We start from the raw sequence: 112735 nt of genomic DNA on the forward strand, positions 1-112735 counted from the left end.
GTACGCACCGCCGACCGGCTCCACCACCACGGGCTGCGCCGCGGCGTCGGTGATCCGCAGCAGCTCCTCCACGTCGATGTGCTTGCCGGTCAGGCCCGCCCGCAGCACGTTGTCGGAGCAGGCCATGATCTCCACGGCGAAGCCGTCGAGGTAGCAGTGCAACACCCCGGCCCCGAGGAACAGCGCCTCGCCGGGGGCCAGCGTGTGACGGCGCATCAGCAGCGGCGCCAGCACGGCCGGGTCCTCCGGATAACGCCGGGCCAGCCGCACCACCAGCGCGTAGTCGGGCATGTGGACGGCGGAGGCCGCCCACACCACCGCCTCGACCAGCTCACGCCGGGAGCCCGGCCACTCCAGCAGCACCCGCAGCGCGCCGAGCACGTCGCCGCCGCGCAGCGCCGCGACCACCGGCCGCAGCGCGTCGACGTGCAGCCGCTCGACCAGCATCGCCGACTGCTCGGGCGGCCGGAACCCGGCCAGCCCGGTGAACGGCGTGAGCGCGCAGACCAGCTCCGGCTTGTGCCAGGGGTCGGTGTAGTTCGCGTCCCCCCGGGCGTGGCCGTCGGCGGCCTGCTCGGCGTCGGGGTGGACCTGCAGCGACAGCGGCGCGTCCACCGCGATCAGCTTCATCAGGTACGGCAGCCGCTCCCCGAACCGCCCGGCGACCGCCTCCCCTAGGGTCCCCACCGGGTCGGCCGCGACCGCGTCGGCCAGCGCGGTCTCGGCACCGTCCCTGGTCAGCCGGGAGGACGCGGCCGGGTGGGCACCCAGCCACAACTCGGCCTCCGGCCCCGAGGCGGGCCGCCCGGTCAGCTCGGCGATGGCCGTCCGGGAGCCCCAGGGGTAGTCCTTGATGACGTTGGTGAGCAGATCCACGTGAGTCCTCTGCTTGGCGGGCACGGCGCGTCGGCGCGGGGGCGATCCGAGACTAACGGGATTCGTTGACGCACCGGAGCACGGGGTGACGGACGAGCGCGCCGGGGTCCACATCACCGCCCGTTACGTGGAAGACCGCGGTCTCCCCCGGCAGCAGCGTGACGAGCTGGTCGTCCACGGTCGCGCGGGGGTCGAGCCGGTCGGGGAAGAGCGCCAGCTCGCGCACGATCGTCCGCGCGGTCACCCGCACCCGCAGCCCGCCCTCGATCTCCTCGACCACCGTGTCCATCTCCGCCGGCGGGTAGTCCATGGCCGGGTCCTCGCCGGGGAACCGCAGCGCGCGTACGTCGCCGAGGGTGGCCACCAGCACCTCGCCCGCCGGGTTCCCGGGTCGCGCCACCCCCTCGGGCAGCTCCACGGACGCCGTGCCGCGCGCCGGCACCGACACGTCGAAGCGCTCCTTGGCCAGGATCTCCCCCGCCAGGCTGAGCCGGTCGACGGCGAGCTCACCCGACCACGGCTCGTCGGTGTCGTTGACGACCGCCAGCGCGTCGCCCTGGAAGGTCAGCAACCGGTCGGCGTACGCCCGGCGCAGCGCGTACCACAGCGGCTTGCGCCGCCCGCCGCCGTCCACCGCGGCCCACGAGGTGACCGGCCAGCAGTCGTTGAGCTGCCACACGATGGTGCCCATGCAGTAAGGCGCGAGCGCCCGGAACCGCTCGATGCCGAACGCCATCGCCCTGGCCTGGTTGAGCTGGGTGTAGTAGTGCCAGTCGTCGAACCCGTCCGGCTGGGGCAGGTGCTCTCCGAGGCCGCGCAGCAGCTTGAGGTTGCCGTCGATTGCCTTCTGGTGGTGGGTCACCCCGGGGGAGACCGGTGTCAGCGGGTCGTCGGAGACCGCGGCGCGCAGCGTCGCGTACGTCGGCGGGCCCTGGAAGCCGAACTCGGCCACGAACCTCGGCGTGTAGGTCGCGTAGTGGGTGTAGTCCTGGTGGTTCCAGACCGTCCAGATGTGGACCGTGCCCTTGGACGGGTCGTTCGGCGGCAGGTCGGGGGCCCCGGAGTAGGGGCTGCCCGGCCAGTACGGCCGGGTCGGGTCGAGTTCGGCGACGACCCGGGGCAGCAGGTCGTAGTAGAAGCCGCCGCCCCAGCTGCGGCCCTCCAGCGAGTCCTGCCAGCCCCAGTCGGCGTGGCCCTCGATGTTCTCGTTGTTGCCGCACCACAGCACGAGGCTGGCGTGGCGGGCCAGGCGGGCGACGTGCTCGCGGGCCTCGGCCTCGACCTCCGCCGTGAAGCGGCCCTCCTCGGGGTAGGCCGCGCAGGCGAACGGGAAGTCCTGCCAGACGAGCAGGCCCATCTCGTCGGCGAGGTCGTAGAAGTCCTCGCTCTCGTACATCCCGCCGCCCCACACCCGCAGGCAGTTGGCGCCCGCGGCGGCCGCCTGGGCGAACCGCTCGGCCAGCCGCTCCCGGGTGATCCGGCTGGGGAAGCAGTCGTCGGGGATCCAGTTGAAGCCCTTGACGAAGACCGGCTTCCCGTTGATCACAAAGGTGAACGCGTCGTCGGTCCGGTCGAGCTCGACGGACCGGAATCCGATCCGGCCCGTCCACTCCTGGTCCTCCAGGCGTACGACCAGGTCGTACAGCGGCTGCTCGCCGTACCCGCGCGGCCACCACAGCTCCGGGTCCGGCACCGTCAGCGTGACGACCGCCCGCCGCTGCCCTGCTGCGACCGTCACGCTTTCGGTCACGCCCGCGACCGACGCCGAGAGGGTGAGCGGCCGCTCGGTGGCGCGCTCGACCGCCACGTGCACCTCGACGGTGCCGTCCGCCGAGGCGAAGGGCCGCACCTCGGCGATCCGGGCGGTGCTCCAGGTCTCGATGCCGATGGGCCGCCAGATCCCGGCGGTGACCACCGTCGGTCCCCAGTCCCAGCCGAAGTTGCAGGCCATCTTCCTGATGAACTGGTACGGCTCGGTGTACGCGCCGGGGCGGTCGCCGAGGGCCGCCTTCTGCGCCTCCGCGTACCCGTACGGCGGGTCGAAAAGGATCCTCAGCGTGTTCTCACCCGCGCGCAGCAGGTGCCGCACCGAAAACCGGTACGACCGATGCATGTCGGCCGTCGTGCCGATCTCGATGCCGTTGAGCACGAGCGTGGCGGCCGTGTCGAGTCCCTCGCAGACCAGGTCTGCCCGGTCGTCGTCGGTGCCGTCCTGCGCGAACTCCCACGTGAAGGTGGTCTCGTACGACCACGCCGTACGCCCGATCCAGGTCAGCCGGTCCTCGTTGTCGTCCAGGTACGGGTCCTCGATCAGCCCGGCGGCGAGGAGGTCGGTGTGGACGCAACCGGGAACGGCCGCGGGCAGGCCCGCGACCACCGGCCGGAGCTGCCCGGTCGACGACACGGCGGTGATGGTCCACCCGTCGTGCAGGGGACGGTGAGAGCTCACGCTTTCTCCTTAATCTTCGCTGCCCCGCAGCCGGAGCAGGCCACGAAGTGGTCGCCTTCCACCTCGGCCAGCCCGGGACGGGTCCGGCTCTCCTGCGGCGCCTCGTGGTACGCGCACGGCACGTCCTCGGCCATGTCCTCGGCCACGGCGTCCGTCCACTTGGCGTGCAGCCGGGGGACCGAGGCCAGCAGCGAGCGCGTGTAGGGATGCGCCGGGTCGCCGAAGACGAGGTCCGTCCGGCCCATCTCCACGATCTTCCCGTGCCGCAGCACCACGGTCCGGTCGCTGACGTAGTTGCCGAGCGACAGGTCGTGCGTGACGAACAGGATGCCGAGGCCGCGCGCCCGCAGGTCGGCGAGCAGGTTGAGCACGTCGATGCGGGTGGACGCGTCGAGCATGCTGATGATCTCGTCGGCGACCAGCAGCCGGATGTCGAGGAGCACGGCCCTGGCGATCAGCATGCGCTGGAGCTGGCCGCCGCTGAGCTGGTGGGGATACTTGCCGAGCACGTTGCCGGGGTCGAGCCGCACGCTCTCCAGCGCGCCCTCCACGCGCTTGCGCCACTCGTCCGCGCCGGCCTGGGGGAAGTACTGCTCCTTGATCATCGCGAAGACGCGGTCGGCCCGGAAGACGGGGTTGTAGCAGCTGAAGGGGTCCTGGAAGACGCCCTGCACCTGCCGGTAGTACTCCTTGCGGTCCTTGAGCGAGGTGATGTCCCTGCCGTCCAGGGTGATCGTGCCGCCGCTGATCGAGGCGAGACGCAGGATCATCCGGCCGAGCGTGCTCTTGCCGCTGCCGCTCTCGCCGATGAGCGAGACCACCTCCCCCTCGCCGACCTCGAAGCTGACGTCGGAGACGGCCTTCAGCTCCCGCCCGCCGAACGCGCCGACGCGGTAGATCTTGGACACACCGTCCAGCTTGAGCATCTATTCGGCCTTCCAGCAGGCGACGAAGTGTCCGGGGGCCACCTCGGCGAACGGCGGCTGCTCGGCGCACTGGTCGAACGCGAGCGGGCAGCGGTCCCTGAACCGGCATCCCCCGGGCGGCTTGAGCAGGGACGGCGGATTGCCGGGAATCCCCGCCAGCCGGCGGTCCTCGTAGCGCACCCCCACCTCGGGCAGCGCGGAGATGAGCTGCTTGGTGTACGGATGCCTCGGGGCGGTGACGAGCACGTCGGCCGGGGCCTTCTCGGCCAGCCGCCCGGCGTACATCACCATGATCGTGTCGGCGATCTGGTAGACGAGCGAGATGTCGTGGGTGACCACCATCATGCTCGTGACCAGGCCGCGGTCGCGGAACCCGAGCAGCGTCGTGGCCACGGCCTTCTGGCTGGACACGTCGAGCGCGGAGGTGACCTCGTCGGCGATCAGCAGCGAGGGGTTCAGCAGCGTGGAGATGACCATGACCACCCGCTGCTTCATGCCGCCGGACAGCTCGATCGGGTAGCGGTCGAGCACGTCCTTCGACAGGCCGACCAGCTCGAGCCGCCGCTCCAGCTCGGCCCTCTCCGGCCGCTCGCCGCGCGAGTCCAGCAGCTCGCCGACCATCTTGCCGATCTTCCTGGTCGGGTTGAGCGCGCTCATCGAGTACTGCGGGATGAGCGACACCTCGCGGAAGCGGAACCGGTCCATCCCGGTGTCGTCCGACAGGGGCATCGTCTTGCCGTCCAGCTCCACTGTGCCGCCGACGTGCCGCATGCGGCCGTCCAGGCGGATCAGGCTCTTGGCGAGCGTGGACTTGCCCGAGCCGGACTCCCCGGCCAGGCCCATGATCTCGCCGTCCGCGACGGAGAACGTGACGCCGTCGAGCGCCTTCACCTCGCCGCGCAGCGTCCGGTAGTAGACCCGGAGGTCGGTGACATTCAGCGCCACGTCACATCTCCCTCAGCTTCGGGTTGAACACCTCGTCCAGCCCGACGTTCATGACGTAGAGCGCGCCGACGATCGCCGTGATGCCGGCGCCCGGAGGGATGAACCACCACCACAGGCCGAGCTGGAGCGCGCTCCACCGCGCGGCGTTGTTGAGCATCAGGCCGAGGGAGACCCCCTCGGTGGGTCCGAGGCCGATGAAGTCGAGCGAGGCGGCGATCAGGATCGCGCTGCCGAACAGCAGGATGAACGTCAGGAACAGGTACGAGCTCATGTTCGGCGCGATCTCCCGAAGGATGATCTTCGGGGTGCGCACGCCGCTCAGCCGGGCGAGGTCGACGAACTCGCGCGAGCGCAGCGAGAACGTCTGCGCCCTGATCGCCCGCGCCGCCCACGGCCACGAGGTCAGCCCGATGAACAGCGCCTGCACGCCGATGCTGCGCACGCCCAGGTAGGCGTTGATGATCAGCAGCACCACCAGCGCGGGCAGCACGAGCACGATGTTGGTGAGCATGTTGAGCAGTTCGTCGACCCACCCGCCGCGGTAGCCCGCGACGAACCCCACGACCATGCCGACGACCGCCGCCAGCACGCCGCCGAGCACACCCACGAGGAACGTCGAGCGCAGGCCGTACACGAACTGGGCGAAGACGTCCTGGCCGAACGTCGTGGTGCCGAACCAGAACTTCCCTGACGGCGCCGCCATGGGCGGCCCGACGTAGTCGTTCGGCCCGTGGTCGAACAGCAGCGGCCCGGCCAGACCGGCCACGAGGAAAACGGCGACGATGACCGTGCCGACGACCAGCTTGCGGTTGCGCAGCGCGAAGTGCAGGGCTTCACGGCGTGCGGTGGGCGGCTGTGGCTGCGACTGTGGCATTACCTCGGTCATGCCGCTCCTCCCATCCCGGTCCTGGTGCGCGGGTCCACCAGGACGTACGCGATGTCGATGATGAAATTGGCGATCAGCACGCCGATGACGATGAACAGGAAGGTGCCCTGCAGCAGGAAGAAGTCCTGGTTCTGGATGGCCTGGAGGATCAGGTGCCCCAGCCCGGGATAACTGAAGACGATTTCTGTGACCAGCGCGCCGGCCACGAGCACGCCGAGTTGCAGGGCCAGGCCGGTCACCTGGGGCAGGATCGCGTTCCTGAAGGCGTAGCGCCGCACCAGCCGCATGGGCGCGCCGAGCGCCCGCAGGTAGTTGACGTAGTCCGCCTCCAGCTCATAGATGATCATGTTGCGCATGCCGATGGCCCAGCCGCCGAACGCGACCAGGAACAGCGAGGCGAACGGGAGGAACCAGTGCTGGGCGAGGCTGCCGAGGAAATCCCACGACAGGGACGGCTGCATGTCGAAGCCGTAGGCCCCGGCGACCGGGAACACGCCCGCGACGATGCCGAGCGCCCAGGCCAGCAGGATCGCCAGCCACATGTACGGCGTGGCGGTCAGCACGTAGCCGACGGGGAGCACGCTGTTGTCGAGCCACTTGCGCCGCGCGGCGAAGGCGCCGAACCGGTTGCCCGCGAACCAGCTCAGCAGGATGGACGGGATCAGCAGGCCCAGCGTGTACGGGACCGCCCGGATGATCACGTCCGACACCGGCGTCGGGAACAGCCAGATGCTGATGCCGAGGTCGCCCTTCAGCAGCGAGCCCCAGAAGTTGAGGTACTGCTGCCACAGCGGCAGGTCGAAGCCGAACATCGCGGTGTAGTGCGCTCGCATGGCCTCGACGGCCGCCGGCTGTGCGACGTTGGCCCGCGACAGCATGCTCTGCACGGGGTCGCCCGGCATGAACCGCGGAATCATCCAGTTGATGGTCACGGCCACGAAGAACGTCAGGCCGTAGATGAGGAGCTTTCTGCCGAAATAGCGGCGCAATTCGACCTCCCGGTCGCGGAACGGCGCCCCCCTCCCGTACGCAGGATGGAAGGGGGGCGCGAGAAGATCAGCCTCCGGAGGCCGGCTGGAGTTCGGTGAGCATGAGCGTGCCGCCCATCTCCAGCCAGTTGCGCCACACGGTCGGCGGGTACTTCGGCGTGTTCGGCGCGCTGCTGGGCCAGTTCTTCCAGACCGAGTTGGTGGTCTGGGACCACAGGCCGTTGTACCAGAGCGGGACGACCGGCATGTCCTCGAGCTGGATCTTCTGCAGCTGCGAGGTGATCTTCTTCATGCCCTCGACGTCCTCGGGCTTGACCTGGTCGAGCTGCTGCGTGAGCTCCCACGCCCGCTTGTTCTCGTACCGACCGTAGTTCGTCGTGGTCTGCAGCTTCTGCACCGGCAGGCGGAACAGGTAGTCGTAGTACAGCCAGGGGGTGTTCGCGAGCTGCTTGTCGTTGTTGAGGACGATGTCGTACTTGCCCTGGTTACGCACGTCGACGAGCGCGTTGTAGTCGGGGAAGTCGGCCTCGATGTCGATGCCGGCGGCCTTGGCGCTGGAGCTGATGACCCGGGCCGCCTCCATCCAGTCGGTCCACCCGGCGGGCACGATCAGCTTCAGCGAGATCTTGCCGCCGCTCGGCGACTCCACCAGCCCGTCGCCGTTGCGGTCCTTGTAGCCGGCGTCGGCGAGCAGCTGCTTGGCCTTGTCGGGGTTGTAGGAGAAGCCGAGCGTGGAGGTGACGTTCTTGTCGACGTACTTGTCCCACTGCGGCAGCAGGCCGGACGGGTCGGACGCCTTGACCAGGTTGCCGTAGACGCCCTCGACGATCTTCTTGGTGTCGATGGAGTAGGCGACCGCCTTGCGGAACTCCTTGTCGTCCATCGGCTTCTTGGCCGTGTTGAACCACATCCAGGTGGTGTTGGCCGACAGCATGTACGGCGGCTGGTCGTAGTAGGTCTCGATGCCGAAGCTGCCCTTGACCAGGTTGGCGATGCCCGGCAGGAAGTTCACGCTGAGGTCGAGGCCCTTCTGCAGCAGCAGGCCCATCGCGACCTCGTTGCTGGAGTTGACGATGTCGACGATGTACTTGGGCTTGACGTCCTTGTTCAGCGCCTTGGTCGCCCACCAGCCGTCGCGCTTGACCCAGACCATGCGGTCCTGGTCGTGCGACTGGTAGGCGTACGGGCCGGTGCCGACGGGCTTCTCGTTGACCCCGTTCATCACCTCGTCCTCGGACCGCCCCTCCCACAGGTGCTTGGGGACGATGGCCCGGCTGTAGAGGTGGTTGGCCCACTCCTGGTAGTTGGCCGTGGTGAAGGTGAACTTGACCGTGTAGTCGTCGACCTTCTCGGCGCTCTTCATCCAGTCCCACAGCGGGTGGTAGGGGACGGTCTCCATCTTGCCGAGCTCGAAGGTGAAGATCACATCGTCGGCCGTGAACGGCTTGCCGTCCGCCCAGGTGATGCCCTTGCGCAGCTTGAGCGTGTACTCCAGCTCACCGGTCCAGTCGCCGCTCTCGGCCAGCCACGGCGTGAACTTGTCGGTGTTCGGGTCGTACATGAACAGCGTCTCGTAGACCAGGCCCTTGGTCCCGGTGGCGAAGTCCCACTCGCGCAGCGGGTTCCAGTTCGCGGGCGGTCCCCACTGGGTGCCACTGGTGTAGAGGGTCTCGTTGCGGGGGAACGCCCCGCTGCCACCCGCAGGGGCGGCCGCGCCGCCTCCCGCACCGCCTCCCGCCGGGCCGGTCGGCGTGGACGAACCCCCGCCTCCCGAGCAGGCCGCGCTTAACAGGCCGACTGCCAGCACCGGTATAAGAAACCGCGTTCGGTTTCGCATGGTGACTCTCCTTCCCCCACGCGACACCGCGCGGGGTCCGCACTCCCTGCCAGGCCCCGATGATCAGCGGTCCGCACCGCTCGCCTCGCCGCGCCGTAGGTGCTGAACCGGATAAGTACCGAGACCGTAAAATCCGGATGTCGCCGGTGTCAATAGGGGAAGATGTAGGCAAAGTAACGGTAGTAAGGTGAGGGTCACTGGACCGGTTCAGTCGAGGGGACACGTGAGAAGACCGACCATCGCGGACATCGCACGCCAGGCGGGGGTCTCCAAGGGCGCGGTCTCGTACGCCCTGAACGGCCAGCCGGGGGTGTCCGAAGCCACCAGGGCCCGCATCCTGGCCATCGCGAACGAGATCGGCTGGCGCCCGAACATCGCGGCCAGGGCGCTCAACGGCGCCCGCGCGCACGCCGTGGGCCTCGCGCTGTGCCGGCCCGCCCGGTTCCTCGGCGTCGAGCCGTTCTTCATGGAGCTGATCAGCGGCATCGAGGCGGAGCTTTCCGCCCGCTCCTACGCGCTGCTGCTCCAGGTGGTCGGCGACCACGAGGCCGAAATGGGCGTCTACCGCCGCTGGTGGGGGGAGGGCCGGGTGGACGGCGCGATCCTCGTCGACCTCCACCTCGACGACCCCCGCGTGCCGCAGGTGGAGGAGATGGGCATGCCCGTCGTCGTCCTCGGGCATCCCTCGGCCGCCGGATCGCTCGTGCCGGTCTGGGCCGACGACAGCGCGGCGGTACGCGAGACGGTGGAGTATCTCGTCGCGCTGGGGCACCGGCGGATCGCCCGCGTCGCCGGGCTGCCCCGGCTGTCGCACACGTCGATCCGCGACCGGGCGTTCGGCGACGTCTGCGCGGGCCTCGGGCTGGACGCCTGCCCGATCGTGCACACCGACTACACGGGCGAGGAGGGCGCGCGGGCCACGCGGCGGCTGCTCAGCTCACCCGAGCGGCCCACGGCGATCGTCTTCGACAACGACATCATGGCCGTGGCCGGCCTGTCGGTCGCCCAGGAGATGCGGCTCGACGTGCCGGCCGACCTGTCCGTCGTCGCCTGGGACGACTCCCCGCTCTGCCAGGTCGTCCGCCCGCCGCTGACCGTGCTCACCCGCGACATCCCGGCGTACGGCGCGCACGCGGCGCAGCGGCTGCTCGCGCTGATCGACGGCGTGGAGACCAGGCCGCTGGAGGACGAGGCCCCGCGCCTGACCACCCGCGGCAGCACGGCGCCGCCCGCGTAGCCGCTCAGACCTGCGTGGGGAGCGCGGACCAGTCGATCACCAGGCGCTGCGGGTCCGCGGGGTCGGTCCACACCTGGACCGTCCGGCCCGGCAGGACGGCGCCCATCAGCAGCCGGGGGAGGATCTGCCGGTGCGCGACCACGTACGGCGCACCGGAGGCGGGCTGCACCCGCAGGTCGAAGGCGACGACGAGCTGGTCGTTCACCATCGTGCCCGTGTCCCGCATGCTCGCGACCAGGGCGGTGGCCGGCATGCCGGTGCCGACGAGGTCCTGGTTGCCGGTGCCCAGGAAGCTCTTCATCTGGCCGAAGACGCCGCCGGAAGGGCCACCGCCGCCGACCAGCCTGCCGGCCAGGATGACGACGTCGCCGACCAGCAGGAACATCCCGACGATGAAGGCGGGCAACCCCCACGACATCGTGGAGATCGAGCCCATCCCGTAGATCCCGGCGAACAACAGGACGATGCCGGCGCCGGCGCCGGCGACGAAGACGTTACGCGACATTGCTCTCAACCCTTCGGATTCCTTGTACGTCACAGGGATAGGCGGACGGGCTTGATCGACGCTTGCACAGGACTTACCGGGCGTTGGGAACGACGCTTACCGGGCGTTGGGAACGACACTTACTCGCGCCTCTGGCGCGGTGGTTACCGCGTTTGAAAGGTGACGTTCAGGGGAGATCGCTACACTTGGCCCCGTTTGCCGCTACTGGCTTTCGACCTGGTGAGAAACGCCTGGTCCGACCCTCAGGAGCACGACAGTGGGTCACGTCGACGTCCGTCCCGCGCCCCCGGCGGAGGACCTCCCGGCGCCGCCGCCCCGGACGCCGCCCAAATGGCGGCCATGGCTGTGGGTGACGTTATCGGGCGCGCTGGGCGTGCTCGCCGGTGCCGCCACGTTCGCCGTCGGCGGCTACGTCAAGCTGAGCGGCAACGTCAAGCACGAGGCGGTGACCCAGAAGGATCTCGGCGGCGAGGCACGCCCGCAGAAGATCAGCAAGGCGCTCAACGTGCTGATCGTGGGCTCGGACCAGCGCAACGGCGCCAACGCCAGATACGGGAAGTTCCCCGGCGAGCGCACCGACACGATCATCGTGGCGCACATCTCCCCGAACCGGGACGGCGCGGTGCTCATCAGCTTCCCGCGCGACTCGCTCGTCCGCCTCCCCGCCTGCTCGGCCAAGGGCAACCTGCCGGGCCAGCGGCCGCACGTCGGAATGATCAACGAGTCGTTCAACTCCGGCGGCATCGGCTGCACCTGGAAGACGATCGAGGGCCTCACCGACATCCACATCGACCACTTCGTGAAGGTCGACTTCACCGGCTTCAAGGCGATGGTGAACGCGCTGGGCGGCGTGCAGGTCTGCCTGCCGCAGGCCGTCCACGACAAGAAGGCGCTGCTCGACCTGCCCGCCGGCAAGCAGATCCTCAAGGGCGAGCAGGCACTCGGATACGTCCGCGCCCGCTACTCGCTCGGCGACGGCTCCGACATCGGCCGGATCCAGCGCCAGCAGATGTTCCTCGCCTCGATGGCCAAGAAGGCCATGAGCGGCGAGACTCTGACCAACCCCGCGACGCTGTTCGGGTTCCTCGACGCGGTGACCAAGTCGATCACCACCGACCCCGACCTCACGATCGGCGTGATGAAGGACCTCGCGACGAGCGCGCAGGGCCTGACCGCGGGGCAGATCCGCTTCGTCACCACCCCCTGGCGCTACTCGATCACCAGCCCCGGCCGGGTCGAGTGGGTGCAGCCGCAGGCCCAGCGGTTGTTCAGGATGGTCGCCGCCGACCAGATCGCCAAGAACGTCAAGAGCGGCGAGCAGAAGATCCCCAAGTCGCAGATCCACATCCTGGTGCGCAACGGCAGCGGGCAGCAGGGGCTCGGCACCCAGGTGGCCGCCGAACTGGAGCAGCGCGGCTACCACATCGTCAAGGTCGAGCAGGCGCCCAAGCCGTACGCCAAGACCGTCGTCGCGTACTCGGAGAACGGCGAGAGCCGGGCGTCCCGGCTGTTCCGCGAGCTCAAGAAGTCGCGGCCCCGCCTGGTGCGCACGGCCACCACGCAGACCCTCGTGCTGGGGATCGGGGCCGACTGGCAGGGGATGAAGCCCCCCAGGACGCTCGACGACGTGGAGGGCTTCGACGCCACCCAGGACAGCTGCACGGCCTCCTAGGAGAAGAGTTCTAGCCGAAGAGCCAGCCGAACAGGCCGCCGCCGTGACCCGACGATTCCTGGGTGGGGGCGGGCGCGCTGGTCGGCTGCTCGGTGGCCGGCCCGGAGGTGGGGGCCGTGGCCGCCTGCTCCTCGGACGCCGCGGTGTCCGTCCCCGAGGTCTGCCCGTCTGACCGCTCGTCGGCGGACGACCGCGGCTGCGTGTCGACCGACACGCGGGACCGTGACGGGCGTGGCGTGGCGTCCGACCGGGAGCCGGGGTCCTGCGCGCGAGACCGGGACGGGTGTGTGGGCGCGGACGACGCGGTCGGCGCCGAGGTCCCGGACGTGCCGGGCCGGGTCCGTGTGGGTTCGGCCGTGGGGGCGTCGGTGGGGGCGTCACTGGGCACCGCGTCGGTGGGCGCGTCGGTAGGCGTCGTGTCGGACTCCCCGGCCGTGGCGTCGCCGTCGGGGGCCGGCGAGACCGGCGCCGTCGCGGCCGTCCCCGCCCTGGCGGCGCAGCCCGCCCCGTCCTCGCACTCCGCTCCGGAGGGCTGCCCGACCCACAGCGCCAGCGCCCAGATGGCGCCCAGGACGCCGACGGCGATCAGACCGGTCCGCAGCAGCATCCCGCCGCGCCGTGAACGCTCGTCGTCGTCCTCGTCGGGGTCGGGGGCGTTGCGCCAGCCCGAGCCGAGGAAACCGCGCGGATCGGTGTCGCCGTCGCTCACCAGGTCCTCGTCGTCCACCAGGTGCTCGTCGCTCACCGGATTCTCCGAGCGGAGCCGAGCGGTGCGTCCAGCGGCGTAGTCATCCTGGTCGGCGTGGTCGGCGGGCGTCTGCGCGGGCTGGTCCGGCCGCCAGTCCTCCGACAACACGTCGCCGCGGTCGTCCGGCCCGCCGCCGAGAACGTGTTCGTCCTGCTCCTCGGACCAGAACCGGTCTCCCTCCCCGCCATGCTGGCCTTCGCCCGTGATGTACGGACGGATTAACGAGCCGTCCTGCTCGTAGGCGTCCTCGGTGACCGGGTCGCGCATGAAGGTCCTTCCTCGGTGAGCTTTTAGGTCGTGTCCCAATAGCGAACGTTCCTAGCACTGGTCGACACGTCCTGTCTGGAAATTTCACAACAATCACTGGAAGCAGGTTTGTCACCGCCACAACAAACCCCGCAAACCCATCGGACTTGACGGGATTCCTGGAACGGTCTTTAATATCGACTAAACCGACTGACTTGGTAGGAATCTCTCCGGAATAGAGGACAGGCATGACAGTGCGCAGGCTCGGGGCCATCGCAGCCGCCGTCGTGGCGACGACCACCCTGGTCACCGCCTGCGGGGGAGACGACAACGCCGGCGGGGGCAACGGCGGCGGAGGCAAGGTCCAGTTGGCGCTGGTCGCCTACTCCACCCCCCAGGCGGCGTTCGAGGACATCATCAAGGCGTTCCAGAAGACGCCCGAGGGCAAGAACATCACCTTCACCCAGTCGTTCGGTGCGTCCGGCGACCAGAGCCGCGCCGTGGCGAACGGGCTCAAGGCGGACATCGTCGAGTTCTCCCTGGAGACCGACATCACCCGGCTGGTGAAGGCCGGCATCGTCGCGCCGGACTGGAACTCCGCTCCCACCGCCGGGCCCAGCAAGGGGATCCTCACCAAGTCCGTCGTCGTCATCGGCACCCGCAAGGGCAACCCGAAGGGCATCAAGACCTGGGACGACCTCGTCAAGCCCGGAGTCGAGGTCATCACGCCGAACCCCTTCACCTCCGGCGGCGCCCGCTGGAACCTGCTCGCGGGCTACGGCGCCAAGTCGAACAAGGGCGCCGACCAGGCCGCCGGGCTCGCCTACCTGGACGCGCTGCTCAAGAACGTGCCGGTCCAGGACGACAGCGGCCGCAAGTCGCTGCAGACCTTCACCGGCGGCAAGGGCGACGCCATCCTCACGTACGAGAACGAGGCGATCTTCGCTCAGCAGAACAACCAGGAGATCGACTACACGGTCCCGGACTCGACGCTCCTCATCGAGAACCCGGTGGCCGTGACGAAGAACAGCACCCACCCCAAGGAGGCCGCGGCCTTCCTCAAGTACCTCTACTCGGTCGAGGCCCAGACGATCTTCGCCAAGAACGGCTACCGCCCGGTCGCCGACGGCGTGACCGGGTTCGACTGGCCCGTCCCGCCGCAGCTGTTCACGATCCAGGACCTCGGCGGCTGGGACAAGATCACGACTGACTTCTTCGACTCGAAGACCGGCAAGGTCGCGGAGATCGAACGCAAGCTCGGCGTGGCGACGGAGAAATGACGCGTGAAGTGACCGCGATCACCGTACGCCCTGTCCGACGTCTGGCCGGCGGCACCGCCGCCGGCCTCGGCACCGCGGTGCTGTACCTGAGCCTGATCGTGCTGATCCCGCTGGCCGCCGTCGTCTGGCGCTCGGCCGACGAGGGGCCCGGGTACTTCTGGCGCTCGGTCACCACCCCCGACGCCTGGGCGGCGCTCACCCTGACCGTCGGAGCCTCGGCGCTCGTCGCCCTGGTCAACCTGGTCATGGGAACGGTCATCGCCTGGGTGCTGGTCCGCGACCGCTTCCCCGGCAGGGCCGTGCTCGACACGATCATCGATCTGCCGTTCGCGCTGCCGACCATCGTCGCCGGTCTCGTCCTGCTCGCGTTGTACGGCCCGCAGTCCCCGCTCGGGGTCAACCTGGCCTACAGCAGGGCCGGAGTCGTGCTGGCGCTGCTGTTCGTCACGCTGCCGTTCGTCGTCCGTACGGTGCAGCCGGTCCTGCTGGAGCTCGACACGGAGATGGAGCAGGCGGCGGCCTCCCTCGGCGCGAGCCCGTTCCAGACCTTCCGCCGGGTCATCCTGCCGAACCTGATTCCCGCGATGCTGTCCGGCACCGCCCTCGCCTTCACCCGGGCGATCGCCGAGTTCGGCTCGACCGTGCTCATCTCGGGCAACCTGCCGTTCAAGACGCAGGTCGCGGCGGTGAACATCTTCAGCCAGATCGAGGGCGACAACACCACCGGCGCGGCCGCGATCTCGACGGTCCTGCTCGTGGTGGCCCTGGTCGCGCTGATCACGCTCGACGTCCTGCAGCGCTGGGGGAGCCGCCGTGGCTAAGCACGTCCTGCGCGTGGTCGCCGTCGTCTACGTCCTGTTCCTGCTGGTGCTGCCCGTGGCGCTGATCGTATGGCGGACCTTCGGAGACGGGCTCGCTCCGTTCGCCGAGGCCCTGACCTCCCCGTCGGCCCTGCACGCCTTCACGGTCACGCTGACGGTCGCCGGCTGGGCGGTCCTGGCCAACACGGTCTTCGGGGTCGGCGCCGCGCTCCTGCTCGTCCGTCACGAGTTTCCCGGCAAACGGCTGCTGGGGGCGTTCATCGACCTGCCGATGGCCGTCTCGCCGGTCGTCGTCGGGCTCGCGCTCATCCTCGTGTACGGACGGTTCTCCCCCCTCGGCGGCCTGCTGGAGAGCTGGGGAGTCCAGGTGATCTTCTCCACCCCCGGCATGGTGCTGGCCACGGTGTTCGTGTCGCTGCCGCTCGTCGTGCGGGCCGTCGTGCCGGTCCTGGAGGAGCTCGGCGACGAGCAGGAGCAGGCCGCGCACACGCTGGGCGCGAGCCGCCTCCAGTCGTTCGTCCGCATCACGCTCCCCGGCATCCGCTGGGCCCTCGGCTACGGCGTCGTGCTCTGCCTGGCCCGTTCGCTCGGCGAGTACGGCGCGGTCGCGGTGGTCTCGGGCCGCCTCGTGGACCAGACCCAGACGCTGACGCTGTTCGTGGAGGAGCGGTTCCAGAACTTCGACCAGCCGGCCGCGTTCGCCGCCGCCACGGCCCTCGCCCTGATCGCCGTGGTCACCCTGCTGTTCACCAAGCTCCTGCGCCCGAAGGATCGGTCTGATGGCAATTGAGGTACGCGACGTGAACAAGTCGTTCGGGACGACCCCCGTCCTGCACGACGTGTCGCTGGACGTCGCGGCGGGGTCGCTCACCGCACTGCTCGGCCCGAGCGGCGGGGGGAAGTCGACGCTGCTGCGGGTGATCGCCGGTCTGGAGCGGCCCGACACCGGCACGGTGCGGATCTCCGGCGTCGACGCCACCCGGCTGTCCCCGCAGCGGCGCAACGTCGGCTTCGTGTTCCAGCACTACGCCGCCTTCAAGCACCTCACGGTCTTCCGCAACGTGGCCTTCGGGTTGGAGATCCGCAAGCGGCCCAAGGACGAGATCCGCAAACGCGTCATGGAACTGCTGGAACTGGTCCACCTGGAGAAACTGGCCGACCGCTACCCTTCCCAGCTGTCGGGCGGCCAGCGCCAGCGCATGGCCCTGGCCCGGGCCCTCGCGGTGGAGCCCCAGGTGCTGCTGCTGGACGAACCGTTCGGCGCCCTCGACGCGCAGGTGCGCAAGGAGCTGCGGACGTGGCTGCGCCGGCTGCACGACGAGGTCCACGTCACCACCGTGTTCGTCACCCACGACCAGGAGGAGGCCATCGAGGTCGCCGACACGATCGTGGTGCTGGCCGGGGGCGAGGTCGTGCAGGCCGGCAGCCCCGGCGAGGTGTACGACAACCCGGCCAACCCGTTCGTGATGCGCTTCCTGGGCCCGGTCACCGAGATCGGCGGCAGCCTGGTCCGCCCGCACGACATCGAGATCAGCCCGGATCCCGTAGAGGGCGGCTCGCCCGCCGTGGTCTCCCGCGTCGTACGGCTCGGCTTCGAGGTGCGCGTGGAGGTGGAGATCGGCGGGCACGAGGCGTGGGTCCAGGTGACGCGGGAGCAGGCCGAGCGGCTCGGTCTCGGGCCGGGCGACACCGTGCACCTCAGGCCCGCGCCCGGCGCTCGCTCCCTGGTCCTCGCGCTGTGACAGACGCAGCGTGAGACCATGCGGCTCTCCGTACGGACCCAGTACGCCCTGCGCGCCGCCGCCGAACTGGCCGCGGCCGCGCCGGGGCCGGTCCCGGCCGAGCGGATCGCGGCCGCCCAGCGCATCCCCCGGCGGTTCCTCGACAACATCCTGCTGCAGATGCGGCGGGCCGGCCTCATCCACAGCCAGCGCGGGCCTGACGGCGGATACTGGCTCGCACGGCCCGCCGAGCAGATCACGCTCGCCGACGTCGTCCTCATCATGGAGGGGGCGCCGCAGGACAGCGAGGGGTTCCACGGCGTCGCAGAGCCCCTCGGCGACGTCTGGACGGCGCTGCGCGACCATGAGCAGGCGACGCTCACCGAGGTCACGCTCGCCCACATCGCGACCGGTTCCCTTCCACCCCTCTGATCCCGGTAGTTGTGGAAGACTCCACATTCAAGTGGAACGTGCCGTGGCGTAGAGGCAGGCGGGATGGGTACTGCTGGGCAGCTCATCGTCAGGCGATACCGGCTGGTCCGCGCCCTCGGCCACGGCCGCACCGGGCTGGTGTGGGAGGGCCGCGACACGCTGCTCGACCGGCCCGTCGCGATCCGCGAGGTTCTGCTGCCCCCGAACCTGAGCGAGACCGCGCGGCTGCGGCTCGTCCAGCGGATCTCCCGCGAGGCCCGCCAGGCCGAGCGGCTGAGCCACCCTCACATCGTCGCCGTCTACGACGTCGCCGAGGAGGGCGACACCCCGTTCGTCGTGACGGAACTGGTCCCCTCTCGCTCGCTCGACGGGGTGGTCTCCGGCGACGGACCGATGCCCCCGGCCGAGGCCGCGCGGATCGCCCGCACCGTGCTGTCCGCGCTCACGCACGCCCACGCCGCCGGCGTACGGCACGGCGACGTCCGGCCCGCCAACGTGCTCCTCGCGCACGACGGCCGGGTGCTGCTCGCCGATTTCGGCGTGACGGTGCCGGCCACCGATCCGGCGTTCGCCCGCGATCCTGTACCAGGCAGCCCTCCCGTCGGCCGTGGCACCGAGACGTACCTCGCCCCCGAACGGGCCGCCGGCGGGCCGCGCACGGTCGCCGCCGACCTGTGGTCGCTGGGCGCCACCCTCCATCTGGCCGTCACCGGCAGCCCGCCCACGCGCCAGGGGCCGCTGGAAGAGGTGCCCGGGGAACTGCGCGCGGTGCTCACCGGGCTGCTGGCCCGGGAGCCCAGGCGGCGGATCGACGCGGAGACCGCCGACCGCCTGCTCGCCGAGATCGAGCCGCCCGCCCCGCCTCGGCCCGTTCGCCGCCGCCCCGGCCGTGCTCGTCGTATCACGGGGATCGCGGCGGCCGTGCTCGTCGCGTGTGTTGTGGGGGGCTGGGCTGTCGGAGGGTGGGCGGTGCTGCGGCCCGGCGGGGAAATCCGGGCCGGAGAGGTCTCCCCACCGGCGTCCGTGTCTTCCCCCGCGTCCTCCCCTGCCTCGGCCCCCGCGTCGGCCTCGGCGTCGGCGTCCGGGCAGCCCGCGCGGCGGCTGAAGCTGAAGTGGCACACGTCCGACGCCGGCTGGCGGGCCGGTGTGCCCCGCGGCTGGACCCGCGAGGACCGGCCGTACTCGACCTCGTGGCGCTCGCGGGACGGCGGGGCGGCGTTCACGGTCGAGGTGACCGCGCAGCGCGGAACCGATCCCCTGGCGGCGCTCGGCGAGGCGGAGGACATTCTCCGTCCGGACGCCACGACCTATCGCAAGCTGCGGCTCAGGGCCGTGACCGGTGAGCAGGGCCTTTCGGCCGACTGGGAGTTCACCTGGACCCCGCGTAAGGCGTCGGCGCGGGACCACCTGGCCAAGGGCGTGGAGTATCACCAGTACCGCCGGGTGATCTCCACGGACACGACGACGAGCGTGCTCACCTGGACCGCCCCCGCCGCCGACTGGGACGCCCTGCGGCCCACGCTCGTCAGGGTGCTCTCGCTCTTCCAGCCGCCGCCGCTCGTTCCGACGCCTTCCGCGGCCTGAAATCCACCCGCGCTCACCTCGCGTGTGTCATGATGGCGCACGAGTGAAAGTGACAACGGTTTTCATTTCTGATCGGGGGTCAGGATGCGCGTGGCGTTCGTCGGCAAGGGCGGAAGCGGCAAGACCACGCTGTCGTCGCTGTTCGCGAGGTACGCGACGAGGAGGGGGCCGGTCGTCGCGATCGACGCCGACATCAACCAGCACCTCGGCCTGGCCCTGGGCCTGCCTGTGGGTCTGGCTGTGGACGCGGCCGAGCACCCGCCGCCGCTGGGCGGGATGCTGGCGGAGATCAAGGACTACCTGCGCGGCGACAATCCGCTGATCCGCGACGCGGCGTCCATGGTCAAGACGACCCCGCCTGGGCGCGGCTCGCGGCTGGTCCGGCTGGACGACCCGTTCTTCCCGTCGTGCTCCGTCGAGGGTGTCTCGCTCATGGTCACCGGCCCGTTCGAGGAGGACGACCTCGGCGTCGCCTGCTACCACTCCAAGCTGGGCGCGGTGGAGCTCTATCTCAACCACCTGGTCGACGGCCCCGGCGAGTACGTCGTGGTGGACATGACCGCGGGGGCGGACTCCTTCGCCTCCGGGTTGTTCACCCGCTTCGACCTCACCTTCCTGGTCGCCGAGCCGACCCGTCAGGGCGTGGGCGTCTACCGGCAGTACCGCGACCACGCCGCCGGGTTCGACGTCGAGATCGCCGTCGTGGGCAACAAGGTCCACGCGCCGGAGGACGTCGACTTCCTCCGTGAGCACGTCGGCGACGACCTGCTGACCTGGTTCGGCCACTCCCCCGCCATCCGCGGCATGGAGCAGGGCCGGCCGTTCACGCTCGACGATCTGGAGCCCGCCGGCCACCTGGCCCTCGCCACCATGCTCGACCGGCTCGACGCGCAGCCCAAGGACTGGCCGAAGTTCGGCAGGCAGGCGGCCGAGTTCCACATCAGGAACGCCCACGCGTGGGCCAACCGCGCGACGGGAGAGGACCTGGTCGCGCAGATCGACCCCGGCTTCGTGTACGGCCCCGCCGTCGCCGCCCCATGAACGTGTCGCCTCCGCGCCAGATGGAGGCCCGCGGCGTTCGATCTACCGTCAACTGCGTCCCCGCTCTGTGAGCAGACGCCGAGAGGAGAACAGCTCATGTCGCTGTCCGTGTCCAACGACCTGCTCGACCAGGCCCGCGCCGGTGAGGTGGACGACGCGGCCTTCGTCGCCTGCGTCCGCGACTCACTGCCGTACGCCTGGGCGACGATCACCGCGCTGGTCGAGCGGCGAGACCGGTCCGGCGCCGACTTCGCCGACAACCAGGTGCCGCCGCCCGACGAGGCCGCTCGCGGTCAGTTGCTGCGCTGCCTGGCCAGCGACGCGATGCGCGGCGCCCTCGAAAGGCATTTCGGCGTACGGCTGGCCTTCCAGAACTGCCACCGTGTCGCGGTGTTCCGCCCGGAGGCCACCGAGGCCTACCGGGAGTTCGTCACCCCCCGCGCGCAGATCCTGAACCAGAGCCCCGAACTGGTCGACTGCTGATCGGGCCGGCTTCGGCCGGGGGCGGCGCTCCGGTTCACGCCGCCCCCGGCCCTCGCCGTCTCACGGCCGGAAGCACCTCCGCGCCGAGGCGTGCGATGTTCTCCAGCGTCCGCGCACGGTCTCCGGCGCCCTCGACCATCAGGATGAGATGCCGCAGCCCGGTCCGCGCCGCCGTGGTGGTGATCTTCTCCACGCAGTGCTCCGCCGAGCCCACCGGATGGATCCGGCACAGCAGGTCCACGTACTCCGGAACGTTCCGTCGTGGCGGCGGCCGGCCGTCCACGGCGACGTACCCGGCCAGTCCCGGCCCGAGCCAGCGCGGCAGCGACTCCCGCATCTCCCGTATGGCCTGCTCGGTGGTGTCCGCCACGTGACCGAGCGCGGCGCCGATGTGCGCCGCCGGGCCTGTCGCGTACGCCTCGTAGGCGGCGATCATCTCCGCCTTCTCCTCGTCGCCGATGTGCATGCCGAGAAGCATGGGCAGTCCCCGTTCGGCGGCGAGCCGGACCGTGCCGTCCGACGTGCAGGCGACGACCGGCGACATCCGGGCCTGCGGGACCATCGTGACCTCCCGGAAGCGGAAGAACTCGCCGTCCCCCGCCACCGGACCGCCGTCCAGTGCCGTGCACAGCAGGTCGAGCGATTCGGGGAAACCCCGCTCGAACCTCGCCGTTCCGGTGCCGAAGACCTCCAGCTCCAGCCACGGACCCCCACGCCCCACGCCGAGCCGGAACCTGCCGTCCGACACGTGGTGGAGGATCGCCGCCTGCTCCGCCAACGCGACCGGATGCTGGGCGGACAGCACACTGACCGCCGTTCCCACCGTGATCCGCGAGGTCCGGCCCAGCGCCACGGCCGCCAGCGTCACCGCCGACGGGCAGACGCCGTACGACATGAAGTGGTGCTCGGCGATCCAGGCGTCGTCGAACCCGGCCCGTTCGGCGGCCTCGATCGCCTCCACCGTGCTGCGCAGCACGTCCCCGGGCGCCATGCCCGGGAAGCCCGCCGCGACGAGGAAGACGCCGATCCTCATGCTCGCGGGCGCGCCCCCTACCGGGGGCCGCCGTTGACGTAAAGCGTCTGGCCGGTGACATACGACGCGTCGTCGGAGGCGAAGAACGCCACCACTGACGCGACCTCGGTCGGCTGGCCGACCCGCCGCAACGGCACGGCCTGCGCCATGGTGGCCTGGTGCTCCTCCGGCGTCACCCCCAGTCGCACGGCCGTCGCCTCGGTCATCGGCGTCGCGACGTAGCCCGGTGCGACCGCGTTCACCCGGACGCCGAACGGGCCCAGCTCGATCGCCATGGTCGCGGTGAGCCCCTGGATGCCCGCCTTGGCCGCCGCGTAGTTGGCCTGCCCCCGGTTGCCCAGCGCCGACCGGCTCGACAGGTTGACGATCGCTCCCGACCGCTGCTCCACCATGTGCTTCTGGACGGCCCGGCTCATGAGGAAGACGCTCTTGAGGTTCACGTCGACGACCTTGTCCCAGTCTTCCTCCGACATACGGAACAGCAGGTTGTCGCGGGTCAGCCCGGCGTTGTTCACCAGCACGTCGATCCGCCCGAACTCGTTCAACACCCCCGGTACGAGCGCCTCGACCTGAGCGCTGTCGGAGACGTCACAGCCGAACGCGACCGCCCTGCCTCCGGTGACGGTGATCTCGTCCACGATCGACGCGCACCGGTCCGCTGTGAGGTCCACGCAGGCCACCACCGCACCCTCCGCAGCCAACCGACGCGCGATCGCCGCACCGATCCCCCGCGCCGCGCCGGTGACCACCGCGAACTTCCCGATGAACCGTGACATCGCCAGCCTCCTCACCCCGATTCGATCACAGCAACTTACTCCGAGTCATCCTCCCGGCCGTGTCACAGGACAGCCGGCCGTGTCACAGGGCAGCCAGGCGTCGGCCCATGCTCGCCTAGATCCGTAGCCGCCGGGCTCTGGTGGGGTTGTGGTAGGTGAAGGCCCAGCGGTCGGTGCCGACCTTGCGGCGGGTGTAGCGGTCGGGGTGGCGGTAGCGGTCCCGGTTGTGGAACTGGCAGGCCGGTCCGAGCATCTTCAGGTCGGTCAGGCCGCCGTTGCTCCAGTTGTCGGCGTGGTCGATCTGGCACATGGTGGCGGGTAGTGGGCAGCCGTCGATCCAGCAGGTGGCGTAGCGGGCGTAGACGGCCCTGCGTTGGGCGGGGGTGGCCAGGCGGACCTTGCGGCCCATGTCCAGCACCTGCCCGTCAGCGTCCATGACCAGGCGGACCAGGCTGCTGGTGCGGGCAAGGCGGTGCACGCTGGAGACCGGCAGCATCTGCCCGGTCGCCAGCAACACCCCCGGCGCCGCCCCCAGCAACACCCCCGGCGCTGTTCCCGGCGCTGTTCCCGGTGGCCTCCCCGGCACGCCCCACTCCGATCCCGGTGTCCCCGGCGCACACGAGCACCGTGCCTCGCCGCCGCACCCGTACCCGCCCTCGCCGTGCCTCCGACGCTCGTGGCCGTGGCCTTGGCTCTCAGGCGTGCTCTGCCCATGCCGGCAGTCCCCCGCAGGCCGATGCCCGGCGTGGGCGCGATGCGCAGCGGCATCCTCGGGAGGAGGATCCGGCCGCGCTGTCTGCGAAGGTGAACCGGCATCTGCCCCGGCGTCTCCGCAGTCCCCCCAGTCGCCGCAGTCCCCCCAGTCGCCGCAGTCGGCGGGGTGGGCAGGGTCGGCAGGGTCGGCAAGGTGGGCAGGGTCGGCGGGGTGGGCAGGGTCCGCAGGGTGGCACAGGCCCTCATCGTGGGCAGACGCGGTGTCGGTGCCGCCCACGTCGCCGAGGTCGCCCATCTCGCCCGGGGCACTGGTGGTATCGGCGTCGCCGGGGTCGGTGTCGCCGGGGTTGGTGTCGCCGGGGTTGGTGTCTTCGACATCGCCGGGGTCGTCAGCACTTCCGGTGTCGCCGGGGGCGCTGATGCCCTCGCTGTCCCGGCCGGCTCCACTGTCCCAGCCAGCCCCGCTGTCCCGCCCGTCTTCCGCGACCTCAATGCCCTCGGCATCCTGGGCGTCTTCGGCGTCGGCGGGGTGGTCGGTGCCGGGATCAGCGGGTTGAGGGTCTGCGGGTTGGGGGTCGGTGGGGAGGGATTCGGCGGTGACCAGGACCAGGAGCTCGGCGGCGATCTTCTCCTCCAGGTGGGCGATGAACGCATCCGCCTGGCGGACCCGCAACGGCCGGTCGTCCCCCTCGGCCTTCGGCTTGGCGTAAAGGCTGAGCAAGGTCAGCAGCCGGGCGGCAGGCTCACGCGGCAGGTAGAACTCCCCCTCCAGGCCGCCGCCCTTCGTGGGGCGGACCCTCAGGAACCGCCGCCCGTAGTCCGCCTGCTCATCCCGCTCTTCCCCGTCGGGGTCCAGCACCGCCCGCAGATAGCGCCCGGCTTTGGCCACCTCCGCCGCCCCCGCCTTACCCGCCAGCTCCAGCAAAATCGGCTCAGCCAACCCCGCGTGCTCGTCACTCAACTGCGCGGTGGCCGCACAGATCGCCTCCACCACCCCCGCCGCCAACCCACCCGCAGCGAACTTCTCCCGCACCCGGGGCAGACGCGCCAACTCCACCGCCAACGTGAGCAGGCGCCCCGCACCCGCGACGCTCATGCCTCCGGCGGTGCGCAACCAACTGCGGGTGGAGGCATGCCCATGCCGCTTGGCCCGCCCCGCACCATGCACCCGCCCCACCCGATCAGCAAGAGCGCACGTGATCCGATCCCGCGCGAACAGCAGATCCTCGGCCTCGGCGAGGCAGATGTCCGCATCGTCGGGCAACGGCGCCAACGCCAACGCCTGCGCCGACTCACGAAGAGAACCCACCAACACCCACGACGACCGGCCCTTGTCCCGACCAGCACCGGCCCCACAACCACCGGCGCTGCCGGCGCTATCGGCGGTCGCGGCACTGGTCGCGTCGTCGCCGGTGTCCTGACTCGCGTCCTGTGGCAGCTCGGGGTCGATGATCGGAAAGTGCTCGCGGGCGAGTGAACCTTCGGACGACCACAGAGGGGAATCGGCGGTCAGCCGATCCCACCAGTCCCCGACGGCATCATTCGAACGACGAGGGTGGTCAGAATCCTGGTCGGGCAGACCCATCGCACCCCCTCAGTTAATTCGAAAACCTGTATGAATTCTTTCACCGCTCATCACTCTCAGCAACCGCCAGAAGCGAATAGTTGGAGCAGCAGGTCAACCCGAAAAAAGGGGCAATAACACCGAAGGCGCTACGCAGAAAAACGCCGAAGGCGCTGCTCAGAAAGCGGCGACGGCGCGCTCGACGGCTTGCAGGGCGCGGTCGAGCAGGGTGATGCGGTCGGCGAGCACGTCCTGCATGGGATCGCCGGCGCGAATCCTGTCGATGCTGGTGACGTACACGGCGCGATAGGCGGCGACCACCAGGGCGGCCGCGAGCCTCGGGGCCGGGTCGGCCGGGTCGACCGGGTCGCTTCCGGCCGCCTCGGCAAACAGGTGGGCGAGCACGCCCTCGAACTCCTCGACCAGTTCCCTCGCCCGGGCCCTGAGCGCGGGCGAGTCCTGGACCACCTGCCAGAACACCTCAAATCCGGGGGCGATCCCGCCGAGCGGGTGGCCTTCCCTGAGCATGCCGAGGAACAGCCGGCGAAGGGCGGCGAGAGGCATCTCCCCCTCGGGACGCTCCCGTACGGCCCGTGTGACCAGCTCCACCGCCTCGGGATAGCGGTCGAGGAACAGGTCCTCCTTGCGGGGGAAGTAGTTGAAGACGGTCTTGGTCGAGACTCCGGCCGCCTCGGCGACCTCGGCGACGGTGACGTTGTCGAACCCACGCTGCATGAACAGGCCCGAGGCCACGTCCGAGATGAGCTGGCGAGTCTGCCGCTTCTTCCGCTCCCGCAGCCCCAAGGTCTCCGTCACCCGCCTCACTCTAGTTGCTAAAAACTTTTAGTGACAGTAAGTTTATAGCAACGGTAACTACGGGGAGGACGAATGTCGTACGACGTCGTTGTGGCCGGCGGAGGGCCGGTCGGCCTGATGCTGGCCTGCGAGCTGCGGCTGGGCGGGGTGTCGGTCGTGGTACTCGAACGGCTGACCGAGATCGACCCGACACTCAAAGCGGGCTCGCTCAACACGCCCAGCGTGGAGGCGCTCTACCGGCGGGGCCTGCTGCCCGAGCTGAAGGAGGTGCAGGCGCGGGCGATGGAACTCGTGGAGGCCTTCATGCGCAAACATGCCTCCACGGAAGGGCCGCGCCGGACGCCGCCCAGGTTCGCCGGCCACTTCGCCGGGATGATGCTGAGCGCCGAACGGCTGGACGCCGACGACCCTGAGCTGTCCGGCCGGGGACCGGCCGCCGAGATCGGCCTGGTGCCCCAGCAACAGCTCGAACAGATCCTCGCCGTACGCGCTGCCGAGCTGGGAGTCGAGGTGCGGCGCGGCGTGGAGGTGACCGGCTTCACCGACGACGGCGAGCAGGTCACGATCACCACGACCGGCGGCCCGGTGCACGGCCGCTGGCTGGTGGGCTGCGACGGCGGCAGGAGCACGGTGCGCAAGCTGGCCGGCTTCGAGTTCCCCGGGACGGACCCGGAGATCACCGCCTACCAGGCCGTCGCGGAGATGGAGGGCACCGAACACCTCGGCGTGGGCTGGCAGGCCACTCCCACCGGGGTCTACTCCCACGGGCCGGTGCCGGGGCGCATCCTCGTGGCGCGCTTCGACGGCGGCGCGCCCGGCAGGGCCGACAAGACCACACCGGTGACGACGGAGGAACTGCAGGAGGCGGTCAGGTACGTCACGGGCTCCGACGTGGTCGTCAAGAAGATCACATCGGTCACCCGGTTCACGGACAACGCGCGGCAGGCGGCGACCTACCGGCTCGGCCGGGTGCTGCTGGCCGGCGACGCCGCGCACGTCCACTCGCCCTTCGGCGGCCAGGGGCTGAACCTGGGGTTGGGCGACGCCGTGAACCTCGGCTGGAAGCTCGCGGCGGTCGTACGCGGACAGGCGCCGGAAGGGCTCCTCGACACCTACACGCGGGAGCGGCATCCGATCGGCGCCTGGGTGCTCGACTGGACGCGTGCCCAGATCGCCCTGATGCGTCCCGACCCCCACGCGCGGGCGGCGCGGGCGGTGGTCGCCGACCTGATCGGGACGGTCACCGGCACCACCTACTTCGTGAAGAAGATCTCCGGCGTCTGGCAGCGGTACGACATGCCCGGCGACAGCGGGCACCCGTTGGCGGGACGCAGCGTGCCCGACTACGAGTTCGAGGACGGCTCACGGCTCGCCGACCATCTCCACGACGGTCGTGGCCTGCTCGTCCGCCAGAGCGGATCCGGACTCGGCGGCACGGCGGCGGACGGTTACGGAGACCGGATCGCCACCGTCACTACGGCGATAAGCGACCCGCACGCTCCCGGCGCGCTGCTCGTCCGCCCGGACGGCGTCGTCGCGTGGGCGGAGGACCCTGACGCCACCGATGCCGAGGGGCTCGCGAACGCGCTGGAGACCTGGTTCGGCACGCCTGCGGACGTCCCCGCCGCCCTCCGCTGAACCGTTCCCCGGACATCGTGGATCTTTGGCCAAATCTTTACCCTGGCCACCCGCCGCGCGGGACCCGAATCAACGCTCTGACCTGCGGTTTCTTGTCCGGGTACACCCCTTAACCAATACCCCGCCAAGATGTCTCGTGTCATTTGGTATCAGCCGTGGTCAGCAGCCCCCATCATGTGCTCATGCCCGCTTTTGTCACCCTGTCCGGGCGCTCCGTGCGCCTGGAACCGCTCAGCCTCGCGGCGCTCGACGACCTCGTCGCCGCGGCGAGTGAAGACCGTTCTACGTACGCCTTCACTCGCGTTCCCGCTGGCCGGGATGAGATGGCCTCCTACGTGGAGGCCGCCTTGGCTGAGCAGGCGGAGGGCCGCACGCTGCCCTTCGCCATCCGGTGGCTGCACACCGACCGCGTGGTCGGTGCCACCCGTCTGATGAACCTGGAGTACTGGCAGGGCCCGATGCCCTGGCCGCCGGGGACGAAGGGCGCGGTGGGCGAGGTCCCGTCCGTCGCGGACATCGGGTACACCTGGCTCGCCGCGTCGGCCCAGGGCACCGGTGTCAACCGGGAGAGCAAGTATCTGATGCTCTCCCTGGCCTTCGAGACCTGGCAGGTTCACCGGATCACCCTCAAGGCAGACGTACGCAACACCCGATCCCGGGTCGCCATCGAGGCCCTCGGCGCGCACCTCGACGGTGTGCGACGAGCGGACAGCCGAGGCGCCGACGACACGGTCCGAGATACGGCGTACTACTCGATCCTGAGTCCTGAATGGCCCGCCGTACGCGATCGTCTCCGCGTGCGGCTGGGCCTCCTGGAAACGGCATCGGAAGCAGCGTGATCACCCAATAAAGAAGAGCGGCCCGTCCCGGAAGGGACGGGCCGCGTCATGCGGGGGGTGCCGGGAGGCGGACGGTCATCAGGCGTCGTAGCCGAAGTCGTCCTCGTAGGCGTTGTAGATGTCGTGCCAGGAGCCGCAGTTGACGGGGAAGCTGCTGTGCAGACCGATCTGGCAGACCTTCGCCTGGACCTGGGCGACGTCGTAGCGCCAGAAGTTGATCTGCTTGTAGCCGCCGGCGCCGCAGTACTTGTACGACTTGATGCTGGAGGACCAGTCGTCCTCCTCGTCGTCCCAGGACGACACGCGGAACTTGATGTACGCGCACTTGCCGCCCTGGTTGTAGGTGCGGTGGTCGTTGTCGTACAGCTTGCCGGTGACGTGGACCCGGTTCGACTCCTCGTCGTCGTAGTTCACGTCGACGTAGCCCTTGGCCTTGGCGAGGTGGTTGTTCGACCAGTAGGTGCCCCACCAGCCGTCGTAGTCCCAGTCGTCGTGGTGGGGCGCGGAGGCGGCGGAGGCGGCGGAGGCGGGGGCGGCGGAGGCGGCGGTCGCGAGGGCCGGCAGCCCGAGGGCGGCGACGGCGGTGGCTGCGGCGAGACCGAGGGTGATGGAGCGTCGCATTTCGGTTCTCCTGTTCGAGGACGATCCCCCGATGCGGGGTGCTGTCGGGGTTGCACCTCAGTGATAGGCCCGCCCGCCTGCAAGCTGCTTTCAGTGCTCTCACCGTGGTTTGCAGGCTGCTTTCAAGCACCTGAACGCACACTGAACCGGCGCGCTCGGTCCTACTGCCGCCGCGCCACACGATCTATCATTTGGTCGGAAATCTTGCCATTGGGAGACAGGTCACATGCCTGATCACGCCGCCGCGGACGGCCTGCGCTTCGCCGTGCTCGGACCCGTCCTGGCCTGGCGTGACGGCGTCGAACTCGACCTCGGCACGCCCTTGCAACGCTCCATTCTCGCGATGCTCCTGCTGCGTGAGGGGCACGCGGTCACGCCGGACGAGATGATCGACGCCGTGTGGGGCGGGGACGCGCCGCCGCGCGCGCTCGGCGCGTTGCGCACCTACGTCTCCCGCCTGCGCACCGTCCTGGAGCCGGACCGTTCCCCGAGGACCCCGCCGCGGCTGCTGACCTCCGTGGGCCGGGGATACGCGCTGCGGCTCGACCCCGCCCGCTTCGACCTCGCCGTCTTCGAGCGCGAGTGCGCCGCCGCCGAGTCCGACCGCCGTACGGGCCGGGCCGGGGAGGCCGCCCGGCGGCTGCGCGGGGCCCTGCGCCTGTGGGCGGGCGAGCCGCTGGCCGGCGCGGTCGGCCCGTACGCCGAGCACCAGCGCGACCGGCTGGCCGAGCGCCGGATGAGCGCGGTCGAGACGCTCATGGAGCTCGACCTGGAGCTGGGCCGGCACGCGGAGATCGTCTCCGAGCTGGTCGCGCTCGCCGCGGAACACCCGCTGCGCGAGCGGTTACGCGCCCAGCTCATGCTGGCCTACTACCGCTGCGGCAGGCAGGCCGAGGCGCTGTCGGTCTTCACCGAGACCCGGCAGGCGCTCGTCGAGGAGCTCGGCATCGAACCCGGGGCCGAGCTGGCCGACCTGCACCGGCGGATCCTCGCCGCCGACCCCTCCCTCGCCCCCACACCCCCTCCCGTACGGCTCTCGCCGCAGGATGTCCACGATGACGCCGCGACGGCCGAGACCGGCCCGTCGATCGAGATGCCGAGACCGGCGCAGCTCCCGGCGGCCGTACCCGACTTCACCGGACGTACCGGCCTGGTGCAGAGGCTGCTCGCGCTGCTCCGCGGGGAAGGGGCGGGAGAGGGCGTGCCGATCGCGGCGATGTCGGGCATCGGCGGCGTGGGCAAGACGACCCTGGCCGTCCATGTGGCCCACCTCGCCGATGACCTGTTCCCCGACGGTCAGCTCTACGCCGACCTGCGCGGATACGGCGCCGAGCCCACCGCGCCCGAGACGGCGCTGGTCGCGTTCCTGCGCGCCCTCGGCATCCCGATGGACGTCATCCCCGACGGCCTGGCCGAGCGCTCCGCGCTGTTCCGTTCGCTGCTCGCCGACCGCAGGATGCTGGTGCTGCTCGACAACGCCCGCGACGCCGAGCAGGTCGAGCACCTGCTGCCCGGTTCGGCCGGCTGCGCCGCGATCATCACCAGCCGGGGCAAACTGGCCGACCTGCCCGCGGCCCGGCTCATCGACCTCGACGTGATGGAGCCCGAGGAGGCGCTGTCTCTGCTCTCGGCGGTCGCGGGACCCGAGAGGGTGGCGGCGGAACGGGCCGCCGCCATGGACGTGGTCGCCGCCTGCGGCTTCCTGCCGCTAGCCGTGCGGATCGTCGCGGCCAGGCTCGCCTCCCGCCCGTCGTGGACGGTCGCCTCGCTCGTCCCCCGGCTCGCCGACGAGCGCCGCCGCCTCGACGAGATGAAGATCGGCAACCTGGCGGTCTCGGCCACGTTCGCCCTCGGGTACGGCCAGCTCGACGCCCGGCAGGCGCGGGCGTTCCGGCTGCTGTCGCTGCCGGCGGGCTCGGGCATCTCGGTCTTCGCGGCGGCGGCCGTGCTCGACCTCACCCCGGCCGAGGCCGAGGACGTGATCGAGTCGCTGGTCGACGCCAGCCTGCTGGAGGCGCCCGCCCCGGGCCGCTACCGCTTCCACGACCTGCTCAAGCTGTTCGCCCGGCGGCAGGCGGAGGACGCCGAGGAGCCCGTGGCCCGCGCCCTCGCCCTGCGGCGGCTGCTGGGCTTCTATCTGGCGTCGGCGGGCGCGGCCCACCGGCTGGCGTACGAGGGCAGCGCGATCGCGGACAACCTCACCGGCCTGGGCGTGCGCGGCCATTCCTTCTCCTCGGCCGACGAGGCCGTTGCCTGGTTGTCGGCGGAGTCCGAGGACATGTTCGGAGCCGTGGCGCAGGCGGCCGTGGCGCAGGCGGCCGTGGTTCAGGACGAGTCGGGCGAGGACCTGCTCGCGGCGGCCGACCTGCTGCTGGCGATGGAGCCGCTGCTGGAGTCGGGCACCAACCAGCGAGACTTCGAGCAGCGCACCTCGGCCCTGCTGACGGCGACCCGCGGGGCCGGCGAGCGGCGCGGGGAGTTGCGCTGCCGCTACGTGCTGGGCCGGGTGCTGTTCGGCGCGAACCGGCTGGCCGAGGCCGAGACCCATTTCCTCGCCGCGCGGACGCTCGGCGAGGAGACCGGCGACCGCATCGTGCTGGGCGAGACGTGCAACGCGCTGGCGGTCGTCGCCGGTCGGCGGCGCCGCCACACCGAGGCGCTCGAATGGTTCGACCGGGCGACGGCGGTCCACCGGGAGACGGGCAACCCCGCGGGCGAGGCGCTGGCGTCGTGCTACTCCGCCCGCGACCACCTGGGCCTCGGGCGGCCGGACGACGCCATCGCCGCAGCCGAGCGCGGGCTGGCGGTCTTCTCCGAGATCGGCAGCGGCGCGGGGGTGGCCCGCGCCCGCTACCACCTCGGCAACGTGCTGTCCTATGTCGGGCGGCTCAACGAGGCCGTCGTCCACCACGCCGAGTGCCTGGCCTTCTTCCGCGCGAGCAACCAGCGGGTCTGGGAGCAGCGGGTCTGCTACCGGCTCGCCGCCACCTTCATCGCCGCCGGGCGGTTCGCCGAGGCCGCCCGGCACGCCGAACAGGCGCTGACCGTGAGCCGCGAGATCACCCACCCGTACGGCGAGGCGCAGTCACTGGCCGCCCTCGGCAAGGCCCTCGCGGGCCTCGGGGAGACCGGCCGGGGCAGGCAGGCCCTGGTCAAGGCCCTCGACATCTTCACCCGGCTCGGCTCGCCCGAGGCCGACGACATCCGCACGCTCCTGCGCGAACAGGTCGAGACCTGACTCGAGTCGCAGGTCGTCGTCGAGCCGGCTCATCCGGACGTGGTTGATCACATCGATCACCGTTCTTCGCTTGCGGGGGCTGGAACCGCCCGGCCGGCCGCCCGTCGCCATTGGGGCGCGCAGGGGCCCGGATCCTTCCGGTGCGCCCCGTGGCGACTCGCCGCCTCACGTTGACGACCGGCCGGGCTTCCGCGCGGGCTCCGAACCCCCCCGAAGCCCACGCAGGACCACTGTCGCCCGGGCCGTTCAAACTCCGATCAACGGAGGCTTGCAACCGTCAGGAAACCGTCCGCGATCAGGGGGCGCAGCGCCGCGGGCGCGTCGCGCAGCACCGCGGCGGGGTCCTCATCGGTCAGCTCGGCGATCGCGGCGAGCAGCGGGCGCGTGGGCAGATCGCCGTCGCACACCCCCGCCAGGGCCGCCTCCACCGTCCCCACGGCGGCCGTACGGCGCGCGCCCCGGGTCTGCCGCAGGGCGATGCGGGAGGGGTCGTCGGCGCCGGGCGGGCCGACGCGCTCCTCCACGACGCCCTCGGCCACCTTCAGCCGCGCGTCGAGCAGGTCCTCGTCGGACAGCTCGTGGGCCGCGCGCGCCGCGCGCAGGACCTCCTCGACCAGTGCGCCGGACGGGGGCTCGACCGGCTGCGTCATCTCCTCCACCCGCACGAGCGGGCTCAGCGAGCCGGAGTCGTGCAGGGCGATCCAGCCGAAGCCGACGCCGGTCACGTCCATCGACTCGAACCAGCCGAGCCACTCGTCGTAACGCTCCCGGTAGGCCGAGGTGCCGTGCTCCGCGGAGTCCCGCAGCCACAGCTCGACGTACTCGGCCGGGTCCTGCACGTCGCGCTGCACGGCCCAGCCGTCGCAGCCGGTCTCGGTGAGCCAGCCGCCCACCCTGTCCTGCCAGTCCTCGCCCTTGACGTGCAGCCAGTTGGCGAGGAAGCGCGCCTGGCCGCCCTGTGCGAGGTGCCGGGGCGTGCGCCGTACGAGGTCGCGGCAGAACTCGTCGCCGCGCCGCCCGGCCTCCCGGTAGGTGTACCTGGCCTCGGGCGCGATGACGAACGGCGGATTGGACACCACGAGGTCGAAGCGCTCGCCGTCCACCGGGTCGTACATCGAGCCCTCGCGCGCCTCGACGCCGGTCATGCCGGACAGGCCCCAGCTGAGGCGGGCCAGCCGCAGGGCCCTGCGGTTCACGTCGGTCGCGACGACGTGCTCCGCCCTGGGCGCCAGGTGCAGCACCTGCACGCCGCAGCCGGTGCCGAGGTCGAGCGCCCGGCCGACCGGGGCGGTCCAGCCGAGCTGGGCGAGGTTGGCCGAGGCGCCGCCCGCTCCGACCACGTGGTCGGGTCGCAGGGAGGGGTCGCCGGGCCGCACCTTGCGGTCGGACACCACGTACGCCGGGTCGCCCGTTCCGGTGTCCCAGGGCTGGAGGTGGACGGTGGCCTGCACGGAGTCGCCCAGGCGCACCAGCAGCCCGGCCTCGATGAGGTCCTGCAGGGGGAGGTCGGCGGCGGCCATGCTGACCGGGGCGCCCAGCCACCACAGTCGGATCAGCGTGGCGAGGGGGTCGGCGTCCCTGGTGGCGCGCAGCGCGGGCACGATCTCCTCACGGGCCAGGGCGGAGGCGGCCATGTCGCCCAGCCGCTCACGCACGCCGTCGATCGTGTAACCGGCCTCCACGAATCTGTCGCGAAGCCGCCGGACCAGGTCAGAAGGGGCGTCCACGCCTCGAATCTATCGCGGGGCTACGGCATCTTGAGGCTGTTCCAGGCGGCCTCGCCCAGCTCGCGGATCTCCTCCTCGGTGGGCTGGTGAGCGCCGCTGAACCACAGCCGGCACATCTCCTGCGCGGGGCCGAGCCACAGCACGTAGCACATGGTGGCGGGGACGGGGCGGAGCACGCCGTCCTTCATGTGCGGCCGCCACCAGTCGGCGACCTGCCGGAAGAACTCGCGCCTCGAGTCGGCGACCTCCGGCCCGCCGGGCTCGTTGCGCCGGGGCGGGCGCTCGCTGATCAGCAGGCGGGCGCGCTCGGGGTGCTCGCCGCACCAGGCCATGTGCATCGCGACGATGGCCTCGATGCCGGCGCGGGCGTCCTCGTGGCGGACGAGCTCGCCGACGAAGGCGTCCTGGTACATGTCCAGGATCTCGGCGTAGAGCACGCCGAAGACGTGTTCCTTGCTCGTGAAGTGGTGATAGAAGCTGCCGACGCTGACGCCGCTCTCCTGCCGGAGGCTGGCCAGGGTGGTGGCCGACACCCCGCTCTGGCTGAACCTGCGCAGGGCGCCCTCGATGATCCTGGCCCTGCCGTCTCGCCCGCTCTTCGCGTTCTTCACATAGTCAATGGTGAACCAACAGAACCTTGTTCTGCAAATGCGAGGTCGGCTTTGATCTCGACGGATGTGCCTTGTGTGTCGATTGTGGCAGAGGGCCAGGCCCTGCGCACCATGGACAGAACCCGCCGGTTCTCCGTCATGACGTCCATGCCGACGACGACCGCACCGCGTACGGACGCCCGCCGCAGGAGGGTGCGCACGAGCCGCGAGCCCACACCGAGGCTCTGCCACCGGTCGTCCACCACGACCGCGATCTCCGCCTCACCCTCTGCCAGGTGGCTCATGGCGTGCCCGATCACGGCGTCGCCGTGCAGCGCGAGCAGCGCGTCCCGCCTGTCGTCGCGCGCGACCATCGCGCGGATCAGGCTCGCGCTCGGCCGGCCCAGGCCGACGAAGAAGCGGTTCGTCAGCGTGGCCTGCGACAGGCCCTCCACGAAGTGCCGCACCCGCTCCTCGTCGTCGCCGGGACGCGCCGCACGGATGTCCACAAGGGGCCTCACCTGAGTTCCCAACATGGACTCAGACTCTCCCGGGCACGCTGAGTCTGTCAAGTAGACTTAGATGCAGGGAGGATGTTGTGGTTACGATGCGCGACATGCGGCGTTACCGGGTGGACAACTGCTCCATCGAGCGAACCCTCGCCGTGCTCGGCGAGAAGTGGACGTTCCTGGTCCTGCGGGAGGCGTTCAACGGCGTCCGGCGGTTCGCCGACCTTCAGACGCGCACCGGCGCGCCCCGGCAGGTGCTGAGCGCGCGGCTGTCCCGGCTCGTGGACGAAGGCCTGCTGCGCAAGGTGCCCTACCAGGAGCCCGGCCAGCGCCAGCGCGACGAGTACCGGCTCACCCAGAAGGGCCTCGACCTCTACCCGATCATGATCGCGCTCATGCACTGGGGCGACCGCTATCTGGCCGATCCCGAGGGACCGCCGGTCGTGGTGACCCACCGCGAGTGCGGCGCGCCCGTCGCGCTGCACCTGGTGTGCGAGGACGGCCACGAGGTCGGCGGCCCGCGCGAGGTGACCCCCCGCCCCGGCCCCGGCGCCCGCCTCAGCACCCCTGCCTGAGACACGGCCTGACCTGTATTCATCTTCCGGGCTCCGCCCGGGGGGCATACCACCCCGGTGGCTGCCTAGGCTGGTCACGTGTACCGGTTCCTCCTCTCGCGCCGCTGGGTCGGGCTGCACCTGCTCGTGCTCGTGCTGATCCCTGCCTTCTTCTTCCTGGGAAGGTGGCAGTGGGGACGGTTCGAGGAGCGGTCGGCCGACAGCGCGCGGATCACCGCCAACCTCGCCGCCGCGCCCGTGCCGCTCGACCGGCTGGACCGGACCGGAGTTCCGGTGCCGGAGCGGGACAGGTATCGCCTCGTCACCGCCACCGGACGGTACGACCCCGCCCACGAGCTCGTGGTGCGCAGGCGCACCCTCAACAGCCGCGTCGGGTTCTACGTGGTCACTCCGCTCGTCACGCCGCAGGGCGCCGTGCTGGTGAACCGGGGCTGGGTCCCGGCCGGAGCGACCGCCGAGACTCCGCCGCAGGTGCCCGCCCCGCCCACGGGAGAGGTGACGGTCACCGGACGGCTCCGCCCGGCGGAGACGCAGGACAACACCGGTATCAGGAACCGGTCCGGGCTGCCGACCGGCCAGATCCTGCTGATCGACACGCCCCGGATCGCCGAGGGCCTGCCGTACGCGGTCTTCGGCGGGTTCGTGGAGCTCACCGCGCAGCAGCCGCAGGGCGCTCCCGCGCCCGAACTCCTGCCCCCGCCCGACGTGGGCGCCGGAGGCGGGCTCAACCTGGCGTACGCCGTGCAGTGGTGGCTGTTCATCGGGATCGCGGTGGGCGGCTGGGTGCTGCTGGTGCGCCGGGAGGCCCGCGACCTCCGTACGGAGCAGGTGTCACAAACCGTGACCGTACGCGCCGCAAGGTGAGCGAACGGATACCAACCGGAGACCTCGCAGCTTGTACGGTGTTATCCCTTGGCCCTACCGTTTACTACCGTGACTACGCCGCTGCATCCCGACCCAGAGCCGAGGCGGCGGGACTACGTGATCATCTCGGTCGATGATCACTTGATCGAGCCGGCCGACCTCTTCGAGGACCGCCTCCCCGAGAAGTACAAGGACCTCGCGCCCAAGGTCGTCGAGACCGACTCGGGCCACCAGGTGTGGCGGTACAGCGGCGCCACCTATCCCTGCGCCGGGCTGGACGTGGGCGCGGGCCTGCCCAAGGAGCAGTGGACGCTCGATCCCGTCCGCTTCGAGGACATGCGGCCGGGCTGCTACGACATCGAGGCCCGGATCGGCGACATGGACCGGGCCGGGATCTGGGCGGCCCTGTGCTTCCCCGGCATGCTGGCGAGCCAGGCGGGGGTCGCGTTCGGCCGCACCCGCGACCAGGACCTCGGGCTCGCGCTGGTACGCGCCTGGAACGACTGGCACGTCGACGTGTGGGCCGGCACCTACCCCGAGCGCATGATCGCGCTCCAGCTTCCCTGGCTCCCCGACCCCGAGATCGCGGCGAAGGAGATCAGGGCCAACGCGTCACGCGGTTTCAAGGCCGTCGTGTTCCCCGAGTTCCCCACCCGGCTGCGGCTGCCGTCCATCCACAGCCGCCACTGGGACCCGTTCTTCGCCGCCTGCGAGGAGACCGGGACGGTCGTGTGCCTGCACACCGGCGCGTCCTCCTGGGCGCCGGTGCCCTCACCCGACACCCCGGTCGAGGCGATCACCACGCTGATCCCGGCGAGCGCGATGTTCGCCTGCGCCGACTGGCTGTGGTCGGGGGTGGCGCTGCGCTTCCCCAAGCTGCGCGTCCTCATCGTGGAGGGCGGCGTCGGGTGGCTGCCGATGCTCGCCGAGCGGGCCGACTACGCGCTCGATCACCCCGTGGCCGGCGAGCCGAGCTGGGAGGGCGGCCTCAAGCCCAGCGAGGTGCTGCGGCGCAACTTCTTCTTCGGCACGCTCGACGACAGCGCGCTGAGCTCGGTGCGGCTCGCCGTGGGCATGGAGCGCGTGCTGCTTGAGGCCGGTTACCCGCGCGCGGAGTCCACCTGGCCCGACACCCAGCGCGCCGTGGCCCGCAACCTCGGCAGCCTGCCCCCCGCCGACATCGCCAGGGTCTCGTACGGCAACGCCGCCCGCCTGTTCGGCCACCCGCTGCCCTCGCGGGCCTGGCTGCGGCAGGAGCAGCTCTAACGCCGGACCTTGCCGGTCTGGGCGGGCCGGCCGCCGTGCTCCCACTCGACGAACTGGCCGCTCTCGCCGAGCAGCGCGGTCGCCAGCCACAGGAACACGCCGAAGTCGTCGACCACGCCGATACCGAGGAGGAAGTCGGGGACCACGTCGATGGGCGACACGATGTACGCCACGGCCATGCCGAGCATGGCGATCTTGCCCTTGGTCAGGCCGGGGTAGTCGCCCTTCACCGCGGCGCGGAGCATCCGGGGCACGGCCCGCAGCCGGGCCCCGAATCCCGGCGAGCCGGGCTTGGAGACCTCGCGGTAGGCGCGCCAGGTGGCCGCCGCACGTCCTGCCTTCACCATGAGGACACCTCCAGGGGAACGCCTCTGCCCGCTTTGCCCTCTGCTTAACGTACGGCGGCGCCCCACCGGTTCCGTCAGGCGCCGGGCGCGAGCGCCCGTACGGTGTCGGCGAGCGGCAGGTCGCCCCCTGTCGGATCATGCACGGGCAGCGGGGCCAGCACGGGCGTGTCCAGCCCGGCGGCCACATACTCCCGCACCCGGGCCCGGCAGGTCGCCGCGTCGCCGTGCACGACGAGGTCGTCCACCACCTCGTCGGGGATCGCCTTCAGCGCGGCCTTGCGGTCCCCCGCCGCCCACGCCTCCCGCATGGGCCGCAGCAGCTCTCCCCGGCCCAGCCACTCGTGGAACGCCGCGTACACCGGCACGGTGAGGTAGGCGGCCAGCAGCCGGCGGCCGATCTCGCGCGCCTTCGCCGCGTCCTCGGTCACCACGACGAAAAGGCGCGCGATCAGCTCGGTCCCCGGCCCCAGCTCGCCCCGCACCTTCAGTACGTCCCCGGGCGACAGCCAGTTGGTGATGGCGCCGTCGGCCTCGCGGGCGGCCAGGCGGAGCATCCCGGGCCGCAGCGCGGCGAGCACGATCTTCGGCGGCGTCGCAGGGGCCTTCTCCAGCCGGAAGCCCTTCACGGCGAAGGTCTCGTAGCTCTCGGTGACCTTCTCCCCGGCCAGCGCCGCCCGCAGGAATCGCAGGGTGTCGCGGACCCGCGCGTACGGCTTGTCGAACTCGCCGGCGTTCCAGTTGCCCACGATCACCGGGGACGACGCGCCGATGCCCAGCACGAACCTGCCGGGCGCGAGGTCGGCCAGCGTGGCCGCCGACATGGCCAGCAGGGCCGGGCCGCGGGTGTAGACGGGGACGATCGCGGTGCCCAGGCGCAGGGACGGCGCCCACTCGGCCGCCAGGGCCAGCGGGACGAACCCGTCCGTGCCGCCCACCTCGGCCGACCACGCGTCGGTGTAGCCAAGCGCGGGCAGCTCGGTGACGAGCTCCTTCGACTCGACCGGCGTCTGCCCGAAGAACGGAATCGTCATGCCCCAGCGGTCCACGGCCACCCCTTCCAAGGTCTCGGACCCTGACCATACCAACCGGACGGTATGGAGTCGCGGTCACGCCCGAAGTTCGTGGACCACCTCGATGACCTCCCTGGCCACGCCCTTGATGCCGGGCAGGTGCGACAGGCCGACCAGCCGGTCGACGAGCGGGACGACCCGGTCGATCAGCCGAAAGGTGCGCGCGCAGCCGGGCGAGCTGTCGTGCACCCAGAACAACACGACCCCCATCCACAGCAGCCACAGCAGCTCGGGAAGCTCCTCGCGCAGCTCGTCGTCCATCCGCCCGGCCGATCCCTCGACCACCTCCCGGTAGAGCGCGATGGCCGACTCGCGGGCGGGCGCCGACTCGGCGCTGAACGGGCTCAGGGGGTTGCTGGGCTCCGCCGCGTGCTTGAAGAACTTCACCGCGAACTCGTGGTAGGGCTCGGAGATCCGCACCCATTCCCGCAGCACGCCCCCGAGCCGTCCGGCGAACGACCGCTCGGCGGCGAACACCTCACGGCAGGCCGCCTCGTGCGTCTCCTGCGCCCGGTCGTAGTACGCCTGGATCAGCTGCTCTTTGGACCTGAAGTAGTAGTAGGCGTTGCCCACCGACACGCCCGCCTCCGCGGCGATGGCACGCATCGTGGTCGCCTCGTACCCCCGATCCCTGAACAACCGGAGGGCCGTCTCGACGATCTGCTCCCGTGTACTCTCGGCCACGCTCGTCACTGTACGGCTCGGGCCCGCGTCCGGTCATGAACCGACAAGATGATCCACGGGTCGCGGCAAATCGCCTCGTGGCAGCGGGCCGACCGCCCCCGCGTGTGGCATTGAAGACCTCAGCCCCCGTCGTCGACCGAGGAAACACCAAGGAAACGAGGCACGTGGACGTCCGCCCGTCATGGCGGGGGCTGGCCGGCATCGGCACCGCCGTACTGATCTCCCTGCCCATGCAGCACGACAGGAACCCCGTCCCACCGCCGTCCCCGCCGCCCGCGGCCGATCCCGGCGTCGGCGTCGAGGTGAGGGGGGAGATCTCCCTTCCTCCGCTGCTGGCCGGCACGTTCACCGCCACGGTGAAGACCTGGGACACCACGGCGGCGGACGAGCGGATCGACCACGCGCGGGCGGCCGGCCTGCTGCTCGACGCCGGGGTGCGCTGGAAGTCCACCGGAGACTGCGCCGACCGCCGCCGTCCGTACTGCACGTCGCTGGAGGCCATCCGGTATGGCACCCTGATGCGCACCGTCGACCTGCGGCGGGACAGCGGCTGCCCGGTGACGGTCACCGGCGGCACCGAGACCCGGCACGCCGACGGCCGCTACAGCCACGGCACCGGCTACAAGGTGGACCTCGCGCACAACCGGTGCCTCGACGCGTACGTCACCCGGACCTACCGCTACTGGCGCACGCGCGCGGACGGCGCGGCACTGTACCGCGCCGCGCCGTCCGACGTGTGGGCGGACGAGCCCACCCACTGGGACGTGCTGTTCAGGTGACTCTTACGCGAACTCGGTGGCGACCAGCGCGGCGATCTCGGCGGTGTTGAGCGCGGCGCCCTTGCGCAGGTTGTCGCCGCACACGAACAGGTCGAGCGTGTTCGGGAAGTCGAGCGCCTGGCGGATCCGGCCGACGTAGGTCGGGTCGGTGCCCACGACGTCCGCCGGCGTGGGGAACACGCCGTTCGCGGGGTCGTCGAGCACCACGACGGTCGGCGCGGCGTCCAGGATCGCCCGGGCGCCCTCGACCGTGACCTCCCGCTCGAACGTCGCGTGGACGGCCAGCGAGTGGGTGGTCACCACCGGGACGCGGACGCAGGTCGCCGAGACCTTCAGGTCGGGGATGCCGAGGATCTTGCGCGACTCGTTGCGGACCTTCAGCTCCTCCGACGTCCAGCCGCCGTCCTTGAGCGAGCCCGCCAGCGGCACCACGTTGAGCGCCAGCGGAGCCGGGAACGGCGAGTCGGCCAGGTCGGGCACGGCCTTGCGCACGTCACCCGCCACGGTGCCCATCGTCCGGTCGCCGGCGACGGCCTCGATCTCGGCGTACAGCCGCTCGGGGCCGGCCACCCCGGCGCCGGACACCGCCTGGTAGGAGGAGACGACCAGCTCGCGCAGACCCCACTCGCGGTGCAGGGCGCCCATCGCGGCCATCATCGACAGCGTGGTGCAGTTGGGGTTCGAAATGATCCCCTTGGGCCGGTTGCGGGCCTGCTCGGGGTTGCACTCGGGCACCACGAGCGGCACGTCCGGGTCCATCCGGAAGGCGCCGGAGTTGTCCACGGCCACCGCGCCGCGCGAGGCGGCGATCGGCGCCCACTCGGCGGAAACCTCGTCCGGCACGTCGAACATCGCGATGTCGACGCCGTCGAACGCCTCCGGCGACAGCGCCTGGACGACGACGTCCGCGCCGCGCACGCTCAGCACCTTGCCCGCCGAGCGCGGCGAGGCGATCAGCCGGATCTCGCCGTACGCGTCGGACAGGTCGGTGCGGTTGGTCAGGATCTCGAGCATGACGGTGCCGACGGCACCGGTCGCGCCGACGACGGCGAGGGTGGGCTTGCGGCTCATCGTCCGGTACCTCCGTACACAACGGCCTCGACCTGGTCGGCGTCGAGGTCGAACGCGCGGTGGGCGGCGGCGACCGCGGTGTCCACCTCGTTCTGTCCCACGACCACGGAGATGCGGATCTCCGACGTCGAGATCATCTCGATGTTCACCCCGGCGTCGGCCAGCGCGCCGAAGAACTTGGCGGTGACGCCCGGGTGCGAGCGCATGCCCGCGCCGATCAGGGAGACCTTGCCGATCTGGTCGTCGTACAGCAGCGACTCGAAGGCGACCTGGTTCTGGATCTTCTTCAGCGCCGTGAGGGCCGTCTGGCTGTCGTTGGCCGGGAGCGTGAAGGAGATGTCGGTGCGACCGGTCGCCGCGGCCGACACGTTCTGCACGATCATGTCGATGTTGATCTCCGCGTCCGCCAGCGTGCGGAAGATGGCGGCGGCCTCGCCGACCTTGTCGGGCACCCCGACCACAGTGATCTTGGCCTCGCTCCGGTCGTGCGCGACCCCGGAGATGATGGGCTGCTCCACTTCGGTTCCTTCGCTGTAGGGGTCGGAGACGACCCAGGTGCCTTCCCTCGTGCTGAACGAGCTTCTGACGTGGATGGGCAGGTCGAACCTGCGGGCGTACTCCACGCAGCGCAGGTGCAGGATCTTCGCCCCGCACGCCGCCATCTCCATGGCCTCGTCGTAGGAGATCCGCGGGATCTGCCGCGCCGTACGGACGATGCGGGGATCGGCGGTGTAGATGCCGTCCACGTCGGTGTAGATCTCGCAGACGTCCGCGCCGAGCGCCGCCGCGAGAGCGACGGCCGTCGTGTCCGAACCACCCCGGCCCAGCGTCGTGATGTCCTTGCTGTCCTGGGAGACGCCCTGGAACCCGGCCACGATCGCGATCTGACCGGCGTCGACGGCCTCCTGGATGCGGCTGGGCGTCACGTCGATGATGCGCGCCTTGCCGTGCGTCGAGTCGGTGATGACACCGGCCTGCGAGCCGGTGAAGCTGCGCGCCTCGTGACCGAGGTTGGCGATCGCCATCGCGAGCAGCGCCATCGAGATCCGCTCACCCGAGGTCAGCAGCATGTCGAGCTCGCGGCCGGGCGGCAGCGGCGACACCTGCTGGGCCAGGTCGAGCAGTTCATCGGTGGTGTCGCCCATCGCGGAGACCACCACCACGACGTCGTTGCCCGCTTTTTTCGTCGCGACGATCCGCTGGGCGACCCGCTTGATGCAGGACGCGTCGGCTACGGAGGAACCACCGTACTTCTGCACAACGAGCGCCACTGGAATCTCCAACGAATCAGGACGTGGAGCTCACAGTGTACTTGGACGTCCCAAACCGAGACCGGCACCGACCAGCATGTGGACGCTCAGACCGTGGTGCCCTCTTCCACGACGTCCAGCCGGGTGTGCGCGACCAGCGCCTGCAGGGCCCGCAACGCCGCGCCCGCGTGGTTGCCCCAGGTGTTGAAGTAGGAATACTGCCACCACCACAGCGCCTCGAGCGGACGGCCCGCCTGGTAGTGCCGCAGCCCGTGGATGAGGTCGGCCGCCACCGCCGTGAGGTCGTCCGAAAGCCGGTAGGGGGTGACCACGGTGTCCTTGTAGGGGTCGAACACCTCGGCGTAGTCGTCCACCGGGCCGAGGCGGGCGGCGAGAGCCGTACGGAGGGGGTCGATGTCGGGGTCCTCGCTCAGCGCGGGCTCGACGTTGCCCTGCAGGATCACGTCCTGGGCGGCTCCGAGCTGGGTGCCCGCGAGGCTGACCTGGGCCACCTCCACCAGGAGAAGCGGCAGCGTCGCGTCGCCGCCCTCACCGCCGGCCAGGCGGGTGAGGCCGTCGATGAAGTTCTGCGCGTGTCCGGCGACGCGTGCGGCCAGGTCGTTCCACTCGTCAGACATCCAGCAGCCTCCGTCCTTCGAAAGCGCGGCCCAAGGTGACCTCGTCGGCGTACTCGAGATCACCGCCCACAGGCAGACCGCTGGCCAGTCGGGTCACTTTCAATCCCAGGGGCTTGACGAGCCTGGCCAGGTAGGTGGCCGTCGCCTCGCCCTCGAGGTTCGGGTCGGTCGCGAGGATCAGCTCCGTCACCTGGCCATCGGCCAGCCGGGTCATCAGCTCGCGGATCTTCAGGTCGTCCGGGCCGATGCCGTCGATCGGGCTGATCGCCCCGCCGAGCACGTGGTAGCGACCGCGGAACTCACGGGTCCGCTCGATCGCCACCACGTCCTTCGACTCCTCGACCACGCAGATGACGTGCGGATCACGCCGCTGGTCCCGGCAGATCCGGCACTGGTCCTCTTCGGCCACGTTTCCGCAGACGCGGCAGAAGCGCACCTTCTCCTTCACTTCGAGCAGCGCGTGCGCGAGCCGCTTGACGTCGGCCGGGTCGGCCGCGAGGAGGTGGAACGCGATCCGCTGCGCGCTTTTGGGACCGACGCCGGGCAGCAGCCCGAGCTCGTCGATCAGGTTCTGGACGACCCCTTCGTACATGCTCTAGAACCCCGGCAGCTGGCCGCCGAGGCCGCCCCCGAGTCCCTGCGCGAGCGGGCCCAGCTTCTCCTGCTGCAGCTCCCCTGCGGCGCGTACGGCGTCCCGCACGGCGGCGAGCACGAGGTCCGCGATCGTCTGCGCGGTCTCCTCCGGGTCGCTCGCGTCGATGGCAAGCGGGCTGATCTCGAGCTCGAGAAGCTCGCCGCTGCCGTTCACGGTGGCGACGACCAGGCCGCCCCCGGAACTGCCCTCGACCTCGGCGTCGCTGAGCTCCTGCTGCGCGGTGACGAGCTGCTGCTGCATCAGCTGAGCCTGCTCCAGCAACTGCTGGAGGTTGACATCCCCTGGATTCACGATGGTTGCGCTCCTCAGCGTCCAGCGACATGTTCGTCGCGACGAGCCTACGGCGTCCGCCCCGGTTTCCGCACCGGCGCGGCGTGCGTGTTCCGCGCCGGGTCGCGGCCGGACGGACACCGGTTACCCCACCAGTCTCCGTCCATGCGGCGGCCGTCCCTCGGGCGGGGAAGTCGCTCAGGAGTGATCGATCTCCTCGATGATGCGGCCGCCCAGCTCACGCTGGATCAGGGCCATGCCGGACAGCTCGCTGACGTCCGCGTCGTCGTCGTTGAGCGGGTCCACGTCGTCGTCCGGACGGGAGGCCCCGCCCGTACGGCCGGGCACCGTCTCCGGCCAGGCCTGCCGGGGGCCGGTCTGGGCGGCGGCCCTGGCCGCCGAGCGGGCGGCGGCCAGGCCTGGGCTCGGCGTGGATCGCGGGGCCGGGGACGGCGCGTCGTAGTCGTCGGACGGCGCGTCGGGCCACGACTCGTCGGTCGTCCCGCCGGACGACACCGCGGGCGACGCCGTAGCCGACGCCGTAGACGACACCGTGGACGACGCCGTGGGCGACGCCGCGGGTGCGGCGGCCTTCCGCTCCGGAGCCGGGGCGGCCTGAGGGGCGGCCGGCGCCGGCGCGGGCGAGGCCCCTGTGGGCGGCATGGCCGCAGGAGCCGGCGTGGCGGGCGCGGCCGGCGGAGCCGGGGGCGCGGGCGACGGCGTGGGCGTCTGCGGACCGGACGGCCCGCGGGTGGCGGGGCCGGCCGGGCCGGGGCCCGAGCCGCCGACGACGACATCGACGCGCCAGGTGCCGCCGAGCACGTCGCCGAGCGCGGCGGCCACCACCTCGTCGCGCTTGCCCTTGAGGAAGCCCTGGACGTCGCCCGGCTTCTCGAAGCCGACGGTCACGACGTTGCCCTCGACGCCGAGCAGTCTGCCCTGGGCGTTGAGGATCATCCAGGCCACCCGCTGGCGGTTCTTGATCGCTTCGAGCACCTGCGGCCAGGCGTGCTGCACCGGCCCCCCGCCCGCGGCGGGCGCCTGGGCCTGCTGCGCCTGCGGAGGCGGCGGCGCCGCCCCGGAGCCGGGCCGCACGGGAGTGGGCCAGTCGTCGGCGCTCCGCTCAGCCGGAGGGGCGGCCTGAACCTGCGGAGCCGGGGCCGGAGCCGGAGCCGCAGCGGCGGGTGCGGGTGCGGAGTGCGGCGCGGGCAGCGGAGCTGCTTGAGTCTGGGGAACAGTGGAAGCCTGAGAAACAGTGGGAGCCTGCGGCGCGGCGGCGTACGTCCCGGCCGCGACGCCGCGCTCCAGCCGTTCGAGCCGGGTCAGCAGCGCGGCCTCGCCCTGGTCGGCCCCGGGCAGCAGCACGCGGGCGCACATCAGCTCCAGCAGCAGGCGAGGAGAGGTCGCACCGCGCATCTCGGTCAGCCCGGCGTTGAACACCTCGGCCGCCCGGGTCAGCTCGGCGGGGCCCATCGACGCCGCCTGCGCCTGCAGACGCTCCAGCTCGTCGGCCGGCCGGTCGAGCAGGCCGCTGCCCGCGGCCTCGGGAACGTTGGACAGGATCACCAGGTCGCGGAAGCGTTCGAGCAGGTCCGTGGCGAAGCGGCGCGGGTCGTGACCGCCCTCGATCACCCGGTGCACGGCCTGGAACACGGCCGCGCCGTCCCGCTTGGCGAACGCGTCGACCACCTCATCCAGCAGATCGCCGTCGGTGTAGCCGAGCAGGGACACCGCCCGCTGGTAGGTGATGCCGGAGTCGTCGGCGCCCGCCAGGAGCTGGTCGAGGATCGACAGCGTGTCCCGGGCCGATCCCGCGCCCGCCCGTACGACCAGCGGTAACGCCGCCGGCTCGTACGGCACGGACTCGGAGTCGAGGATCTCCTCCATGAGCCGGCGCAGGGTCGCGGGCGGCATCAGCCGGAAGGGGTAGTGGTGGGTGCGGGACTTGATCGTCCCGATGACCTTCTCCGGCTCGGTGGTGGCGAAGACGAACTTGAGGTGCGGCGGCGGCTCCTCCACCAGCTTCAGCAGCGCGTTGAAGCCCTCACGGGTGACCATGTGGGCCTCGTCGATGATGTAGATCTTGTAGCGCGCCGAGACGGGGGCGAAGAAGGCCCGCTCACGCAGGTCGCGGGCGTCGTCCACGCCGCCGTGCGACGCCGCGTCGATCTCGATGACGTCGAGGTGCCCCGGCCCGGTGGGGGCCAGCGCGACGCAGGACTCGCACTCCCCGCAGGGGTCGGGCGTCGGGCCCTTCTCGCAGTTGAGGGACCGGGCGAGGATGCGGGCGCTGGAGGTCTTGCCGCAGCCGCGCGGGCCGCTGAAGAGATAGGCGTGGTGGATGCGGCCACTGCGCAACGCCTGGCGCAGCGGGTCGGTGACGTGCTCCTGCCCCTTGACCTCGGCGAATGTCCCGGGCCTGTACTTGCGGTACAGCGCAAGACTCATGCCGCCTCCTTGGAGGGTCGACCCGGCCGGCGTACCCGCTAACTGAGAGACCCCTCGCACACCCGCCAGAGCCCGCTTATCCTTGCTGCCTTCCGGCCCTGGGGAGGTTCACAGGATGACGCCGCGCGAGGGGTCCGTTGGACAGTCTAGCCACTCGACGGGTGTGCGCGGGCCGTCGAGACAACAGTCGAAACCACGCCGGAAAGTGGGCTAAGCTGTCCGACGGAGGATTCGCCTAGTTGGCCTAGGGCGCACGCTTGGAAAGCGTGTTGGGGGCAACCCCTCAGGAGTTCGAATCTCCTATCCTCCGCGCTTGGTTGAGCAGCAAAAACACGAAGGGCCCGGTCCATCCAGCCGGGCCTTTCGTGTGTCCGGACCTCACGCGTCGTCCTTGTAGAACCCAGGCCGGACGCGTGTGATGCCGTGGGTCACCAGGGCACCGGCCCGGCGTCGTCGAAGAACTGACCGGTCGGGCCGTCGTCGGGCAGGGTCGCGAGCCGGATCGCGATCGCCGCGCCCTGTTCGGGCGTACGGACACCGCGGAAGCCGTTGAGGTCGGTCGCGCAGAAACCGGGGCAGCCGGCGTTGATCAGGATGTTCGTGTCGCGCAACTCCTTGGCGTACTGCACGGTGACGGCGTTGAGGAACGTCTTCGACGGCGCGTACGCGGCGGAGATCGGGCCCGTTTCGGCGCCCGGAGTGGTCTGCCGGGTGAGAGAGCCCACGGTGCTGGACATGTTCACGATCCGCGGCGACGCCGAGCGGCGCAGCAACGGCAGCATCGCGTTGGTGACGCGGATGACGCCGATCACGTTGGTCTCCACGGCCGCCCGCATCGTGGCGGGGTCCACCGTGGTGGGCGTCTGCGGCATGCCGCCGGTTATCCCGGCGTTGTTCACGAGCACGTCGAGGCGGCCCGCGCGCTCCTCGATCAGCCCGGCGGCGGCGACGACGCTCGCGTCGTCCGTCACGTCGAGCGGCACGCCGAACGCGTCGACGCCTGCCGCGCGCAGCTTCTCCACCGCGCCCTCCCTGCGCCCCTCGTCCCGGACACCGACCCCGACGCTCCAGCCGAGCGCGCCCAGGCCGGCCGCGATCTCATATCCGATCCCCTTGTTCGCGCCGGTGACCAGCGCGATCGTCTCTTCGCTCATGTGTCTCATCCTGTCCGCGCCCACTGCGGAACCTCCAACACCGTTTGGGTGGGCATCGATACCTCCCGGGTATCGATCACTCGCTTCCGGCGATACCGTGGCGACATGGAGACGCGTGAGCTGCGGTACTTCGTCGCCGTCGCCGAGGAGCTGCACTTCGGGCGGGCCGCGCAGCGGCTCGGGATCGCGCAGCCGCCGCTGTCGCGGGCGATCGGGCAGCTCGAACGTCGGCTCGGGGTGACGTTGCTGGACCGCACGAGCCGCACCGTCACGCTGACCGAGGCCGGGTCGGTGCTGCTGCGCGAGGGCCGGGCGGCCCTCGACGCGGTCGAGGCCGCCGAGCGCCGCACCCGCCGCACCGCCCTCGCCGCGACCGGCCGGCCCGGCCTGGTCCTCGTCACGAAGGCCGGGGCCTCCGGCGAGCTGCTGCCGAAGCTGCTCGAGGCGTACGCCGCCGAGCCCGGCGCGGTCGCCGTCGACGTGCTCCTGTGCGGGATCGGCGAGCAGGAGCGGCTGCTGCGCGACGGCCGGGCCGACGTGGCGCTGCTGCACCGGCCGTTCGACTCGACGGCCGGGTTCGACACCGAGGAGCTGCGCGCGGAGGGGCAGGTCGCGGTCCTGCCCGCCGGGCATCCCCTCACCGGCCGGGCCCACCTGCGGATGGCCGACGTCACCGCGCTGTCCGACCTGCCCACGCCGCGCTGGCCCCGCACCGACGGCACATACCCGGACGGCCCCGGTCCGGAGGCCCGGGACCATGCGCAACTCTGCCAGCTCATCGCGCTCGGCCGGGCCTCGGCGGTGCTGCCGGAGTCGTGCCGGGCCTATCTGCGCCCCGATCTCGCCGCGGTGCCGGTGCTGGACGCGCCGACGGTGACGACGGTGATCGCATGGCCGCCGCACAGCCGGTCGCACGCCGTCGCCGGGCTGGTCCGGGCCGCGACCCGCCTCTAGCCATCCTCACCTCCCGGCTCCCGCGGCGGGCCAGGCCCATATCGGCTGGACATCCGCCGGACGGAGAGAGGAGGGTGGGCCGAATGGAACAGATCGACTTCCCTGCGATTCCGCGAGCGGGGGACCTCGACGTCCGGTGGATTCACGGCTCGGAGTCGGCCAAGCACAACACCGACCCCGACATCCAGGTGCACCGCTACGACGAGCACACGTTCGTCCTGCGCCAGAACAAGGCGATCAACTACGAGGCGCCCTTCATGTTCCTGATGTTCGGGAACACCCGGGCCCTGCTGCTCGACACAGGCGCGACGGCGTCACCCGCGTACTTCCCGCTGCGCCGGACGGTGGACGAGATCGTGGACCGCTGGCTGGCCGATCACCCCCGCGAGGGCTACGGGCTCCTCGTCGCCCACACGCACGGCCACGGCGACCACATCGCGGGCGACGGCCAGTTCCGCCATCGCCCGGACACGGTCGTCGTCGATCCCGCCGTGGAGCACGTGCGCGAGTTCTTCGGGCTCGGCGACGATCTCGACGTTCCCGGGAGCGTCGACCTGGGCGGCCGCGTTCTGGACGTGCTGGCGAGCCCCGGGCACCACAGGTCGGCGGTGACGTTCTACGACCCGCCCACCGGCCTGCTCCTGACCGGTGACACCGTTTACCCCGGGCGGCTGTACGTCGCGGACTGGCCGGCCTTCGAGCAGACCGTCGACCGCCTGGTGAAGTTCGCCGAGGCCCGGCCCGTCACCCACGTTCTCGGCTGCCACATCGAGATGACCAACGTGCCGGGCGAGGACTACCCGATCCGCACCGCCTACCAGCCGGACGAGCCGCCGCTCGAGATGACGGTCGAGCACCTGCGCCAGATCCGCGACGCGGTGGCGGAGATCGGCGGCCGGCCAGGCGTCCACGTCTATCCCGACTTCATCGTCTACAACTAGCGATCGGATCAGATCCAGCCGCGCAGCAGCATGCGGCTCAGCCAGACGTCGTACGGCACCGGCACGGCGGTGAGCACGGGCGACAGCCACCAGAAGTTGACCAGTGCGAGCAGCGTGAACGCGCCCACCACCGTCGCCCCCGTGGAGCGCCGCGCGGCCGGCGCGCCCGGCGGCCCGAGGACGAGCCCGCATGCCAGCACGATCGCGAGGACCATGAACGGCACCGCCGGGATCGCGTAGAACAGGTACATCGTGCGGTCGTCGGCCAGCGCGAAGTAGAACCACGGCAGCCATCCCGCCGCGTAGGCGAGCAGGACGGCGCCCGCCCGCCAGTCGCGGGTCCTCGCGTACCAGGCCACCATCGCGAGCAGCGCGAGCAGCGCGCCGTACCAGATCACCGGGGTGCCGGTCCCGAGGATCGCCTGCGAGCAGGAGGCGGCGCCGCAGGTGCCGCGGGGCGACTGGTAGAAGAACGCGACCGGCCGCAGCAGCAGCGGCCAGGTCCACGGGTCCGACTGGTAGTCGTGGTGCGCGCTCAGCCCCTGGTGGAAGCCGAACACCTGGCTTTGGTAGTCCACCAGCGAGCGAAGCGAGTCGAAGACGAAGTAGGCCCAGCCGTTCGAGGTCGCGCGGTCCCAGTTGCGGCCCCACCCGCCGGCCGAGGCGAACCATCCGGCGAACGACGCGACGTACACGACGGCCGGTACGGCGCCGAGCCAGGCGAGGCCCAGCGGCCAGTCGAGACGGACCGCCTGCCGGTATGGCCGACGCAGGCCGACGGCGCGCCTGGCCCCGCAGTCCCAGACGAGCGTCATGATCCCGAACGCCACGACGAACAGCACGCCGGTCCACTTGGTCGCCGTCGCCGCGCCCAGGCACAGCCCGGCCGCCAGCCGCCAGGGCCGGGGGCCGAGCCGGGGAGGGGGTCCGTGCAGGGCGGAGGTGCGATACCACTCCGTCAGGCGCATGCGGGCCGCGTCGCGGTCGGCGACCAGGCAGGCGAAGCCCGCGAGCACCCAGAACATGAGGAAGACGTCGAGCAGCGCGGAGCGCGACAGCACGAGGTGCAGGCCGTCCAGGGCCAGCAGCAGACCGGCGAGGCAGCCGAGGAGGGTCGAGCGGGTCATCCGGCGGGCGGTCCGCGCCAGGACCAGCACGCTGAGCGTGCCCGCGAGCGCGGCGACGCACCGCCATCCGAAGGGCGTGATGCCGAAGAGCCACTCCCCCGCGCCGATCAGCCATTTGCCGAGCGGGGGATGGGCGACGTAGGCGGCGCACTCCTCGAACGTCCCGCACGCCTTGAACACGTCCGTGCCGCCGCGTACGAACACCTGGTCGGCGCCGTCGGCGAACTGCCGCTCGACGCCGAACGTGATCAGCGAGTAGGCGTCCTTGGCGTAGTAGAGCTCGTCGAAGACGAGCGCGTGCGGGACATCGAGACGGTAGAACCGGAGGAACCCCCCGAGAGCGGCCACGGCCAGCGGGCCGAGCCACCCCCGCCCGCCCGGCATCGGCGGCACCAGCCGGGGTAAGGCGGTCAGAGGCACGCGGTGATCCTAACCCGGCAAAACGCGAAGATCAGAGCAAGACGGATCCGGCATGGCGGACCGTCAGGCATGATCACCGCCCCCCGGGGCAGTAGCCCCGGCAAGCAACCGGCAAGCAACCGGCAACGCCATCGGGAGCGTCGCAGATGGATTTCGATGACCGAGCGCAACTCGACGCCTCGCAGGTCGAGGACGTCGGCGGTGGGGGCGGGTTCCGCGGCGGAGGTCTGGCCATCGGCGGCGGAGCCGCCGGCATCATCGCCCTCATCGTGGCCCTGATCTTCGGCGTCAACCCCGGCAACATCACGGGCGGCGGCGACGAGCCCGCCGGCCTGCAGCCGACCAGCGACCTGAGCGCGCAGTGCAAGACCGGCGCCGACGCCGACCAGTCGGAGAAGTGCCGGGTCGTGGGCGTCGTCAACAGCATCCAGAAGTACTGGGGCGAGCAGATCCAGGGGTACACCGGCGCGAAGACCACGCTGTTCTCCGGCGGGGTGCAGACCGGCTGCGGCGCCGCGGACTCCTCCGTCGGCCCCTTCTACTGCCCCAATGACAAGCACGTCTACCTGGACCTGTCGTTCTTCGACGAGCTGCAGTCGCGGTTCGGGGCCAAGGGCGGCCCGTTCGCCCAGGCTTACGTGATCGCCCACGAGTACGGCCACCACGCGCAGGACCTGCTCGGCACCATGAACCGCGTCGGCCAGGACCAGGGCGCGGAGAGCGGCTCGGTGCGGCTCGAACTCCAGGCCGACTGCTACGCGGGCGTGTGGGCCAAGAACGCGGTGGACACCGGCTTCTACGCCAAGCCGTTCACCGACGCCGACATCCAGGAGGCGCTCGACGCCGCCGCCGCGGTCGGCGACGACCACATCCAGGAGCAGGCCCAGGGCAGGGTCAACCCGGACGCGTTCACCCACGGCACCTCCGCCCAGCGGCAGAAGTGGTTCACGAACGGCTACTCGTCGGGCGACCCGGCACGCTGCGACACCTTCTCAGGGAGCGTCTGAGACCCCCGGCAGAGCCTCGGGCGCGAACCTTTGCGTCGTCTCCTAAACTACATACCGTGATCTTTAAGTTGGTCGGTGACGGACGGCCCTATCCCGAGCACGGACTGTCGTCCCGCGAGTGGGCGCAGATCCCGCCCCGGCAGGTCCGGCTCGACACACTGATCACCACGAAGGCGGTGCTGGACCTGCACTCGTTGCTCGCCAAGGACTCGACCTTCTACGGCGACCTGTTCCCGCACGTGGTGCAGTGGAAGGGCGAGCTGTACCTGGAGGACGGCCTGCATCGCGCCCTGCGCGCCGCCCTCCACCAGCGCTCGGTGCTGCACGCCCGCGTGCTGGAGCTGCAGGACTAGACGCTCTCCGGCGCTGCTCGCCGCCTGTGCCGGGCCGGCCGGGACCCGGGTGACGAACGCGCTCTGACCGGCCGTGCCAGGCCGGTGCCTCCGGACGCGAAAAGAGCCGCCGACCCTGTGATCAGGATCGGCGGCTCTTTCGTCGAGCGGTGGAGGTGGGATTTGAACCCACGGTAGGTTGCCCTACACACGCTTTCGAGGCGTGCGCCCTCGGCCACTAGGCGACTCCACCGCGCAGCAGCTTACCGGACGAACACCACTGCGCGTGCATCCGTTTCCTTCCGTCCGCCGAGTCAGGCGCGGCGGCCCGAGAAGAACTCGGTCAGCACGGCCGCGCACTCACCGGCCAGCACGCCCATGACCACCTCGGGCCGGTGGTTGAGCCGGCGGTCCCGCAGGACGTCCCACAGCGATCCGGCGGCCCCGGCCTTCTCGTCCACCGCGCCGTACACGACGCGGTCCACCCGGGCGAGGACCGCGGCGCCGGCGCACATCGTGCAGGGTTCCAGCGTGACGACGAGCGTGCAGCCCGTCAGCCGCCAGTCGCCGATCCGCGCCGCCGCCGCGCGCAGGGCGAGCACCTCGGCGTGAGCCGTGGGGTCGGCGCTCGCCTCGCGGTCGTTGCCCGCCGCCGCCAGCACCCTTCCCGGCCCAGGCGAGCCGGGCGGCGACACTCCGGATTGGGGCGGGCCGAGCACGACGGCGCCGACCGGCACCTCGCCGCGCCCGCCCGCCCGTACGGCCTCCGCCAGCGCCAGCCGCATGGCGGCCTCGTACGTGTCCGGCGGCGAGCCGGTCACCGCAGGCGGTCGAGCTCGTCGGCGAAGCCGAGCCGCTCGGCGATGAGGGAGAGGATGTCGGCGGGCAGCACACCCTCCTCCATGCTGAGCTCCACGAGCTCCTCCGCGCTCAGCGAGAAGTCGCTGAGCAGCTCCAGGTCGCCGACCGGACGGATGCCGAGGTCGGGCGCGTCCTTGTCCACCACGACGCCGGCCAGCTCGGCGAAGATCTCGCCCAGGGGGTCGTTCTGCACGGCGTGCGCGTCGGAGATGAACACGCGAGGGTCGAGATCGTCCTCGTAGCGGATGATCGCGAACCACTCGTCCTCGACCTCCACGCACAGCAGCGCGAGCTCGTCGCCGCTGAGCCCGAGGGCCTCCTGTAGGGCGTCGCTCAGGTCGTCGGCGATCTCGGCCTCGCCGAGATCGACCTCGGCGCCGGCCCAGCGGCCGTCGATGCGGGCGAAACCGGCGGAGAAAAGGTTGGATCTGGAGGGCATTGCCGTCTCCCCAGGTCAGCCGATGGCGGCGTCGACGGCGCGTTCGAATGGCTGGGAGAAACCCAGCCGCGCGGCGATGCTGGACAGGACCTCGTCGGGCAGCAGATCGAGGTCGCCGGACAGCGCGCCCAGCTCCATCTCGTCGAGCCCTAGGTCGGCGAAGATGGACAGGTCCCCGGCGGGGAGCACGCTGTCGAGCTCCTCCTCCTCGGGCACCGGCACGTCGAGGTATTCGAGGACCTGCTGCGCCAGCGGCCACTCCCAGGCGGCCGTGATGTCCGAGAGGAAGACGTCCACCTGCTCGCCGAAGACCCGTAACGCCACGAAGAAGTCATCCCCTACGGCGACCATGCCAATCGTGGTTCCCATGCTGGGGGTCTGGCGGAGGGCGTGAATGAGTCCGTCCAGGTCGGAGGTCAGCGCCACCGGGAGCATCTCCGCCTCCCAGCGGTCCTCCTCGCGATAGACGACGATGGCGAAGTCAAGAGTGTCCACGTCTGTCATCGTCTTCCCCACCGCACGGTCTTCACGCAGGCAATGGTCGCAGAATCGGAGTCGTACCGTACGGTGCTCACTCCAAATCGTGATCAAAGACTCAGCCGACGTCGAGGGTTTGCCCAGGAGACGGTAACTTCTCTTCCCATGGAGACCCTCGTCGTCGACCACCCGCTCGTCGCCCACAAGCTCACCACTCTCCGCGACGTGCGGACCGACTCGCCGACGTTCCGCCGCCTGGCCGACGAGCTGGTCACGCTGCTCGCCTACGAGGCCACCAGGGACGTCCGGGTCACCGACGTGACGGTCGACACGCCGCTCGCCCCCGCCCACGGCGTACGGCTGGCGCGCCCCGTGCCGCTCGTGGTGCCGATCCTGCGCGCGGGGCTGGGCATGCTCGACGGGATGACCCGGCTCCTGCCGACCGCCGAGGTGGGCTTCCTCGGAATGATCCGCGACGAGTCCACGCTCAAGGCCCAGACCTACGCCACGCGGCTGCCGGAGGACCTGTCCGGCCGCCAGTGCTACGTGCTCGACCCGATGCTCGCCACGGGCGGGACCCTCGCCGCGGCGATCCACTTCCTGTTCGACCGCGGCGCCCGGGACGTCACCGCGATCTGCCTGCTGGCCGCGCCCGAGGGCATCGCGTACCTGGACGAGGCGTTCCGCGGCGGCGACCGGCCGATCCGGGTGGTGACGGCCGCCCTCGACGAACGGCTGAACGAGAACGGCTACATCGTGCCCGGCCTCGGCGACGCCGGTGACCGCCTGTACGGCGTCGTCTGATCTCCCCGCCGTCCGATTGCCGGGCCTGATTTCCCGGGTCTGATTTCTCGGGGTCTGATTTCTCGGGGTCTGATTTCCCGGGGGTCTGATTTCCCTTCCTTTCCGCGCGGTCCGTCCGCATCTCGCCTCTGGTTACACTGCGCGCCCAGTAGGGTACGCAGTGTGATGACGACGTCACCTCGCGCTCTCGCGAGCGGCGCGCCACCAGGGAGAGCGATGATCCAGCATCCGGCCGACGAGCACTACGAACAGCTCGAGGCCCTGCTCAGGGACGAGTTCGCGGGGGTGCATCCTCCCGCGACGGTGACCCGGTGCGTTCAGGCCGCCCACCACGGCGCCATCGAGGTCACCGGACACGCGCACCCCGCACTGGTCGAGCGCATCGCCCGCAAGCATCTGCGGGTCCTGGCGACCGCCGCGGCGGAGCGGGGCTGACCGTCGTCACGATCACGAAAACCCGTTGGCGGTTAGCCGCTTTACCAAACGGGGCGTCTGGGTAATGTATTGGTCATGGGAGTGGTGACGGCGTTGCAGGCGAAGAAAGTCATCAAGTGGACGCTCATCGTGTCGGCGGGCTTCTACCTGCTCACGAGACCGACTGACGCGGCCCACACGGTCCACGGGGCCTTTACCGGAATCGTCAGCGCGGCCGACTCGATGGCGCAGTTCTTCGCCACCCTGACATGAGACTTGTGACCCACGGGGACTCGGCCCCGTCGTCGGTCAACCGTTACCTCCTCCCCCACGAACACCAAGTCATCATGGTCCGGCGCCATCCCGCCGTCCTCCTGCGCCCGGTCGCCGAGATCTTCGGTGGGCTCATCCTCGCCGGAATCCTCAGCAAGTTCCTGAGCGACAACGGTGCGAGCCAGGCCCTCGCCCTCGTCTGGTGGGCCTGGCTCCTCCTGCTGGTTCGATTCGTCTGGAAGGTCGCGGAGTGGTCGGTCGACTACTTCGTCGTCACCTCCCAGCGCATGCTTCTCACCACCGGCCTCATCACGCGCAAGGTCGCGATGATGCCCCTGAGCAAGGTCACCGACATGAGCTTCCAACGCTCGCTCCTCGGCCGCATGCTCGGCTATGGCGAGTTCGTGATGGAGTCGGCCGGCCAGGATCAGGCCCTGCGCACCGTCCCCCACATCCCCTATCCGGAGACCTTGTACCTCGAGGTCTGCCAGATGATCTTCCCCAGCAAGGACGGGGACGACGACTGACCGACGGTTCCCCGTCCGATATCTCGACACCGTGATCGAACCTTCATCGTCGTGATTCTTGACGGAGGGTTACACGATTCGGTCGCTTCGTGCCATTATGGCGACACTATTGACCCTTCCCCCGCCCTGAGAGACCAGATGCCGAGTCAGGGAACCATCGGCGACCGCGTCCGCGGATTGCGGTTGAGCAGGCGCATGTCACAGGCCCAGTTGGCCGGACCCGACCTGTCCGACAGTTACGTCTCACTCATTGAGTCCGGAAAGCGGACGCCTACACCGGTCGTCGCCCGGCTGCTCGCAGAGCGGCTCGGTTGTACCACCGAGTTCCTGCTCCACGGGATAGAACCCCGGCAGCGCATCGACACCGAGCTCGGCCTGCGACATGCCGAGCTCGAGCTGTATCACGGCGATCCCGCCGTGGCGGCCGACCGCTTCGGCGAGATCGTCAAGGCGGCGGGTGAGGACAACGCGATGCTGGCCGCCCACGCGCGCCTCGGTGTGGCGCGGGCGCTGGAGGCCCAGGGCCGCGTCGGCCGGGCCGTCGAGGCGTACGAGCGGCTGCGCCGCGAGGCCTCCGCGCATCCCGAGCGCCTCGCCGACCTGCCGCTGACGGTCGCGCTGTGCCGCTGCTACCAGCGGGCCGGCGACCGGCTGCGGGCGCGCGACCTCGGCGCCCACGCGCTCGGCCAGATCGACCGGCTCGGCGTGATCGAGGGCCAGCTGGCCGTCGAGCTGGCGCTCGCGCTGGTGGAGGCCGAGACCGGCCTGCCGTACGTCGAGCGGGTGCTGTCTGCCGCGGGCCCGGCACGCGTGAGCGACCGCAGCGCGGAGATCCTCGCGCTGTGGCAGGCCAGCGTCACGGCGGCCGAAGGCGAGGACTCGGCCCTGGCCGTGCAGCTCGCCGAGGACGCCCTCGCGGCGGGACGTCCGGCCCGGATCGCCGTGCGCCGCGCCCGCATCGCGATGCACTGGGCTCGCATCACCGCGGCGAATCCCGAAGGCGCGGATTTGGACCGAGCCAACGATCTCGCGGAGTGCGCGGCGGACGTCTTCGCGCGGTTCCCGACCGAGCGGCAGGAGCACGCGCGGAGCCTCGTGGTGCTGAGTTTCGTACGGTTCCGGACCGGAGACGCGGAATCCGCAGCCGAACTCGCCGGTCAGGCACTGGATCTATTGGACAGCGCCAAGGGGACCACCGCGGCGACCGCGAACATGGTCCTGGCCGAGATCGCATTGGCACGGTCCGAAGATCCGGCTGGCACGCTCGACCGGGCGCACGACCTGCTGGACGGCGAGGCGCCCGACCGGGAGACCGCCCGGGCCTGGCGCATGCTCGGCGACCTGTGGGGCCAGGCCGGTGCCCTCGACCGGCAGTCAGGGGCATATCGTAGAGCCCTGGAAGCGGTCGGAATCCGCGTGAACATACCGGGCTCCATGACCACGACGGTGCTCGCTCGATAGCCTCCTGGGGCTCCGGACTTGTTCTGGAGGCTCTGGAATAATGAGGGTCTACCACTCATTCCATCATCGGATGATTGGCAACCCAAAGGAGGCTGACGTGAGCCTGCGGACGGCGCAGCGGGCGTCTCTCGTGGACCAGGTGATCGACCAGCTCAAGGAGCAGATCACCTCCGGCTCCTGGCAGATGAATGCCAAGATTCCCACCGAGACGGTGCTCGCCGAGCACCTCGGAGTCGGCAGGAACACGGTCCGTGAGGCGGTCCGCGCGCTGACGCACGCCGGGCTGCTGGAGTGTCGCCAGGGCGACGGCACGTACGTGCGGGCCACCAGCGAGCTGTCGGGTGCGATGGCCAGGCGGCTGCGCGCGGCCGAGCAACTGGAGATCCTGGAGGTCCGGCGCGCCCTGGAGGTCGAGGCGGCCCGCCTCGCGGCGACGCGGCGGACCGACGAGGACGTCGCGTCGATCGAGGCCGCGCTGGCCGCGCGCGAGAAGGCATGGTCGGACGGCGACCCCGAGGCGTTCGTCGAGGCCGACCTCGCCTTCCACGTGGCGGTCGTCGAAGCCACGCACAACAGGGTGCTGATCGACCTCTATGTCGACTTCTCCGCGGCGCTGCGGGCGAGCATCGCGGCGGCCGGCGGCTCCCTGGAGCAGAACTACATCCCCCACGACGCGATCGTGCGCGCGATCGCCGCCGGCGACGCCACCGCGGCCGAGCGGGCCGGTCACGCGTGCATGGAGCACATCCTCATCGCCCTCACCGACTCCGCCACCCTCACCTCCTGAGCCCTGCCTTCTCAACCCCCACCGCCCGGCGGGTCCGTACGAACGGCACCCGCGGGGCCCCATCAGGCGAGCACGGTCAGGCGAGCACGGTTAGGCGAGGCCGGTCAAACGAGCACGGCTCAGCCGAGCCGCAGGGACATGACGAGGTAGCGGAAGCCGGGGTCCTCGCCCTCGTCGGTGATCAGCGCGGGACGGGTCGGCGAGTCCATGTGGATGCGCGCCCGCCCGGTCTCGACCCCCGCCAGCCCGTCGAGCAGGAAGTGGGGCTGGAAGGCGATCTGGGTGTCCGGACCCTCCAGCTCGGCGTCGACGACCTCCGCGCCTCTGCCGATGTCACCGCCCCCGGCCTGGATCAGCACCTGTCCCTGGGAGAACGACAGCCGGACCGCGGCGTTGCGCTCGGCGACCAGCACGACGCGCTTGACGGCCTCCACGAACGGTCCCACCTCCACGTCCGCGTGGATCGTCCACTGCGCGGTCAGCCGGGACCGGTAGTCGATGAACTGGTCGTCCAGCAGTCGCACGGTCGTCGTGCGCCCCTGACTCTCGAAACCCGCCACGTTGTCGCCCAGGCCGATCGCCACCTCGCCGCCGCGCAGCGACCGGGCCACCTCGACCAGCACCCGCGCCGGCACGACCACGCCGTGCCCCACGTCCTGCCGCTCGGGGTGCCACAGGAACTCGGCGGCGGCGATGCGGTAGCGGTCGGTGGCGGCCATCGACATCCGCACGCCCTCGATGTCCACGCGGATGCCCGTCAGCATGGGCAGCGTGTCGTCGCGGCTCGCGGCGGCGGCCACCTGCCCGACCGCGGTGGCGAAGGCACCCCCGCCCACGGCGCCGACCTTCGGCGGCATCTGCGGCATCGCGGGGAAGTCCTCGTCCGGCATCGTGATCAGCCCGAACTCCGTGCTGCCGCAGGTGAGCACCGCCTCCGAGCCGCTTCTGACGATCTCGACGGGCCGGGCGGGCAGGCTCCGGGTGATCTCGGCGAGGACCTTCCCGGGGATCAGCACCCGCCCCGGCTCGGCGACGTCGGCCTCGACGTCGGCACGGGCCGAGACGTCGTAGTCGAAGGCGGACACCCGCAGGTCGTCTCCCGCCTCCAACAGCAGGCCCGCGAGAACGGGCACGGCGGGCCGGGCGGGCAGCACCCGGGCCGCCCACGCCACCGCGTCGGCCAGAACGTCGCGGTTAACCTGGAATTTCATCCCGACCTCCTGCCTGTGCCACGACTCGCTCCAAAGTAGCGCCCGGCACCGACATTCCCGGCCGGCCCTACTTGCTGTTGAGGAAGGCGAGCACGGCGAGGACGCGCCGGTTGTCGTCGTCGGAGGGCGCCAGGCCGAGCTTGGTGAAGATGCTCGCCGTGTGCTTGCCCACCGCGCTGTCGCTGAGGAACAGCCGCTGCCCGATCGCGGCGTTCGACCTGCCCTCGGCCATCAGTTCCAGCACCTCGCGCTCCCGGGGGGTGAGGCGGCCGAGCGGTTCGTTGCGCGCGTTGCTCGCCAGGAGCCGGGCGATCACCTCGGGATCCATGGCCGTCCCGCCGGCCGCGACCCGGCGTACGGCGTCCACGAACTGCTCGCCGTTGAACACCCGGTCCTTCAGCAGGTAGCCCACGCCGCCGGACCCGTCGGCCAGCAACTCCCTGGCGTACAGCTGCTCGACGTGCTGGGAGAGCACGAGGACCGGCAGGCCGGGCACCTGCCGCCGCGCGGCCAGGGCGGCCTGCAGCCCCTCGTCGGTGAAGGTCGGCGGGAGCCGCACGTCCACGACGGCCACGTCGGGACGCTCGCCGACCAGGGCGGCGAGCAGCTCCGGGCCGGACTCGACCGCCGCGACCACCTCGAAGCCGTGCGCGCGCAGGAGGGCGACCAGGCCCTCCCGCAGCAGGTGCAGGTCCTCCGCCAGCACTACCCGCACGTGCCGCCCTCCGCTTCCCTGGTCCGCACCGTCGTCGCCAGCGCGACGGCCAGCAGGCCGCCGCCGAGCAGCATCATGCCCACGATGACCGGCCACTGGAAGGGCCCGGGCACGTGCAGGCCGAGGAACCAGGACTTCACCGGCGACCCCACCAGCTTGAGCACCATCGCGACCAGCCCCTGCGGGAACAGCGCGATCGGCCACAGTCCCCAGCAGAGGCGGCCGAAGTAACGCCACGGGGTCATCGGCGCCGGCCGCACCCGGAACGCCCGGGGCAGTTCGATGACGGCCGTGGTCGGGCCGCCCACCGGGCTGTTCACCGCGAGGACGCCGTCGAACGCCCCGAGCCTGCGCTCGATGCCGCGCAGACCGGTGCCCTGCTCGGGGTCCGCGCCGCCGTGACCGTCGTCGGTCACCGTCACGCGCAGCGCCGGCCCCTGCGTGCTCACGTCCACCCACGCCTCAGTCGCGTCGCCGTGCCGGGCGGCGTTGGCCAGCAGCTCGCTGACCGCGAAGTACGCCGCCGACTCCAGGGGGGCGGTGGCGCGCTCGGGCAGGTCGACCGTGACGTGGGTGCGCAGCGGGCTGTCCAGCGCGAGGGCGCGTACGGCGTCGCCGAGGCCGCGCTCGGCCAGCACCGGGGGATGGATGCCCCGCACCAGTCGCCGGATCTCCTGCAGCGCGGTCGCCGAGGCCTCCCTCGCCTTGCCGAGCAGCGCCCGGGCGGCCTGCGGGTCGTCTTCCAGCAGTTGCTCGGCCGCGCCGATCGTCATGCCGATCGCCACCAGGCGGGCCTGGGCGCCGTCGTGCAGGTCGCGCTCGATCCGGCGCAGCTCCGCCGCCTGGGAGTCGACCGCCTCGGTGCGGGCGGCGTCCAGGCGGCTGACCCGCCGGGCCAGCCTGGCCTTCTCGGTGGGCCCCAGCAGCGCGGCGGCGACCTGGCCGTGGAGGCGCACGGCCCACGGCGCGTACCAGCGCACGCCGATCACCGCGAGCAGGATCCAGACCGCGCCCATCACCGGGTTGCCTCCGGCCGCCCACGCGACGCCGTACGCGGTCGCGAGCAGCGGCGCGGCGACCACGAGCCCGTTCGTCAGCGGCGCGGCGAGCAGGTAGGCGAGGTCGCGCCAGGTGGCCGGGTCCTTCGTCATCCAGTTCCACCGCTGGTTGAAGGCCGGGATCGTCGGCCGCTTGTACAGCGTGCGGCCGTCGCGGTACCACCCGTCGGACTGGGGCACCGGAGGAGGCGGCGCGGGCCGGTACGGCTCGTCCACCGGTATGCCCGACCATCGGGCGGTCAGCCCGCGTTGCAGCCGGGTCACGGCCCGCGTGAGCCTTACGGCCGAGGGGAAGACGGGCACCAGGCCGACCAGGAAGGTGAGCAGCACCGCCGCAAGCATCACCAGGCCGGCGGCCAGGCCCAGCAGGGCGAGGCCGGCGAGGGCGGCGCTCCGCACCAGGGTGGTGAACGTCGGGCGAGCTGAGGTCATGGGTCCAGTCTGGAGGGCGACACCGGGCCGGCACAGTGGCCCGATCCGCCCGATGGGGGTGGAGGAAAGTGCACCCCCATCGGGTCCGCAGCCGCATTCTCCGCGGACCGTCCGATTCCTAGCGTCTTGGCCATGGCAATCATCACCGTGGACCACCTACGCAAGGCGTACGGAACGAAGGTGGCGGTCGAGGACGTGTCGTTCTCCGTGGAGGAGAGCGAGGTCTTCGGCATCGTGGGCCGCAACGGGGCGGGCAAGACGACGACGGTCGAGTGCGTCGCCGGGCTGCGCACCCCCACCGCGGGCACCGTCACCGTGGACGCGGACCTGAAGGAACAGGTCGGCGTGCAGCTCCAGGAGTGCTCGCTGCCCGACAAGATCCGGGTCGGGGAGGCGCTGGCGCTCTACGCCTCGTTCTACTCCCGCCCGGCCGACTGGCGGGCCCTGGCCGTGGAGGCCGGGCTCGATCTCCGCGCACCCTTCGGCAAGCTGTCGGGCGGTCAGCGCCAGCGGCTGTCGGTCGCGCTCGCGCTGGTCGGAAGCCCGCGCGTCGCGATACTCGACGAGCTCACCACCGGCCTCGATCCGCAGGCCCGCCGCGACACGTGGGACCTGGTCTCACGGATCAGGGAACGCGGCGTGACCGTGCTGCTGGTGACCCACTTCATGGAGGAGGTGGAGCGCCTGTGCGACCGGGTCGCGGTCATCTCCCGGGGGCGTGTGCGGGCGGTGGACACCCCCGCCGGGCTGGTCGCCCGCGCCGGCGGCGAGCAGCGCCTGATCTTCCACACCGACGATCCCGTCGAAGGTCTGCGGGCGCTGCCCGAGGTGGCGTCCCTCACCAGGAACGGCGGGGAAGTCACCGTCACCGGCACCGGCGACCTGCTGAGCGCCGTCGCCGCCGTGCTGCCCCCGTCGCGTACGCGGGGCCTGCGCATGGAGCGCACCACCCTCGACGACGCGTTCCTCGTTCTCACCGGCAAGGAGGAGTCATGACGAAAGCCTTCGGAAAACTCGCGGCCGTGGAAGCCCGGCTCTTCCTCCGGGAGCCGATGGCGGTGTTCTTCGCGATCGTGCTGCCGGTGGGATTGCTGCTGGGGCTCGGCACGACGATCCCCGGCTTCCGCGACGCGGATCCGTCGCTGGGCGGGCAGCGGTTCGTGGACGCGCCCTTCACGGCGATGATGGTGCTGCTGTCGGTCGTGACGCTCGGGCTCAGCGTGCTGCCGGGCAGCCTGGTGATCTACCGGGAACGCGGCGTGCTGCGACGGCTGTCCACCACACCGGTGCGGCCGGGCGCGCTGCTGGCGGCCCAACTGGTGATCAACGTGGTCGTGTCCGTGGTCGCCACCACGCTGACGCTGGTGCTGGGTCGCCTGGTCCTCGGGGTGCCGTTCCCCGGCTCGCCCTGGACGTTCGCCGTGGTCTTCGTCCTCGGTTCGCTCACCATGCTCGCCATCGGCCTGTTGCTGGCCGCCGTGGCGCCGAACGCCCGCGTCGTCCAGGGAGTGGGCTCGGCTCTCATGTTCCCCCTGCTGTTCCTCGCCGGGATGTGGCTGCCCCGGCCGCTCATGCCCGAAATCCTGCGCAGGATCAGCGACTTCACGCCCACGGGCGCCTTCGGGCAGGGACTGATGGACGCCCTGGGCGGGCACGCGCCCCAGCCGCTCCACCTCGCCGTACTGGCGGGCTGGGCGCTGGCCGCCGGTCTCGCCGCGGCCCGGCTGTTCCGCTGGGAGTAGCCGATGCCGCCCGGGCGGTCCGGCGCCTACCTCAGGGGTAATCGCCGGGCCGATCGGCGACCGTATAGCGTCCAGAACGTGACCGTCGCAACGCTCTATCAGCGGCCGTTCGGGGAGCTCCTGCGCCAGTGGCGCGAGCACCGGCGGATGAGCCAGCTCGAACTGTCCAACCGCGCCGAGATCTCCACCCGGCACATCAGCTTCCTGGAGACCGGCCGGGCCACGCCGAGCCGGGACATGGTGCTCCACCTCTCCGAGCACCTCGACCTGCCCCTCCGCGAGCGCAACCACCTGCTGCTGGCCGCGGGATACGCCCCCGTCTACACCGAGTCGCCGCTCGACTCGCCGGGGATGGCGGCGGTGTGCGAGGCGATCCGGCGGCTGCTGTCGGCCCACGACCCCTACCCGGCCGTGGTGGTGGACCGGGTCTGGAACCTCGTCGACGCCAACGAGGGCATCGCGCTGCTGGCCGAGGGCGTGGACCCCGACCTGCTGAGCAACGTGTTGCGGGCGAGTCTGCACCCTGAAGGGCTCGCCCCGCACATCCTCAACCTGGGCGAGTGGCGGGCGCACCTGCTCGGACGGCTGCGCCGGCAGATCACGCTCACCGCCGACCCGCAGCTCACCGAGCTGTACGCCGAGCTGCGCGACTACCCCTGCGAACAGCCGGAACCCGAGGTGGAGCTGCCCGGCCCCGGGGACATCCTCGTGCCGCTCCGGGTGCGGCGGGCCGGGCGGGAGCTGTCGTTCTTCAGCATCGTGGCGACCTTCGGCACCCCGCTCGACATCACGGTCTCCGAGCTGGCCATCGAGTCGTTCTATCCGGCCGATCCCGCGACGGCCGCCTTCCTGCGCGACACCTCATCGTGATCGTCCGGCGTCCGTGCGGCGATCCGGTCCTGCCACAATCCCCTTTAAGCACGATCAGGGGAGGCCGGGTGCCCACACGGGTGCTGACCAACACGTTCCACGTGGACGCCGCGCCGGAGAAGGTGTTCGAGCACCTCACGACGCCGGAGAGTTACATCGGCCTGTCACCGCTCGTGGTCGCCGTGCGGGACGTCGACCGGTCCGAGCCGGGGGTGGTGCGTTACACCTCCATCGAGCGGTTCCGCTTCCTCGGCCTGAAGTACGACAACCCCATCGCCGTCACGCTGCTGACCGAGGGACTGTCCGTACGGGGACAGGTGCGCAGCCCCGGCGGCGTCCGGATGGGCTACCGCTTCGACCTGTCCCCCGAGGCCGGCGGCACGCGGGTGGACGACCGGCTGGACCTGAGCGCACCGTGGCTCGTGATGGGATTCGCGGCGGGCCAGGCGCGGAAGGTGCAGCTCGCCAGGGCCCGGATCCTCGCCGAACGGCTGTCCGGGCGGTCTACGCGCGGTTCGTGAACGACTCCAGCGACTCGGCGTGCGTCGCGGTCGCGAGCGCCGGGTCGAGGGTGGCGAGCTCGCGGGCGGCGCGGCCTCGGCGGTGACGTCGGCGGTGACCTCGGCGCGCCGGATTCGGTCGAGCCGGAAGCCGCGCCCCAAGGCGGCGTGCTCGACCAGCCACAGGGCGGTCCGTTCGCAGTGGTCGGGGCCGCAGGGGTAGGGGCTCTCCGGCGCCAGGCGGTAGTCGACGCTGAGCACGGCCACCCCCTGTCACGGTCTCGATGAGATACGCGTCACACCGCGGTGTTCGCCGTCCTGACCGCCGCTCGCGCGCGTGAGAAGCTGGAGCTCCCACCATCCGCCCGGAGGTATCACATGCTCGTGCTGGCGCACGTCAGCGACATCCACATCGACGGAAGCGAGCGGAACACCTCGCGCGCCGCCCGCGCGCTCACCTACGCACGGGCGCTGCGGCCCGACGCGATCGTGCTCACCGGCGACCTGGCGGACCACGGCGCGATGGAGGAGTACGAGACCGTCCGCGAGCTGATCGCCGGCGACGACGTGCCGCTCGTGCTGTGCCCGGGCAACCACGACGCGCGCGGCAACCTCCGCAAGGTCCTGCTGGAGCAGGACGGCGACCACCCGGTCAACCAGGCGCTCAACCTCGACCACGCGACGATCGCGCTGTGCGACTCCAGCATCCCCGGCCGGTCCGAGGGCGCGCTGGACGACGACACCCTGGCCTGGCTCGATTCCGTGCTCGCCGCCACGCCCGGCGTCCCCGCCTTCGTCGGCATGCACCACCCGCCCGTCGCGCTCGGCATCCCGTACGTGGACGGCATCCGGCTCGGGCGGCCGGAGGGGCTGGCGGAGGTCCTGGGCCGCCACCCGCACGCCATCGCGGTGCTGGCCGGGCACGCCCACACTGGGGCGTCGACGACGTTCGCCGGGTTGCCGCTGCTGGTCGCGCCGGGAGTGGTCAGCACCGCGCTGCTGCCGTCCGAGACCTCGGCGCATCCCCCGGTCGACTACGACCTGCCGCCGGCCATCGCCCTGCACGTGCTCGACGACGGCCGGGTCACCACCCACTATCGCCCCGTGCCCTAGCTAGGTGCCCCCGGCCAGGCGCGGCGCGAATCCACGGCGCTTCCACCTGCGGTTTCCAAGGTGGCCAGGGGAGGTGTGCAGCGATGAAGCCGTGCCCGGGACGTTCGTGATGTTCTGCCCGACGATCGGGTGGCGTGGATGCGGATGGTGCCGGGGCCGGGTCGACGGGGCCATCACTGCGGAAGAGCTGCACCAACGCACATCGCGCGTTACATGGGGTGCCGGTAAGGCACGTCGAGGGGCCTCTTAGCGAGGTTTCGGGAGGTGTGCCGCGGCCAGCCAGCCCCGGCCGGCGTCGGCGCGCGCGGGATCGAACGCGGGTGGAATCGGGCGTTCGCAGGCGGCTGCGGCCTCGGCGATGTCTGTCACGGTGGGCTGCCAGCCGCGGCGGGTAAGCCAGGCATTGAGGTCCTCGGTGGGGCCGCCGCGCCACAGGTCGACGAGTTCGGCGGAGATGTCCGCGCGGGCGCTGCGGAGCAGCTCGGAGTCCTTCATGTGATCCAGGGCGAGCATGCTTGCTGGGGCGGAGAGGGTGGTGATCCGGTCGAGGAGCAGGTCGGCGGCTTCGGGCGGGAGCGCGTACAGGATGCCCTCGGCCAGCCAGGCGGCCGGCCGCTCCGGGTTGAAGCCGGACTCCGTCAGCGCGCGCGGCCAGTCCTGGCGTAGGTCGGTGGCGACCTCGACGCGGTGGCACGCGGCGGTCGCGCCGCGGCCGTCGAGTACGGCTGCCTTGAATGCGAGCACGTCGGCGAAGTCCAGCTCGAAGACCTTGGTGCCGGGCGGCCAGGCGAGCCTGAACGCGCGGGCATCCATGCCGCACGCCAGCAGGACGACTTGCTCGCATCCTCCTTCGGCGGCATCCAGTAGCGCGCGATCGAGGAACTGGGTGCGGACGGCGACCTGCTCGGCCATGACCTGCAGGAAACGTGCGGTCGCTGGAGAAGGCCCGGCGGCCCAAGGGGTGAACGCCGGATCGACGGCCGCCAGGAAGTGCCGCGCGTAGGGGTCGTCGAACAGCCGGTCCGGTCGGCTGCTCTCCTGGGCGCGCAGGAGGGCCACGCCCAGGGCGGTCGCGCCGATTCCGGTCAGGCTCTCGGGGGCGGTCGGTTGTTGTGTCACGGGGTTGTCCAGCTCCTCTGGTCGGCAGGCGGTGTCACGGGCGGGCGCCCAGGGCGTGGAAGTAGTCGTTCACGGGTGCGAAGTCGATGCTGTCGCCCCGGAAGCCGACGTACTTGTCCGGGCGGATCAGGTACAGGCTGGGGCGGCGCACGCCGTAGCGGTTGTGCGCCTCGCTGCGCAGGTCGGCGAAGGCTCCGTCCATGGGGTCGTGCGGCAGGTGGCCGAGGGTGATGACATGGACCTCGCCGTGCCCGGCCATCGCCTCGTGTGCGGAGGACTGCCAGGCGGCCAGGGTGGCGGAGTCTGTCGTGTCGGCCGCGAACAGGACGAGGTGGTGGCCCGGCGTCCGGAGGATGTGGCGGAGCGCCACCGGTCCCTCACGGTTCTCGACGTAGACGTCCCGTACCAGCTCGCCGGCTTCCGGTCCGGTGCTGGCGACGTCACTCCACGCTCTGGCCTGTGATTCGTGCCAGCGTTCGAAGACGAGGTCACTGTCGCGATAGTGGACAAGGTGTTCGCCGAAGGCGTTCGACAGCCGCTGCTGCACGGGATTGAGCCGGCCGAACAGGCGCAGCGCGTGCCGTCTGGCTCTGTGGGCGACCGGCGTGCTGCCGGTGGCGGCCTTCGTGGTGGCCGAGGTCGCCTCGACCACGGCCTTGACCACGGGCCAGCGTTCGGCCTGATAGCTGTCCAGGAGGGACTCCTCGGCACGCCCGGTGACGACGAGCGCGAGTTTCCAGCCCAGGTTGTAGGCGTCCTGCATGCCGGTGTTCATGCCCTGGCCGCCCACCGGGCTGTGGCTGTGCGCGGCGTCGCCGGCCAGGAGGATCCGGCCCTGGCGAAGCCGGTCGGCCAGGCTCTCGCGGGCCACAAACGATGAACTCCACTGCAGATCGCGTACGCCAGAGTCCAAAGGCGTGCGTTCGGCGACGTAGGCGGCGAAGTCGTCCAGCCCTGGGCTCTGCGGCGGCCGGTCGTCCGGCGTGCTGGCCAGGATGCGCCAGTAGCCCCCGATCATGGGGAAGACCGCCACGAGGCCAGACTTGCCGAAGTAGACATGGAAGCGGTCCCGCGTGAGCGGCCAGTCCACGGCGACGTCGCCCAGGATGAACCCCCGCTTCAGGTCGGCTCTCTCCCGGGTGATGCCCGCCGTCTCACGCACGGTGCTGTGGGCGCCGTCGGCGCCGATCAGCCACCCGGTTTCGCACCGTTCGCCGCGACCGTCCCCGTGGCCGAGCTCCACACTGACGCCGCGCTCGCCGGCCTGGTGCCCGACCAGGCGGGTGTCCCATTCGATGGTGACTCCGAGTTCCTCGGCGCGCTCGCGCAGCAGCGCGACCGTCTGCCACTGCGGGATGCACAGGTCCAGCGGGAACGGGGAGTCCACGGCCGTCACGTCCATCTCGGCCAGGGCCGTCGTGCCCTGGTAGAAGTTCAGCGTGTGCAGCGGGACGCCTCGTTCGATGGCGGCTTGGGCCAGCCCGAGATCGTCCAGCATCTCCAGCGATCTCGCCACGATCGACACCGCCCGACTCTCCCGGTGGTCCGCGCGCCCGGCGTCGATGATCCGTGGGATCACTCCCCGCCGTGCCAGGTCGATGGCCAGCACCAGGCCGGTCGGCCCCGCGCCGACGATGAGAACGTCCGCTTTCGTAGTCACGAACCCACCCTCACAGAACGAATGATCGTTCTTTTTAGAAGAGCATGATCCTCCGATCGTCGTCAAGAGCCAATGTTCATCTCTATCGGGCGGCTTGCGCGGGCGCCGACATCAGGGCGCGCATGCCGTTCCTGAAGGTCGCCGAATCCGCGTGGCCGTATACCGCGCGGCGCACCAGGAACCCGTCGACCAGGGCCATCAGGACATCGGCCACGTGCTCGGCCGGGACGTCGGCGGGAAGCAGCCCGCGCTGCTGATGCCGCACCACGAGGTCGCCGACCACGCGGCGAGCCTCCGTCATGACCTCCTTCAGTTTCGTGCCCAGCGACGGCGATCGCAGAGCCTCCGACCAGACCTGGACCAGCAGCTGGGCCGACTCCTGCGATCCGGACAGCGGCGGGCGCTCGACCCCCAGCACGAGATCGACGATGTTGTCCAGATCCGGCGGCCGCGCGTCGTCCTCCGCCTCGAACGCCGACGCGACCTCGGCCAGAGCCTCGGCGGCGGTCGCCGCGATGATGTCGTCCTTGCTCTTGAAGTAGCGGTAGACGGCCCCGGCCGACAACTCGGCCTCGGTCAGCACGTCCTGCATGGACGTTGCATGGAAGCCGTTGCGGATGAAGCAGCGCCGGGCGGCGTCCAGGATCTGGCGGCGGCGGGCTTCGAGGTGCTCTTTGGGCATGCGTGCCATGGGATCACAACGTAGAACGAACATTCGTGCTTGACAACTTTGCGCCTCCCTTCTAGAAAAGGAATGTTCGTTCTATTTGCTATGAAGGGTCCTACCATGCCATTTGTCGCCAACGCGCTGAGCATTCTGGTCGCTCTCGTCTTCCTGCTCGCCGGCGCCCAGAAGGTCCTGTTACGGGATCCCGTGGCGGCCAACCTGCTCAGGCTCGGCGTCGGCTCGACGATGACCCGATCGATCGGCACCCTGGAGATCGCCGGCGCGCTCGGGCTCGCGGCCGGCCTCTGGCTCAAGCCGCTCGCCGTCGCGGCAGCGGCCGGCCTCACGCTGCTGTTGATCGGCGCAGTCGGATTCCACCTCCGCGCCCGCGATTTCACGCACCGGCGCCACCGCTCCCACGCCGTGGCGCCCGTGGTGCTGGTCGTGGTCACCGGAACAACCATGGCCTTGTTGCTCGCGACTTCCTGAGCAAAGAGCCTCGCGGCTTCCTGAGCGAAGCGCGCGGTGACAGCACCGCTTCATCGCTTGGGCCGCATGGAACTACCCGCCGCCGAATCCGCCACAACGCTCACCCGCGACCAACTGGTCGGCCATGCGGCCCCGGCACGCAAGAACGTCACCTCCATCGAGATGCGAATCGACGACCTCTTCGTCAACGGCCATGAGTTCGCCGCACGCTGCTGCCTCATAACGGAGCACCGCAAGCGCGGACACGTGGTGATCGACTGGATCCTGATCGGCGACGTCGCCGACGACGGCCGGGTGCGACGCATCCACCAACTCGGTCGTACCGCCTAGTACTCCGTCGAGCCAGGAGCGCGGCTCGGCCTGCTGCGCGGAGACGCTCAGGCCGGTGCGGCTGACGCAATAACGAGCCGCCCGTCGAGCTACGCCATCGACCGGGACGGTGCGGGAGAAGGACATCGCGTGGCACGCGCCCGTACGGCTCACGCGCGGAGGATGTCGCCGGGGATCTCGTCGGGAATCCACGAGCCGTGGAATCCGGCCGGCACCCGGCGCGGCAGCCGTACGGACGCCACCTGGGCCAGGTCCGACGCGTCGAGCACGAGCAGCTCGGCGCCGTGCTCGGTGCCCGCGATCGACAGCAGCCAGCCCTCGTCCTCGGCCCTGGCGCCCGAGGCGGGGACGAACACGGCCTCGCCCGGCGAGCGTTCGCCCGTCTGGTGCGCCCGGCTCGCGCCGTTCGCGGTGTCGTACTTCACGATCGCGCCCTTGCTGACCGCGTATATATAACGGCTGGTCAGACCGGTGCGCGTCTCGTTGATCGTGGGGAACTCGACGTCCAGGTCGTCGAGCGGCTCGTCCTTGGCGACGCCGGTGGCGGGATCGAGCGTCCAACGGTGCAGGGCCGCGCCCCCGGTGTGGGCGGCCGGGTTGACCGCGCCGCCGATGGTCGGCCAGAAGCCGCAGAACGCCCCCGGGGAGTAGCGCACCGCGTCGACGACGAGGCGCCCGTGCTCGTCCTCGCTCGCGTTGCCCACGTGGAAGACGTAGCAGGGGTCGATCTCGAACCACCGCACGTCGCCGGTCCCGCGGCTCATCACGCCCAGCCGCGCGCCGTACGCGTCGTCCCACCGGTACGGCATGCCGCGGCCCACCAGGTCGAAGTCGAAGACGACCGGCAGGTCGAGCCACACCACGTGGTGCTTCGTGATCGCGAAGTCGTGGGCCATGGTGGGCCCGGGCACGTCCACCGGTCTGCTCTCCACCAGCTCGCCGGCTGCGGACAGGCGGTGGTAGGTGAGGTAGGGCTTGGCCCAGCCGTACCCGAAGAAGTGCAGCTCCCCGGTGATCGGGTCCTCCTTCGGGTGCGCGGTCATCGCCGTGGCCAGCCGCCCGCCGAAGTCGCAGGGGCCGACCGTGTCGAGCTCCGGCGTCATCTCGTACGGCAGGCCGTTCTCCACGAGCGCGAGGATCTTGTCGGCGTGCCGGATCACGTGGGTGTTGGCGGGGACGGCCGCGAGGTCGACGCCGCGCTCGTGCACATACGGCGCGCCGGCGAGGCGGGTGGTGCGGACCCAGCGGTTGCGGTACCACTCGGCCCGTCCGTCGCGCAGCCGGACGCCGTGGAGCATCCCGTGACCGACGAACCAGTGCCCGGGGTCCTCTCCGGGGCGGGGGTTGGGCCCGTTGCGGAAGTAGCGGCCGGTGAGCTCGGGCGGGAGCGTGCCCTCGATCGGCAGGTCGAGCGCGTCGATCTCGTCGGGCACGGGGGCGAGGCGGCCGGTCAGGTAGGAGGCGGTCATGTCGGTGATTCCCTTCAGGCGGCGTAGCGGGCGCGGACGATCTGGGGGTAGCGGATGGTGAACAGGGCGGGGAGCGCGAAGCCGCAGACCTTCACCGCGATGATCGCGGCGGTGGCGTGCGGGGCGAAGGCGAGCAGCAGGGCGAGGCCGACGGCGTTGAGGGTGAAGCCCACCGCCCACACGGCGGTGATGACGGCGTTGACGCGGTAGAACAACGGGGTCGCGTGCACCTCGGGAGCGGTCGTCCGGCGGGCGATGCCCAGCGTGAACGGCTTGCGGATGGCCAGCGACCCCCAGGCGGTGAGCGCCAGCCAGGCCACCGAGACGGCCGGGCCGTACTCGCCGAAGGGCGCCGGCGTGACCGTGAACGCGGCGAGCGTCAGACCGGCGAAGAACACCCCCGAGCTGAGCTCGATGACCATCTCGTCCCAGCCACGCCCCGCCCTGCGGTCGACGGCGAGCAGCACGATCGAGACGAGGAGCGCGGCCGCGGCTCCGAATCTGGCCTCACCGTTCGTGCTGAGAACGGCGAAGGCGATCCAGGGGAGGAAGGTGAGGACGTAACGGAGCACGGGGGGTTCCTTAGTTCGACGTTCCATTAGTGACATGTCGAAAGTAGAACCTCCACTAGCGACATGTCAACACAGGAATGTACGATCGGACCCATGAGCCTTCGTCATGCCATGCTCGGCCTTCTGTCGGCCGGGCCCGCCAGCGGCTACGACCTGCTGAAAACCTTCGAGCTGTCGCTGGAGAACGTCTGGCCCGCGACCCAGAGCCAGCTCTACGCCGAGCTCGGCCGGCTGGCCAAGGAAGGGCTGGTGCGGGTCGCGGCGGAGGGCCCGCGCGGGCGGAAGGAATACGAGATCACCGAGGAGGGCCGGGCCGAGCTGCGCCACTGGCTGGTCGAGGTGCCGCCCACCATGACCCGGCGCAGCGACATGCTGCTGCGGGTCTTCTTCCTCGACCAGGTCGGCACCGGCGCCGCCCGCGGCTATCTGGAGCGGCTCGCCGAGCGTGCCGTCCACGAGCACGACCAGCTCCTCGGCATCCGCGAGTTCGTCATCGGCCAGGGCAACGACGCGCTGCGGCTGTACGGCGACATCGCGCTGGAGTGGGGCCTGCGCCTGACCGCCGCGCAACGCGACTGGGCCGAGTGGGCCGCCGGGCGGGTGGCGGCGCTGGAACAGGAGAAGGCACTGGAGCACGAGAACGCGCTGGAGCACGAGAAGGCCGGGCAGGCCGGGGCGGAGTGACACCTTCCGGGACCCGGCGGCATCTGACGATCCGAGCCGTCCGCGACCGAGTGGCGGACCTACCCGCCCGACGTGCCTATACCGGCACCCCTGCGCACGCTCCTGACGAGCACGACAACTCGGCATACATCGGATGGCGATCCGGCCGGGTCATGCTCCTGCCATGCCGCGATCGGGGCGCGGTGCGGGGGAAGCGGGGGCACGGCTCCGGGGGGCGCCGGCGGGGGCCGGTGCGGAGCCCGTGACCCGGCCGCGGCGTTCCGCAGCACGCGGGACGCCGCAAGGTGGCACGGGGATGACAGTGGCGGACGGGGACGACCCATGGATCTGCACGGCTGGGACACGGTGACCACGCTGTCGGTGGAGTCCGTGAACCGGATGCTCGCCGTCCGGCCGCGGACGCCGGCCGACGAGTTCTCCTTCGAGGGAGAGAACTTCGGCACGCCGTACAAGGGCTCTGCGCGTCTGGGGGCATGGCGCGTCCTGCCCGGCGACCCGGGAGACCTGCTGCGGCTGGCCCTGCCGATCGTCTCGGGAGGCGTCGCGGGAGGATCCGGCGACGCGATCGACCTCACCGGCGCCACCGCGGTGGTGACGGTCTCCCTCCACCTCCTGCCGGGTGACGTGGGACGGCCCAGGGACCTCGTGTTCGACCTGACCAGGGCCGGCCAGCCGGGCGACGTGCCCGTGCCCGGCGTGGTCACCCCTGTGGCGCTCACCGGCCCGGCGAAGGCCCTCGACCGGCTCGGGGAGACCGGGCGGGACATCGTCGTGGGCGCCATCGCCGAGCACCTGGTCGAGCACGCCACCGCGCTGTCGTACGCGCTCGCCCAGGTCAACCTGGTCGCACCGGGCCAGGGCGGCCGGCTGAACCCGGTCCGTTCTGCGTTCTGCTACTCGCGTAGCCTCGCGCCCGACGACCCCGGGCACGTCGCGGTGCTCAGCGTCACCGACGGCCGTGACGTCTCCGGGCTGCCCAGGGTCGTCGACCCGGAGCTGACCACCGGCGGCGGGGAGGTGACGTTCGCCGTGTCCCCGGAGCTGTTCCTGACCGAGATGGTCCGGCCCGGCCTGCCCGGGGTGTTCGGCGGCGACGCCTCCGTCGCGGACCTCGCCTACGATCCCGCCCTGCGGGCCGTACGCAACACGTCCACCTTCTCCACCAGATCCCTGCATGAAGGGGCGATCTGGTACACACCGCGCGTGACGTCGCTGACGGTCGGGGTCGTCGGGGGTGAGCTGGCCATCCGGGTCGAGGGCGACTGCGATCTCAAGGCCGGCATCTCGATGACCTACTGGGTGACGAGCCAGTCCCGCATGGTCTTCGACCCCGCCTCCGCCCGTATCTCGTTCGTCTCCGACCACGAGCCGCGCAGCGGCTACCAGGCAGACGTTCCCTTCTGGTACATCCTCGGCGGGCCGGTGGTCGAGGGCGTCACCCAGCTGATCGTCACGATCATCAGCAAGGACCTGGCCGGACGGCTCGGCTCCCAGGAGGGACCGACCGGGCTGGACCGGTGGACCAGCAGGTCGGTGCAGTGGCGCGGAGCCCGCACCGTCGCCGTCGAGCGCGCGGCGCTCGACGGCTGTTTCCTCCTCAGCGGCCGCCTGGCCTGACGGCCGGCCCGCGATCACCGAGCATCCCAGGGAGATGCCATGACACTGCAGATACCCCTCGGCTCCCTCAGCTCCCCCGACTTCGACAAGAGCAGCCTGCTCCACCTCCAGCTGACCGACGCCGAGCTCAGCAAGGCACGCGAGGAGCAGGGACAGGCCCGGCTCGCGTCGGCCGCTCCTGCCGCTTCGGGGGTGACGTTCAGCACGGGCGGCTGGGACACGGTCTTCGCCATCCGGATCAGCGACGTCAACCGCGCCATCGCGGCGAACAAGGTCTCGCCCACCACCTGGCGGGCGCGGGTCGAGGCCTCGGACTTCGGCCCCCAGATCGACGCGACCGGCACCTTCGGCACCTGGTCGGTGGCCACTGGCGGCGGATCGGGCACGGACCTGCGCATGCACCTGCCGTTCACCGCCACGCTGACCGTGAACGGGAAAGATCACGTGGTCAAGGGCGGAGTCGCCTACGTGCTCGTCCATCTGATCTACCTGCCCGACCCCGGTACGCGGGGTCCCGGCTCCAAGGACCTCGTGGTCCGCACGACCGACCAGGGCCCGGACAGTCCCGCCGTCGACGTGTCCTCGGTGACCTACACCTCGCCCGCATGGGACAAGAACCTGGACGGCGCGCTCGAGGAGGTCCTCAAGGCCTGGTGCAAGGACAACATCGCGGAGTTCAAGCACGTGTTCGCCACCGTCGACATCGGCAAGATCGACGGCGAGGGCGACTTCTCGTGGCTGACCCCCACCTACACCGCGTACGCGTACGCCGACGGCCCCACCCCTGACGACGCGCTGCTGGGCGTGCTCTGCATGACCGACGGCCGCGACGTCGCCGGCAAGGTCGAGGGACTCGAGTCCGGCGCCCTGCCGGAGGGCGCACGAGCCGGCCTCAGCATCTCGGCGGAGCGCTTCCTGGAGAAGATGGCTCTTCCCGGCATCCAGTCCCACTTCCCCAATGCCTCGCCGAAGACGTTCAAGGTGACCAACAACAACACCCAGATCGAGGCCGTTGAGACCGTCAAGCTGGATCCGGTCCGGGTCGGGCTCGTCGACTACCACCCGGAGATGACGACCTTCCAGGTCACGGTGTCCGGAACCGAGCTCGAGATCTACGCGTACGTGCACACGAACATCTCGCCGGGCATCGACGCCTACGCCGAGATCACCCACTACGCGACGCTGAAGCTGGGCACGAAGGCGGACGGCACCCAGTCCCTCACGTTCGTGGAGACGCGGGAGCCGAAGAAGAACGGCTGGTCCACGGTGGCGCCGTGGGTGGAGGGAACGGAGATCGCCGCGGACCTGATCCTCGCCGTCGTGAGCGCCGTCGCGTCCAACGTGGCCACCGCCGGCCGGCGGATCGTGATCCGGGTGGTCATCGCGATCGTCGCGGCGGGGCTCGTCGCGACCATCGTCGGAGTCCTGGAGAAGATCCCGGAGTGGATCGCCGGTGACGTGCCGGACGCGCTACCGCCCATCGACCCGCTCGTGGAGAGCGCCACCCGCCCGTTCCGCTGGCCCAACGCGAAGAAGGAGTTCGCGCTCACCGGCGTCGGTTTCAACGGGGCGCTGCAACTGAGCATCAACCCCGGGTTCCCCGACGCCTGACCACGGCCGGGGCGAGGCCGTGGAGCAGGGCGTCGAGCGCGCGGTCGAAGCGCTCCTGATGGTCCTCGGGGGTGCCGAGCCCGGCGCGCAGCGCCTCGACCAGGACGGGGTACTCCCCCGGGTCCAGGCTCTCCATCACGCCGGTTACGTCCGGCTCGTCGTGCCCGGGCGTACGTCCGGCCTCGGCCAGCGTGTGCCCGACGACGAACGTGGCCACCGCGTTGACGAGCTGGAGTCCCTCCAGCGCACCGAACCCCTCGGCCCGCAGGGCGGCCGCCATCCGCTCCACGGTCGCCAGGCCGCCGGGTGCGAGCACCGGCCGGGTGGCGACCAGAGGCAGCAGGGCGGGATGCGCGAGCAGCTCCCGCCGGATCGCGACCGCGAAGGCGCGCAGCCACTCGCGCCACGGGCCCACCGGCTCCACCGTGACCCGCGAGACCGCCATGTCGATCAGCCCGTCCAGGACGGCGTCCTTGTTCGGCACGTAGTAGTAGAGCGTCATCGCCTCCACGCCCAACTCGGAGCCGAGCTTGCGCATCGACAGCGCCGCGATGCCCTCCCTGTCGACCAGGGCCAGCGCGGCGGCGAGCACCTTCTCCCTGGACAGTCCCACTCTCAGCATCGGTCCTCCACTTGACGTCTCTTACGCCGTAAGAATATCGTCCTCTTACACCGTAAGAAACGAAGGGGACACAATCATGAGCACCGCCGAGAAGACCGTCGTCCAGGGGCTGTTCGACGCCATCAACGACCGGAGGCTGGGCGACCTGCGCCGCTGTATGACCGACGACGTGATCGACCACAACAAGGTGATCCACGGGGAGCCCGACGAGCCGGGCGCGGCGTTCGACGCCATCGCCCAGCAGCTCGACGCGTTCGACCCGTTTCACCTGAAGGTCGAGGAGATGATCGGCGAGGGCGACCGGGTGGCCGTGCGGCTGACGATGTCGGGGGTGAACTCCGGCTCTCACCCCCGGATGCCGGAGCCCACCCACCGTTCGTTCACCGTCGAGGCGATCTTCATCCTCACCCTGCGGGAGGGGAAGATCTCCGAGATGCGCGCGGTGAGCGACCGCCTGGGCCTGTTCCTCCAGCTCGGCTGGGACTGGCCCGAGGTCGACTGACCTATCGGGGCGTCAGTGAGTGGCCATGTCCACGAAGCGGCTGTAGTGGCCCTGGAAGGCCACCGTGACCGTGGCCGTGGGGCCGTTGCGGTGCTTGGCCACGATCAGGTCCGCCTCGCCCGCGCGCGGCGACTCCCGCTCGTACGCGTCCTCCCGGTGCAGCAGGATGACCATGTCGGCGTCCTGCTCGATGGAGCCCGATTCACGTAGGTCTGACACTTGGGGACGCTTGTCCGTACGCTGCTCGGGACCACGGTTGAGCTGGGAGATCGCGATGACCGGCACCTCGAGCTCCTTGGCCAGCAGCTTCAGGGCCCGGGACAGCTCCGAGACCTCCTGCTGGCGGCTCTCGGTCTTCTTGGGCGAGCTCATGAGCTGGAGGTAGTCGACGATCACGAAGCGCAGGTCGTGACGCTGCTTGAGGCGGCGGCACTTGGCCCGGATCTCCATCATCGACATGTTCGGAGAGTCGTCGATGAACAGCGGCGCCTCGGCGACCTCGCCCATCCGGCGGGCCATCCGCGTCCAGTCCTCGTCGCTCATCATGCCCGAGCGCATCGTGTGCAGCGCCACCCGCGCCTCCGCCGAGAGCAGACGCATGGTGATCTCGTTGCGCGACATTTCCAGCGAGAAGACGACCGTGGTCATCCCATGCTTGATCGCCGCAGATCGGGCGAAGTCCAGACCTAGGGTGCTTTTTCCGATTGCGGGGCGGGCGGCGACGACGATCATCTGGCCGGGGTGGAGGCCGTTGGTCAGGGCGTCGAGGTCCTGGAAGCCGGTCGGGACGCCGACCATCTGGCCGCCGCGGCTGCCGATGGCCTCGATCTCGTCCAGCGCCGACGGCATGATCTCCGACAGCGGGAGGTAGTCCTCGGACGTGCGGCGCTCGGTGACCTTGTAGATCTCGGCCTGCGCGCGGTCGACCAGGTCGTCGACCTCCTCGCCCTGGCCGCCGTACCCGTAGGAGACGATGCGGGTGCCGGCCTCGATGAGGCGACGCAGGACGGCCTGCTCACGGACGATCTTCGCGTAGTAGCCGGCGTTCGCGGCGGTGGGCACGATCGCGGTCAGCGTGTGCAGGTAGGCGCCGCCACCGACGCGGGCGACCTCGCCGCGCTTTTGCAACTCGTCGAAGACGGTCACCGAGTCGGCGGGCTCGCCCCGGCCGTACAGGTCGGTGATGACCTCGAAGACGATCTGGTGGGCCGGCCGGTAGAAGTCGTCGGCGCGCAGCACCTCGATGACGTCGGCGATGGCATCCTTGGACAGCAGCATGCCGCCCAGCACCGACTGCTCGGCCTCGATGTTGTGCGGCGGCGTCCGCTCGAACATCGAATCGGAGCCTCCCGGTCCCCCCGGGAAGTCGAGCACGCTCACCCTCACACCCCCTGCCCAGCGGTCACAGCATCCCCAACCCGGTGCGCAAGTCTCCCGAACCCCAGGGCCGGGCGGCAACTTGACCAGTGGACAACCCTGTGGACAACGTGTGCAGTCCGCTCCCCTGACATGTGAAAACCCTGGGGACGACCCTGTGGACAGCGATGTGACCACACCGGCGAAGGCCGCCCCCACCTGGGATTTCGATATCCACGGCCTGTGGAAGAAAGAAAGTCACCGGAGATTCGCGATACCGATCGAGCATGGCTCCGTAAGCCGCAAAATAGGCTTATGCCACTTACCTCCGGAACGGGACACGGCCGTGCCCACGACAGGGAGATCCTCAGGCTCGCGATCCCGGCGTTCGGGGCACTGGTGGCCGAGCCGCTCTTCCTGCTCACCGACTCCGTCATCGTCGGCCACCTTCCCGATCCTGCGCTCGGCGCTCTCGGCGTGGCCAGCGCGGCCCTGTCGGCCCTCGTCGGGCTGTGCGTGTTCCTCGCGTACGCCACCACGGCCGCGGTCGCGCGAAGGCTGGGGGCGGGGGACGTCAGGCAGGCGATGCGCCAGGGGATGGACGGCCTGTGGCTGGCCGCGATCATCGGCCTGGCCGTCAGTGTGGCGTGCTGGCCTCTTGCTCCATTTATCGTACACCTGTTCGGAGCGACGGGCCAGCTCGCCGCGCAGGCCGTCACCTATCTGCGCATCAGCCTCCTCGGCACCCCCGGCATGCTGCTGGTCCTCGCCGGCACCGGCGTCCTGCGCGGGCTGCAGGACACCCGCACGCCGCTGGCCGTGTCGGTCGCGTCGTTCGCGCTGAACGCACTGCTCAACATCTGGTTCGTGCTCGGCCTCGGCTGGGGGATCGCCGGATCGGCCTGGGGCACGGTCGCCGCGCAGTCCCTGGCCGCCGCGGTCTACCTCGCGCTGGTCGTGCGGACCGCCCGCGCGCACGGCGCCTCGCTGCTGCCCGACCTCGCCGGGGTGCGGGCCGCCGGCACCGCCGGGTTCGCCCTGGTCGTCCGTACGGCATGCCTGCAGGCCGTGCTGCTCGTCGCCACCTCGATCGCCACGCGGATGGGCGACGACCAGATCGGCGCGCACACGATCGCCGCCCGGATCTGGACGTTCCTCGCCTTCGCCCTCGACGCCATCGCGATCGCGGGGCAGGCCATCACGGGCCGCGCGCTGGGCGCGGGCGACACCGCGGGCACCCGGGCGGCCACCAGGCGCATGGTGATGTGGGGCGTCGGGTGCGGCGTCGTGTTCTGCGCGGCCGTCCTGCTGGCGCGCCCGCTCGTGCCCGCCCTGTTCGACGCGCGGGGCGCGGTGGCCGCCGAACTGCTCGCCGTGCTGTGGCCGGTCGCGCTCCTGCAGCCGGTCGCGGGCGTCGTGTTCGTGCTCGACGGCGTGCTCATCGGGGCCGGCGACCAGCGCTACCTCGCCTGGGCGGGCCTGTGGACGACGCTGGCCTACCTGCCCTTCGCCGCCGTCGCGGGCACCCTGGTCGCCCTGTGGCTCGCGCTCGGCGTCTGGATGGCCGCCCGGCTCGTCACGCTCGCCCTCCGCGCGTACGGCACCGCCTGGATGGTCACCGGCGCCTCGGGGACGGCCGCCTGACTCACATGCGGCGGGCCTCCAGCACGCGCTGGAGGAACGCCCGGGTGCGGGGATGCTCGGGTGCCGTGAAGATCTGCTCGGCTGAGCCGCGCTCCAGCAGCACGCCGCCGTCGAGGAAGCAGACGGTGTCGGCGATGTCGCGGGCGAACCCCATCTCGTGGGTGGCCAGGATCATCGTCATCCCGGTCTCCTTGAGCTCGCGGATCACTCCGAGCACCTCGGTGACCAGCGTGGGGTCGAGCGCGGAGGTGACCTCGTCGAGCAGCAGCAGGCGAGGGTTGGTCGCGACCGCGCGAATGACCGCGACCCGCTGTTGCTGGCCGCCGGACAGCCGGTCGGGGTACTCGCCCGCCTTGTCGGCCAGCCCGAACCGGTCGAGCAGCTCCCTGGCCTGTTTCTCTGCCTCCTCAGGCCGCACGCCGTGCACCTTGCACGGCGCGAGCGTGATGTTGTCGAGCACGGTCATGTGCGGGAACAGGTTGTACGCCTGGAACACCATGCCGATGCGGCGGCGCACGTCGTCGGCGTCGGCCCGCACGTCGGTGATCTCCGCGCCGTCCAAGTGGATCGCGCCGTCGTCGATCGTCTCCAGCAGGTTGACGCAGCGCAGCAGCGTCGACTTGCCCGAACCGGACGCGCCGATCAGGCAGACCACCTCGTGCGGGGCGACCTCCAGGTCGATCCCGCGCAGCACGCTCAGCCCGTGGTAGTTCTTCCAGACGCCCTCGACCTTGAGCAGGCTCATGCCGTGCCGCCTCCCGTACGGCGCCGGGCGGCCCGCGCGGCGAGATGGTCGGTGAACCGCGCCATCGGCACGGTCAGCGCGATGAACAGCAGCGCGGCGGCCACATAGGGCGTGTAGTTGAAGTCGTATTGCGCATGGATCGAGGCTTGCCGCAGCGCCTCCAGCGGACCGAGCACGGTGACCAGCGCGGTGTCCTTCTGCAGCGAGGTGAAATCGTTGAGCAGCGGCGGGACCACTCGCCGGACGGCCTGGGGCAGCACCACATAACGCATGGTCTGGCCGTGGCTCAGGGCCAGCGACCGCGCCGCCGCCCGCTGGCTCGGGTGCACCGACTCGATCCCCGCCCGGAACACCTCCGCGACGTACGCCCCGTAGGACAGAACGAGCGCGATGATGCCGAGCGTCACCGGGTCGCTCGGCGCGCCCTGCAACTGGAGCGCGGGAATGCCGAACCCGACCAGGTAGATGAGCAGGATGGTCGGGATGCCGCGGAAGACGTCGGTGTAGAGCACGGCCAGTGCGCGCAGCGGGAAGAACACCGGCGAGCGCAGGCCGCGCACCAGCGCGACGAGGAGCCCCAGCACCAGGATGAACACCTCGGCGATGAGGAAGATCTGGATGTTGAGCAGGAACCCGCGCAGCACGTCGGGCATCGCCTTGACGAACGCCTCGGGGCTGAAGAAGGTCTCCCGCACCCGCGGCCAGCCGGGCGACGTGGTGATCACGACGACCAGCGCGACCACCACGACGATCGTGGACGCGGTGGCGATCGACGTCGACCGCCGCGCCCGGCCGCGCAGCTCCGCCTCCCGGCGGAGCTGCCGCTCGCTCTTCACCCAGACGGGCGATCCCGCGTCCTCCGGCATCCCCGGCGGCGCGGCGGCCTCTCCTTCGGTCACTTCAGCTCCGGGGCGCCCGCGGCGGCCGTCAGCCACTGGCTCTCGATCTGCGCCAGCTCACCGGACGACTTGACCTCGCCGAGCGCCTTGTCGACGCAGCTCACCAGCGGGCTGCCCTTCTGGAACAGCAGGCCGAACTCCTCGGGCTCGCCGCTGTTCGCGGCGAACTGGCCGACGATCTTCGAGCCCTTCACCTGGGCGGCGGTGACGTAGAAGGCCGTCGGCAGGTCGACGACGATGGCGTCGATCTGCTTGTTCTTCATCGCGTTGATCGCGTCGACCTGCTGGTTGAACACGCTCGGGTCGTGCGTGGGCTGGATGACCGACTGCACCGCCTGCAACGCGGTGGTGCCGGCCTGCACGCCGATCTTGGCGTCCTTCAGCTCGGCGAGGGTCGTGGCGGAGGCGAACTTCGTGCCGTCCAGCGCCACCACACCCTGCTTGACCGTGTAGTAGCCCTGGCTGAAGTCGACGGCCTTGGCCCGTCCCGGCGTGACGGAGATCTGGTTGATGTCGAAGTCGAACTGCTTCGGCCCGGGCGCGTACGACGAGTCGAACGGCACCACCGTCCAGGCGACCTCGTCCTTGCTGAAGCCCATCTTCTGCGCCACCGCGTAGGCGACCGCGCTCTCGAAGCCCTGGCCGTTGGAGGGGTCGTCATCCTTGAACCACGGCTCGTACGCCGGCTTGTCGGTGCCGATCGTGAGCTTCCCGGGGGTGGTGAGCTTCAGGCTCTCCTTCGCGCACGCGTTCGCGGCGGCGGAGCCGGCCGGGCTCGCGGCGCTCGCGGTGGTGGAGGTGTCGTCCGCCGGAGCGCAGGCGGCGGCCGCCAGCACAAGGGCGCCGGACGCCAGCAGGAGTGAGGGACGGCGCATAACAGCCTCCATCAGAGGGTCTTTCCACGAAATCCGCTAAATCGGACGGCAAGATACTAGCGTTTCGTATAACCCGCGTTTACCTGAGGGGAATCGCCTCGTCGCCGGGCGACCCGGAGAACCGCGAAGGGCCCCTCTCCGGCGGACGGAGAAGGGCCCTCGACGGAACTGCGGCGGGTGTCAGCCCGCTACCACCTCGACATCGAGGGTGGCGGCGACCTCCGGGTGCAGCCGGACGCTCACCTTGTGGGTGCCGACGCTCTTGATCGCGTTGCCGATCTCGATGCGGCGGCGGTCGAGCTGCGGACCGCCGGCGGCCTTGACGGCGTCGGCGATGTCGCCGGTCGTGACCGAGCCGAACAGCCGGCCCGAGTCGCCCGCGCGGGTCTTGAGCCGCACCTTGAGGGCGCCGAGCTGGCCGGCGACCTCCTTGGCGGAGCCCAGGTCGCGGATCTCGCGGGCGGCACGCGCCTTCTTCAGCGAGGCGATCTGCGACTCGGCGCCGCGGGTCCAGCGGATGGCGAAGCCACGCGGAATGAGGTAGTTGCGGCCGTAGCCGTCCTTGACCTCGACGATGTCGCCGGGAGCGCCGAGGCCGGAGACCTCAGTGGTGAGGATGAGCTTCATTTGTCCTGAGTCTCCTTTCTCAGCGCGCGGTGCTCGTGTACGGCAGCAGGGCCATCTCACGGGCGTTCTTGATAGCGGTCGCCACGTCGCGCTGGTGCTGGGTGCAGTTGCCCGTCACCCGGCGGGCACGGATCTTGCCGCGGTCGGAGATGAACTTCCGCAGCAGCCCCGTGTCCTTGTAGTCGACGTAGGAGATCTTGTCGTGGCAGAAAAGGCAAACCTTCTTTTTAGGCTTGCGGATTGCCGGCTTCGCCATCGTGGTGCTCCTCTCAGAGCCCCGCATGTCGCGGGAATGGTCGCTCGGTTGTGTTTACGGTGGTGGGACCGGAAGGGCCCGGTGACCTAGAAGGGCGGTTCGTCGCTGAAGTCGCCGCCGAAGCCGCCGCCGCCGCCCTGCGGGCCGCCGAAGCCGCCGCCACCGCCGCCGGAGCCGTAGCCCCCCTGCGGGGCGGGCGCCGCGGTCGCCCACGGGTCGTTGGCCGGGCCGCCTCCGAAGCCGCCGCCACCGCCACCGCCCTGGCGGGAGGTCTTGTTGACCTTCGCCGTGGCGTTGCGCAGCGAGGGGCCGACCTCGTCGACCTCGACCTCGTAGACCGTGCGCTTCTCGCCTTCCTTGGTCTCGTACGACCGTTGGCGCAGCCGTCCCTGCACGATGACCCGCATGCCGCGCTGGAGGCTCTCGGCGACGTTCTCCGCCGCCTGCCGCCAGACGTTGCAGGTGAGGAACAGGCCCTCGCCGTCCTTCCACTCGTTGGTCTGCTTGTCGAGGAACCGCGGAGTGGACGCGATGCGGAACCGGGCCACGGCCTGCCCCGTCGGGGTGAAGCGCAGCTCCGGGTCGTCGACAAGATTGCCGACGATCGTGATCTGTGTGTCGCCTGCTGCCATCGGTCGCTTTCGCCTTCCTATCCCGTCAGCTGAGCCGTCAAGGGCTCAGAGTACGGCCCGGCCCCGACAAATCGCCGGGGCTTGGGGTTCTGCCTGTGGAGCTCAGTGGAGCTCGGGGCGGATGACCTTGGTGCGGAGGATGCCCTCGTTCAGGTTGAGCTGACGGTCCAGCTCCTTCACGGTGGCGGGCTCGGCGGTCAGGTCGACCACGGCGTAGATGCCCTCGGACTTCTTCGCGATGTCGTAGGACAGGCGGCGACGGCCCCAGACGTCGACCTTCTCCACGGTGCCGCCGTCGTTGCGGACGACGGTGAGGAACTGGTCGAGCGACGGCTGCACGGTGCGCTCGTCGAGGGACGGGTCGAGAATGACCATCATCTCGTAGCGACGCATGTGTGATCCAACCTCCTCTGGACTCTTGCGGTCACGACGCCTTGCCGTGACAGGAGGACCCTGCGCCTCGCGCCGGGCGGCTATGCCCCCGGCCCTTATCAGACGCAGTCGAACAAGGCTACCAGCCACTTGGCCATACCCGGCCCGGAGAGTGAAACTGGAGGTCGGAGAGGGGGTAGGCGCGATGCGACACGCCATCGGCCGCAAGAGAAGGCACCCCGTTCACCTCACGCTGAACACGGACGGCAGGCCGCACCCGCGGGAGAACGCGATGACGATCGCGACGCTGGTGTGCGGCCTGGTGGCGTTCGTCACGGGCTTCATCGTGATGGCCCACATAATCGCGTCATGGGTGGGCGCGATCGGGTTCTGGGGCGGCCTGTACGCCCAGTTCGTCTCGTCGACCACCAGACAGCGGGCACTGATCATCGTGGGGATCGTGGGGTCGTTCGTCGGCGCCGCGCTGGGCATCGCGCACGGGGGCTTCTTCCCCCGCGGATTCACCCTGCGCAACTGAGCCCACGCAACCGAAGCCCACGCACCCGAAGCCCGGGCGGTCGAGGCGTCGCCGATCAGCCGCCGATGTGCAGATCCACGCCGAGCAGCACGAGGAACCACAGGAAGACCGCGATCAGAGCCTGGGCGACCTGCTTGAGGAGGGTGGGGGTGATGTAGTGGTGGAGCCAGGCCACGTAGAGACCGACGAGGATGTAGATGAGAAGGATGAAGCTGCCTAAGCGATATCTCATGCTCGTCTCCTTGACGACGAAGTAGTATCGCGCGCGGGTCACGGGGGCGCGCGACACGCGACTGCCCTGGTTCGCACTTTTGAAACAGCGTGTCCTCTTGAAACGCTCTTGGAGAGCGCATAGGGTTCGCCCTCCGCGTCCGGCAGCCCCTTAACACGCAAGCAACGGTGGAGGAACGGCATGGACAGCCACAGCGGCTCCCGCCCGCGGATCGGAGCCCACGTCGACCAGGACGACCCGCTGGCGCACGCGGCGGCCCGCGACGCCGACGTGGTGCAGTTCTTCCTCGGCGACCCCCAGGGCTGGAAGGGCCCAGCGACACCCGCCACCGCCGACGCCCTGCGCGCCTCGGACGTGGACGTCTACGTGCACGCGCCGTACGTCATCAACGTGGCCACCGCGAACAACCGCATCCGCATCCCGAGCCGCAAGCTGCTCGACTCGCACCTCAAGGCGGCGGCGGCCATCGGCGCCAAGGGCCTGATCGTCCACGGCGGGCACGTCAACGCCGGCGACGACCCGCAGACCGGCTTCGACAACTGGCGCAAGGTCTTCGAGCGCACCGACTGCCCGATCCCCGTGCTGATCGAGAACACGGCCGGCGGCGGCAACGCGATGGCGCGCAAGCTGGAGCGCATCGCCCGGCTGTGGGACGCGGTGACGGCGGGGGCGCCGGATCCCTCGGTCGTCGGCTTCTGCCTGGACACCTGTCACTTCCACGCGGGCGGCGAGGAGCTCGCCGGGCTCGTGGAGCGGGTGAAGGCGATCACGGGCCGCATCGACCTCGTGCACTGCAATGACTCGCGGGACGCGTTCGACTCCGGGGCCGACCGCCACGCCAACCTCGGCAGCGGGCAGATCGACCCCGAGTCGATCCTGGAGGTCTGCCGGGCGGCGGGGGCGCCGATCGTGGTCGAGACGCCGTTCGAGGGCCAGGCCGACGACATCGCGTTCCTGCGCAAGCATCTGTAGACGCTCGTCCACACCCTGTGGATAACTCTGCGGATTGAAACCCTCAGGAAGCGGGTACGGCCGCCTGAACGTCTTGCTCCTCCCTCACCCGCCTGGGCCTGCGCGTGGCACGCCACAACTGCACGTACGACGTGACGGCGGCGGCCAGGAAGACGAGGTTGCGCAGGACCAGCACGATCGTCCCCGGCAGGGCGCCCGTCCAGCTGTAGTCCTGCTCCACCCAGGGATACATGATCCCCGTCAGCAGGGCGGCCACCATGACGAGCAGGGCGGCCGGCCGCTGCGTCGGGCCCGGCCGGTCGCGCCGCACCGACAGGATGACGGCGGCGATGCCGATCACCCACACGAGGTACTGCGGTGACAGCACCCGGCTGGTGGCGACCAGGAAGAGCACGGTGGTGAGGGCGGCGTCGTAGTACGACCGCGGGCTGGGGGCCGCGCGCAGCCACCACAGGCCGACCAGCGCCAGCGCCACAGGCGTGGCGGCCAGGCTCAGCATCGTCGCGACGCCCACGCCGCCGCCGACGGCCTCCATCGCGCCGTGCTGGTAGGTGGTGTAGCCGCCCCACCAGCCGAGGGCCCGGGCGAGCGCGAACGGCGTGGCGGCCAGCGACTCGATCTGCAGCCCTCGCTCCTCCTGCGCGGTCAGGAAGTCCAGCGCGTGCGGCAGGGTCAGGGCGGCCGCGCCGCACCCCGCCACCGCGACGACGAGCGTGAGCCCCGACGCGGTCAGCAGTTCGCGCCACCGCCGCAGGCCGGCGAGCAGCGCGACCGGCCACACCTTCACGAGGAGCCCGACGCCGATGAGCGACCCGCGCACCGCCGGGTTGGCCGACGCCGTCAGCGCGAGCACCGCCACGAGCGTGACCATGACGTCATACCGGGAGACGAGCACCGGGCCGAGCAGGGCCGCGCCCACGGTCCACGCCCACGGGCCCGTACGGCCGCCGCCGCGGCGGGGGGCCGAGAACCGCCACAGCAGGAGCAGGATCGCGAGGTCGCACAGCACCGCCAGCAGGTAGAAGGCGACGTGGTAGCCCAGCGGCAGCAGGCGGGGGGCGAGCAGCGGCAGCGCCGCGAACGGCGGATACTGCCACTTCTCGTCACCCGCGGGGAACTCCCCCTCCATCAGGACGTCGGACCAGTCGCGGTAGAGGGTGACGTCGTTCCTGAACGACTCGCCGTGCCCGGTCGGGATGGTCTGGGTCGCGACGAGGAGGAGGGTTCCCCTGGTCGCGGCCCACACCAGCAGCAGGAGCCATGGTGGCCTCCGGCGCATCGCGTATCCCCCGTTCGTCGCGCACATTCTCACGCGACGCTACGCGATGCCTACGCTCGGACGGCTCCTGGCCGCGCCGCGACGGGCGCGAAATCCGATGTAACTTTCAGGCGCTCACGCCGTCTCCGGCTGCTGCCGCGCACCCCGCGCGCCTCGCGCGAGGAGCGAACGGCGCAGCACGAGACGGTCCTCGGCGTGGTCGAACACCCCGCCCGACGGGTCGTCGGCCTCCCCCTGGCGTACGACGTCGTGCTCGGGCCGCAGGATGTCGCGGACGACGAGCGCCATGAGGACGACGATGGTCAGCGCCCGGGCCCAGACCGACAGGAAGTAGGGGTCGTCGCCGATGCCCTCCCCGGCGTGGTCGGGATACTGGCTGACCAGGTAGAGCCAGATCGAGAAGAAGTACCAGCACTCGGCGACCTGCCAGGCGGCCAGCGCGCCCCACCTCGGCCTGGCCAGCACCGCGAACGGCACCAGCCACAGGACATACTGCGGCGACCACACCTTGTTGGTGATCATGAAGGCGGCCAGGGCCAGGAAGCACAGCTGCATCAGGCGCGGCCGGCGCGGCGCGGCGAGCGCCAGCACGGCGACGCCCAGCAGCAGCACCGCCAGCGCGGCCATGGCCATGGTGTTCAGCTTCTCGGAGTCACCGAGAAAGGCCAGGAAACCGGGCCTTTCCATGCCGAACCACTGGGTCTTCTGGAAGAAGAACCACAGCCCGCCCCAGTCGGCGCCGCGCTCGCTGCTGAACGCGTAGAACTTCTTCCAGCCCTCGAAGTTGACCATCATGATCGGCACGTTCACCAGCAGCCACGCGGCCGCGGCCGCGGCGACGGTCTTGAGGAACGGAACCCACTTCGCCGTACGCACCGTGAGCAGGAACAACGCGCCGAAGAACATCAGCGGGTAGAACTTGGTGGCCACGGCCAGCGACAGCAGCACGCCGGCGAGCCACGGCCGGTGGCGGGCCCAGGCCAGCAGGCCGCCGAGCGCGAGGGCCCCCGCGGCCAGGTCCCAGTTGATGTACGCGCAGAGGATGACGGCCGGGCCGATCGCGTACCAGAGGGCGTCCCAGCGGCGGGCCGGGCCGGCCAGCGCCGCCGTCAGCAGCACGCCAGCGACCAGCGCGATTCCCATCAGGACCACGGTGACGTCGTAGAACACGACCCCGTCGCCGTGCGCGAGCCTGCGGGCGAACTCCATGATCCCGCCGATGCCCACCGGGTATTCGACCGGGTAGTCGACGTACGGGACCTTGCCCTCGTTGAGCTTCTCGGTCCAGAACAGCGGATAGATGTCGGTGTAGCAGAAGTTCGTGAACTGCCCGACACCGCCGTTCCAGGCTCCGCCGAACCGGCAGGGATACTTCCACAGATACGCGAGAACGGCGCCGAGCCCCGCGAGAAGCCCGAGAGGCAGGTACGGCACCGCCCGCGCGGCGACCCCGGGCAGCGGGGCGGAGTCGTTCGTGGTCCGGGTCGTCATGCTCGGTATTGCACCATTCAACGCCTCGGCTTGGCGACTCCGCGCACCGAAAGGGCCCGCGGCGCGAGTCGCCGCGGGCCCTTCAGGACACCGGATCGCGGATCAGGCGCCGCTGCCGCTCTTGCCGTTGCCGGACCCCGACGGCATGGCGGCCGGAGCCCCGGCGGGGTCCTGGTTGATGTTCAACGGAACGTCGCCGCCCCCGGGGCCGCCGTCCTGGCCGCCCTGGCCCGGGTTGTCGCCGAAGCCCCTGCCGTTTCCGCCGCCGTTGTCGCATCCCGGGCCGCCGTCGTAGCAGCCGCCGTCGTCGGGGAAGTCGGTCGGGAAGTCCGTCGGGAACCCGCCGTCGTCCGGTTCCGGGCTGGGCGACGGCGTCGGGCTCGGCACGAGGTTCTCCGGGGTGCCCAGCCCGGCCTTCGGCGGGAACTGCTCGACGGGCTTGCCCGCGAGCGCCTCCGTCATGAACGTCCGCCAGATCGTGGTCGGCGGGCCGGCGCCCTCGAAGCCCAGCGACACCTCGCTCACGTGGGTGTACGGGTTGTTGGGGCCGTACTTCTTGCTCTCCTTGCCACCGGGAGTGACCGGGCAGTTGGAGTACAGCGGTTGGACGATCTTGCCGCCCTTGGTCACGCACTGCTCGCGGTACATGCCGACCGCGACCGACAACTGCGGGGTGAAGCCGACGAACCAGGCTTCCTTCTCGTTGTTGTTGGTGCCGGTCTTGCCCGCGGCCGGGCGGCCGATGCCCTTGCCCGCCGCCGTACCCGACTTGAGGACTTCCTCCATGGCCGCCACGGAGTCGGCCGCCGCCTCTGGCGTGATCACCTGCTTGACGTCGCGTCGCTCGGCGAAGACGACCTCCTTGTCCTTCCGGACTTCCTTGATCACGTGGTAGTCGATGTGCTTGCCCTCGTTGGCGAAGATCGAGTATCCCGCGGCCTGCTCGACCGGGGTGACCCCCGCGCTGCCGATGGAGAACTGGTACTTGTGGTCCTCGACGTCCTTGTCGAGGCTCTCCTTGCTGAGCCCCGCCTCCTCGGCGATCTGCTTCACCGCGCTGAGCTGCCCGACCGTGCCGTTCGCCTCGTCCAGCTTGTACGCCATCGAGGCGAACGCCGTGTTGATCGAGTGCGCGGTCGCGTAGATCGCGTTGATGGAGTTCGGGACCGAGTGGCCGTTGGTGATGCCCTTCTCGAAGCCCGGAAGCTCCTTGGGCACGGTCTGGTTGCCGGGCAGGTAGCTGTTCAAGCTGTATCCGGCGTCCAGCCAGGCGGCCAGCACGTACGGCTTGAACGCCGAGGCGGCCTGCTTCCTGGACTGGAACGGCTCGTTCCAGGGGTCCTTGAGGTAGTCGTTGCCGCCGTAGAAGGCGACCACCCGCCCCGTCTTGGGGTCGACCGCGGCGAGGCCCGCGTGGAACTCCTTCGACATGGTGGAGGTGGTGGCGAGGACCGCCTTCTTGGCGGCCTGCATCAGCTTCTTGTCGAAGGTCGAGACGATCTTGTAGCCGCCGCTCCTGACCTGGTCGGCGGACAGGTGCATGCGCGACTCGAGCTCGTTCATGACCTGGGTGACCATGTAGCCCTTGAGGCCGCCGAGGTCGTTGCTGTTGCGCGCGGGGACGGTCTTGGGGAACTTGGCCGTGTTCGGCAGATTGCCGTATTTGGCGGGATCGAGCCGTGCCATGGCGTTGACGACGTCCTTGAACCGGCCCTGCAACCGCGGAGAGTCGGCGTCCAGGGCCGGCGTCTGGATGCGCGCGGCGAGGTAGGCGCCCTGCTCCGGCGTGAGCTGTTCGACGTGCTTCTTGAAGTACGCCTGCGCGGCGGCCTCGATGCCCCAGGCACGGCCGAAGGGCACCGTGTTGAGGTACTGCAGCAGGATCTGATCCTTCTTCATCGACTTGTCGAGCTTGACCGCGACGAAGATCTCCTTGATCTTGCGCTTGATCGACACTTCCTGGCTGAGGCCGTCGTAGTAGTTGCGGGCCATCTGCTGGGTGATGGTCGACGCGCCCTGGAGCTGCTGACCGGTCGCGGTCATATAGACCGACCGCACCATGCCGGAAATCGAGATGCCGCTGTCCGACCAGAAGGTGTCGTTCTCGATCGCGATGACGGCGTCCTGGACGTGCTTCGGCACCTTGTTGATGTCGGTCAGGATGACGCGCGGAGTGCCCACCTTGGCGATCAGCGTCTTGCCGTCGCTGTAGTAGATGGCGCTGCCCTGGGCCACGGCCTCCGCCTGCGTCGCCGCCGGCAGCGGGGTGTTGGCGTAGGCCACCGCGATCATGCCGAAGGTGCCGGCGGCCAGCACGGTGAAGGCCGCCACGAGGATCTTCCAACTCGGGAGGAAGCGCTTCCAGCCCGTACGGCGGCGCGGCTTCTCGTCGTCCTCGTCGAAGTCGCGTGGATCCCGGGGGCCGCGCCCGCCGGGACCTTCCGGACCACCCGGGCCGCCGGGACCACCGGGGCCTCCGGGACCGCGGCCACCCCGGCCCGGGGACCTGCGGCGGCGGCCGCCGGCCTGGATCGCCTCGGTGCCCTGTCCGTCCGCGTCCCCGCGGGCGTCACGACGCGAGCCGCCCGTCGGCATGCCCATCGCCTGGGTGCGCTCGTCTCCGCCGGGAACGCCGGGCCTGCCCGGACCGCCGGGACCGCCTTGACCGGCCGGGCCACCGGAACCGGCGGCGTAGCGCGGGTCACGGCCCGCCGGCGGACGTCCGCCGCCCGCCGGTCCCCGGGATCCCTGCTGCGGTCCCTGTGTCGGTCCCTGTGCCGGTCGCTGCGACGGGCTCTGCGGCGCACTCGGGGGCACCGCGTTCATCGCCGCCGTGTCCTCGAAGGCCGCGGCCTCCCTGCGGCGCTGCTCGGGTCCTCCCTGCCGGGCGGCCCGGGGCGGCTGTGGGGCCGGCCCCCTGCCGGGCTGTCGCGGCGGAGCGGGCTCGCCATACTCGCCGTACTCGTCGGATTCCCGGTGCGAGCGACGGCGGCGCCCAGGGCGGGCTGATCCACCGGAGCCCGAGGCGTCCTCGGGACGGCCGGTCGGCTCCGGTCCGTAGCTGCTGTAAGTCACGCGTCCTCGTCAGGTGGTTCGGGGAATTGATCGACGTCGGCCGGCAGGCCGGCGGGCTGGCCTCCTGGAGGTGGAGGTCGCCCTACAGAGAAGGGCCCGGGGGATCGGCTGTTCCGAGGACGAACGACACCGCCAGGTGGTTCCAGGAACAACCTTGGCAGACCTCCACCACGTAGACCCGGAATTCGCGGTATTCACGGGCCATCGCGGTGAGCTCGGCCACCCCTTTTGCCTGGCCGGCCACTCGTCCTAGTTCATCCCCATATACGTATGTGACGTTGGTCACGTTCCTTCGTTCACATATGGGGCACATGCGACTCGTCGGCTCTCCGTGGAACCGAGCCGCGCGCAGCAGGTATGGGTGGGCGTCACACACGTCCCGCGCCCGCATGCGGCCGGAGCGGACGGACTGTACGGCCGCCCGCTTAGCGAGGCCGTAGTCCACGACCGACCGCTGTGACCACATACGGGCCAGATTACGACCCTTTGCCAAATCTTGCCCAACCGTTGACCCGTTGCCATATATGACACCCCGACGTATCCTGCGGATGTATCGAGTCGATACATCGGTCGGACACAGGAGGTGGTTCCAGTGACGGGCTCTCGTGGAGGTGTGCTGGAGCTCGCCGTCCTGGGATCGCTGCACGAAACGCCCTTGCACGGATACGAGCTGCGCAAACGGCTCAACACGCTGCTCGGCATGTTCCGTGCGTTCTCCTACGGCTCGCTGTATCCCTGCCTCAGGGGCCTGCTCAACGAGGGCCTCATCGCCGAGGAAGAGCCCCCCGAGGACACGGTTCTCGGCCGCAGGTCGAAGATCGTCTACAAGATCACGGCGGAGGGTAAGGAGCGGTTGCAGGAGCTGCTCAGTCAGTCGGGCCCGTCCTCCTGGGAGGACGAGAGCTTCGGCATCCACTTCGCCTTCTTCCGCCACACGGAGGCGGAGGTGCGGCTCCGGATCCTGGAGGGCCGCCGCAGCCGCCTGGAAGAACGCCTCGACCGCGTCCGTGAGGCTCTCGCCCGGACGAGAGAGCGGCTGGACAGCTACACGCTTGAGCTCCAGCGCCACGGGCTGGAGTCGGTCGAGCGCGAGGTCCGCTGGCTGAACGAGCTGATCGACTCGGAACGGCGGAGCCGTTCGGCTCCCGGCGAGGGGGATCACCCCCCGGATCCCGCGCAAGCCGTACAGGAAGAGACCCAGAGGGCGGACACGCCCGAGGCAGATAGGTAAAGGAGCGAGTGCTATGGGTTCGGTGCGCGTAGCCATCGTCGGTGTGGGCAACTGCGCCTCATCGCTGGTGCAGGGCGTCCACTACTACAAGGACGCGGATCCGGGCACCCGTGTGCCGGGCCTCATGCACGTGCGGTTCGGCGACTACCACGTCGGTGACGTGGAGTTCGTCGCGGCATTCGACGTGGACGCCAAGAAGGTCGGCCGCGACCTGTCGGAGGCCATCGTCGCCTCCGAGAACAACACGATCAAGATCTGCGACGTGCCGCCGCTCGGCGTCACCGTGCAGCGCGGCCCGACCTTCGACGGGCTGGGCACGTACTACCGCGAGATCATCGAGGAGTCGGACGAGCAGCCGGTCGACGTCGTCCAGGCGCTGAAGGACGCCCGGGTCGACGTCCTGGTGTCCTACCTCCCGGTGGGCTCGGAGGAGGCCGACCGCTTCTACGCGCAGTGCGCGATCGACGCCAAGGTGGCCTTCGTCAACGCGCTGCCGGTCTTCATCGCCTCCGACCCCGAGTGGGCCGCGAAGTTCACCGAGGCCGGCGTCCCGATCGTGGGCGACGACATCAAGTCGCAGGTCGGCGCCACGATCACGCACCGGGTGCTGGCCAAGCTGTTCGAGGACCGCGGGGTCGAGCTGCTGCGCACCTACCAGCTCAACTTCGGCGGCAACATGGACTTCATGAACATGCTGGAGCGCACCCGCCTCCAGTCCAAGAAGATCTCCAAGACCCAGTCGGTCACGTCGCAGATCCCGCACGAGATGGCCAAGGCCGACGTCCACATCGGCCCGTCCGACCACGTGCCGTGGCTGGACGACCGCAAGTGGGCCTACGTCCGCCTCGAGGGCAGGTCGTTCGGCGACACCCCGCTCAACCTGGAGTACAAGCTCGAGGTCTGGGACTCGCCCAACTCGGCCGGCATCATCATCGACGCGGTCCGTGCGGCCAAGATCGCTCTCGACCGGGGCATCGGCGGCCCGCTGCTGTCGCCCTCGTCCTACTTCATGAAGTCGCCGCCGGAGCAGTACTCCGACGACGACGCCCGCGAGGCCGTCGCGAAGTTCATCCGCGGCGAGATCGAGCGCTGACGTCCGCCGTCCACCGCGTGTCCCGCCCCGGCTCCGCTCGATCGGACCGGGGCGGTCCCATGTCCCGCCCGGTATACCTCAGCGGTTCGTGAGCGGGCGCGCGGCCGGCGGCAGGGCGGCGGCGTCGGCCACCGGCCAGGCCAGCGGGTCCGGCCCGAGCGCGACGAGCTGGGGCACCTGCTTCCGGGCCCAGGGCGAGATGTCCAGCTCCCCGCTCATCACCTCGGCCGCGAAGGACGTCCAGGGCTCCCACCGGACCTCGCCCACCTCCTCGGCGTTGGGCGCGGCCTCCTCGGTCACCACGGCCCGGTAGACCGGGCACAGCTCGTTCTCCACCATGCCGTTGTCCATCACGGCCCGGTAGGAGAAGCCCGGCAGGATCAGGTCGACGGACTCGACGGCCAGGCCCAGCTCGAACCCGAGGCGGCGGATCACCGCCGACGACAGCGACTCGCCCGGCAGCGGGTGCCCGCAGCAGCTGTTGGTCCACGCGTCGGGCCAGGTCAGCTTCGAGCCCGCGCGCCGCGACAGCAGCACGCGCCCCCGGTGGTCGAAGACGTAGCTGGAGAACGCCAGATGCAGCGGCGTGTCGGCGCCGTGGACGGTGGACTTGGGAGCGGTGCCGATCGGGTTGCCCTCGCCGTCGAGCAGCACGACATGTTCCTGTGAAGTCACTCTGCGAGAGTACGTGATCACCTTGCTGCGAGGGAGACGTAGGGGGCTTTATCAGGGTTGATCCTGATGCTCGCACGTGATCGTCCGCGTAGGCTGTCGCCGTGTCCTACGTCTCCGATCTGCGAGTGGTCCTGCGGGGCCGAAACTTCCGGCGGCTTTTCGCCACGCGGCTCGTCTCGCAGTTCTCGGACGGGATCTTCCAGCTCGCCGTCGGCGGCTACGCGTTCTTCAGCCCGGAACGGCAGGCCAGCGCGACCGCCATCGCGGCGGGCCTCGCGGTGCTGCTCCTGCCCTACAGCGTCCTCGGACCCTTCGTCGGGGTGTTCATCGACCGGTGGTCGAGGCGGCAGATCCTCGTCATCGCGCCGGTCGTGCGAGGGGTGCTGCTGGTGCTGGCCGCCTGCCTCGTCGCGGCGGGGGCCTCCGACGCCGTCTTCTACGCGGCGGCGCTCGGCGTCCTCGCGGTCAACCGCTTCTTCCTGTCGGCCCTCAGCGCGGCGCTGCCGCACGTCGTGCCGTCCGAGCACCTCATGATGGCCAACGCGGTCACGCCCACCTCGGGCACGGTGATGACGTTCGTCGGGGCGGGCGCCGGCGTCGCGCTCCGCATGATCGCCGGATCGGACGACAAGGGCGTGGCCGTGCTGCTGGTCTGCTCCGGCCTCGTCTTCGGCCTGAGCGCGCTGATCGCGCGGACGATGGAGCGCTCCCTGCTCGGCCCCGCGTACGACCCGGAGCGCCCGCAGGCCCGCGAGGCCGTACGGCACGTGCTCGCCGGGCTGGTGGATGGCGCGCGGCACCTCGCGCACCGGCGTTCGGCCTCGGCGGCCCTCGGCGGCATCGCGACGCACCGCCTGATGTTCGGCATCTCGACGGCGGCCGTGGTGATGCTCTACCGCTACCACTTCACCACCGACGCCGACGACGCGCTGAAGGGCATCGCGCTCGTGCTGGGCGCCGTCGGCGTGGGGAGCTTCGCCGCGGTCGTGGTCACCCCGTGGGCCACCGAGCGGATCCGCATCGAGGTCTGGGTCCCGATGATGCTCGTGACCTGCGGGGCCCTGGAGTTCGCGCTGTGCGCGACGTTCCAGGAGTGGGCGTTCTTCGCCGCCGGGCTGGTGATCGGCGTCGCGGGACAGAGCGTGAAGATCTGCGCGGACACCGTCGTGCAGCGCGACGTCGAGGACGCCTATCTCGGCCGCGCCTTCTCCGTGTACGACATGCTGTTCAACGGCATGACGGTCCTCGGCGCGGTGCTGGCGGCGGCGCTGCTGCCGGCCGACGGCAAGTCCTATCTCGCGCTCGCGGTGATCGGCCTCGGCTACCTGCTCGGCGCGGTGGTCTACCGGCTGATCCTGCCCTCCGCCGTACGCAGGCCGCCGGTCCCCGCCGCCGACTGACGTCCGCCGGCTGACTCAGAGCGCCGCCGTAGCGGCGACCATGGCACCGGTGATGCGGGCGACGTCCTCGGGCGTGCAGGCGTACGGCGGCATCGTGTAGATCAGGCGGCCGAAGGGCCGCAGCCACACGCCATGCTCCATCACGATGTCCTGAATTTTCGCGACATCGACGGGCTGGTCGGTCTCGATCACTCCGATCGCACCCAGCACCCGTACGTCCCGTACGCCGGGGGCGCCCGCGGCCGGGGCGAGGCCGTCGAGCAGGGCGGCCTCGATGCGCGCGACCTCCTCCCGCCAGGGCCGCTCGGCGAGCAGGTCGAGCGAGGCGCCGGCCACGGCGCAGGCGAGCGGGTTGCCCATGTAGGTCGGGCCGTGCATCAGCACGCCGATGCGGTCGGCCACCCGCGCGGTGCACAGCGTGGCGGCCAGCGTCAGGTAACCGCCGGTGAGCGCCTTGCCCACACACATGATGTCCGGCCTGATCCCGGCGTGGTCGCAGCCGAACATCTCCCCCGTACGGCCGAAGCCGGTGGCGATCTCGTCGGCGATCAGCAGGACGCCGTGCTCGTCGGCCAGGTCGCGCAGCCGCCGCAGGTAAGCCGGGTGGGAGAACCGCATGCCGCCGGCGCCCTGCACGACGGGCTCCACGATGATCGCGGCGAGCCGGTCCGCGTGAGCCTCGACGGCCGCGGTCAGCTCCGCCAGATACGCCTCGTCGGGACCGGCCTGCGTCATCGAGACCGGGGCCGGGACCGGGCGGCGGCCGTAGTCGTGCGGCGGCATCGGCGCGAAGACGTGCCGCGGGAGCATCCCGGTGAACAGGTGGTGCATGCCGCCGACCGGGTCGCAGACCGACATCGCGGCGAACGTGTCGCCGTGGTAGCCGCCCCGCACGGTCAGCAGGGTCGAGCGCCCGCTGTACTGGACCGCCATCTTGATCGCGACCTCGACCGCCACCGAGCCCGAGTCGGCGAGGAAGACGCGGTCGAGCCCGGTCATCCCGGCCAGCCGGTGCGCGAGCCGTACGGCGGGCTCGTGGGTCAGGCCGCCGAACATGACGTGCGCCATGTCGTCGATCTGGTCGCGCGCGGCCTGGTTGAGCCGCGGGTGGTTGTGGCCGTGGATGGCCGCCCACCAGGAGGCCATGCCGTCGATCAGCTCACGGCCGTCGCCGAGCGTGATCCGCACACCGCCCGCCCGGCGGACGACGTGCACGGGCACCCCCGACGGCACTGCCGTGTACGGGTGCCAGACGTGCTCCCGGTCGAGCCGGAGGAGCTCCCCGGCGTCCACCTACGCCAGGATCCCGTTGTCGTGAGCCCAGGCGAGCAGGGCCTGCCGCGCGGCGTCCTTGCCGATCATGCCCTGGTCCATGCGGATCTCCAGCATGTGCTTGTAGGCCCTGCCGACGACCGGTCCCGGTGGCACGCCGAGGATCTCCTGGATCTCGTTGCCGTCCAGCTCGGGCCGGATCTTGGCCAGCTCCTCCTCGTCGGCCAGCCGGGCGATGCGCTCCTCCAGCTGGTCGTAGGTGCGCGACAGGGCCTGCGCCTTGCGCTTGTTGCGGGTGGTGCAGTCGGCCCTGGTCAGCTTGTGCAGGCGTTCGAGGAGGTGTCCCCCGTCGCGGACGTAGCGGCGCACCGCGCTGTCGGTCCACTCCCCCGTCCCGTAGCCGTGGAAGCGCAGGTGCAGCTCCACGAGCTTGGACACGTCCGACACCACGTCCTTGGGGAACTTGAGCTCGGTGAGCCGCTTCTTGGCCATCTGCGCCCCGACGACCTCGTGGTGGTGGAACGACACCCGGCCGCCGGGCTCGTTGCGCCGCGTCTTCGGCTTGCCGATGTCGTGCAGCAGGGCCGCCCACCGCAGCACCCGGTCGGGGCCGGCCGTCTCCAGCCCGATGGCCTGCTCGAGCACGATCAGCGTGTGCTCGTAGACGTCCTTGTGCCGGTGGTGCTCGTCGATCTCCAGCCGCAGCTTGGGCAGCTCGGGCAGGACGTGGGCGGCGAGCCCGGTCTTCACCAGCAGCGCCAGCCCGGCCCTCGGGTGCGCGCCGAGGATCAGCTTGTCGAGCTCTTCGCGGATGCGCTCGGCCGAGACGATCTCGATGCGGCCGGACATCGCGGTCATGGCCTCGACGACCTCGGGGGCCACGGTGAACCCGAGCTGGCCCGCGAACCTGGCCGCCCGCAACATCCGCAGCGGGTCGTCGTCGAACGACTGCTCGGGCCTGCCCGGCGTCCGCAGCGTCTTGGCGGCGAGATCCGGCAGCCCGCCGTACGGGTCGACGAACTCGTGGCCGGGCAGGCGGACGGCCATGGCGTTGACCGCGAAGTCCCGCCGGGCGAGGTCGCCGTCGAGCGAGTCGCCGTACATCACCTCGGGCTTGCGCGAGGCGGGGTCGTACGACTCGCTGCGGTAGGTGGTGATCTCCAGCAACCAGCCGCCCTTGCGCACGCCGACCGTGCCGAAGTCGATCCCGATCGTCCAGACGGCGTCCGCCCAGTCCTTGACGATCTCCAGCACCCGCTCGGGGCGGGCGTCCGTGGTCAGGTCGAGGTCCTTGCTCGTGCGGCCGAGGAGGACGTCGCGGACGGAACCGCCGACCAGGGCCAGCTCGTGCCCCCGGGCCGAGAACAGCTCACCGAGCTCGTCGGCGACAGGGGCGATCCGGCGGAACAGTTCGTTCACGGCGCGCTGCTGGCTGTCGCTCAGATTTGAAACGGACAAGGCTGGGTAGGTCCTTCGGTCACGGAACAGAAACTCTCCCCCGATGGCCCAGGTGGTCGGGTGTCACCCAGGGGAGAACACCTAGCGATCACCAGGCCACGGACGGTTCGGGGGCGCTGGACGACGCAAGGAGCACACGAGATGAAAGACGCTCTCGCGATTCACCGCTGGCTCCTCGCCCACCAGATCCACCATGAGATCGTACGTCTTCCGCGCCCGTTGACATGCTCGGACGAGCTTCCCGAGGTGCTGGGGGTCACTCCCGAGACGTGCCTGTGCGTGTCGCTGTTCGAGGTGTCGGCGCGCGGGAGGACACACGAGGTGGCCGTGGTGAGCGCGGTGAACTCCTGTCCCGGGCCGGCGGCGGTGGGCGCCGCCCTGCGCGCCCACAGGGTAACCCCCGCGTCCGCCTTCACCGTGAACTCCGCGACCGATTACGCGCACGGCCTGGTCTGCCCGCTGCTGCTGCCCGACGATCTGACCGTCCTGGTGGACCAGCGCCTGATGGAGCGCATCGATCCCGACGAGGTCGTCCACACCGCGACCGGCGAGCGCCGCACCGCGTTGCGAGTGCGTGCCATCCACCTGTTCGACCTGGTGGCGGCCAAGCCAGTCGATCTGACCACCACCCACAAGAGGGGTCTCGCGAGCCTCGTGAGTCCTATGCGGACCGCGTAGCCAATAGCATTCTGGACGTGCGCCGTACCTCACCGCCGGCCGGCACATGATCCGTAAGGCCGCGCTGCTGACATTGCTGACCGCCCTGCTCGCCTCCCCCGCGGGCATGGCCGGTACGGCTGCCGCAGCGCCTCCTCCGGGTCGTGTCGCGGCCGCGGCTCCGGCAGATCCGCTCCTCGTCAGCGAGATCACGCCGGAGGTCGTGCGCGTCGCCACCGCCCCCATCACGGTCTCGGGGACCGTCTCCGGCACGGCGGGGTCATCCGTCCGGGTCGCCGTCCGTTACTCCCGGGACAGGCCGTTCACCTCCCGCGCCGAGATGGCGGCCTACCTGTCGGAGCAGGGGTACGCCACCACCAACTGGAACACCAGGGTCCAGGCCACGGCGCTCGACCAGTCGGGAAAGCTCCCCTTCCGGTTCACCGTGACCCCCGGGGAGCTGGGCATGCCCCGGCCCGGTGTCTATCCCTTCGAGATCGAGGTGACCGACGCCGCGACCGGGCAGCGGCTCGGGATCGAGCGGACCTTCCTGACGTACGCCCCCAAGGGCGAGCAGATCCCCAAGGTCAAGCTGGCCGTCGCCCTGCCGATCGTGGACCGGCCCCACCGCGCCGACGACGCGACGTTCATGGACGACGACCTGTCCGCCTCGCTCACCTCCGGTCGCCTGGCGACGCTGCTCCAGACGGCGCAGGACACCGGCGACGGGGTGACCTGGTTCGTGGACCCCGCCCTGCTGGACGACGTCCGCGTCCTGTCCTCCGGCACCAGGAGCGTGCGCGGCACGCGCAAGAACGCCGACCCTGCCGCGGGCCAGTGGCTGAACGGCCTGCGCAGCGCGCTGACGGACAAGACCGTCGTCGCCACGGCGTACGCCGACCCGGACGTGGCCGCGCTGGTCCACCACGGCCTCGACAAGCAGGCCGCGGCGTCCATCCAGCGCGGGGCGACGCTCGCGACCGAACTGCTCGGCCGGGAGATCCACAGCACCACCGCGTGGCCGGCCGGCGGAAAGATCGACCGCGACGCGGTGGACGAACTGGCGATGTCGGGCGTGACGTCCGTGCTGCTGTCGGGAGACGCGCTGCCCCCGCGGGCCACGGCGCAGAACACAGGGCAGGACGCGACGCAGAACGGACAGGTCGTTCCCCCGTCTGCGCAGACCACTCCCGACGCGGCGGCCAGGCTCGACACCGTCGCGGACAACCCGCTCACCGCGCTGCTGGCCGACCCCACGCTCAGCGAGGTCCTCGGCGGGAACGTGTCCGGCCCCGGCGCCGCGATGCTCGCGCGGCAGCGGTTCCTCGCCGAGACCGCGATGATCGCCTTCGAGCAGCAGACCCAGCAGAATGGCCAGTTCGGACGGACGGGCCAGACGGGCCAGACCGGCCAGGGCACGACGGCGAAGACGGCCTCGCGCACGGTGATCGCGGCCCCCGAGTCGCACCTGTGGACCCCCGACCCGGCGTTCGTCTCCAGCCTCCTGCAGGCCGCCTCCGGCGCCCCCTGGCTGCGCATGACCTCGCTCGACTCGATCAAGCCCGGCAGGGCCGGGGTGCCGCGCGCCGACCTCACGTACTCCGAGCACGACCGCCAGGCCGAACTGAGCCGCTCCTACCTCGCGACCGTACGCAAGCTGGAGCGCAAGGCCGACGCCGTCGCCACCGTCACCGAGGAGCACACGGACGTCTTCCACACGGCCATACTCCGGCTCGCCTCCGCCTCCTGGCGCGGCGACGGCAAGCGGGCGCTGTCCTTCGCCGGGCAGGTGCAGAAGGCGATCGACGAGCGCATCGACGACGTGTCCGTGCTCGACACCCCGCGCGCGGTCGCGGGCAGCAACGGCCAGGTCCCGGTCAGCGTGGCCAACAACCTGGACAAGGACATCGAGATCAAGATCCGGGTCACCTCGGGCAACAAGGCCCGGCTGGCCATCGACTGGGACACGGGCGTCTACACGACCCCCACCACCAAGATCCTCGCGGGGCGCAGCCAGCTCGTGAACGTGCCGGTGATCGTACGCAACGAGGGCGGCGACGCGAGCATCTTGGTGCAGCTGCTGACCGACGGTGACGAGAAGTACGGCAGTGCGGTGCGCGTCGTGGTGCGCGCGACGGGCTACACCGGGATCGCCCTCGTCATCGTGGGGGCGGCCGTGGTCATCATGCTGGCCGCCGTGGTGATGCGCATCCTGCGCCGCAGGTCGCGCAAGGCGTTCCCGTTCGACGGGCCGAACGACGGGGAGGGCCCGCCCGGCGACCGGCAGGGAGCCGTCCCGGCCGAGCGCACCCAGTCGCCGTAGTCTGGGTCGCCGTAGTCTGGACCACCCTGAAGTCTGGGACCACTGGAGGAAGGCGGCCACCCGATTCCGGCCGCCGTGAATCGAAGGACAACCATGAGCAGGATGCTGCGGGCCAGCGCGATCATGGCGGCCGGGACGATGGTCTCGCGGCTCACCGGCTTCGTCCGCACGGCGATGCTCGCCGCGGCCATCGGCACCGTCGCCCTCGGCGACGCCTACAACGCGGCCTACCAGATCCCCTACATCCTGCTCGACCTGCTGCTCCAGGGCGTCCTCAGCGCCGTGGTCGTGCCGGTGATCGTGCGGGCGCAGAAGCGGGACCCCGACGGAGGCCAGGCGTTCGAGCAGCGGCTGATGACGCTGGCCGTGGTGGTCCTGACGGCCGTCGCGGTGATCGGCGTGCTGCTGGCCCGGCCGATCATGGAGCTCTACACCGCCTCGAACTGGTCCGACGACAAGGTGGCGGTGGCCACCACACTGGCCAGGTTTCTGCTCCCGCAGATCGCGTTCTTCGGGATCGGATCGCTGGCCGGGGCGATCCTGAACACGCGGGACAGGTTCGCCGCACCCATGTGGGCGCCGGTGCTCAACAACATCGTGGTCATGGGAGTCCTGGCCGCCTACTACGCCGTCGGGACGTCCGACATCGCCAAGGTGAGCGAGCGCGACCTCATGCTGCTCGGGCTCGGCACCACCGCCGGCATCGTGGCCCAGGCGCTGGTCCTGATCGTCGCGCTGCACCGGGTCGGGTTCCGGTTCCGCCCGCGGTTCGGGGTGCGCAACACCGGACTCGGGGAGGCGGCCAGGACCGCCGTGTGGACGTTCGCCTTCGTCGGCATCAACCAGATCGGGTTCTGGGTCACCACCAAGCTCGCCACCGGCGCGGGCGACCGGGCGCCGGGCGCCGGCAACAGCGCGTGGGCGTACGCGTTCCAGCTCTTCCAGCTCCCGTACGGGATCATCGCGGTGTCGGTGATCACGGCGATGCTGCCCAGGATGAGCAGACTCGTGGCGGACGGGGACTTCGCCACGGCCCGCGGGGAGTTCTCCTCCGGGGTGCGGCTGGTCTCCTCCGTCATCGTCCCGGCGGGGCTGCTGCTGATGGTGCTCGGCCCGGCGGTCACCACGCTGATCTTCTCGTGGGGCCACATGACGACGGCCAACGCGATCTACATCGGCCATGTCCTGCAGGTGTTCGGCGTCGCACTCGTACCGTTCTCGATCTTCCAGCTCCTGCTGCGGATCTTCTACAGCTTCGGCGACACCCGCACTCCCGCGATCATGGCCGCGGTGAACGTGGTCATCAACGCGTCGCTCAGCCTGATCGCCTACTTCACGCTCCCCGACCGGTACATCGTCATCGGACTGGCGTTCGCCTACCTGATCACGTACGTCGCGCTGACCGGAGTCGCGTGGGTGCTGGCGAGCCGGAAGATCGGCGGGCTCGGCGGCCGGGAGATCACCGCCGGCCTGGGCCGGATGTACGCGGCGGCGATCCCCGCCGCCGCGCTGGCGCTGGCGGTCCTGTGGCTGGCCAGGGAGGTCACCTCGATCACCCCGGTCACCTCAGCCGTGGTGCTCGTGGTGGGCGGCGGCGCCGGGCTGCTGTTGTACATGCTGGCCGCGCATCGGCTGCGGGTGCCCGAGGTCCGTTCCATCATTGGACTTGTCGCAAGCCGGGTAGGACGGTAAGAGTCCTCAAGAACGACCGGCAACTGGAAGGTAACCCGAAAGTCCGATTCGGACGTCTTCGATCGGGAAGGCGGGCACAAGCGGCACGGCACTAGCATGGTGCGCCAGGGAGTGTTGAGACACACCCAGGGAACGTCCCGCAGAACTTGCCCTACCGATGGATTCGGCCGGGCGGGCGACCGCGAGGCGGAGGAGGACCTGCGGCGGCGGCGCCGTGCGGGCCTGTTCCGGCCCCGCGGATGCTCGTCTCCGGGGTCTCGCCGACCCGGCGGTGCTCCGCTCGGCGACCACGGCAGGCAGGAGGTCTTAGGGGCGGGATCTGGAGTTTCGGACCGGCGAGCGGAAGCGGGAAGGCGTGGGCGGAACCACCCGGCATCGGCTGATGCATGCCGACGGGCCGCGGAGCGGGGCGGCCGCATGAGCATGTCCACGGTCGAACCGGGGACCCGGCTGGCGGATCGGTTCCGCCTGGAGGACAGGGTCCACGAATCCGGCGGCGCGACCCTGTGGAAGGCTCTGGACGAGATCCTCGCCCGCCCGGTCGCGGTCCACACGTTCGCGCCCGACTTTCCCCGGGTCGAGGAGGTGGTCACCGCCGCCCGCCAGGCGAGCCGCATGACCGACCCCCGCCTCACCCAGGTCTTCGACGCGGCCGACGAGGACGGCACGGCGTACGTCGTGAGCGAGTGGGTCAGCGGAGACTCGCTCCTCGACCTGCTGGAGAGCGGGCCCGTCGAGCCCGAGCGGGGCGCGGCCCTGGTCGCCGAGGCCGCCGAGGCCCTGGCGCACGCGCACGCGGCCGGGCTCACCCACCTGCACCTGACCCCCGGCCGCCTGGTCTGGACGAGCGGCGGCACGGTCAAGCTCCTCGGCCTCGCCGTCGACGCCGCGATCCTCGACCTGAGCAGCGAGGAGCCCGCCCGGGAGGACGCCGAGGGGCTGGGCCGCCTGCTCTACGCGGCGCTGACCGGCCACTGGCCCGGCGACTTCGACTGCGGGCTGCCCGCCGCGCCCCTGGACGACGGCAAGATCTGCACGCCCCGGCAGGTCACCGCCGGAGTCCCCGGCTACCTGGACGCCATCACCTGCCGCGCGCTGCTGCAGGAGTCGCGACGGGGGCAGCCGCCGCTGGCCACCCCGGCCGACGTGGCCGAGGCGCTCGCCGAGGTGCCCCGCCCCGCGCCGGCGCCGGTCACCACCGCGCCGCCCGCGCTGAATCTGCGCAGCGAGGCGCCGGACGGACTCGGCATGTCCACCATGCCGCCCCGCATGCCGTCTCATCTGGCGCACCAGATGACGATGGTCCCTCCTCCGCCGCCGCCGCGCCCGCAGACCGGTGCCGCGAGCAAGGTCCTGCTGACCGTCATCGTCCTGCTCGTGATGGCGGCCGTCGGCGTGGGCGCCTGGACCGTGGGCAAGAACCTCGGCAACACCCCGAGGGGCGTGGCCCAGTCGGACTCCGCCGCGACTCCCTCTCCCTCCCGCAAGCCGGTCACCGTCAAGCCGGTGAGCGCGACCGGGTTCGATCCCCTCGGCACCGACCGTGCGGAGAAGCCGGAGATCGCCCCGCTCGCCATCGACGGCAAGCCGTCCACCGACTGGCACACCGACAGCTACAGCACCGCCGACCTGGGACGGCTCAAGGACGGCGTCGGGCTCCTCCTCGACATGGGCAAGCCGGTCCCCGTCGCCGACGTGGTCGTCTCCCTGGGCAACGCGGGCGGCGCGACCGTGCAGCTCAAGGTGGGCGACGCGGCGGAGCTGTCCTCGCTCAAGACGGTGGCGGAAAAGAAGGGCGCGTCGGGTTCGGTGACGCTCGCCCCGGAAAAGGCCACTACGGGTCAGTACGTTTTGATCTGGTTCACCAGGCTTCCCCCCTACAACGGGCAGTATCGTGGCACTATCTACGAGGTAACGGTGCATTCCCCCGGATCGGCATAGCAGGGACTTGTGAATTCCCCACCAGACAATCCCCCGACGGCTGAGCACGCGCGACGCGCGATGTCCGATGCCGATCTGCTGGCCCGCCACCTCGGCGGCGACCCTCACGCGTTCAGCGAGATCGTCAGGAGGCACCGCGACCGGATGTGGGCGGTCGCCCTGCGTACGCTCGGCGATCCCGACGAGGCCGCCGACGCGGTCCAGGACGCGTTCGTCTCGGCGTACCGGAAGGCGGGCAGCTTCCGCGGCGAGGCGGCGGTCACGACGTGGCTCCACCGCATCGTGGTCAACGCCTGCCTCGACCGCATGCGCCGCAAATCGGTGCGCCCGGTGGCCGACGACGAGCTCATCGAGGCCGTGGAGCGCGAGGTCCCGGCCACCGACCATGCGGGCGAGCGCGAGGTCTCCCTGGAGGTCACGGCGGCGCTCAAGCTGCTGCCGCCCGACCAGAGGGCGGCCCTCGTGCTGGTCGACATGATGGGGTACGCGGTGGACGACGCGGCGGCGGTGCTGGGCGTCCCGCCGGGCACCGTGAAGAGCCGCTGCGCACGGGGCCGCGCCAAGCTCGCCCCGATTCTTTCGCATTTGCGGAACCGATCTGACCTCACTCGCGTCTCATCCGGGAAGGGAGCAGAACTTCGTGACGGGTGACACGCACTACGACCTGGAGGTTCTCGCCGAGCTGGCGGAGGGTCTCCTTGACGACACGACGGCCCGGCGGGTCCGCGAGCATCTCGCGGTCTGCGACCCCTGCGGGGAGAGCCTCGCCGACCTGGCCGCGGTTCGCGAGGTCCTGGCGGCGATGCCGGTGCCGGCGATGCCTCTGGGCGTCGCCAGGCGCATCGACCAGGCGCTGGCCGCCGAGGCTCCGGACTGGGACCGCGTCCTACGCGACGCCCCATGGGACAGCGCTCCACAGGAGATCGCCCCGTGGGACGACGCTCCATGGGACAGCGTTCCGTGGGAGACGGTCGAGCCTTCGGTCGCGACCCCGGTGGGAACCACCGCGGAAACCGCTGTGGAGACGCACACGGAGCCGGAGCGCGAGCCGGCGCCGGTGGCCGCGACGGCGGCTCCACTGGGCGTCGTCGCCGACGACGGGACGATCGTGCCGGCCAGGCGCCGATCCGGAACGCGTACGGCGGGCCGCAAGGCGTCCAGGCGGCGCACGTGGGCGCTGCCGGCCGCGGTCGCCGCGGCGGCGGCCGTCGTGATCGGGAGCGGCGGTGTCGCCACCGGCCTGCTCTCGTTCGGCGACTCGCCGTCCCAGCAGGTGGTGAGCCAGGGCGATCCCGGCCAGAGCCCGGCCAAGGTCCAGACGCGGACCTACTCGACGTACGCCAGCGGCTACAACTACACCAGCCGGGAGCTGCGCGGGCCGCTGCTGGGTTACTTCGGCGTGGCGCCCGGCTCGGGCACCAACGACGACGAGGATCTCGACACCTGCGTCAAGCGGTTCTCGAACCAGCTCGACCGCACGCCGATCGGCGTCGACAAGGCCCTCTACAACGGCAACGAGGCCACGATCATGGCGTTCTGGGAGGACAAGAGCAGCAACGCCGTCCGAGTGGTCGTGGTGGACTCGGAGTGCCACAAGCTGCGGCCCGAGGTTCTGGCCTCCTGGAAGTGACCACGCGGCGCGAGCCGTAACATCAGCAGTGGCGAAGCCCCCCGCGACCTCCGGGGGGCTTCGCCGTATCGCGGGACCGGTACGGGAATGACCGGGGCCTAGGATCTGTTGACGGCACTGCACATCAACCGGGAGCGAAGAAGGCGGGTCCGTTGAGCGACGTTCGTAACGTGATCATCATCGGGTCGGGGCCGGCCGGCTACACGGCCGCCGTCTACACCGCGCGCGCGGACCTCAAGCCGCTCGTCTTCGAGGGGTCGGTCACCGCCGGCGGGGCGTTGATGAACACGACCGATGTGGAGAACTTCCCCGGGTTCCCCGACGGCATCATGGGCCCGGACCTCATGGACAACTTCCGCAAGCAGGCAGAGCGGTTCGGCGCCGAACTGGTGGCCGACGACGTGGTCGAGGTGGACCTCGAGGCGAACCCGAAGGTCGTCAAGACCTACACCGACACCTACTACGCCAAGGCCGTGATCCTGGCCACCGGGTCGCGCTACCGCGAGCTCGGGCTGGAGAACGAGAAGCGGCTGTCGGGGCGGGGCGTGTCGTGGTGCGCCACCTGTGACGGGTTCTTCTTCCGCGACCAGGACATCGTGGTGGTCGGCGGCGGCGACACGGCGATGGAGGAGGCGATCTTCCTGACCCGGTTCGCGAAGTCGGTGACGGTGATCCACCGCCGCGACTCGCTGCGCGCCAGCAAGATCATGCAGGACCGGGCGTTCGCGAACGAGAAGATCCGCTTTGTCTGGGACAGCGAGATCGCCGACGTGCTCGGCGAGGAGCGGATCTCCGGTGTGCGGGTGCGCAACGTCAAGACCGGCGAGGAGTCCGACCTGCCGGTGGGCGGCCTGTTCATCGCGATCGGGCACGAGCCGCGCACCGACCTGCTCAAGGGCCAGGTCGACCTGGACGAGCAGGGGTACATCGAGGTCGATGCGCCGTCGACTCGGACGAACATCGACGGGGTGTTCGCGGCCGGGGACGTCGTCGACCACACCTATCGTCAGGCGATCACGGCCGCCGGGACCGGATGTGCGGCGGCGCTGGACGCCGAGCGCTGGCTGACGCTGAACGCCTGAGTCCCGACATCGGGAATGCGGGGACAGTCCCCGCGGTTGTCTGCACCGCCACACCACTCATGCAAGGGGAGAGATACCGTGGGCGCGATCAAGAGCGTGACGGACGCGAGCTTCGAGGCCGAGGTCCTCAAGAGCGACAAGCCGGTTCTGGTCGACTTCTGGGCCGAGTGGTGCGGTCCGTGCCGTCAGGTCGGGCCGATCCTCGAGGAGATCGCCGCCGAGAACGCCGACAAGCTGACCATCGTCAAGCTGAACATCGACGAGAACCCGGTCACGCCGCGGGACTACGGTGTGCTCCAGATTCCGACGATGAACGTCTACAAGGGTGGCGAGGTCGTCAAGCAGATCATCGGCGCCAAGCCGAAGGCCATGCTGCTGCGCGAGCTCGACGGCGTCATCTGACGCCGCTTCCGCCGGCACCACCCGAAGAGCCCCCCGTGCGTGCGGCGCGGGGGGCTCCTGCGTTCTCCGGTGCCGTGTGGGACGGCTGGAAGCCCCCTCAGACGGGCCGCAGGGCCCGCTCGGGGGACATCGACCCCAGCAGGCGCTCCAGCGCCACCTCGACGTCCTCACGCCACGACACGGCCGTCTTGAGCTCCAGCCGGAGGCGGGGGAAGCGCAGATGCGGGCGCACGGTCTTGAACCCGACCGACAGCAGATAGTCGGCGGGCAGCACGCAGCCGCCCGGCTGCTCCCACTTCAGGTCGCCGAACGCCTCGATCGCCCGCACGCCGCGGCGGGTCAGGTCCTTGGCGACGCCCTGCACGAGCATCCGGCCCAGCCCTCCGCCGGTGAACTCCGGCACGATGTGCGCGGTCATCAGCAGCACGGCGTCCGAGCTGACCGGGGAGGTCGGGAACGCCACCGAGCGCGGGACGTACAACGGCGGGGCGTAGAGCACGAACCCGGCCGCCACGCCGTCGACGTAGGCGATCTTCCCGCAGCTCCCCCATTCGAGGAGGGTCGCGGAGATCCACGCCTCCTTCTCCAGGGCCGGGTCGCCCGCCTCCACGGCGCGCTCGCCGCTGACGGGGTCGAGCTCCCAGAACACGCACCGCCGGCACCGCCGCGGCAGGTCATCGAGATTGTCGAGGGTGACATTGACCAGCCGACGCGACACGTGATGCCCCAATCCCCGTCAGGAGTCCTGCCAGAAAAGCGCGCGAATACGGCGTCTCCAGCTCGCATCGTAACTCAGCGGAAGGGCGGGAGCGGGAGCGCCACAACGACCGCCGACGACCATTAAAGGGGTTGGCCGGACCGAAACCAGTGGTGCGGGAATGCAAGAAAAGGGGCCCTTGATGGTCAATACCCTGTTGTGATCGGAGTGGCGCGTTACCGTACTCTGGATTTCTCGGCTACGTGATCGGAGGTGGACCGTGGCACAAGAGCTAGATCACGGTCGGACGCACGCGACCCATGGGTCGCGAATTGACGCCTACGTCGACAGGTACGCCGCCCGCGCTGCCGGGATGGTCGCCTCCGAGATCCGAGCTCTCTTCGCCGTCGCGTCGAGGCCCGAGGTGGTCTCGCTCGCCGGCGGCATGCCGTACGTCAACGCGCTCCCCCTCGACCTCGTCAGCGAGCTCGTCGCCGACCTGGTCACCTCGCGCGGATCCGTCGCCCTGCAGTACGGCTCCGGGCAGGGCGACCCCGCCCTGCGCGAGCAGATCTGCGAGGTCATGCGCATGGAGGGCATCGAGGCGAACGCCGACGACGTCGTCGTCACGGTGGGCTCGCAGCAGGCGCTCGACCTGATCACCCGGATCTTCATCGACCCCGGCGACGTCGTGCTCGCCGAGGGACCCTCGTACGTCGGGGCGCTCGGAACGTTCAGCGCCTACCAGGCCAAGGTCGTCCACATCGCCATGGACGACCAGGGCCTCATCCCCGAGGCCCTCGCGCAGACCATCTACGCGCTCCATGCGGCCGGCAACCGGATCAAGTTCCTCTACACGATCCCCAACTTCCAGAACCCGGCCGGCGTGACGTTGAACGAGGTGCGCCGCCGCCAGGTGCTGGAGATCTGCCGCCGCGCCGGCGTCCTCGTGGTGGAGGACAACCCGTACGGCCTGCTCGGTTTCGACGGGGAACCGATGCGGGCCCTGCGGGCCGACGACCCCGAGGGCGTCGTCTACCTCGGCTCGTTCTCCAAGACCCTCGCCCCCGGCTTCCGCGTCGGCTGGGCCCTCGCCCCACACGCCGTACGCGACAAGCTGGTCCTGGCGATGGAGTCGGCGGTGCTGTCGCACTCGTCCTTCACCCAGCTCGCCGTGGGCCAGTATCTCGCCACCCAGCCGTGGCGCGAGCAGATCAAGTCGTTTCGTGAGCTGTACCGCGAGCGGCGTGACGCGCTCCTGGGCGCGCTCGATGTGCTCATGCCGCCCGGCTGCACGTGGACCCGCCCCGCAGGCGGGTTCTTCGTCTGGATGACGCTTCCCGAGGGGCTCAACTCCAAGGCGATCCTCCCCCGTGCGGTCGCCGAGCGGGTCGCGTTCGTGCCGGGCACCGGCTTCTACTCCGACGGCGGCGGCGCGCGGAACATGCGTCTGTCGTTCTGCTACCCGGAGCCGGACCGCATCAAGGAGGGCGTGCGCCGCCTGGCCGGTGTGATCGAGCAGGAGCTCAGGCTGCGGGACACGTTCGGCACGGGCTCCACGCCGGGGCGCGCCGGCGTCGACACTCCCGGCCCGGATCTCGCCTAGACACGGTACGGCCGCTGCCCCCAGCGACGGAGGAGCCGCCCATGGCACCGCTCATGGGCGGCTCCGGCACAAGTACGACCTTGTCTGAGACGCGACGCGACGACGCGGCGGCGCGGGCGGGGCACTAGCCTGTTCAGGCTGGCCGTACTGACTTCTCGAGGCGAGAAAGGCCCTCTTCGTGAGCGAGCGAACGATGACCCAAGGATCGCCCCCTGCGCGTCCGTGGAGGGGGACGCGACCCGGGCCAGGCGAGACGGATCACCACTGGACCGCAGCCGGCGCCGTGGTGGAGCACATCGGCGGTGAGGCGCCATGAGCGATCTGGGCCACGTGCTCATCCTCGCGGGAGGGCTCTCCTACGAGCGTGAGGTCTCCATCCGCTCGGGACGCCGCGTCGCGGAGGTGCTGCGGGCGGCCGGTGTGGACGTGGAGACGCGCGACGCCGACTCCACCCTCGTGCCCGCCGTGCTGGCGGACCCGCCGGACGCGGTCTTCGTCACCCTGCACGGCGGCGCCGGAGAGGACGGCGCCATCCGCTCGGTGCTTGAACTTCTCGACGTGCCCTACGTCGGGGCGACGCCGGACGCCTGCCGGGTCGCCTTCGACAAGCCCACGGCGAAGGCGGTCGTCCGCTCCTGGGGGCTGAACACGCCCGACTCGGTGGCGCTGCCCAAGGAGACGTTCCACGATCTCGGTGCCACGGCCGTGCTCGCCCGCATCATCGATCGGCTCGGCCTGCCGCTCTTCGTCAAGCCATCGCGCGGCGGCTCCGCGCTGGGCGCCTCCATGGTGCGCACGGCGGAGGAGTTGCCCGCCGCGATGGTCGGTTGCTTCGCCTACGGCGACACCGCGCTCATCGAGCGGTACGTCCAGGGCGTCGAGGTCGCGGTCTCCGTGGTGGATCTCGGCGACGGGCCGGTCGCCCTGCCACCGGTGGAGATCGTGCCCGACCGAGGCGTGTA

Annotated in this window: 111 protein-coding genes, 2 tRNA genes, 1 other RNA gene and 1 pseudogene (2 of these 115 cut by a window edge); 55 read left to right on the forward strand and 60 right to left on the reverse strand. The window is 70.7% G+C overall.

Annotated elements, in window-relative coordinates:
* From manA to QSK36_RS28430, 7 genes are all read right to left on the reverse strand, one after another.
* Positions 1-876 carry the 5' portion of a mannose-6-phosphate isomerase, class I gene (manA, locus tag QSK36_RS28400; RefSeq protein ID WP_285784481.1) on the reverse strand. 231 nt of this gene lie to the left of the window's left edge, so the window shows 876 of its 1107 coding nt (coding positions 1-876); its start codon is at positions 874-876; its stop codon lies beyond the left edge, outside the window.
* Between the two features lie 52 nt (positions 877-928).
* Entirely contained in the window at positions 929-3325 is a 2397-nt protein-coding gene (locus QSK36_RS28405) for a glycoside hydrolase family 2 protein (RefSeq protein ID WP_285784482.1), read from the reverse strand.
* Positions 3322-4251 carry an ABC transporter ATP-binding protein gene (locus QSK36_RS28410; RefSeq protein ID WP_183538373.1) on the reverse strand — a complete coding sequence of 310 codons (930 nt, stop codon included), beginning with the start codon at positions 4249-4251 and terminating at the stop codon, positions 3322-3324. Before QSK36_RS28410 ends, QSK36_RS28405 begins: the two co-directional genes overlap by 4 nt.
* Complete coding sequence (locus QSK36_RS28415) at positions 4252-5196, reverse strand: ABC transporter ATP-binding protein (RefSeq protein WP_285784483.1); 945 nt, start codon at positions 5194-5196, stop codon at positions 4252-4254.
* Between the two features lies 1 nt (position 5197).
* A complete protein-coding gene (locus tag QSK36_RS28420) occupies positions 5198-6082 on the reverse strand; it encodes an ABC transporter permease (RefSeq protein ID WP_285784484.1) in 885 nt (294 codons plus the stop codon).
* Complete coding sequence (locus QSK36_RS28425; RefSeq protein WP_182901715.1) at positions 6079-7071, reverse strand: ABC transporter permease; 993 nt, start codon at positions 7069-7071, stop codon at positions 6079-6081. The genes QSK36_RS28420 and QSK36_RS28425 overlap by 4 nt, the downstream gene beginning before the upstream one ends.
* Before the next feature lie 67 nt (positions 7072-7138).
* The gene (locus QSK36_RS28430; RefSeq protein ID WP_285784485.1) at positions 7139-8878 is read right to left on the reverse strand and encodes an ABC transporter substrate-binding protein; all 1740 of its coding nucleotides are present in this window, start codon (positions 8876-8878) and stop codon (positions 7139-7141) included.
* A gap of 253 nt (positions 8879-9131) precedes the next feature.
* On the opposite strand from QSK36_RS28430, the gene QSK36_RS28435 reads away from it, so the two are divergent.
* A complete protein-coding gene (locus QSK36_RS28435) occupies positions 9132-10145 on the forward strand; it encodes a LacI family DNA-binding transcriptional regulator (protein WP_182901717.1) in 1014 nt (337 codons plus the stop codon).
* Between the two features lie 4 nt (positions 10146-10149).
* Here the strand turns inward: QSK36_RS28435 and QSK36_RS28440 are convergent, their stop codons facing one another.
* Positions 10150-10650, reverse strand: a complete 501-nt coding sequence (locus QSK36_RS28440; RefSeq protein ID WP_139575543.1) for a hypothetical protein — start codon at positions 10648-10650, stop codon at positions 10150-10152.
* Positions 10651-10906: 256 nt separating this feature from the next.
* On the opposite strand from QSK36_RS28440, the gene QSK36_RS28445 reads away from it, so the two are divergent.
* Positions 10907-12322 (forward strand): LCP family protein, encoded by a 1416-nt coding sequence (locus QSK36_RS28445; RefSeq protein ID WP_285784486.1) that lies wholly within the window; start codon positions 10907-10909, stop codon positions 12320-12322.
* A gap of 10 nt (positions 12323-12332) precedes the next feature.
* Here the strand turns inward: QSK36_RS28445 and QSK36_RS28450 are convergent, their stop codons facing one another.
* Positions 12333-13337, reverse strand: a complete 1005-nt coding sequence (locus QSK36_RS28450; protein ID WP_285784487.1) for a chromosomal replication initiator protein DnaA — start codon at positions 13335-13337, stop codon at positions 12333-12335.
* 227 nt (positions 13338-13564) lie between these two features.
* Here QSK36_RS28450 and QSK36_RS28455 point away from each other — a divergent pair, with 227 nt between their 5' ends.
* From QSK36_RS28455 to QSK36_RS28490, 8 genes are all read left to right on the forward strand, one after another.
* A complete protein-coding gene (locus tag QSK36_RS28455) occupies positions 13565-14596 on the forward strand; it encodes a sulfate ABC transporter substrate-binding protein (protein WP_183538362.1) in 1032 nt (343 codons plus the stop codon).
* Complete coding sequence (cysT, locus tag QSK36_RS28460) at positions 14593-15417, forward strand: sulfate ABC transporter permease subunit CysT (RefSeq protein ID WP_139575540.1); 825 nt, start codon at positions 14593-14595, stop codon at positions 15415-15417. The genes QSK36_RS28455 and cysT overlap by 4 nt, the downstream gene beginning before the upstream one ends.
* The gene (locus QSK36_RS28465; RefSeq protein WP_183538360.1) at positions 15410-16207 is read left to right on the forward strand and encodes a sulfate ABC transporter permease; all 798 of its coding nucleotides are present in this window, start codon (positions 15410-15412) and stop codon (positions 16205-16207) included. The genes cysT and QSK36_RS28465 overlap by 8 nt, the downstream gene beginning before the upstream one ends.
* On the forward strand, positions 16197-17159 hold the full coding sequence (locus tag QSK36_RS28470) for a sulfate/molybdate ABC transporter ATP-binding protein (RefSeq protein ID WP_183538358.1): 963 nt from the start codon (positions 16197-16199) through the stop codon (positions 17157-17159). Before QSK36_RS28465 ends, QSK36_RS28470 begins: the two co-directional genes overlap by 11 nt.
* Before the next feature lie 18 nt (positions 17160-17177).
* Positions 17178-17570, forward strand: coding sequence for an RrF2 family transcriptional regulator (locus QSK36_RS28475; protein ID WP_139575537.1), 393 nt, complete (start codon positions 17178-17180; stop codon positions 17568-17570).
* Positions 17571-17633: 63 nt separating this feature from the next.
* Positions 17634-19154 carry a serine/threonine-protein kinase gene (locus tag QSK36_RS28480; protein ID WP_285784488.1) on the forward strand — a complete coding sequence of 507 codons (1521 nt, stop codon included), beginning with the start codon at positions 17634-17636 and terminating at the stop codon, positions 19152-19154.
* 84 nt (positions 19155-19238) lie between these two features.
* The gene (locus QSK36_RS28485; protein WP_285784489.1) at positions 19239-20195 is read left to right on the forward strand and encodes an ATP-binding protein; all 957 of its coding nucleotides are present in this window, start codon (positions 19239-19241) and stop codon (positions 20193-20195) included.
* A gap of 96 nt (positions 20196-20291) precedes the next feature.
* The gene (locus QSK36_RS28490; protein ID WP_079320359.1) at positions 20292-20678 is read left to right on the forward strand and encodes an SCO5389 family protein; all 387 of its coding nucleotides are present in this window, start codon (positions 20292-20294) and stop codon (positions 20676-20678) included.
* A 34-nt stretch (positions 20679-20712) separates the two neighbouring features.
* Here QSK36_RS28490 and QSK36_RS28495 read toward each other — a convergent pair whose 3' ends face one another.
* The 4 genes from QSK36_RS28495 to QSK36_RS28510 all read right to left on the reverse strand — a co-directional run bounded on the left by QSK36_RS28495 (position 20713) and on the right by QSK36_RS28510 (position 25581).
* Positions 20713-21711, reverse strand: a complete 999-nt coding sequence (locus tag QSK36_RS28495; RefSeq protein WP_285784490.1) for an LLM class flavin-dependent oxidoreductase — start codon at positions 21709-21711, stop codon at positions 20713-20715.
* Between the two features lie 17 nt (positions 21712-21728).
* A complete protein-coding gene (locus QSK36_RS28500; RefSeq protein ID WP_183538352.1) occupies positions 21729-22487 on the reverse strand; it encodes a glucose 1-dehydrogenase in 759 nt (252 codons plus the stop codon).
* Positions 22488-22602: 115 nt separating this feature from the next.
* Positions 22603-24510: an HNH endonuclease signature motif containing protein gene (locus QSK36_RS28505; protein ID WP_285784491.1), complete on the reverse strand. Its 1908-nt coding sequence runs from the start codon at positions 24508-24510 to the stop codon at positions 22603-22605.
* 432 nt (positions 24511-24942) lie between these two features.
* Entirely contained in the window at positions 24943-25581 is a 639-nt protein-coding gene (locus tag QSK36_RS28510; RefSeq protein WP_285784492.1) for a TetR/AcrR family transcriptional regulator, read from the reverse strand.
* A 72-nt stretch (positions 25582-25653) separates the two neighbouring features.
* On the opposite strand from QSK36_RS28510, the gene QSK36_RS28515 reads away from it, so the two are divergent.
* Together QSK36_RS28515 and QSK36_RS28520 are read left to right on the forward strand one after the other, a co-directional pair.
* Positions 25654-27219 (forward strand): FAD-dependent oxidoreductase, encoded by a 1566-nt coding sequence (locus tag QSK36_RS28515; protein ID WP_285784493.1) that lies wholly within the window; start codon positions 25654-25656, stop codon positions 27217-27219.
* Positions 27220-27401: 182 nt separating this feature from the next.
* Positions 27402-28058 carry a GNAT family N-acetyltransferase gene (locus QSK36_RS28520; protein WP_183538344.1) on the forward strand — a complete coding sequence of 219 codons (657 nt, stop codon included), beginning with the start codon at positions 27402-27404 and terminating at the stop codon, positions 28056-28058.
* A gap of 78 nt (positions 28059-28136) precedes the next feature.
* On the opposite strand, the gene QSK36_RS28525 is transcribed toward QSK36_RS28520, so the two are convergent.
* The gene (locus QSK36_RS28525; protein WP_285784494.1) at positions 28137-28679 is read right to left on the reverse strand and encodes a hypothetical protein; all 543 of its coding nucleotides are present in this window, start codon (positions 28677-28679) and stop codon (positions 28137-28139) included.
* A 226-nt stretch (positions 28680-28905) separates the two neighbouring features.
* Between QSK36_RS28525 and QSK36_RS28530 the strand changes: the two genes are divergently transcribed.
* On the forward strand, positions 28906-31917 hold the full coding sequence (locus QSK36_RS28530; RefSeq protein WP_285784495.1) for an AfsR/SARP family transcriptional regulator: 3012 nt from the start codon (positions 28906-28908) through the stop codon (positions 31915-31917).
* A gap of 257 nt (positions 31918-32174) precedes the next feature.
* Here QSK36_RS28530 and QSK36_RS28535 read toward each other — a convergent pair whose 3' ends face one another.
* Genes QSK36_RS28535 through QSK36_RS28545 form a run of 3 tightly spaced genes read right to left on the reverse strand, consistent with a single transcriptional unit; the run spans position 32175 to position 34755 of the window.
* Positions 32175-33653, reverse strand: coding sequence for a DUF7059 domain-containing protein (locus tag QSK36_RS28535; protein ID WP_502883356.1), 1479 nt, complete (start codon positions 33651-33653; stop codon positions 32175-32177).
* 11 nt (positions 33654-33664) lie between these two features.
* Positions 33665-34255, reverse strand: a complete 591-nt coding sequence (locus QSK36_RS28540; protein WP_182901736.1) for a TetR/AcrR family transcriptional regulator — start codon at positions 34253-34255, stop codon at positions 33665-33667.
* Entirely contained in the window at positions 34252-34755 is a 504-nt protein-coding gene (locus QSK36_RS28545; RefSeq protein WP_285784497.1) for a GNAT family N-acetyltransferase, read from the reverse strand. Before QSK36_RS28545 ends, QSK36_RS28540 begins: the two co-directional genes overlap by 4 nt.
* 95 nt (positions 34756-34850) lie before the next feature.
* Here QSK36_RS28545 and QSK36_RS28550 point away from each other — a divergent pair, with 95 nt between their 5' ends.
* The 3 genes from QSK36_RS28550 to QSK36_RS28560 all read left to right on the forward strand — a co-directional run bounded on the left by QSK36_RS28550 (position 34851) and on the right by QSK36_RS28560 (position 37448).
* Positions 34851-35318 carry a winged helix-turn-helix transcriptional regulator gene (locus QSK36_RS28550; RefSeq protein ID WP_221263884.1) on the forward strand — a complete coding sequence of 156 codons (468 nt, stop codon included), beginning with the start codon at positions 34851-34853 and terminating at the stop codon, positions 35316-35318.
* Positions 35319-35396: 78 nt separating this feature from the next.
* On the forward strand, positions 35397-36182 hold the full coding sequence (locus tag QSK36_RS28555) for an SURF1 family cytochrome oxidase biogenesis protein (protein ID WP_183538336.1): 786 nt from the start codon (positions 35397-35399) through the stop codon (positions 36180-36182).
* A gap of 69 nt (positions 36183-36251) precedes the next feature.
* Entirely contained in the window at positions 36252-37448 is a 1197-nt protein-coding gene (locus tag QSK36_RS28560) for an amidohydrolase family protein (RefSeq protein ID WP_182901739.1), read from the forward strand.
* Here QSK36_RS28560 and QSK36_RS28565 read toward each other — a convergent pair.
* The 3 genes from QSK36_RS28565 to QSK36_RS28575 all read right to left on the reverse strand — a co-directional run bounded on the left by QSK36_RS28565 (position 37445) and on the right by QSK36_RS28575 (position 39549).
* Positions 37445-37795, reverse strand: a complete 351-nt coding sequence (locus tag QSK36_RS28565) for a YkvA family protein (RefSeq protein ID WP_183538335.1) — start codon at positions 37793-37795, stop codon at positions 37445-37447. The genes QSK36_RS28560 and QSK36_RS28565 overlap by 4 nt on opposite strands.
* Before the next feature lie 74 nt (positions 37796-37869).
* Positions 37870-38841, reverse strand: a complete 972-nt coding sequence (locus tag QSK36_RS28570; protein WP_285784498.1) for an LLM class F420-dependent oxidoreductase — start codon at positions 38839-38841, stop codon at positions 37870-37872.
* 60 nt (positions 38842-38901) lie between these two features.
* Positions 38902-39549, reverse strand: coding sequence for a TetR/AcrR family transcriptional regulator (locus tag QSK36_RS28575; RefSeq protein ID WP_285784499.1), 648 nt, complete (start codon positions 39547-39549; stop codon positions 38902-38904).
* A gap of 164 nt (positions 39550-39713) precedes the next feature.
* Here QSK36_RS28575 and QSK36_RS28580 point away from each other — a divergent pair, with 164 nt between their 5' ends.
* Positions 39714-40328 carry a hypothetical protein gene (locus QSK36_RS28580; protein WP_285784500.1) on the forward strand — a complete coding sequence of 205 codons (615 nt, stop codon included), beginning with the start codon at positions 39714-39716 and terminating at the stop codon, positions 40326-40328.
* 3 nt (positions 40329-40331) lie between these two features.
* Here QSK36_RS28580 and QSK36_RS28585 read toward each other — a convergent pair whose 3' ends face one another.
* From QSK36_RS28585 to ffs, 7 genes are all read right to left on the reverse strand, one after another.
* A complete protein-coding gene (locus QSK36_RS28585) occupies positions 40332-41399 on the reverse strand; it encodes an aspartate-semialdehyde dehydrogenase (RefSeq protein ID WP_285784501.1) in 1068 nt (355 codons plus the stop codon).
* Complete coding sequence (locus QSK36_RS28590; protein ID WP_030508661.1) at positions 41396-42670, reverse strand: aspartate kinase; 1275 nt, start codon at positions 42668-42670, stop codon at positions 41396-41398. Before QSK36_RS28590 ends, QSK36_RS28585 begins: the two co-directional genes overlap by 4 nt.
* Positions 42671-42756: 86 nt before the next feature.
* Positions 42757-43287: a DUF5063 domain-containing protein gene (locus QSK36_RS28595; RefSeq protein ID WP_079320095.1), complete on the reverse strand. Its 531-nt coding sequence runs from the start codon at positions 43285-43287 to the stop codon at positions 42757-42759.
* Positions 43280-43879, reverse strand: coding sequence for a recombination mediator RecR (recR, locus tag QSK36_RS28600; protein WP_142564086.1), 600 nt, complete (start codon positions 43877-43879; stop codon positions 43280-43282). The genes QSK36_RS28595 and recR overlap by 8 nt, the downstream gene beginning before the upstream one ends.
* Positions 43880-43882: 3 nt before the next feature.
* A complete protein-coding gene (locus tag QSK36_RS28605; protein WP_139575517.1) occupies positions 43883-44233 on the reverse strand; it encodes a YbaB/EbfC family nucleoid-associated protein in 351 nt (116 codons plus the stop codon).
* Positions 44234-44410: 177 nt separating this feature from the next.
* Complete coding sequence (locus tag QSK36_RS28610) at positions 44411-46660, reverse strand: DNA polymerase III subunit gamma and tau (protein ID WP_285784502.1); 2250 nt, start codon at positions 46658-46660, stop codon at positions 44411-44413.
* A gap of 42 nt (positions 46661-46702) precedes the next feature.
* Positions 46703-46798, reverse strand: an RNA gene (gene ffs, locus QSK36_RS28615) — signal recognition particle sRNA small type.
* Between the two features lie 86 nt (positions 46799-46884).
* Between ffs and QSK36_RS28620 the strand changes: the two genes are divergently transcribed.
* Positions 46885-46970 (forward strand) — tRNA-Ser (locus QSK36_RS28620).
* Positions 46971-47088: 118 nt separating this feature from the next.
* Here QSK36_RS28620 and QSK36_RS28625 read toward each other — a convergent pair.
* On the reverse strand, positions 47089-47814 hold the full coding sequence (locus tag QSK36_RS28625; protein ID WP_285784503.1) for an SDR family oxidoreductase: 726 nt from the start codon (positions 47812-47814) through the stop codon (positions 47089-47091).
* A 105-nt stretch (positions 47815-47919) separates the two neighbouring features.
* Here QSK36_RS28625 and QSK36_RS28630 point away from each other — a divergent pair, with 105 nt between their 5' ends.
* Both QSK36_RS28630 and QSK36_RS28635 read left to right on the forward strand, forming a co-directional pair.
* The gene (locus QSK36_RS28630) at positions 47920-48768 is read left to right on the forward strand and encodes a LysR family transcriptional regulator (protein ID WP_183538318.1); all 849 of its coding nucleotides are present in this window, start codon (positions 47920-47922) and stop codon (positions 48766-48768) included.
* An 83-nt stretch (positions 48769-48851) separates the two neighbouring features.
* On the forward strand, positions 48852-49709 hold the full coding sequence (locus QSK36_RS28635; protein ID WP_285784504.1) for an MBL fold metallo-hydrolase: 858 nt from the start codon (positions 48852-48854) through the stop codon (positions 49707-49709).
* A gap of 8 nt (positions 49710-49717) precedes the next feature.
* Here the strand turns inward: QSK36_RS28635 and QSK36_RS28640 are convergent, their stop codons facing one another.
* Positions 49718-51256: a dolichyl-phosphate-mannose--protein mannosyltransferase gene (locus QSK36_RS28640; RefSeq protein WP_352241059.1), complete on the reverse strand. Its 1539-nt coding sequence runs from the start codon at positions 51254-51256 to the stop codon at positions 49718-49720.
* Between the two features lie 146 nt (positions 51257-51402).
* Here QSK36_RS28640 and ypfJ point away from each other — a divergent pair, with 146 nt between their 5' ends.
* Together ypfJ and QSK36_RS28650 are read left to right on the forward strand one after the other, a co-directional pair.
* Positions 51403-52263: a KPN_02809 family neutral zinc metallopeptidase gene (gene ypfJ / locus QSK36_RS28645; RefSeq protein ID WP_183538314.1), complete on the forward strand. Its 861-nt coding sequence runs from the start codon at positions 51403-51405 to the stop codon at positions 52261-52263.
* Positions 52264-52319: 56 nt separating this feature from the next.
* Positions 52320-52616, forward strand: coding sequence for a type II toxin-antitoxin system VapB family antitoxin (locus QSK36_RS28650; RefSeq protein WP_079320148.1), 297 nt, complete (start codon positions 52320-52322; stop codon positions 52614-52616).
* Between the two features lie 147 nt (positions 52617-52763).
* Here QSK36_RS28650 and QSK36_RS28655 read toward each other — a convergent pair.
* From QSK36_RS28655 to QSK36_RS28670, 4 genes are all read right to left on the reverse strand, one after another.
* Positions 52764-52848: transfer RNA gene (locus QSK36_RS28655), tRNA-Ser, on the reverse strand.
* Positions 52849-52909: 61 nt separating this feature from the next.
* The gene (locus tag QSK36_RS28660; protein ID WP_285784505.1) at positions 52910-53416 is read right to left on the reverse strand and encodes a nucleoside deaminase; all 507 of its coding nucleotides are present in this window, start codon (positions 53414-53416) and stop codon (positions 52910-52912) included.
* Positions 53413-53895, reverse strand: coding sequence for a tRNA adenosine deaminase-associated protein (locus QSK36_RS28665; RefSeq protein WP_183538312.1), 483 nt, complete (start codon positions 53893-53895; stop codon positions 53413-53415). The genes QSK36_RS28660 and QSK36_RS28665 overlap by 4 nt, the downstream gene beginning before the upstream one ends.
* 15 nt (positions 53896-53910) lie before the next feature.
* Positions 53911-54399 carry a tRNA adenosine deaminase-associated protein gene (locus QSK36_RS28670; RefSeq protein WP_030508646.1) on the reverse strand — a complete coding sequence of 163 codons (489 nt, stop codon included), beginning with the start codon at positions 54397-54399 and terminating at the stop codon, positions 53911-53913.
* Positions 54400-54537: 138 nt separating this feature from the next.
* On the opposite strand from QSK36_RS28670, the gene upp reads away from it, so the two are divergent.
* The 6 genes from upp (at position 54538) to QSK36_RS28700 (ending at position 58638) form a co-directional block, all read left to right on the forward strand.
* Entirely contained in the window at positions 54538-55176 is a 639-nt protein-coding gene (gene upp / locus QSK36_RS28675; RefSeq protein WP_182901751.1) for a uracil phosphoribosyltransferase, read from the forward strand.
* 216 nt (positions 55177-55392) lie between these two features.
* Entirely contained in the window at positions 55393-55611 is a 219-nt protein-coding gene (locus tag QSK36_RS28680) for a hypothetical protein (protein WP_183538310.1), read from the forward strand.
* A 75-nt stretch (positions 55612-55686) separates the two neighbouring features.
* Complete coding sequence (locus tag QSK36_RS28685) at positions 55687-55863, forward strand: hypothetical protein (RefSeq protein ID WP_161628024.1); 177 nt, start codon at positions 55687-55689, stop codon at positions 55861-55863.
* Positions 55860-56390 (forward strand): PH domain-containing protein, encoded by a 531-nt coding sequence (locus tag QSK36_RS28690; protein ID WP_139575509.1) that lies wholly within the window; start codon positions 55860-55862, stop codon positions 56388-56390. The genes QSK36_RS28685 and QSK36_RS28690 overlap by 4 nt, the downstream gene beginning before the upstream one ends.
* A 138-nt stretch (positions 56391-56528) precedes the next feature.
* Positions 56529-57851: a helix-turn-helix domain-containing protein gene (locus tag QSK36_RS28695; protein ID WP_183538308.1), complete on the forward strand. Its 1323-nt coding sequence runs from the start codon at positions 56529-56531 to the stop codon at positions 57849-57851.
* A 97-nt stretch (positions 57852-57948) separates the two neighbouring features.
* Positions 57949-58638: a FadR/GntR family transcriptional regulator gene (locus QSK36_RS28700; RefSeq protein WP_139575507.1), complete on the forward strand. Its 690-nt coding sequence runs from the start codon at positions 57949-57951 to the stop codon at positions 58636-58638.
* A 119-nt stretch (positions 58639-58757) separates the two neighbouring features.
* On the opposite strand, the gene dnaN is transcribed toward QSK36_RS28700, so the two are convergent.
* The 3 genes from dnaN to QSK36_RS28715 all read right to left on the reverse strand — a co-directional run bounded on the left by dnaN (position 58758) and on the right by QSK36_RS28715 (position 62054).
* Complete coding sequence (gene dnaN / locus QSK36_RS28705; RefSeq protein ID WP_183538306.1) at positions 58758-59849, reverse strand: DNA polymerase III subunit beta; 1092 nt, start codon at positions 59847-59849, stop codon at positions 58758-58760.
* Positions 59850-59916: 67 nt separating this feature from the next.
* Complete coding sequence (locus QSK36_RS28710) at positions 59917-60564, reverse strand: response regulator transcription factor (protein WP_079314250.1); 648 nt, start codon at positions 60562-60564, stop codon at positions 59917-59919.
* Positions 60555-62054: a sensor histidine kinase gene (locus QSK36_RS28715; protein ID WP_285784506.1), complete on the reverse strand. Its 1500-nt coding sequence runs from the start codon at positions 62052-62054 to the stop codon at positions 60555-60557. Before QSK36_RS28715 ends, QSK36_RS28710 begins: the two co-directional genes overlap by 10 nt.
* A 132-nt stretch (positions 62055-62186) precedes the next feature.
* Here QSK36_RS28715 and QSK36_RS28720 point away from each other — a divergent pair, with 132 nt between their 5' ends.
* From QSK36_RS28720 to QSK36_RS28735, 4 genes are all read left to right on the forward strand, one after another.
* Positions 62187-63050 (forward strand): ABC transporter ATP-binding protein, encoded by an 864-nt coding sequence (locus QSK36_RS28720; RefSeq protein WP_285784507.1) that lies wholly within the window; start codon positions 62187-62189, stop codon positions 63048-63050.
* A complete protein-coding gene (locus QSK36_RS28725) occupies positions 63047-63796 on the forward strand; it encodes an ABC transporter permease (RefSeq protein WP_182901757.1) in 750 nt (249 codons plus the stop codon). The genes QSK36_RS28720 and QSK36_RS28725 overlap by 4 nt, the downstream gene beginning before the upstream one ends.
* Positions 63797-63874: 78 nt before the next feature.
* Positions 63875-64666 carry a helix-turn-helix domain-containing protein gene (locus QSK36_RS28730; RefSeq protein WP_285784508.1) on the forward strand — a complete coding sequence of 264 codons (792 nt, stop codon included), beginning with the start codon at positions 63875-63877 and terminating at the stop codon, positions 64664-64666.
* Positions 64667-64734: 68 nt separating this feature from the next.
* On the forward strand, positions 64735-65187 hold the full coding sequence (locus QSK36_RS28735) for an SRPBCC family protein (RefSeq protein WP_183538296.1): 453 nt from the start codon (positions 64735-64737) through the stop codon (positions 65185-65187).
* Between the two features lie 138 nt (positions 65188-65325).
* On the opposite strand, the pseudogene QSK36_RS28740 reads toward QSK36_RS28735, so the two are convergent.
* Positions 65326-65433, reverse strand: a pseudogene (locus QSK36_RS28740) (alpha/beta hydrolase fold domain-containing protein); the annotation flags it as partial.
* Positions 65434-65544: 111 nt separating this feature from the next.
* Here QSK36_RS28740 and QSK36_RS28745 point away from each other — a divergent pair.
* Complete coding sequence (locus QSK36_RS28745) at positions 65545-66279, forward strand: metallophosphoesterase (RefSeq protein ID WP_182901761.1); 735 nt, start codon at positions 65545-65547, stop codon at positions 66277-66279.
* Positions 66280-66525: 246 nt separating this feature from the next.
* On the opposite strand, the gene QSK36_RS28750 is transcribed toward QSK36_RS28745, so the two are convergent.
* The 3 genes from QSK36_RS28750 to QSK36_RS28760 all read right to left on the reverse strand — a co-directional run bounded on the left by QSK36_RS28750 (position 66526) and on the right by QSK36_RS28760 (position 69740).
* Complete coding sequence (locus tag QSK36_RS28750; protein WP_285784509.1) at positions 66526-67398, reverse strand: SAM-dependent methyltransferase; 873 nt, start codon at positions 67396-67398, stop codon at positions 66526-66528.
* Between the two features lie 34 nt (positions 67399-67432).
* A complete protein-coding gene (locus QSK36_RS28755) occupies positions 67433-69058 on the reverse strand; it encodes an FAD-dependent monooxygenase (protein WP_285784510.1) in 1626 nt (541 codons plus the stop codon).
* An 82-nt stretch (positions 69059-69140) separates the two neighbouring features.
* Positions 69141-69740 (reverse strand): TetR/AcrR family transcriptional regulator, encoded by a 600-nt coding sequence (locus QSK36_RS28760; protein ID WP_221263882.1) that lies wholly within the window; start codon positions 69738-69740, stop codon positions 69141-69143.
* A 105-nt stretch (positions 69741-69845) separates the two neighbouring features.
* Between QSK36_RS28760 and QSK36_RS28765 the strand changes: the two genes are divergently transcribed.
* Together QSK36_RS28765 and QSK36_RS28770 are read left to right on the forward strand one after the other, a co-directional pair.
* Positions 69846-70214 carry a DoxX family protein gene (locus QSK36_RS28765; RefSeq protein ID WP_285784511.1) on the forward strand — a complete coding sequence of 123 codons (369 nt, stop codon included), beginning with the start codon at positions 69846-69848 and terminating at the stop codon, positions 70212-70214.
* Between the two features lie 66 nt (positions 70215-70280).
* A complete protein-coding gene (locus QSK36_RS28770; RefSeq protein WP_285784512.1) occupies positions 70281-70544 on the forward strand; it encodes a hypothetical protein in 264 nt (87 codons plus the stop codon).
* 149 nt (positions 70545-70693) lie between these two features.
* Here QSK36_RS28770 and QSK36_RS28775 read toward each other — a convergent pair whose 3' ends face one another.
* Together QSK36_RS28775 and QSK36_RS28780 are read right to left on the reverse strand one after the other, a co-directional pair.
* Positions 70694-72013, reverse strand: a complete 1320-nt coding sequence (locus QSK36_RS28775; RefSeq protein ID WP_285784513.1) for a carotenoid oxygenase family protein — start codon at positions 72011-72013, stop codon at positions 70694-70696.
* 14 nt (positions 72014-72027) lie between these two features.
* Positions 72028-72585, reverse strand: a complete 558-nt coding sequence (locus tag QSK36_RS28780; protein WP_139575496.1) for a hypothetical protein — start codon at positions 72583-72585, stop codon at positions 72028-72030.
* 93 nt (positions 72586-72678) lie between these two features.
* Between QSK36_RS28780 and QSK36_RS28785 the strand changes: the two genes are divergently transcribed.
* The 3 genes from QSK36_RS28785 (at position 72679) to QSK36_RS28795 (ending at position 76497) form a co-directional block, all read left to right on the forward strand.
* Positions 72679-73269, forward strand: coding sequence for a PadR family transcriptional regulator (locus QSK36_RS28785; RefSeq protein ID WP_183538280.1), 591 nt, complete (start codon positions 72679-72681; stop codon positions 73267-73269).
* A gap of 321 nt (positions 73270-73590) precedes the next feature.
* Complete coding sequence (locus QSK36_RS28790) at positions 73591-74886, forward strand: TULIP family P47-like protein (RefSeq protein ID WP_285784514.1); 1296 nt, start codon at positions 73591-73593, stop codon at positions 74884-74886.
* 39 nt (positions 74887-74925) lie between these two features.
* A complete protein-coding gene (locus QSK36_RS28795) occupies positions 74926-76497 on the forward strand; it encodes a TULIP family P47-like protein (protein ID WP_285784515.1) in 1572 nt (523 codons plus the stop codon).
* On the opposite strand, the gene QSK36_RS28800 is transcribed toward QSK36_RS28795, so the two are convergent.
* A complete protein-coding gene (locus QSK36_RS28800) occupies positions 76472-77119 on the reverse strand; it encodes a TetR/AcrR family transcriptional regulator C-terminal domain-containing protein (RefSeq protein WP_285784516.1) in 648 nt (215 codons plus the stop codon). The two genes, QSK36_RS28795 and QSK36_RS28800, sit on opposite strands and share 26 nt — an antisense overlap.
* Positions 77120-77195: 76 nt before the next feature.
* On the opposite strand from QSK36_RS28800, the gene QSK36_RS28805 reads away from it, so the two are divergent.
* Positions 77196-77621 carry an ester cyclase gene (locus QSK36_RS28805; protein ID WP_285784517.1) on the forward strand — a complete coding sequence of 142 codons (426 nt, stop codon included), beginning with the start codon at positions 77196-77198 and terminating at the stop codon, positions 77619-77621.
* 12 nt (positions 77622-77633) lie between these two features.
* Here QSK36_RS28805 and dnaB read toward each other — a convergent pair whose 3' ends face one another.
* Entirely contained in the window at positions 77634-78956 is a 1323-nt protein-coding gene (gene dnaB, locus QSK36_RS28810) for a replicative DNA helicase (protein ID WP_183538682.1), read from the reverse strand.
* A 336-nt stretch (positions 78957-79292) separates the two neighbouring features.
* Between dnaB and QSK36_RS28815 the strand changes: the two genes are divergently transcribed.
* Positions 79293-80621, forward strand: coding sequence for an MATE family efflux transporter (locus tag QSK36_RS28815; RefSeq protein ID WP_285784518.1), 1329 nt, complete (start codon positions 79293-79295; stop codon positions 80619-80621).
* Between the two features lies 1 nt (position 80622).
* Here QSK36_RS28815 and QSK36_RS28820 read toward each other — a convergent pair whose 3' ends face one another.
* The 7 genes from QSK36_RS28820 to rpsF form a co-directional block, all read right to left on the reverse strand.
* A complete protein-coding gene (locus QSK36_RS28820) occupies positions 80623-81366 on the reverse strand; it encodes an amino acid ABC transporter ATP-binding protein (protein ID WP_183538271.1) in 744 nt (247 codons plus the stop codon).
* Positions 81363-82265, reverse strand: a complete 903-nt coding sequence (locus tag QSK36_RS28825; protein ID WP_285784519.1) for an amino acid ABC transporter permease — start codon at positions 82263-82265, stop codon at positions 81363-81365. The genes QSK36_RS28820 and QSK36_RS28825 overlap by 4 nt, the downstream gene beginning before the upstream one ends.
* Positions 82262-83140, reverse strand: coding sequence for an ABC transporter substrate-binding protein (locus QSK36_RS28830; RefSeq protein ID WP_183538269.1), 879 nt, complete (start codon positions 83138-83140; stop codon positions 82262-82264). Before QSK36_RS28830 ends, QSK36_RS28825 begins: the two co-directional genes overlap by 4 nt.
* A gap of 180 nt (positions 83141-83320) precedes the next feature.
* The gene (gene rplI, locus QSK36_RS28835) at positions 83321-83767 is read right to left on the reverse strand and encodes a 50S ribosomal protein L9 (RefSeq protein WP_139575488.1); all 447 of its coding nucleotides are present in this window, start codon (positions 83765-83767) and stop codon (positions 83321-83323) included.
* 19 nt (positions 83768-83786) lie between these two features.
* Positions 83787-84023: a 30S ribosomal protein S18 gene (gene rpsR, locus QSK36_RS28840; protein WP_030508621.1), complete on the reverse strand. Its 237-nt coding sequence runs from the start codon at positions 84021-84023 to the stop codon at positions 83787-83789.
* Positions 84024-84109: 86 nt separating this feature from the next.
* Positions 84110-84655, reverse strand: coding sequence for a single-stranded DNA-binding protein (locus QSK36_RS28845; RefSeq protein WP_139575487.1), 546 nt, complete (start codon positions 84653-84655; stop codon positions 84110-84112).
* A 102-nt stretch (positions 84656-84757) separates the two neighbouring features.
* The gene (gene rpsF / locus QSK36_RS28850; protein ID WP_030508619.1) at positions 84758-85048 is read right to left on the reverse strand and encodes a 30S ribosomal protein S6; all 291 of its coding nucleotides are present in this window, start codon (positions 85046-85048) and stop codon (positions 84758-84760) included.
* A gap of 184 nt (positions 85049-85232) precedes the next feature.
* On the opposite strand from rpsF, the gene QSK36_RS28855 reads away from it, so the two are divergent.
* Positions 85233-85565 (forward strand): hypothetical protein, encoded by a 333-nt coding sequence (locus tag QSK36_RS28855; RefSeq protein WP_285784520.1) that lies wholly within the window; start codon positions 85233-85235, stop codon positions 85563-85565.
* Positions 85566-85620: 55 nt separating this feature from the next.
* Here QSK36_RS28855 and QSK36_RS28860 read toward each other — a convergent pair whose 3' ends face one another.
* Complete coding sequence (locus QSK36_RS28860) at positions 85621-85797, reverse strand: hypothetical protein (RefSeq protein WP_167530482.1); 177 nt, start codon at positions 85795-85797, stop codon at positions 85621-85623.
* A 180-nt stretch (positions 85798-85977) separates the two neighbouring features.
* On the opposite strand from QSK36_RS28860, the gene QSK36_RS28865 reads away from it, so the two are divergent.
* On the forward strand, positions 85978-86769 hold the full coding sequence (locus QSK36_RS28865) for a deoxyribonuclease IV (protein ID WP_182901774.1): 792 nt from the start codon (positions 85978-85980) through the stop codon (positions 86767-86769).
* A gap of 43 nt (positions 86770-86812) precedes the next feature.
* Here the strand turns inward: QSK36_RS28865 and QSK36_RS28870 are convergent, their stop codons facing one another.
* The 4 genes from QSK36_RS28870 to QSK36_RS28885 all read right to left on the reverse strand — a co-directional run bounded on the left by QSK36_RS28870 (position 86813) and on the right by QSK36_RS28885 (position 93080).
* On the reverse strand, positions 86813-88075 hold the full coding sequence (locus QSK36_RS28870; protein ID WP_285784521.1) for a glycosyltransferase 87 family protein: 1263 nt from the start codon (positions 88073-88075) through the stop codon (positions 86813-86815).
* Positions 88076-88162: 87 nt separating this feature from the next.
* A complete protein-coding gene (locus QSK36_RS28875) occupies positions 88163-89539 on the reverse strand; it encodes a glycosyltransferase family 87 protein (protein ID WP_285784522.1) in 1377 nt (458 codons plus the stop codon).
* Positions 89540-89641: 102 nt separating this feature from the next.
* Complete coding sequence (locus QSK36_RS28880) at positions 89642-92614, reverse strand: transglycosylase domain-containing protein (RefSeq protein WP_285784523.1); 2973 nt, start codon at positions 92612-92614, stop codon at positions 89642-89644.
* Between the two features lie 82 nt (positions 92615-92696).
* Positions 92697-93080 carry a DUF5318 family protein gene (locus QSK36_RS28885; protein WP_285784524.1) on the reverse strand — a complete coding sequence of 128 codons (384 nt, stop codon included), beginning with the start codon at positions 93078-93080 and terminating at the stop codon, positions 92697-92699.
* A gap of 126 nt (positions 93081-93206) precedes the next feature.
* Here QSK36_RS28885 and QSK36_RS28890 point away from each other — a divergent pair, with 126 nt between their 5' ends.
* Complete coding sequence (locus tag QSK36_RS28890) at positions 93207-93845, forward strand: PadR family transcriptional regulator (RefSeq protein WP_030508612.1); 639 nt, start codon at positions 93207-93209, stop codon at positions 93843-93845.
* A 13-nt stretch (positions 93846-93858) separates the two neighbouring features.
* Positions 93859-94938 (forward strand): inositol-3-phosphate synthase, encoded by a 1080-nt coding sequence (locus QSK36_RS28895; protein ID WP_183538257.1) that lies wholly within the window; start codon positions 93859-93861, stop codon positions 94936-94938.
* A gap of 78 nt (positions 94939-95016) precedes the next feature.
* On the opposite strand, the gene idi is transcribed toward QSK36_RS28895, so the two are convergent.
* A complete protein-coding gene (idi, locus tag QSK36_RS28900) occupies positions 95017-95613 on the reverse strand; it encodes an isopentenyl-diphosphate Delta-isomerase (RefSeq protein ID WP_183538255.1) in 597 nt (198 codons plus the stop codon).
* Positions 95614-95714: 101 nt separating this feature from the next.
* Between idi and QSK36_RS28905 the strand changes: the two genes are divergently transcribed.
* Positions 95715-97013 (forward strand): MFS transporter, encoded by a 1299-nt coding sequence (locus tag QSK36_RS28905; protein ID WP_285784525.1) that lies wholly within the window; start codon positions 95715-95717, stop codon positions 97011-97013.
* A gap of 15 nt (positions 97014-97028) precedes the next feature.
* Here QSK36_RS28905 and QSK36_RS28910 read toward each other — a convergent pair whose 3' ends face one another.
* Positions 97029-98306 (reverse strand): adenosylmethionine--8-amino-7-oxononanoate transaminase, encoded by a 1278-nt coding sequence (locus QSK36_RS28910; protein WP_285784526.1) that lies wholly within the window; start codon positions 98304-98306, stop codon positions 97029-97031.
* The gene (locus QSK36_RS28915; RefSeq protein ID WP_502883352.1) at positions 98307-99743 is read right to left on the reverse strand and encodes a CCA tRNA nucleotidyltransferase; all 1437 of its coding nucleotides are present in this window, start codon (positions 99741-99743) and stop codon (positions 98307-98309) included. It lies immediately after the preceding gene.
* A gap of 141 nt (positions 99744-99884) precedes the next feature.
* Between QSK36_RS28915 and QSK36_RS28920 the strand changes: the two genes are divergently transcribed.
* The 8 genes from QSK36_RS28920 to trxA all read left to right on the forward strand — a co-directional run bounded on the left by QSK36_RS28920 (position 99885) and on the right by trxA (position 109470).
* The gene (locus QSK36_RS28920; protein WP_183538247.1) at positions 99885-100421 is read left to right on the forward strand and encodes an aminoacyl-tRNA deacylase; all 537 of its coding nucleotides are present in this window, start codon (positions 99885-99887) and stop codon (positions 100419-100421) included.
* A gap of 46 nt (positions 100422-100467) precedes the next feature.
* Positions 100468-102723, forward strand: coding sequence for a hypothetical protein (locus QSK36_RS28925; protein ID WP_285784528.1), 2256 nt, complete (start codon positions 100468-100470; stop codon positions 102721-102723).
* A gap of 93 nt (positions 102724-102816) precedes the next feature.
* Positions 102817-104415, forward strand: coding sequence for a murein biosynthesis integral membrane protein MurJ (gene murJ, locus QSK36_RS28930; RefSeq protein WP_183538243.1), 1599 nt, complete (start codon positions 102817-102819; stop codon positions 104413-104415).
* A gap of 417 nt (positions 104416-104832) precedes the next feature.
* Positions 104833-106356, forward strand: a complete 1524-nt coding sequence (locus tag QSK36_RS28935) for a protein kinase family protein (RefSeq protein ID WP_285784529.1) — start codon at positions 104833-104835, stop codon at positions 106354-106356.
* Positions 106357-106416: 60 nt separating this feature from the next.
* A complete protein-coding gene (sigM, locus tag QSK36_RS28940; RefSeq protein WP_183538239.1) occupies positions 106417-107007 on the forward strand; it encodes an RNA polymerase sigma factor SigM in 591 nt (196 codons plus the stop codon).
* On the forward strand, positions 106997-107986 hold the full coding sequence (locus tag QSK36_RS28945; RefSeq protein WP_183538237.1) for an anti-sigma factor family protein: 990 nt from the start codon (positions 106997-106999) through the stop codon (positions 107984-107986). Before sigM ends, QSK36_RS28945 begins: the two co-directional genes overlap by 11 nt.
* Before the next feature lie 152 nt (positions 107987-108138).
* Positions 108139-109068: a thioredoxin-disulfide reductase gene (gene trxB, locus QSK36_RS28950; protein ID WP_183538235.1), complete on the forward strand. Its 930-nt coding sequence runs from the start codon at positions 108139-108141 to the stop codon at positions 109066-109068.
* 78 nt (positions 109069-109146) lie between these two features.
* Positions 109147-109470: a thioredoxin gene (gene trxA / locus QSK36_RS28955; RefSeq protein ID WP_030508599.1), complete on the forward strand. Its 324-nt coding sequence runs from the start codon at positions 109147-109149 to the stop codon at positions 109468-109470.
* A 97-nt stretch (positions 109471-109567) separates the two neighbouring features.
* On the opposite strand, the gene QSK36_RS28960 is transcribed toward trxA, so the two are convergent.
* Entirely contained in the window at positions 109568-110188 is a 621-nt protein-coding gene (locus QSK36_RS28960) for a GNAT family N-acetyltransferase (protein ID WP_139575468.1), read from the reverse strand.
* A gap of 352 nt (positions 110189-110540) precedes the next feature.
* Between QSK36_RS28960 and QSK36_RS28965 the strand changes: the two genes are divergently transcribed.
* Together QSK36_RS28965 and QSK36_RS28970 are read left to right on the forward strand one after the other, a co-directional pair.
* On the forward strand, positions 110541-111773 hold the full coding sequence (locus QSK36_RS28965) for an aminotransferase-like domain-containing protein (RefSeq protein ID WP_502883357.1): 1233 nt from the start codon (positions 110541-110543) through the stop codon (positions 111771-111773).
* Positions 111774-112085: 312 nt separating this feature from the next.
* On the forward strand, positions 112086-112735 hold the 5' portion of the coding sequence (locus QSK36_RS28970) for a D-alanine--D-alanine ligase family protein (RefSeq protein ID WP_182901790.1). 301 nt of this gene lie beyond the right edge of the window; 650 of the gene's 951 nt are visible here — the first part of the coding sequence; it begins with the start codon at positions 112086-112088; its stop codon lies off the right edge, out of view.

Origin of the sequence: Microbispora sp. NBRC 16548, assembly GCF_030268985.1 — a bacterium.
Lineage (GTDB): Bacteria > Actinomycetota > Actinomycetes > Streptosporangiales > Streptosporangiaceae > Microbispora > Microbispora catharanthi.

What these genes read in the sequence shown, in the direction of transcription:
- QSK36_RS28500 (WP_183538352.1), bottom strand. Translation starts at nt 22,487, where the DNA reads ATGTCACGGTTCATCGGGAAGTTCGCGGTGGTCACCGGCGCGGCGCGG.
- QSK36_RS28820 (WP_183538271.1), bottom strand. Translation starts at nt 81,366, where the DNA reads ATGAGCCTGCTCAAGGTCGAGGGCGTCTGGAAGAACTACCACGGGCTG.
- recR (WP_142564086.1), bottom strand. Translation starts at nt 43,879, where the DNA reads ATGTACGAAGGGGTCGTCCAGAACCTGATCGACGAGCTCGGGCTGCTG.
- QSK36_RS28450 (WP_285784487.1), bottom strand. Translation starts at nt 13,337, where the DNA reads ATGCGCGACCCGGTCACCGAGGACGCCTACGAGCAGGACGGCTCGTTA.
- QSK36_RS28495 (WP_285784490.1), bottom strand. Translation starts at nt 21,711, where the DNA reads ATGAGGATCGGCGTCTTCCTCGTCGCGGCGGGCTTCCCGGGCATGGCG.
- QSK36_RS28920 (WP_183538247.1), top strand. Translation starts at nt 99,885, where the DNA reads ATGAAAGACGCTCTCGCGATTCACCGCTGGCTCCTCGCCCACCAGATC.
- QSK36_RS28830 (WP_183538269.1), bottom strand. Translation starts at nt 83,140, where the DNA reads ATGCGCCGTCCCTCACTCCTGCTGGCGTCCGGCGCCCTTGTGCTGGCG.
- dnaN (WP_183538306.1), bottom strand. Translation starts at nt 59,849, where the DNA reads ATGAAATTCCAGGTTAACCGCGACGTTCTGGCCGACGCGGTGGCGTGG.
- QSK36_RS28875 (WP_285784522.1), bottom strand. Translation starts at nt 89,539, where the DNA reads ATGACGACCCGGACCACGAACGACTCCGCCCCGCTGCCCGGGGTCGCC.
- QSK36_RS28515 (WP_285784493.1), top strand. Translation starts at nt 25,654, where the DNA reads ATGTCGTACGACGTCGTTGTGGCCGGCGGAGGGCCGGTCGGCCTGATG.
- QSK36_RS28720 (WP_285784507.1), top strand. Translation starts at nt 62,187, where the DNA reads ATGGCAATCATCACCGTGGACCACCTACGCAAGGCGTACGGAACGAAG.
- QSK36_RS28715 (WP_285784506.1), bottom strand. Translation starts at nt 62,054, where the DNA reads ATGACCTCAGCTCGCCCGACGTTCACCACCCTGGTGCGGAGCGCCGCC.
- QSK36_RS28410 (WP_183538373.1), bottom strand. Translation starts at nt 4,251, where the DNA reads ATGCTCAAGCTGGACGGTGTGTCCAAGATCTACCGCGTCGGCGCGTTC.
- QSK36_RS28610 (WP_285784502.1), bottom strand. Translation starts at nt 46,660, where the DNA reads ATGAGTCTTGCGCTGTACCGCAAGTACAGGCCCGGGACATTCGCCGAG.
- QSK36_RS28680 (WP_183538310.1), top strand. Translation starts at nt 55,393, where the DNA reads ATGATCCAGCATCCGGCCGACGAGCACTACGAACAGCTCGAGGCCCTG.
- QSK36_RS28565 (WP_183538335.1), bottom strand. Translation starts at nt 37,795, where the DNA reads ATGGTGAAGGCAGGACGTGCGGCGGCCACCTGGCGCGCCTACCGCGAG.
- QSK36_RS28815 (WP_285784518.1), top strand. Translation starts at nt 79,293, where the DNA reads ATGCCACTTACCTCCGGAACGGGACACGGCCGTGCCCACGACAGGGAG.
- QSK36_RS28795 (WP_285784515.1), top strand. Translation starts at nt 74,926, where the DNA reads ATGACACTGCAGATACCCCTCGGCTCCCTCAGCTCCCCCGACTTCGAC.
- QSK36_RS28760 (WP_221263882.1), bottom strand. Translation starts at nt 69,740, where the DNA reads ATGCCCAAAGAGCACCTCGAAGCCCGCCGCCGCCAGATCCTGGACGCC.
- QSK36_RS28520 (WP_183538344.1), top strand. Translation starts at nt 27,402, where the DNA reads ATGCCCGCTTTTGTCACCCTGTCCGGGCGCTCCGTGCGCCTGGAACCG.
- QSK36_RS28775 (WP_285784513.1), bottom strand. Translation starts at nt 72,013, where the DNA reads ATGACCGCCTCCTACCTGACCGGCCGCCTCGCCCCCGTGCCCGACGAG.
- QSK36_RS28485 (WP_285784489.1), top strand. Translation starts at nt 19,239, where the DNA reads ATGCGCGTGGCGTTCGTCGGCAAGGGCGGAAGCGGCAAGACCACGCTG.
- QSK36_RS28865 (WP_182901774.1), top strand. Translation starts at nt 85,978, where the DNA reads ATGGACAGCCACAGCGGCTCCCGCCCGCGGATCGGAGCCCACGTCGAC.
- QSK36_RS28525 (WP_285784494.1), bottom strand. Translation starts at nt 28,679, where the DNA reads ATGCGACGCTCCATCACCCTCGGTCTCGCCGCAGCCACCGCCGTCGCC.
- sigM (WP_183538239.1), top strand. Translation starts at nt 106,417, where the DNA reads ATGTCCGATGCCGATCTGCTGGCCCGCCACCTCGGCGGCGACCCTCAC.
- murJ (WP_183538243.1), top strand. Translation starts at nt 102,817, where the DNA reads ATGAGCAGGATGCTGCGGGCCAGCGCGATCATGGCGGCCGGGACGATG.
- QSK36_RS28670 (WP_030508646.1), bottom strand. Translation starts at nt 54,399, where the DNA reads ATGACAGACGTGGACACTCTTGACTTCGCCATCGTCGTCTATCGCGAG.
- QSK36_RS28790 (WP_285784514.1), top strand. Translation starts at nt 73,591, where the DNA reads ATGGATCTGCACGGCTGGGACACGGTGACCACGCTGTCGGTGGAGTCC.
- QSK36_RS28725 (WP_182901757.1), top strand. Translation starts at nt 63,047, where the DNA reads ATGACGAAAGCCTTCGGAAAACTCGCGGCCGTGGAAGCCCGGCTCTTC.
- QSK36_RS28785 (WP_183538280.1), top strand. Translation starts at nt 72,679, where the DNA reads ATGAGCCTTCGTCATGCCATGCTCGGCCTTCTGTCGGCCGGGCCCGCC.
- QSK36_RS28625 (WP_285784503.1), bottom strand. Translation starts at nt 47,814, where the DNA reads ATGAGCGAAGAGACGATCGCGCTGGTCACCGGCGCGAACAAGGGGATC.
- upp (WP_182901751.1), top strand. Translation starts at nt 54,538, where the DNA reads ATGGAGACCCTCGTCGTCGACCACCCGCTCGTCGCCCACAAGCTCACC.
- QSK36_RS28420 (WP_285784484.1), bottom strand. Translation starts at nt 6,082, where the DNA reads ATGACCGAGGTAATGCCACAGTCGCAGCCACAGCCGCCCACCGCACGC.
- ypfJ (WP_183538314.1), top strand. Translation starts at nt 51,403, where the DNA reads ATGGATTTCGATGACCGAGCGCAACTCGACGCCTCGCAGGTCGAGGAC.
- rplI (WP_139575488.1), bottom strand. Translation starts at nt 83,767, where the DNA reads ATGAAGCTCATCCTCACCACTGAGGTCTCCGGCCTCGGCGCTCCCGGC.
- QSK36_RS28475 (WP_139575537.1), top strand. Translation starts at nt 17,178, where the DNA reads ATGCGGCTCTCCGTACGGACCCAGTACGCCCTGCGCGCCGCCGCCGAA.
- QSK36_RS28870 (WP_285784521.1), bottom strand. Translation starts at nt 88,075, where the DNA reads ATGTGCGCGACGAACGGGGGATACGCGATGCGCCGGAGGCCACCATGG.
- QSK36_RS28490 (WP_079320359.1), top strand. Translation starts at nt 20,292, where the DNA reads ATGTCGCTGTCCGTGTCCAACGACCTGCTCGACCAGGCCCGCGCCGGT.
- QSK36_RS28690 (WP_139575509.1), top strand. Translation starts at nt 55,860, where the DNA reads ATGAGACTTGTGACCCACGGGGACTCGGCCCCGTCGTCGGTCAACCGT.
- QSK36_RS28765 (WP_285784511.1), top strand. Translation starts at nt 69,846, where the DNA reads ATGCCATTTGTCGCCAACGCGCTGAGCATTCTGGTCGCTCTCGTCTTC.
- QSK36_RS28530 (WP_285784495.1), top strand. Translation starts at nt 28,906, where the DNA reads ATGCCTGATCACGCCGCCGCGGACGGCCTGCGCTTCGCCGTGCTCGGA.
- QSK36_RS28885 (WP_285784524.1), bottom strand. Translation starts at nt 93,080, where the DNA reads ATGTGGTCACAGCGGTCGGTCGTGGACTACGGCCTCGCTAAGCGGGCG.
- QSK36_RS28440 (WP_139575543.1), bottom strand. Translation starts at nt 10,650, where the DNA reads ATGTCGCGTAACGTCTTCGTCGCCGGCGCCGGCGCCGGCATCGTCCTG.
- QSK36_RS28935 (WP_285784529.1), top strand. Translation starts at nt 104,833, where the DNA reads ATGAGCATGTCCACGGTCGAACCGGGGACCCGGCTGGCGGATCGGTTC.
- QSK36_RS28550 (WP_221263884.1), top strand. Translation starts at nt 34,851, where the DNA reads ATGCGGCGTTACCGGGTGGACAACTGCTCCATCGAGCGAACCCTCGCC.
- QSK36_RS28665 (WP_183538312.1), bottom strand. Translation starts at nt 53,895, where the DNA reads ATGCCCTCCAGATCCAACCTTTTCTCCGCCGGTTTCGCCCGCATCGAC.
- QSK36_RS28965 (WP_502883357.1), top strand. Translation starts at nt 110,541, where the DNA reads ATGGTCGCCTCCGAGATCCGAGCTCTCTTCGCCGTCGCGTCGAGGCCC.
- QSK36_RS28595 (WP_079320095.1), bottom strand. Translation starts at nt 43,287, where the DNA reads ATGTCTGACGAGTGGAACGACCTGGCCGCACGCGTCGCCGGACACGCG.
- QSK36_RS28585 (WP_285784501.1), bottom strand. Translation starts at nt 41,399, where the DNA reads ATGAGCCGCAAGCCCACCCTCGCCGTCGTCGGCGCGACCGGTGCCGTC.
- QSK36_RS28470 (WP_183538358.1), top strand. Translation starts at nt 16,197, where the DNA reads ATGGCAATTGAGGTACGCGACGTGAACAAGTCGTTCGGGACGACCCCC.
- QSK36_RS28480 (WP_285784488.1), top strand. Translation starts at nt 17,634, where the DNA reads ATGGGTACTGCTGGGCAGCTCATCGTCAGGCGATACCGGCTGGTCCGC.
- QSK36_RS28695 (WP_183538308.1), top strand. Translation starts at nt 56,529, where the DNA reads ATGCCGAGTCAGGGAACCATCGGCGACCGCGTCCGCGGATTGCGGTTG.
- QSK36_RS28455 (WP_183538362.1), top strand. Translation starts at nt 13,565, where the DNA reads ATGACAGTGCGCAGGCTCGGGGCCATCGCAGCCGCCGTCGTGGCGACG.
- cysT (WP_139575540.1), top strand. Translation starts at nt 14,593, where the DNA reads ATGACGCGTGAAGTGACCGCGATCACCGTACGCCCTGTCCGACGTCTG.
- QSK36_RS28805 (WP_285784517.1), top strand. Translation starts at nt 77,196, where the DNA reads ATGAGCACCGCCGAGAAGACCGTCGTCCAGGGGCTGTTCGACGCCATC.
- QSK36_RS28745 (WP_182901761.1), top strand. Translation starts at nt 65,545, where the DNA reads ATGCTCGTGCTGGCGCACGTCAGCGACATCCACATCGACGGAAGCGAG.
- rpsR (WP_030508621.1), bottom strand. Translation starts at nt 84,023, where the DNA reads ATGGCGAAGCCGGCAATCCGCAAGCCTAAAAAGAAGGTTTGCCTTTTC.
- QSK36_RS28895 (WP_183538257.1), top strand. Translation starts at nt 93,859, where the DNA reads ATGGGTTCGGTGCGCGTAGCCATCGTCGGTGTGGGCAACTGCGCCTCA.
- QSK36_RS28800 (WP_285784516.1), bottom strand. Translation starts at nt 77,119, where the DNA reads ATGCTGAGAGTGGGACTGTCCAGGGAGAAGGTGCTCGCCGCCGCGCTG.
- QSK36_RS28845 (WP_139575487.1), bottom strand. Translation starts at nt 84,655, where the DNA reads ATGGCAGCAGGCGACACACAGATCACGATCGTCGGCAATCTTGTCGAC.
- QSK36_RS28630 (WP_183538318.1), top strand. Translation starts at nt 47,920, where the DNA reads ATGGAGACGCGTGAGCTGCGGTACTTCGTCGCCGTCGCCGAGGAGCTG.
- QSK36_RS28860 (WP_167530482.1), bottom strand. Translation starts at nt 85,797, where the DNA reads ATGAGATATCGCTTAGGCAGCTTCATCCTTCTCATCTACATCCTCGTC.
- dnaB (WP_183538682.1), bottom strand. Translation starts at nt 78,956, where the DNA reads ATGTTCGAGCGGACGCCGCCGCACAACATCGAGGCCGAGCAGTCGGTG.
- QSK36_RS28635 (WP_285784504.1), top strand. Translation starts at nt 48,852, where the DNA reads ATGGAACAGATCGACTTCCCTGCGATTCCGCGAGCGGGGGACCTCGAC.
- QSK36_RS28855 (WP_285784520.1), top strand. Translation starts at nt 85,233, where the DNA reads ATGCGACACGCCATCGGCCGCAAGAGAAGGCACCCCGTTCACCTCACG.
- QSK36_RS28685 (WP_161628024.1), top strand. Translation starts at nt 55,687, where the DNA reads ATGGGAGTGGTGACGGCGTTGCAGGCGAAGAAAGTCATCAAGTGGACG.
- QSK36_RS28770 (WP_285784512.1), top strand. Translation starts at nt 70,281, where the DNA reads ATGGAACTACCCGCCGCCGAATCCGCCACAACGCTCACCCGCGACCAA.
- rpsF (WP_030508619.1), bottom strand. Translation starts at nt 85,048, where the DNA reads ATGCGTCGCTACGAGATGATGGTCATTCTCGACCCGTCCCTCGACGAG.
- QSK36_RS28925 (WP_285784528.1), top strand. Translation starts at nt 100,468, where the DNA reads ATGATCCGTAAGGCCGCGCTGCTGACATTGCTGACCGCCCTGCTCGCC.